The sequence below is a fragment of the Moellerella wisconsensis genome (assembly GCF_022592395.1).
Classification (GTDB): Bacteria; Pseudomonadota; Gammaproteobacteria; order Enterobacterales; family Enterobacteriaceae; genus Moellerella; species Moellerella wisconsensis.
The window spans coordinates 1,268,771-1,384,113 of sequence record NZ_CP093242.1; the positions used below are offsets into that span (position 1 = coordinate 1,268,771).

The following is a 115,343-nucleotide window of genomic DNA, read 5'->3' on the forward strand; positions in this document are numbered from 1 at the left end:
ATTGGTTGGCAGTGTGTTTTGGATCAGGCGAATACGGAGTGTCGTTGTTTCTCCTGATTCTATCCTTACCAATGGAGGCAAAACAATAAACGGCGATGTAGCAAGTGAAGGGGTATCATGAGCCTCCTCGACAAGCGAAGTTGGCAATGTTGTTACACGCGATTGCATTAAATAAGGTGTTGGTGTGTTATTAGTAACAGCAAATGTTATTCCTTTAGTTTCTTTTCCGGAATAAATGATACGGGTGGATGGCAGCGTGATGCCACTATATTCGTTTACATTTCCTGCTAGGGAATATGTACTGCTTGAAAGCAGCAATATTATTACTTTTAGCCAGTTTAATAGTCTTACCGCATACCGGAATAATCTCAATCTCATGGCTGATTTCTCCGGACGGTGATAGTTTGGTTATAGGGTTGACTCACAGAGCCATAATCATTAATGACGGTATAGCTTACAGTTTCTGTTTTACCCAATACGTGATACGTTTTCTGCGTGAATGGGGCGATCATGGCACCTGTTTTTGTCAGATCAATATGTTGCCCTTTGAGCGTTAAAGTATTTAACGTTAGATAATATGGCGTCGGGTTATCCATGATGACGTTATCTTGATTGGCATAAAATGCCAGTTTGTTTTGTGCTTCGCGCGCAGTCATTGCTAATCCTGCCGGGCGGTAAAATAATTTAATTAACGTTTGAACGCCCACAGATACTCTAGGTGAGATAGCCGTATCTTCTGATTGCCCAGGTTTGGTTCCCGGAGGGATAGCCAAAAAACTCAGATAAAACACTGATTCCCTATCGATAGGAAGGTCTTTTTTCCCCTGAGGTAAAATACGTACCATATATTGACTTTCCGGCTCTAAACGGAATAGGGGAGGAGTCACACTGAAAGGAATTACACTCTGCTCATTTTGGCCTGGAACATTCAAAACTTCAGTTTTGACTAAATACGGCTGGTTACTTAGGTTTTGGATACCGGCTGTTGTACTTTTATCTTCTGCATGGAAAACTACGCGTGTCTGGGGTAGTTTAAGACCCTCTGCCGCCTTGAGTAACGGACTGAATCCCCACAATACGATCAATAATATTGTCGGTAATCCACAAAATCTTCTCATGTGTCTTCTCCCTGTATCAGTCATAAGCTAGCTGAAACCGGATAGTGGCTTTAAATGCTCCAGTCTGATGATCCGGAGCTCTGCTGCACGGTGAGTAACTTCCGCATGATAATCGAGCATTCAAATTCAGAGAGCTACCATTCAATGCTTCAATAGTACTTCCTGTTTTTGCCTTAATTACCCCGCCGCCCTCAGTCACAGCAATATTTGCACTGTCCTCAAACAATTTCTGGCCATTAAGCGACAATTTCACCCCGTAACCGTTCGCGGGGTAAGCTCCGGCCGGTTCGGGGGCATCAGCAAAATAAAAGTCACTGCCGCCTAATTGTACTGTTCTGCCCGTGACTTGAATCTGCGGAGGTCTTGTCATACCGTAGTTACTGCAATCACTAAAGGAAATAGTCACTCCGCCGGTAGCTTCCAATCCTTCACCGATTAGTTCTGAAGATTGGACTCCCTCGCCGGTCGGTGTAAAATCAATATTTTTTGGGTATACATTCATTGTGCATGTAGGTGCCACAAAAATGGCAGAAAAGCGGAATGTCTGAGAAGCTGTTCCCGCCTTAGCATTCATACTTATGGCTCCAGTACTTAACAGAAAAAGCCCAGCGTAACACCAAGGCAACAGCCGGAGTACGGGTAAATATATCATTTTGATTTCCATTGAATTACGGGATTATTCCAGTGATGGTTAACCTAGCCTGAAAAACACCGGGGATAATATTGCTGCTGTCAGTCATTCCTACTAAACCTACCCATAACACTTGGCGTTCAGTAAAATTGTTACTTGCATTCAGAGGAAGTAATGCCATCGTTTTACCATTTTCAATAGCTTTACCTGTTAATCCACGAGCATAAAAATCACTTAGTGGCGGCGGGGTATCCCGCGCAGCTGCCGAAGTGGCTGGCTGAATCATAAAACCAACCCCATTGTTTCCTACATCATTATCGAGAAAAATCCGCGTATTTGATGCATACGGGGTTGTACCCGTGATCATCACCTGAGGGGTAGCAGCATAAGTGCAACTAACATTGGCAACTATCGGCTGGATTTCTACTGTTTTTCCCGGCGAAAAATCGGCGGCAATACGTGGCATAAAAACCAGTTCTTTGCTGGAGTAATCCAGAGTACAGCTACCATCAGTAATTGTGGCAATAAAATTTGTCGTATGAGCTGATCCTACCGGAATACCTGTAATCGCCTGAACATTACCGGAGGAAAGCAGCATCGCACTGATAAAGACTAGATAGTAGCTATTGTATTGAGCCATAAAAACCTTCTTGACCACCATAATCATTGATAGCCTGCCAGTGAACCTTGCCTTTGAGTTGAGGGTTCGCAAAAAGAGTTTCCCCGTACGGTGCAATCATATTTTGCTCACGGACACCGCGAATATTTACAGGCTTACCGTTTACTGTCAGGCTACCGAGGGTAATATAATAAGGTGTTGGGTTAGTTACTTTTAGGCGATTATCCGCTACGGTAAATTGCAGCTGCCCCATGGCTTCTTTTTGCGTGATAGGTAAACCATAAGGGCGATAAAACAGCTTTATAATATTACCGGTCGCTACATTTAATGTTCCTTCCGGAGCTACAAATTCCGTTTGAGGTAATGCTTGTGTCGCTGGTAATGCAGCTACGCGAAGATAAAAAAGAGATTCTTTATTTTGAGGTAATTGGGCCCCTTTCTTTATTACACGTAGCTGATTGGTAGTTCCCGGCTCTAGACGGAAAAGTGCAGGGGACAGAACAAAAGGTACTGACGTATCCTGCCCGCCAATATCGCGAAAAATCTGCGCTTTAACTAAAAAGGGATGCATTGAACTTTCGTCACTGCGAACACCTATGCTACTGCCCCCTTCCTGTGTTTCGTTTACGCCAGAAATAATGAGGCGTGTGGCAGTAAGTGAAACACCAGCAACAATAGGAGCCGACCATAGAGCCATAACTAATATGATGCCGGTATAGCGTAATGTTTGATGAAAAGAAATGCTCATATTCCCGGTACCTGTTAACAAATAAAATAAATCATATGGATATATTCGAAATGGATACGGCATTTCACTGCCGTATCCGATTTACAATTTATTGATTTAAAAATTATTCTGATGCGTACGAAATGATGATAGGTGCGGTGTATAAACCGGCAGTTGGATTTTCAATTGTTGACGCCATTGCTACGTTAAAAGTATATGACGCGCCGCCATTGGTACCAGGACCTTCATCGCCAGTATAACCGGTAATATTTAAAGGAACTGGCTCGTCATTTTTTATTGCATCTGCAGAAGTGACTTTGTCAGTTTTTAAGACCATAAAACCGGTCTTAGGGTTATTTCCTACAAAAATATTGTTGTTACCATTAGGCGCTGTGGTGCCTGAAATATATAAATTTCCACTACCTACTTTTGAGTTTTTAGTCTCGCAATTTTTCAGCGTAACAACCATCGGAACAGGCGTGCCTACCACACTATTTACTTTCTTTTCGAAGTCACTAGTGATATGCCTCCCGGTGTCGACAGTGGTTCCCCCGGAAACACCATTGACATCAATATCGCATGTTACAGCTGAAATAAGACCGCTGAGTGTTACATCTGCGGTATTTTTATCAGCAGCATTTACATTTAAACTAAAACCTATTGTGGCTGTTAATACAGCAATAGATAATAAACTTTTTTTTAAAATCATAATAACGCCTTATTGAAGTTGATTGAAAAGTAAGCTTACATTGTAAGCAGTAAGAGGTTTTAAAATTAAGATATTTAAAATTATAAAAAATATAATGCTTAATATATGAAAATATAGAACAGATGATTTTGTTATAAATTAATTTTATTACGTTAGGTAAATTTAAAATAATAGAATAAGAAAATAACCCTTAATAGTGTAATGATTAGAGGGTTCCATTTCTGTGGGATGCCAGTGAATCAGGCTCTATCCCATTGAAAAACATCAAATAACTTACAAGTGGTATTTATGTTAATCCTATTTATTCTACGCTAATAGCAAAATTAAATGAAAATAGCGTTTTGATTATTTTAATAATGACAATAAATGTTATTTTATTAAATTATAGACATTGCTAATTCCACTAATTAAATATTAGAGTTATTGGGTTTTATAGTTTAATTTATTAAAGTATAAATACACTATTTATTTTATAAATTCATCACCGAATTAAAAAGCTATGAAAAAATATATTAAATAGCTGCTTTATGAATATGTGATTAGTTTAAAGACTATAAAAAAAAAATCAAACACCATAAAGGTGAAAAATTCATAAGTAGCATTAAATTTACCCTTGTGAGGTGTAGGTGATAAATTAAAATATCTATATAGAACAGTCTATTAAAGAGCCAGTCAAAATAAGCCAATCAAAAAAAAATGGATTAAAGAACTAAAAAACATCTTTATTAGTAGTAAATAAAAACTTATCCACTGAAACTTCTGAGATTACATGAAATTAATATGAATAAATATAAAGCTAATTATCTTTATATCTCTAATAAAAAAATCCTTTTATATCAATTGGTTATTTTAAAATTGTCTTTTTAGGATTTATTAAGGCTTGTTTATCTAGGTGAAATTTCCGATACACTCCCCTTAAAATGAGATAGCTATAATTAGATTATTCCGCCTAACAACTTAAATAGATTATTATAAAAAAAGTTTATTTTGCTGAAACTAAAATATTTAATGGCTTAAAGCTTGATGATCCAGTTATGAGCGCCGAATATATTTGTCGTCAAAATGGGATTAGCAATACCGAGGTATGGCAGGTAATAGTGTTAAATATTTAAACGAGCTTGAAGAAGATAATACTAAGTTTAAAAAATGTTTACCAAAGTGAGCCTCGAAAATCATCCGGTGAAGATGTTATTTTTAAAAATGGGGACTACTGAGAAGTAGTTCCGTGCTTAGCTATTAAAATAGGTAATCTTGTCAACCATTAACGCTTGTCGGTTAACTTTGTTATCCTGAGTAACATTTTATCAATAGTGATTAGGTTGGGGGGAATGAACGTATGGTGATCGATGCCATACCATATATTTTAACCCCGTCACCGCAAGCTAGATTTGGTTAAAACTAGTATCAACTGTGATTTCAAGATTATCTTTTTAATCATAAAAAAGTTTATCGTCTTTATTATTATCGTTTAGGTTTAAATTTAAAGCGTCTCATTAAAAACTCATACTGTAATATTGATAGTCGAAAAAATATCGAAATTTTAATGGGGGGCTTTATGTATGATTGCGCTATGCGTTGGTAACCGATTTAGAAAATTAAATATTATTGAGGCGTATACACGTGAATTTTTAGCGATAAAAGTCGATACACTGCTGCTTTTTGAGTGAGTTATAAGAGTGCTAGAATATTTATAAATAGATAGAGGTTTGTTAAAACAAAATAGAATTTGATGAAATCAAGATTCAATAGGGTAATTATCATTAAATGTAAAAAGTTAATAAGATAAATCTTATATTTCTAGATTTTAAGTTTGGAGATAGTAATGAAATTAACTATTTTACAACAACTTTAAAGTTAAAATATTAACAATGTTAAATATGTAGATAATGGATAATTAGAATATGCAATTAGTAAATAAGGATGGTGAAAATAAAAGGGTATAAGAAAATAATAGATCTATAGTTAGAAAATCGAGCTTTAAACCATACTTTAAATATGGTTTCCATCAAAAAAAAGAAACTTGAGTCTCATATTTATTGATTTTGAATACAAAACAATTGGTTTTTATTATTGTATTTTTTGATTTTTCAGTGAAAAGTTTTGCTTTTTATAATGAAACTAAGGTTATTGGTTTTATATTTATTGATTTAGAAGGTTATTATTCTGCATTGGAATAAATGATTTATATGTGTAACCTAGAAATAATTGTTTTATCTCAATGAGATGCAAGTCTCTTTTATAGATCAAATAAAGATGTAGTTACAATATTTAATGAGCCATAGGGATATATTGATTAGATTTTCCATTATTCTATAATAAAAAAACACCAAAAATGTTGATGTACGTCAATGTTTGATGAGAATTTATCAATATGAGTTAAATATAGTGAACTAACAACATTTGGATCTATAATTCGGGTTGTAAATTTGTTTGTTTATTGTTAACGCTGGATGTTTTGGTATCTTTAGTATAAAAATTTTAACTTAAATTTCATATCATAGTTTTGGGTTAGGTATATTTTATTGATATACCTAGGCTATTACTTATGTTTTCAATCCTTGGGAAAATGGCTCGATGAACAAGATTTTCTTTATTAGTTTATTTTTTGTTTGTGCAGCAATCTCTGGCTGTAGTCGTAATGTAATGTATTCTCATTCAATAGAAAAATGGAATAATTTACAAGATTCTGTATTACATGATGATCGCAGTAGTGAAAAAAATAAAGTCAATGTTGTATTTTATCGTAAGAATAATAATATTGATGGTAAGACTATTAATATATTTGTGAATAAACAATACTTAACTTCTTTACTTCCGGGAGCTGTAAAGAAAGTTGAATTATGTTCAGGTGAAAATATATTTACAGCTTATAAAACAGATGTTACCGAGCGTTATAATACTAAACTGAATACTAAAATAGACTTTAATTTAACAGGAAAAGAAACGCTCTTTTTTATGGTTGAACAATCTAATTCTGAGCCAGATAAATTAACATTTTCTAAGATTGATAAATCAGAAATTCCTCATGAAAATGGAAGCGTGAAAGAGCAATCTCATACTTTATCTCGTGTTAATACTGCAGCTAATTGCTCATAAATTAATTTAATTATAACTTAATAACATTTTATTTTATCTGATATATCAGATGAAAGGATAGTTCATGACTAGCAAAAACATTACAATAAAAATCAATAATAATAGTGAAACTATTAAAGATTATTCATTCACTGCTGGCTTCAATGGTATTGGAGCTAAAGGCCAACCATTACATATTGAAGCACAAAAAAATGTTAATTATTTACTTATTAATAATGATACTCAATATGCACCAGAAAATATAGCAACAAAACGTATTGGTGATAATTTATATATTGCATTTGAAGGTGCGGACATTGATGCGCCAGATCTTATTATTGATAATTATTTTGCTGTTGATGGTGAAATAGATTCTGCTGTAAATCAGACTAATTTAATTATTGGTCAACATGAAAATGGTAAATATTATCCGTATGTGCCAGAAAGCACGTTAGAAAATGATGCAATTAGTCAATTAGCTGAAAATCATCAAGCAGGGCAAGCTATTGGTGGTGTTGAGCTCCCTCCGGTATGGGCATTTAATCCATGGTGGCTAGCAGCGTTATTGCCTCTAGCGGCAGGTGGTATTGCACTGAGTAAAAATGGGGGATCAAAAAAGGAATCTATAGTTCAGAATCCACCTGACGCACAGGACGATGGTGCGAGCACCCAAGAAAATACCCCGGTTGCTATCGATATTCTGAACAATGACAGCGACAAAGACGGCGATTTAGATCCGACCAGCGTGACCGTGGTGACGCCACCAAGCCAAGGCAAAGTGGTTATTGATCCGATCACTGGCAAGGCCACTTACACGCCAAATCCGGGCGCGCATGGCGAGGATACCTTTACTTATACGGTGAAGGATAAAGCAGGCAATATTTCTGAGCCGGCGACGGTAACCGTCCATATCAGCGCCAATCCCGACGCACAGGACGATGGTGCGAGCACCCAAGAAAATACTCCGGTTGCTATCGATATTCTGAACAATGACAGCGACAAAGACGGCGATTTAGATCCGACCAGCGTGACGATAGTTAAGTCGCCGGCGCAAGGCACTGTCGCCATCGATCCCATCAGCGGCAAGGCCACTTACACGCCAAATCCGGGCGCGCATGGTGAGGACACTTTTACTTATACGGTGAAGGATACAGCAGGCAATATCTCTGAGCCCGCGACGGTAACCGTCCATATCAGCGCCAATCCTGATGCACAGGACGATGGCGCGAGCACCCAAGAAAATACCCCGGTTGCCATCGATGTTTTAGGCAACGACAGCGACAAAGACGGCGATTTAGATCCGACCAGCGTGACGATAGTTAAGTCGCCGGCGCAAGGCACTGTCGCCATCGATCCCATCAGCGGCAAGGCCACTTACACGCCAAATCCGGGCGCGCATGGCGAGGACACCTTTACTTATACAGTGAAGGATAAAGCAGGCAATATCTCCGAGCCCGCGATCGTAACCGTCCATATCAGCGCCAATCCTGATGCACAGGACGATGGCGCGAGCACCCAAGAAAATACCCCGGTTGCCATCGATATTTTAGGCAACGACAGCGACAAAGACGGCGATTTAGATCCGACCAGCGTGACGATAGTTAAGTCGCCGGCGCAAGGCACTGTCGCCATCGATCCCATCAGCGGCAAGGCCACTTACACGCCAAATCCGGGCGCGCATGGCGAGGACACCTTTACTTATACGGTGAAGGATAAAGCAGGCAATATTTCTGAGCCGGCGACGGTGACCGTCCATATCAGCGCCAATCCTGATGCACAGGACGATGGTGCGAGCACCCAAGAAAATACCCCGGTTGCCATCGATATTCTGAACAATGACAGCGACAAAGACGGCGATTTAGATCCGACCAGCGTGACCGTAGTGACGCCGCCAAGCCAAGGCAAAGTGGTTATTGATCCAATCACTGGTAAAGCCACTTACACGCCAAATCCGGGCGCGCATGGCGAGGACACCTTTACTTATACGGTGAAGGATACAGCAGGCAATATTTCTGAGCCGGCGACGGTGACCGTCCATATCAGCGCCAATCCCGACGCACAGGACGATGGCGCGAGCACCCAAGAAAATACCCCGGTTGCCATCGATATTCTGAACAATGACAGTGACAAAGACGGCGATTTAGATCCGACCAGCGTGACCGTAGTGACGCCGCCAAGCCAAGGCAAAGTGGTTATTGATCCAATCACTGGTAAAGCCACTTACACGCCAAATCCGGGCGCGCATGGCGAGGACACCTTTACTTATACGGTGAAGGATACAGCAGGCAATATTTCTGAGCCGGCGACGGTGACCGTCCATATCAGCGCCAATCCCGACGCACAGGACGATGGCGCGAGCACCCAAGAAAATACCCCGGTTGCCATCGATATTCTGAACAATGACAGTGACAAAGACGGCGATTTAGATCCGACCAGCGTGACCGTGGTGACGCCACCAAGCCAAGGCAAAGTGGTTATTGATCCGATCACTGGCAAGGCCACTTACACGCCAAATCCGGGCGCGCATGGTGAGGACACTTTTACTTATACGGTGAAGGATAAAGCAGGCAATATTTCTCAGCCCGCGACGGTAACCGTCCATATCAGCGCCAATCCTGATGCACAGGACGATGGCGCGAGCACCCAAGAAAATACCCCGGTTGCCATCGATATCCTGAACAATGACAGTGACAAAGACGGCGATTTAGATCCGACCAGCGTGACCGTGGTGACGCCGCCAAGCCAAGGCAAAGTGGTTATTGATCCGATCACTGGCAAGGCCACTTACACGCCAAACAAAGGGGCGCATGGCGAGGACACTTTTACTTATACGGTGAAGGATAAAGCAGGCAATATCTCTGAGCCCGCGACGGTAACCGTCCATATCAGCGCCAATCCTGATGCACAGGACGATGGCGCGAGCACCCAAGAAAATACCCCGGTTGCTATCGATGTTTTAGGCAACGACAGCGACAAAGACGGCGATTTAGATCCGACCAGCGTGACGATAGTTAAGTCGCCGGCGCAAGGCACTGTCGCCATCGATCCGATCACTGGCAAGGCCACCTATACGCCAAATCCGGGCGCGCATGGCGAGGACACCTTTACTTATACGGTGAAGGATAAAGCAGGCAATATTTCTGAGCCGGCGACGGTGACCGTCCATATCAGCGCCAATCCCAACGCACAGGACGATGGTGCGAGCACCCAAGAAAATACTCCGGTTGCTATCGATATTCTGAACAATGACAGCGACAAAGACGGCGATTTAGATCCGACCAGCGTGACGATAGTTAAGTCGCCGGCGCAAGGCACTGTCGCCATCGATCCCATCAGCGGCAAGGCCACTTACACGCCAAATCCGGGCGCGCATGGCGAGGACACCTTTACTTATACGGTGAAGGATAAAGCAGGTAATATCTCCGAGCCCGCGACGGTGACCGTCCATATCAGCGCCAATCCCGACGCACAGGACGATGGTGCGAGCACCCAAGAAAATACCCCGGTTGCCATCGATATTCTGAACAACGACAGTGACAAAGACGGCGATTTAGATCCGACCAGCGTGACCGTGGTGACGCCACCAAGCCAAGGCAAAGTGGTTATTGATCCCATCAGCGGCAAGGCCACTTACACGCCAAACAAAGGGGCGCATGGCGAGGACACCTTTACTTATACGGTGAAGGATAAAGCAGGCAATATTTCTGAGCCGGCGACGGTAACCGTCCATATCAGCGCCAATCCTGATGCACAGGACGATGGCGCGAGCACCCAAGAAAATACCCCGGTTGCCATCGATGTTTTAGGCAACGACAGTGACAAAGACGGCGATTTAGATCCGACCAGCGTGACGATAGTTAAGTCGCCGGCGCAAGGCACTGTCGCCATCGATCCGATCACTGGCAAGGCCACCTATACGCCAAATCCGGGCGCGCATGGCGAGGACACCTTTACTTATACAGTGAAGGATACAGCAGGCAATATCTCTCAGCCTGCGACGGTAACCGTCCATATCAGCGCCAATCCCGACGCACAGGACGATGGCGCGAGCACCCAAGAAAATACCCCGGTTGCCATCGATATTTTAGGCAACGACAGCGACAAAGACGGCGATTTAGATCCGACTAGCGTGACGATAGTTAAGTCGCCGGCGCAAGGCACTGTCGCCATAGATCCGATCACTGGCAAGGCCACCTATACGCCAAATCCGGGCGCGCATGGCGAGGACACCTTTACTTATACGGTGAAGGATAAAGCAGGCAATATTTCTCAGCCGGCGACGGTGACCGTCCATATCAGCGCCAATCCCGACGCACAGGACGATGGTGCGAGCACCCAAGAAAATACTCCGGTTGCCATCGATATTCTGAACAATGACAGTGACAAAGACGGCGATTTAGATCCGACCAGCGTGACCGTGGTGACGCCACCAAGCCAAGGCAAAGTGGTTATTGATCCCATCAGCGGCAAGGCCACTTACACGCCAAATCCGGGCGCGCATGGCGAGGACACCTTTACTTATACGGTGAAGGATAAAGCAGGCAATATCTCCGAGCCGGCGACGGTGACCGTCCATATCAGCGCCAATCCCGACGCACAGGACGATGGCGCGAGCACCCAAGAAAATACCCCGGTTGCCATCGATGTTTTAGGCAACGACAGCGACAAAGACGGCGATTTAGATCCGACCAGCGTGACCGTGGTGACGCCGCCAAGCCAAGGCAAAGTGGTTATTGATCCGATCACTGGCAAGGCCACTTACACGCCAAATCCGGGCGCGCATGGCGAGGACACTTTTACTTATACGGTGAAGGATAAAGCAGGCAATATTTCTCAGCCCGCGACGGTAACCGTCCATATCAGCGCCAATCCTGATGCACAGGACGATGGTGCGAGCACCCAAGAAAATACCCCGGTTGCTATCGATATCCTGAACAATGACAGCGACAAAGACGACGATTTAGATCCGACTAGCGTGACCGTGGTGACGCCGCCAAGCCAAGGGAAAGTGGTTATTGATCCGATTACTGGCAAGGCCACTTACACGCCAAATCCGGGCGCGCATGGCGAGGATACCTTTACTTATACGGTGAAGGATAAAGCAGGTAATATTTCCGAGCCGGCGACGGTGACCGTCCATATCAGCGCCAATCCTGATGCACAGGACGATGGCGCGAGCACCCAAGAAAATACCCCGGTTGCCATCGATATCCTGAACAATGACAGTGACAAAGACGGCGATTTAGATCCGACCAGCGTGACCGTGGTGACGCCGCCAAGCCAAGGGAAAGTGGTTATTGATCCCATCACTGGTAAAGCCACTTACACGCCAAATCCGGGCGCGCATGGTGAGGACACTTTTACTTATACGGTGAAGGATAAAGCAGGCAATATTTCTCAGCCGGCGACGGTAACCGTAGAAATATCTCAGACACAGATCAGTAAAGTGACGGTTTCTGAATCAGGATTACCTGACGGCTCTCATACTAATACCGCAGATACTAGGGCTGATGGTGAGTTTATTATTTCTAATCCAGATAATAAACCAGTTGCAGAGCTCAATATTCAATTAGTAAAACCAGAAAATAAGCTGACCTCTCATGGAAAAGATATTATTTGGGAAGAATCCCCTCAAGAATTAGTGGGGAAAACAGAAAATGGTGATACGGTTGTTACTATTAAGTTGACAGAATCAAAAGCAAATAGTGGCGAAATTTCGATTAAATATCAAGTTGAATTGCATGATGCCATTGATCATGAAAAATCAACGGATGAAGTGCGAATTGATTTCTCAGTTCAAAGTGAAACCGATATTGTTAAAGGCGAAATATCAATTAAAGATGATGCTCCTTTATCAGAAGATATATCGGCAACAGTTGAAACTGGAATAGAAAATACCTTTTATGCGAATATTATTATCAGTTTAGATTTTTCTTCTAGTATGTATGCCTCAGATAGTGGAATAGTTGAAAATGGCGTACAAATAACTCGCTATGACGCAGCTCTCGATGCTATGCAAAGTTTATTAGATAATTATCAAACTCGTTTAGAGAGTGCTGATAGTGGTGATGTTCGTGTAAGCCTTAATGGTTTTGCTAAAAGCGCAGTTGCTCTTGGTGGTTCAAGTGATCATCCGGCAGATCAGCCCTTCTGGTGTACTCTTACGGAGGCTAAAGCCATTATTGAAGGTTTGAGAGATGGAACATTACAACCAGATTGGAACGATATTGGTGTTGATACTAACTATGATGCAGCATTACAACAAATAGTAAGTATTTATAATCAAGATGCATTTGAAAATAGAGCACCAGTCACTCAAAATGGTGTGGATAATACTTTTTATTTTATTAGTGATGGCATACCTAATGAAAATAATGAAGGTGATTATTACTCTGAATATAATGGTTTAGGTATTCAAGCTGAATCTTCTAGTCATTATATTCCAGGAGCCTCTAATGTTGATATTGGCGAGGATAAATGGAAAGAGTTCCTTGAGCAAAATAATATACGTGCGATAGCTATTGGTATTGGCCCCGATATGGACGTTGACGGTAAGACATATTTAAAACCTATCGCTTATGATGGGGTGAAGCGGTTGGATAATGATGGTAGTGATCTGATTGTATTAACCGATATGTCTAAACTATCAGATACTTTAGAACAATATATTCCTAATGATCGAAGTGTTAAAAGTAATTTTGCACAAGATGAAGATGGTAATAATCTGATCTCTTTTGGTGCTGATGGAATGGGTTCAACCAGTATTGAGGTTGATGGTGTCACTTATACTTATAATGTACAAGATCATCAATTTACATTATCCCATGAAAGTGATAGTGCTAATAAATGGGCTGATTTAGGGCAAGGGCTACTGCATGTTAATACTAATGCAGGGGGAGAGTTATTTATATCATTAGGCGAAAAGAGTTATGGTGAATTTACTTATAAGCCAGGTTTTAAACGACCTTCAGATATAACCGAAGATAAATTTACTTTAATTTTAGCAGATAAAGAGGGTGATACAGTTCAATCATTAATTACTATTGATCTGAAAAATGTTAAGCCACTTGAAGCTGAAACAGTAAAATTTATTGCTGATTATAATGATATTAATTTATTATCAACAGAGCCAGTAATGAACTTTAGTCGCGAAAATGATGCAAGAGAATTTGATGACTCATCTTACAGTTATAATAATCAATCAATGTTTTCACAATTAGATATGTTACAGGTTGAACAAAATTCTGTAATTTAAATACTTATTTTAAATTTAACTTATTGTAATAAAGCAGACGCTGCATATTATATGTGGCGTCTGTCATTCCTTATTAATAACATAAAAAAATAATGGATTATTTATATTGAAAATGAAATATAAAAAATACACTTTATTAATCAGTATAGTTACTTTGTTTATACCTATCTGGGCATTTTCTACCGAGCCTGTAGAATTAAAAACGCTTCTACAATCAGCATTAAGTCAGACTCCACAAGTTCAAGAAGCTATCGCTAATTATCAAGCATCTAAAAGTAATGTACAAAAAGCGCAAGCAGGCCATTATCCCGTTATAAGCTTGATGGGAACCCAGCCATTAGCTCAAGAACATAAATATGACAGTAATGCATTAGAAAAAAACCTTCATTTAGGTGTAAGAGCTAATATGAATATTTATGCTTGGGGCGGAATTGAAGCGAGTATCGATAGAGAACGAGAGAAAGAAAATTATTATAATGATCATGTTTTATTAACTAATGAAAATGTTAGTGATGAAATAGGTAAATTATATTTATCAGTATTAAGAAATAAAGAAATTTTACTTATTATTAATGAAAATCGACAACAACATCAAAAAATATTAAATCAACTGCAAACTATAGTTAAACATGATCCGGGGCGGATGAGTGAATTAACTCAAGTGAAAGCTCGGATATTAAAAGTCGATATGAGCTATGCAGAGACCGAAAGAAACTTATTATTAGCATTGAAAAAATTATCTATATTGACAGGGCGTAATTTACAAGTTGATCAGTTAATCGATCCATTTAGAAATACTGATGCTTTAACAATTTTACAGACTTTTCAAGATAGCACACCAGAAAATAATCTGACGTATCAAGCCCAGTTAGCCGATAAAAATAGCTTACAAGCAGATTTGGTAGTGAGTAGTGCTGAACGAAAACCTGCGATTAATTTAGAATTAAATGCGACTAAAGATAATCGAGAGGTTTTTATTCGGGTTTCTTGGAATATTTTTGATCAAGTTACTTATTATAGCCATTCTCAGAAAGAATATGCATTATCCGCGGCTAATGCCAGACTCCGTAAAACATTACTAGATATTAAAGAGATGAGTGAGTCAGCGGCAATTAATATGACTCAAAGTGAACGACAGAATAAAATTGCTATTGAATATATAAAACAACAGCAACAAGTCGTAACTAATTATGAAAAACAGTTTGTTATCGCAAGACGCAGTTTGATTGATTTGCTGGATGCCTACAATGAGCTCGCGAGCATAAAAACTAGTGCGGTGATTAGTCAAAATGATTTTCGCGACTCTACCCTTAATTATTTGGCCGTGCAGACAAAAATTACTGCATGGATGAACCAGAACACATTTAACTAAATAAAAAATTATGAATTCTATTATTGAGAATATATCGTTAGTTACTAAAATGCTCGGGGCGCCGATTGCTAGTGAGGTATTATGGTCGCAAATTGAGCGGAAAGCAGATAAGTCTATTGATTTATCATCTTTGAAAGAGATATTAAAGCTACATGGATTAGATAATCAATTAATTAAGCGTGATATTATTGATATACCATCGCTAGCAACTCCCTTTGTTATTTTATTAAAAAATGATGAATCTGTGGTTGTTAATCGAATCGAAGGAAAGAAGACATCTAGACAATATGAAGTTATTCTTTCTGGCGGATTGAAAAAAATCATTACGTATAATGATCTAGTCACTAATTATTTAGGATATTGCTGGTTTATTAAAAAAACTGTTAATCCCGAGTCTCGCTCAGAACTTCCTGAATATCATTTGCCAAAGCGTTGGTTTTGGAAAATTATTGGACGCTTCAAAAAATATTATTATCAAGTGATCATCGCCTCATTTGTCATTAATACGCTTGCGCTGATTAGTTCATTATATGTAATGAATGTTTATGATAGGGTTATTCCAAACCAAGCGTATGAAACATTATGGGTATTATCAATTGGTGTTATTTTAGCTATCATTTTTGAGTTTATTACAAAAATGTTACGTGCTTATTTGCTAGATATTGCTGGTAAAAAAGCAGATATGTTAATTAGTTCCGCATTATTTAGACGCGTGATGTTATTGCGTTTTGATAAAAAACCTACCTCATCAGGTTCTTATGCTAATAATTTAAAAGATTTTGAAGCTATTCGTGATTTTATGACCAGTGCTAGCTTATTAGCAGTGGTTGATTTACCATTTATTTTTTTATTTATTTTTGTTATTAGCTTAATTGGGGGATATTTAGCATTCGTCCCATTAACTATTTTACCTATCGTGGTAATTGTAGGTTTATTAATTCAAAAACCATTAGCGCGCAGTATTCAATCATCAATGAAAGAATCTTCTCAGCGTCAAGGATTAGCCGTTGAGGCTATTGAAGGGATAGAAACACTTAAAGTTAATAATGCTACTACATGGGCACAGCAACGCTGGGAAATGTTTACTGCACGAACTTCTCTGACCTCAATAAAAGTAAGAAATCTAACTAACTTTATGATCAACTTTAGTGCGGCATTACAGCAATTAAATACTGTCGCTTTAGTGTTTGTTGGTACATATTTAATTCATTCTGATGATGTTAATTCGCGTATTACAATGGGGGCATTGATTGCTAGTGTTATTCTTTCTGGCCGTGCGTTAGCCCCATTAGGGCAAATAGCCAGTTTAGCGACACGTTTTCAATCTGCAAAAATGGCATTGGCAGGGGTGAATGCTATTATTTCTCGTCCAATAGAACGAAATAGTGAACGAAAATATATTACGCCGGAAAAAATTCAGGGCGCTATAGAATTATCGAATATTAGTTATCAATATGATAAAGACAGCCCTGCAGCATTAAAGGAATTAAATTTAATTATTAAACCCGGTGAGAAAGTGGCTATTCTGGGTAAAATTGGTAGTGGTAAAAGTACCTTATTGAAATTATTAACTGGGTTATATGAACAAAGTCAGGGAAATATAACGCTTGATAATCTCGATATTCGTCAAATTGATCCTATTTATTTGCGTAATAAAGTCGCATTATTAAGTCAAAGTCCACGTCTTTTTTATGGGTCATTACGTGAAAATTTAGATTTAGCACGTATCGACAGTTATTCCAGTGACGATGAATTAATTACCGCATTAAGTGCTTTTGGTTTAGATAAATTAATTAGACAACATCCTGCCGGCTTAGATATGCCTTTAGGAGAAGATGGGCTGGGATTATCTGGGGGACAAAAACAAATTATCGCCTTAGTTCAATTAATGTTGAGAAAACCTCGCGTGGTATTGCTGGATGAACCTACCACCGGTTTAGATAAAGAAACGGAAAAACAGGCATTAAATACTCTTGGCCAATGGACAAAAGATAAAACATTAATTGTGGTTACACATAAATATCAAATACTCGATATAGTAGATCGCATCATTGTTATGGATGACGGTAAAATTATTTTAGATGGGCCTAAAAAACAGGTACTTGATAAATTATTAGCGCAAGAAAAACCAGCTCATTCAGTGGCAAAAGTACCACGAAGTAACGTAACTACGCGTATTCAAGTTATTTCAAATATATCTCATCAAAAACCACAACCAGAAGTAGGTGATAAATAGTATGTTTAATAAAAAACGCCATTCTGATGATGAATTAATTAATCATGCTGATATTGAATTAGTTCATGATTTAAATTCTGCTATGCAAAAAGAAAATCATAAATTTCTTTTCTTACCGATTATTTTTTTATTTTTGCTAATAACTACTTTTATTATCTGGGCATATAACAGTAAATTAGAAGAGGTCACACGAGGACAAGGTACGATTATTCCTAGTAGCCGTGAACAGATTATTCAAAGTATTGATCCTGGCGTAATTAAAGTAATGAATGTTAAAGAGGGAGATATTGTTGAAAAAGATCAAGTTCTTTTACAACTCGATGACACTCGTTCTTCAGCTATTTATCGCGAAAGTCAGGCTAAAGTACAAAATTTAGAGGCGATAGCAGTTCGATTAAAAGCTGAAGCCAGTAATACAATCCCCGATTTCTCAGCTATTCCAGATAATGAGTTATCTGAGCGTGAGATGCTAGCATTTAACGCGAAAAAGAATGGATTAAATGATGCGATTTCAGGCTTACAAAGAAGCAAAAATTTATTAGCAAAAGAAGTTGCAATAACTCGTCCATTAGCGCAAGAAGGCTTGGTCTCACAAGTCGAATTATTAAGAATGGAACGACAAATTAGTGAATTAACTACCCAGATAGCGGAGCGTAAAAATAATTATTTGACGGAGGCTAATGCAGAATTAATTAAAATAGAATCTGAATTAGCGCAAGCCCGAGAAAATATGCAAATGCGAGCAGATCCTGTCGGGCGTTCATTAATTCGTGCTCCTGTTCGTGGTATCGTAAAGAATGTCAAGATCACTACAATTGGTGGTGTGGTTAATACCGGGCAAGATATTTTAGAGATCGTCCCATTAGATGACAAGCTAATGGTGGAAGCCTATATTCAACCACAAGATGTGGCTTTTTTACGACCAGGAATGCCTGCTGTTGTTAAAGTTAGTGCTTATGATTATGCTATTTATGGCGGATTAAAAGGTAAACTAATTATGATTAGCCCAGATACATTGAGCAATGATACACGGCGAAGTGAATTAAAACTGAATTCTAATGAAGTTTTTTACCGTATTATTGTTGAGACTGATACTAATTATTTATTAGATAAAAACCAGAATAAGATGGCTATTATTCCTGGAATGATAGCTACTGTAGATATTAAAACGGGTGAAAAAAGTGTGTTTGACTATCTGATTAAACCGATTACACGTATGAAACAAGCGCTATCTGAACGTTGAGTTTATTCATTGCCCGTAATAAATCAAAGTAAATATTATTTTGAATTTATTGCGGGTGCTTAATCATCATTATAATGTGATATTGGTATTATTGTAACATTATTTAATTTTATGAGTTTAGTAAGTTGAATTATTATTTGTATTTGGTCTGATTGCTATTTTTCTACCATGGCGATGACTTATCCTTTTTTACTTCTCATACCTTTCATATTAATAGATTATTAATTACTTTCAGTAGATGTTTTTTGTTTTTGATTATGGTTGATTTCATTTTTCCTATGTAATATCTTTTTATTTATTATATTAACTATTGTTTATATAGTAAGAATGTAATTTATTATTGTAGGAGTTAATTATAATTCTGAGGTTGTTATTATGAGTGAGGCAAGTAATCTATTCGGTTTCACGATAAAATTAAAGTATATAATAATAGTATTATTAATGTTATCGCCATTAACTTTTGCCGATAATAGACCTGGCTTTGTGTGCGGTAAATTTAATGGTCATGTGATGGAAGTTCCGGCGAACTATATTATTTATTGGGCAGAATATGAAGGTGCCAGTATTTGGAACCCCGATTTTATCTATAATAAAAAAGGTTGTGAGGCGAATTTTAGAGTATTGCCGATGATCATCAATTGGCCAGATATGCAGGCCGGAGATCAGGAAGAATGGTGGAAAAAAAAACGGGGATTTGATGGGCTAACCATTAGTGTTGAGCCATTACAAAAAACTGATCCTGATGTAACTTATATGCGTAATTTTTATCTTAAAAAACGTGAGGATAAACGTTTTGATCCGATGATGTATCATCAGGAATTAAATCTCTATTCTGTTAAGGTGACTAAAAAATCAGTCCGCTCTAAGCTTGCGGATAGAAGTAGTCGCTATTTTTTTGATGAAAATATTAATAATTACTATTGGGCGGAAATAGACGGGCGTATACCGGTGGTTTTTGACTGCATGTGGTTACCGCTTAAAAAAAGATATTACACCTGTGAAGCGATGTTTGTCATGCCTGAAATAGGGGTATTTGTTGAGGTGATTTTTACACCGGAAAAATTACTGCAATGGCAGGAGATAGTCAGCAAGACTCAGCAGTTTATATTATCGAAGATTAAACATTAAGGACAATTTCTATGTTAACCATTAATAACTACTAAAAGTTATCAAATAATTGACCAGATAGCTCGCAATTTTAATGGTTACTCGATGGTAGTGATATGGTAGAGGGAGGTTGCATGATGATAATGTTAAAAATTAACATAATCCGCAAGTAATAATAGCATTTTTCTTTGCTGGTGATAATGATAACTGTTAACATCTGTATTCTTAATACAGAGGTAAAACATGAAAATAAAATATCACCTGCTCTCAGCATCATTACTGGCATCATTAGCCTTTTCTGCCACCGCGACTACTTATCCAGTTACTTTTACAGATACTGATGGGCAAGAAATTACATTAAAGCAAGAACCTAAACGTATTGTTTTACAAGATGGTCGAGATATCTTAGCGCTAGCATTGCTCGATAGAGATAATCCTTTTGAGCGAGTTGTTGCTTGGAATAACAATTTAAAAAAATCTGATCCTCAAGCGGTTTCATTGTTAGAAAGTCAATGGAAATCAACAATGAACAATATTCCTGATATGGGATTTAATGACAAAGGTGAAGTTAATACCGAGTTAGTTATTGCGCAGCGTCCAGATGTGTTGATAGCTCAATTACGAGCTAAGCCGGCTTTAGAAGGCTCAGGCGTAGTGAGTAAATTAAAACAAGCTAACATTCCGATTATTTACGTCGATACCTTTTTGGAACCAGTCAAAAATACCAAAGCGAGCGTGAGTTTATTAGGTTTGGTACTAAATAAAGAACAACAAGCTAAGCAATATACCGATTTCTATCAGCAGCATTTAGATAATATACAAATCAAAACAGCAAAAGTAGTGATTAAACCTCGTGTTTTTGTTGAAGCAAAAGCCGGAGCTAATGGTTCAGACAGTTGCTGTTTTACCCATAACAATGCGGGTTGGGGGGGGATGATCCAAGCTGTGGGTGCTGATAATATCGGTAGTCATTATTTACCGGGATCTTCTGGTACCGTTTCTTTGGAACAAGTCATCAGTACTAAACCTGATGTTTATATTGTGACAGGCTCTCGCTGGGTAAATAAAAAGAATATTGCGGTTCCGTTTGGTTATGGTGTTACAACACAAGAAACCGCCGCTGGTTTTGAGCGCTTAAAGAATCGTGTTGGGTTTAATCAAATTAGTGCGGTAGCGGATAATCAATTATACGGTGTATATCATAACTTTTATAATCACACTTATAATATTGTAGGCTTAGAGTATTTGGCGAAATTTATTTATCCCAATCAATTCTCTGATTTAAATCCAAGTGAAACATATAACACTATTATTAAAGAATTTACTACTATTCCGGTAGCTGAGGCTATTTGGGGAATTAAATCGGTTAATTAATAGCTGATTTTGTTTAATTTTAAATAATGGACTGTATTTATAAAAATGCATTAAAGCTAAATATATTAAATACAGTTCATTTTTTATGGCTAAAATATGAGTTACCTTCTAATTACTCCTTTTACTATATAATAATTAGCTATAGCAGGATTGAAAAGTAACGATTCGTTTAATGTATTTATGGAATACTGTATATGGATGGTGTTAAAAATAGCGTTAATTAGAATAAAAACCGTAACAATTGTTCATCATATAAGATACAATTCAGGCCGAATTATATAAATGATGGAATACGATTGCAGGTGAGAACGTTTTGTAAGCCTACGTTTTTTCCGCCTATCGCGGCTTGGTTAGCTCTATTCTCGGTGATTATGTTGTTTGTTGCTCCTGTGATCTCAAAATCATTGATGCAAAATACAGCATGTTCTCATCACCAGCCATTCGTTGCTATGCATAATATGTCTATGCATCATGATATGGCGCAGGGCGAACATGAAAACTGCCATGAATTAAAAACAATACACACGATATTAATGTCTAATATTGGTCAGTCACCGATGGAAGATATTGCTTGTGGGTATTGTCAGTTATTAATTTGCCTTCCTTTCATTCTATTCTTTTTAGCTATTTTCCTTTGGCTATTAATTATTTGTACCCGCGTTGAATGTTTTGATGATTATCATTATCCGGTGATATCTCGTCGTCCTTGGTCATTACAATTTGCTCGAGCTCCTCCTGAACGCATTCCCTTATCCTAAATAAATAATAGAATTAATAATAATCTATATCGTGATTAATAGCTTATTTACGGCTACGGCAATTCTTTGCCTGAAATAACCCTAAGTAAAATTATAGATCACCATGTAATAAGAAAATCATGTTTATCCTATCGTAGGAAATATTAATGAAAGCAAATTGTTTTTCACGTACGCCAGTCGCCACTTTAGTCATTATGGCTATTTTTTCCACACCGGTGATTGCAGCAGATAAAAAGAGTCAAGTAATAAACAACTTTCAAGTTATGACCGTGACGGCACCAACATCATCACCGCTGACAATTATCAGCTCGCCTAAAACCCCGCGACAACCTGTACCTGCGAGTGATGGGTCGGATTATTTAAAAACTATTCCCGGATTTTCACAAATTAGAAATGGTGGAACCAATGGCGATCCTGTTTTTCGCGGTATGTTTGGTTCTCGCTTACGTATACTAACCAATAATAGTGAGATGTTAGGTGCTTGTCCTTCGCGTATGGATGCGCCGAGTTCGTATATTTCACCGGAAAGTTTTGATTTATTGACACTGACGAAAGGCCCGCAAACAGTATTATGGGGGCCAGGAAACTCGGCGGGTACTGTTCGCTTTGAGCAAGAGCGTCCTTATTTTGAACATGCGGATATTAAAGGGACAGCAAGTGCGCTAGCCGCCTCAAATGATCGTTGGGATGTGAATGCCGATATTAGTATGGGTAACCAATTGGGATATTTGCGTTTAACGGGCAATAAATCCCATGCCAATGACTATAAAGATGGCGATGGTCATCCGGTTCCCTCTAAATGGAGTAAGTGGAATACGGATATTGCATTAGGTTGGACGCCGGACGAATATACATTATTGGAGTTAACAGCAGGTAAGGGCGATGGTGAAGCACGTTATGCTGGTCGTGGTATGGATGGCTCCCAATTTAAGCGCGATAGCTTAGGGTTACGAATTGAAAAATCCAATATTGGCGAAGTATTTGATAAATTTGAGGCCAATATTTATTACAATTATGCCGATCATGTGATGGATAATTATTCGCTGCGTTCTCCTAGTCAGATGATGGGGGGACATAGCGGAGGACATTCAACCGGACATATAACGGGACATATGCCAATGGTTTCGGCGAAACACTCTGGGCATTCTATGAGCATGAAAATGCCGATGGCGATGGAGCTAGATCGCAAAATAGTCGGTGGACGAATGATGGGAAGCTGGATCTGGTCTGATTTTGAGCTGCAAAGTGGAGCAGATATGCAGATCAATACTCATCGTTCGAAAAGGAATAATCAGTGGAATAAAGATGCCCGTTTTCAGGATTATGGAATTTTCAGTGAGCTAACATGGAAAGCTACAGAGCAAAGCTCACTGATTAGCGGTGCACGAGTAGATAGAGTATTAGTGAATAAATATGCCTCGATGAATAGCGCGGAACGTACTGATACGCTACCTGCTGGATTTATTCGTTTTGAACATACATTGGCAGAGAAACTCATTATGTTATATGCCGGTATAGGTTATACGGAGCGTTTTCCTGATTACTGGGAACTGTTTTCACCAACTTATGGACCAGGCGGCACTCATAATGTCTTTAACGCAGTGAAATCAGAGAAAACTCGTCAATTAGATATTGGTGCACAATATAGTGGCAAACAGATCAATGGTTGGATTTCAGCTTATATAGGGCAAGTTGATAATTTCATTTTATTCCGTTATGACGCTCATAATGCACGTATCAGCCAGGTTGATAATATCAATGCAACAATTATGGGCGGGGAGATGGGGATGAGCTATCAGATTACGGATACGTGGAAAACGGATGCCAGCCTGGCTTATGCTTGGGGAGAAAATACCAGCGACCATCATGCATTACCGCAAATGCCACCACTAGAAACACGCTTAACTTTAGGTTGGCAAAAAGATAAATGGAGCAGCACCGGGTTACTAAGATTAGTCAGTCGTCAAGGGCGCATTGCTATTAATCAAGGAAATGTGGTTGGTAAAGATTTTGACAGTAGCGCGGGTTACGCTGTTTTCTCTGCTAATGCTGCCTATCAATTGAATGATTATATTAAGCTCAGTTCTGGCGTTGATAATCTGTTTGATAAAACTTATAGCGAGCATTTGAATTTAGCCGGAAATAGTGGATTTGGTTATTCTTCTGAGCAACCGATTAATGAACCTGGACGCACATTTTGGGCAAAGCTTAATGTTACTTTTTAATTTGTAACAATAATTGTTGATAAGCATATTATGCGTTATCTTGCTTAATAATGATTAAATCTAGCTTTATTCTCAGGCCTTAATCTGTAATTTCATTGGATTAAGGCCTATGCTGATTTATGTTATTTCAGCTATATAACAGAGATTATTATCGGTTGAATTTAACATAACAAAGGAAGTTAAATGCCATTAAAAATTACGTTACTGTTTGTAGTCACAGCAATCGCGGAAATCGCTGGCTGTTACTTTCCTTATTTATGGTTAAAAAAAGGTGGCAGTATTTGGTTATTACTTCCTGCGGTATTAAGCTTGATGTTATTTGTTTGGCTTTTAAGTTTGTATCCCGAGGCAAGTGGCAGGATTTATGCTTCTTATGGAGGGATTTATATTGTTACTGCATTGTTATGGTTACGTTTTGTCGATGGCGTAGTTCTTACGACAACGGATTGGGTGGGGGCTTTAATCGTGATCATTGGTGCTGGCGTTATTATTAGTGGTTGGAAATAAATGACTTTATGGCTAATGTGTTATTGAATATATGATCATTATTCGAGTTGCGAGCTAATTTATCATCGTATAGATTAGCTTAAATAGCCGAAGATAAATTTAATATTTCTTCTCGAAAACTGCTTTCAAAAATTGGAATAATTATCATGGGTAAATTATTCATTATTTTAAATTTAATTATCGCGAGTTTAGGGCAAATGGCATATTCCTCACAAACAATCGTATTTATTCGTCATGGTGAAAAACCAGATAATGATAGTGGGCAATTAACCTGCAAAGGATTGAATCGTTCATTAGCATTGCCTGATATTTTAATTAATAAGTACGGGATCCCACAGGCGATTTATGCGGCAGCACCAAAACAAAATAAATTGGGGCATTCATTGCGTGCGTTACAGACTATTAGCCCGACGGCGATCCGTTTATCATTGCCAATTAATCTTAAATATCATGCTAAAGAGACTAAGGAATTACAGAAGTCTTTATTGAATGATAAATATGCAGATTCAGTAATTTTTGTGGCATGGGAGCATGATAATTTAGTCAAAACTGCTAAAGCTATTATGGAGCAATTAGGGGGAGACTCTGAGCAAGTACCTAAATGGAAAAGTGACGATTTTGACAGTATTTATGTTATTCGCATTGAGAAAACCAGTAATAATGAGAGCCATGTTAGCTTTGTGCAGGAACAGCAAAATCTAACTCATCTCTCAACTATTTGCCCTAAATAAGTATATTCCCTGTTAAATCGATTGAATAAGTTTTTAATTTAGTCTATTCCATTAAGAATATTACGATAAAAAACAGTATCTGCATTTATAGGATAGAATAATATTTAGATTAACAGCGCGAGTGCTTTAATTCCTGCGATTAGTTCTTCGGCAGAATGAGCGGCAAAACCTAATAAAACGGCGGGGTGCTCGGGAGGTTGGCGGCAATATCGTGATAACGGCTGAATTTTAAAGCCCAACGTTTGTGAAGCCTCAATGACTTGATCCTCCGTTAGGCCATGGCGTAGCCAGCAAACAAGATGGATACCTGAATCTGCTGGATGGACGCAAAATTTATCGCCTAAATACCGCTCAATGGCATCAACAAGGGCTTTTTTTCGTTCATTACAAGCACGACGAACACGTCTTACATGGCGGGCATAGTGTCCTTCTGTAATAAATAAGGTTAAAGTAGCTTGTTCTAGAAATGAGCTGCTTGAATCAGCATAATATTTTGCTAGCTTAAAGGCATCAATCAGGGGCGTAGGGACAATCATGAATCCTAATCTAAACTCAGGAAACATCATTTTAGAAAATGAACCAGCATAAATAACGCGCTGATATTTATCTAAGCCCTGTAGCGCCTGAAGTGGTCTGCCAGAATAGCGAAATTCACTATTATAATCGTCTTCAAATATCCAACTCTTATGCTCAGCGGCCCATTCTAGCAAGTGTAATCTACGTTCTAAACTCAGGACACCACCAAGTGGAAACTGATGTGATGGAGCAGTAAATACCAATTTGGCAGTTGGTAAGTTCTTGATAGCGTAAAAAACATCCATTCCTTGCTGATCGCTGGTGACTGAATTAACTGTCATTCCCGCAGACAGAAAAACACCATAAGCACCATCATAGCCGGGATCATCGAGCCAAACATTATTGCTAGGCTGTGTTAGAACCTGAGTGGCTAAGTTGATCGCTTGTTGGGTGCCATTAACAATGATGATTTGTTCTTCTGTGCAATTTAATCCGCGAGTTGCGCGTGCATATTGACTGATTGCGGCGCGTAATGGTTGAAAACCGGCAGGATCATTATGGGATATTTGACTGTGCTGATATTGACGCCATGCGCGTTTTAATAATCTCCCCCAAGTTTGATGGGGGAATAAATCTGCACAGCCGATACCGATATTAAATAAACTATTATTGGCTAGTGAAGCTTGCAGTTTTTTCCATATATCTAGCATGGCATAAATATTAGGATTTATTTCTAAATCTACGGGGGAATAAATCTCACTCTTTGTGGTGGGAATTTGAACCTTGGTTAATTCATCTGGGATGATGTCTGAAATATAGGTGCCTGAACCTCGTTTGGTGACTAAATAGCCTTCATCAAGTAAGCGTTCAAAACCAGCGATGATTGAATTACGTGAGATAGATAGAATTTCAGCCATTGCTCGGCTGGAAGGAATTTTATTACCCGGGTGTAACCGGCCATCAAGAATAGCATCGCGTAATGAGTGATAAACTTGTTCATGCAGAAGTCCGTTTTTAATTGGTAATATTGGAAAATTATACTGATTTTTTTTAGTCATTATATTTCTTAATCGGTAGCCAGATAGCTTGAAATGAGAACCAAGAAACAAAATTAGCGAGGAATAAACTAAGTGATAGTGATTTTGACATAAAAAACCCTGCTAATATAGCAGGGTGTGAAAAATCACAAAAATGTTTATGAAATTCTAATTTAACCTATTTAGATGTGAAATACTCACACAAATTGTGTGCATATATTTCTCATTAAGATCATTAGATAATGACACTCTAACGGATAATCATGACTGAGGTCTTAGCATATCGAACTACCGATGCTGCATTTGAACCTAACAGATAGGTACTCATGCTTGGTCTACGTGAACCTAATATAATTAAGTCGGCATTGATTTTCTCAGCGGTATCGAGGATACAGTCTTTGACTGACCCAATCGATGAATAGCTGTGAATTTTATCTTCAGGGATAGAAAACAATTTTATTTTCTTTTTTAACTCTTTAGCTATGGCTTCAGCTTGTTTTTCATCATCCGGAAAATCTGTAGGGATCATCGTTCTACCGTAACGGAAGTAGGTCGAAATGGGGGCGGTGACTGCTAAAAAGTGAACTGATGCACCGCTAATTTTTTGTAGCTCATTAACATGAGAAATAACCAATTCGGTTAAATCATCTTCTGAAACATCAATTGGCACTAATATTGTTTTATACATATATGATCTCCTTTTCTTGTTTGAGCTATTATACCCATTTTAAAATTTTAATAATGAGACCAAATACGGTTATTTTTAGATAAAAATACAATAAAAATATATTTTGAATTTTTGTTGGTTAATCAGAAAAATATGTTGCTGTACAACAAAAAATAAAATAACCAGTGGTGAATTAAAAATCTATTAAATATAATTTTTACTGGTTATTTTCATTGTATATTTATGAGGAATAAAAAATTAATTATCCAGTATTTTTACTGGCTTACCTTGATCATCAACCGCTACAAAATTAAATTGCCCATGGATAACTTCTTCGCGGCCTTCGGAATACATATCTTCAAGAAAAATAGATACATTAACGGTCAGGCTGGTGGTCCCTACGCGGATAACTTTACCGATTAATTCAATAATGGTGCCAGAAGGGATGGGGTGAGTGAAGTTAATTTTTTCTGTTGAAACAGTGACTAATCGTTTACGAGAAAAACGTGTCGCAGTAATAAAAGAGACTTCGTCCATCCACGCTAGCGCAGTTCCACCAAATAAGGTGTCATGATGATTGGTGGTGGTCGGAAAAATAACTTTTGATACCCTCGTTATTGATGATGATATTTTTGCCTCTAATGAGCATTCTGCGGGATCTTTTTTTGGTACTTCTATAGCCATACAACATCCTTAGGATTAATTATCTACACTGGTAATACCCGAGTTATGATTTTAATTTCCGTGATCTGAGGGGGATTAGCCATTGCATAGATACGATAAGTTAAAATAGAACCGGTACTATTAGTTGATAGTCATGGCCTTTATTATACTAGCCTGTTATTTTTTATCTAAATAATTTTCGAGTTGAATCGTTCCGGTCAGAAATAAAGTGGCTCGCCCAGAGAGATGAACTCGTGAGTTAATAATTTTGCAATCTACAAATCCGCCACGTACAGATATTTGATGTCCGGTAAGCTGATTTTTATTTAATCGTTTGGCCCAAAGCGGTGCGATCGCACAATGGGCAGTTCCCGTTACCGGATCTTCATTAACACCTTTCGCGGGAGCAAAATAGCGCGATACAAAATCACAGGTGTTATTTTGAGATAATGCGGTAATACATAAGCCAGGGAGCGGTAATTGGGCTATTGCATCGAAATCAGGAGAACAAGAAGCGACATCTTGCTCATGAGATAAAAAGCAAATATAACGATCATTCGCTAAGTACAACTCGGCAATTTGGGTATGAATAATTTTGCTCAGATGGTCTTTTAATTCGGAGGGAGCGATTGAACAAGCCATTTGGGGGAAATCCAGCGTAAATCCGTCAGTAGTTCGGGTGACGATTAACTCCCCTGATTTCGATTGAAATATAATCGGTTGTTGGCTGGTTGATGATAATTTATCGATAATAAAAGCGGCGGCTAATGTAGCATGACCACATAAATCAACCTCTATTTTGGGCGTAAACCAGCGAATATGACGATCGACGATAAATGCGGTTTCAGACAAATTAATTTCTGCGGCAAGAGAAATTAATAACGTATCATCTAGCCACTCATCAAGTAATATAATCGCGGCTGGATTGCCTTTAAATAATTGATCGGTAAAAGCATTAACGTAATAAATGGGAAAAGTAGAAGCAGTCATAGATTATTCTTCTTATCAGTGAAACGGTTTTATTAGAGAATAAATAATAGAGTCATAATGTTAATATGCTTTTGCGGAATATTTCATTATTCTGTCAGCAGCTGATTAATTAACCAATAACCTGCTAGCCCGGGAGGATTAGTTTTTGACCAGACCAGATCAACATCAATTAATTTAGGCCACTGTGCATATTGCAAGCTGACTAATTTATCATGACCAAATTGTTTTACTAACCAAGTAGGTAAAATTGACCAACCCATGCCTTGCTCTGCCATTTCTAATAGTAATAAATAGGTGGGAGCAACCCACAGTTTTTCACTGTTGATCATTAATTGATTCTTGCTACTCAGATGCAATTGGCGAGTCATAGTTAGGTGCTGATGGGTTAATTTAGTGACTTTAGTTAGGGGATGATCTTGAATGACATACAGCCCCATTTCCCCCTGTTTAGGCAATCGTGCCGATGCAATATCTGGTGGATATTCAGCACGAGAGTCAATCATACCTATATGCACGTGACCATTTTGTAGCAGTGACAATGTATCTTCACTTTCTGCAATAATAAATTCAAATTCTAATTGTGGGAATTTTGCATCCATTTCTTGCATGAGATAGTCGGTATGTGGAGGCTGATAAATATCAGAAAAACAGCAGCTTAATCGAGATTCTACCTGCTGGTTTAACTCAATACTTAACGCATGTAAGCGTTCATTGGCAGACAATATATCTTCAACTAAACTTAAAACTTTTCGCCCCGCTGGGGTAAGAATTGATTGGCGACCTTGGCGTTCGAACAGTAAGACTCCTATATCGGTTTCAAAATTTGCAATCAGCGTACTGACAGTTGATTGGCTTTTATTTAGTTTACGCGCGGTGGCAGAAAAAGATTTTAGTGCTGCGGCCTCAACGAAAGTACGTAATGTATCAAACGAATAATTCATCATAGTATCGGTTTTATCGATGGCTGGTATTTTGTATTCATACATAGAACCGATGATAATTGCACTTTAGCAATCAGAGTTCAAGTAAGATGCGATATAGAGGACTATTTAGGTTAACCCTCCGCATTGAAAAGCAGGACTTATTTTATACAAAATTGAGAATAATTTTTGAGGTACTAAATGAGTATTAATAAAAAGTCTTTGCAAGAGCGTATCCTTCATGCGGTATGTTTTGAAGTTATTGCGATAGCGATTACTGCGCCGATAAGCGCACTCATGTTAGGCCGTTCGATGCTTGAGATGGGGAGTGTGGCGGTTATTTTATCAACTATCGCCATGATATTAAATGTAGTTTATAACATGATTTTTGATTATTTTTGGCCGTTATCCAAAGGACCTCGCTCGACCGTGATACGAGTCATTCATGCAATAGGGTTTGAATTAAGTTTTGTGATTATCGGTATTCCGGTTATTGCACTATTGCTTAATATGACATTATTTGATGCCTTCATGCTAGAGATTGGTTTCTTTACATTTTTCTTATTTTATACCTATATTTATAATCTGGTGTATGACAAATTACGTGAACGTTGGTTTGCGGCTAGAGCAACAGCTGTGGTGACTGAGATGCGAAATAAGTAAGATTTAAAATAACGAGGCACGGGTTAAAATACGTGCCTCGCTGTATATTTAGTGGCTAATTATTGAGGTGTGAGTTCTTTTTGATCTGCATTTTTAAGCATGTTTCGTACGGGTATAATTAGTAAAGCCAATACAGCGGCACAGATAACTAACGCGATAGAAACATGAGAGAACAGTTCTGGCATCGAGCCTAATTGTTCTTTATTGATATTCCCACCCATAATCCCTGCGGCTAGGTTACCCAATGCACTGGCACAGAACCATAGTCCCATCACTTGCCCGCGCATTTTTTGTGGCGCCAATAAGGTCATCGTGGCTAACCCGATAGGACTGAGGCAGAGTTCCCCCATGGTGAGCAGTAAAATACTGAACACTAACCAGCCGGGAGACACGCCGCTTTGGGTCGCAAGGACTTGATTGGCAGCAAACATCATGATGGCAAAACCGCCCGCTGCAAATAAGATCCCAATAATAAATTTGCTGATACTGCTTGGATTCATGCTACGTTTCGCCAGCGAAGGCCACAACCAGCTGAAAATCGGTGCGAAAATAATAATAAATAGTGCATTTATTGACTGGAACCAGATAGTCGGGATTTCAAAGCTTCCTAACTGGCGGTCGGTATAGTCACGAGCGAAAATATTAAAAGAAGTCGGTTTTTGTTCAAATGCCGACCAAAAGAAAGCTGCTGCAATTAATAAAATGAAACATACCAACAATCGAGAGCGTTCGCTGGATGTTAGCCCACCTAAAAAGAACATAAACAAGAAATACAATCCGACACAGATAGAAATAATGTAAGCCGAACTTTTAGCGATAATCGATGGATTAAATGGAATTATGCCGCGGCTAATCAGCACGACCAGTACAGCTAATGCCGCCATGGCTAGGGTTACCCACTGACCTACATTTTTACGTTGCACGGTGGGATGATCCCAACTGGAATCTAAGCCTATTTGTTTATCATAACGACGCATTTGTGGCACAGCATAAAAACGGAAAATTAGTAAGGCAATTAACATGCCTATCCCGCCCAATCCGAAGCCTAAATGCCAGCCATATTTTTCATGCAGTGGGCCAATAATTAATGGGGCAATAAATGAGCCCATATTAATACCCATATAAAATAGTGAGAAACCGCCATCACGGCGGGTATCTTCTTTTTTATACAGGGTGCCGACCATGACAGTAATACAGGTTTTGAATAAGCCGGTGCCGAGTACTATCAGTAATAATCCAATGAAAAAGAAGGTATCGGACCAGAATGCCGATAATGCAATCGATAAGTGACCACAAGCAATAATTAATGAGCCATACCATACGGCACGGCGTTGGCCGAGCCAGTTATCGGCTAACCATCCTCCGGGGAGAGAGGTAATATACACGCCACCGGCAAATATACCGACGATAGCGGAGGCTTGTTCAATTGGGAGATCCATCCCGCCCTGCAATAGCGCGGCGCTCATAAATAGGATTAATAATGGACGAACACCATAAAAAGAAAAACGTTCCCACATTTCGGTGAGAAATAATGAGCTGAGTGGATAAGGATGACCAAAAAAAGTTTTGGTTTTCGTTACTGAATTTTCCATCTGAATACTCTCGTCAATAACCTCAATGAGGTTGTAGCTGGCAATATACCCAGAGAACACCAATGTGCGTAATGAACCGCAGCTTGGGTTACTTAGGTTATAAAATAACGTTGCTACTAAATATCCTTATAAAGAACGTTAATTTTATGTATACAGATATCCATATATGTATACATTTATGCAACACACATTATTATAAAAGTGCCGCGATAGAGAACATATTTCTAGGCTTTTATGTGTTTTTTAGATGAAAGTTCGAGGGAACTCTCATTTTTAAACATGTATTACCTGTAATAACACATTTTATTATTGACAGAAAGAGTAAATATTATATGAAAGAGATTGGAATATAATTTTTTAATAAAACAATAAGTTAGTTGATTTTTTTAGCTTGAGAATATTAATTATATAAGCTAGTTAGTCGATTTGGATTAAATTGAGATAAATTGACAGATATATTTATCAACATAACGTAAATTTTTCGTGGTAATTATATGTTTTTTGTTTGGTATTTTATTGAATACCAAGAATAAATTAGATTAATTAATACTAATAGGGCACTGAAGAAAAATACAGCTCTAAATCCATAAGTTGCTGCGACCAGTGATCCCATCAATGGGCCGGTGACATTACCTATATCGCGTAATGCTTGGTTATAACTGAAAATCCGTCCGGTAACTTGATGAGAAATATTATAAATAATGAGTGTTTGTACCGCTGGTAATAAGGCGGCATTCAATGCCCCGAGTAAGAAGCGTAGTGCGCCTAATTCCCAGTAATTGCTGACTAATCCCATCGGGAATAAGACAAAAATTGAGGCACCTAATACCGCGAGTAGTACTTTGTCCGGACCTATTCGGTCACTGAGTTTACCGAGCCTAGGGGCACTGATTAAGGCGGCAACGCCGGGAATAGAGGCGACAACACCGCTGATAAAGGCTAGATTTTCGATAGATCCGGAGAGGTCGCGGACATATAGAGTTAATATAGGATTGATTGACCCCATGGCCGCTTGAATAATCATAGTGGTGAAAAATAAGCTGATGACTAGACGTTTGTTTTTTAATGAAGCAAAAACTTGCTGATTACTAAGTGCATCTTTACGCGAAACTGGGGTGAAGTTTTCTTTAACATAAAAAAGAGTGACTAAAAAACAGATAAATAATACGGTAGCTGTAATAAAAAAGGCCGGTCTTAGGCCATAATGGTCAGCTAATATACCGCCAATTAAAGGGCCAATTAATGCACCACTAACCGCCCCAGTCGACAAAATGCCTAATGCCCAGCCACTCTTTTTCACCGGAACTTGTGTAGCAATCAATGCATTGGCATTGGGAACAAAACCGCCAAGTAACCCTAGCAAAGCACGCAAAATAAGTAACTGCCAAATATCTTGCGCAAAACCAATCAATACCATCACTATCCCCATACCGAGGGCGGAACGTAATAGCATCAATTTTCTCCCTTTACGGTCAGAGAGTTTCCCCCAGAATGGAGCAGCGATAGCGGAGAATAAGAAAGTAATACTGAATACCGCCCCGGTCCATAAGCTGAGCGAGCCGGGATCGGTTATGCCGAGTTCTTCAACGTAGAGCGGTAAGAAAGGCATGATCAGACTGAAAGCTGCGCCTGTAAGGAAGCAACCAAACCAGACAACATATAAATTGCGTTTCCAATAGGTATTTTGCGATATTCTGACCATAGACCTCATGCTACATGTTAATGGCCGATATTTATTGGTTTTTGAATAACTATCAGCCGGTTAATCGTGTAATTTATCGAGCTTACCATATAAAGAAGGTTCACCGGGGGGGCGAGTTTTAAAACGGCGATGTAACCACATATATTGATCAGGCGCTTGCATAATTTCTTTTTCTATCACTTGATTTATCAATGCCGCCGCAGTGACTTCATCTTTCATTGGAAAATCTTCCACCGCCGGTTGAATGATTAATTCATACCCTTGGGCATGAGATAAACGGCGCGGGGTAAAGGGAATGATCAGCGGATTGGCTAAACGCAGTAATATCGAAGTTCCCACGGTTGTAGCTGCTTTATCGACAGCAAAGAAAGGCGCAAATACACTGTTTTTAGGACCATAGTCATGATCAGGGGCATACCACAGGATTTCCCCTTGTTTCAGATTACGCACCATGCCTTTGACATCCTTTCTATCGATAACGCTCTTATTCGATCGCACGCGTCCCCACGCCTGTAGCCAGTCGAGTAATGGGTTATCATTAGGGCGATAGACACCGATTCCGGGATTTAAAATACCAAAAATCCGTGCTCCGAGTTCTAAGGTCAGAAAATGCACCCCAATGACTAAAATGCCTCGGCCAGTTTGTTGTGCTTGCTGAATATTTTCACGGCCTTTAATGGTAAACCAGCGTTGAATACGCCAATCGGGCCAAAACCAAGCCATTCCGGTTTCAAAAATACCCATTCCTACCGATTCAAAATTCTGTTGAATTAATTTTTGGCGTTCGCTGAGGCTCATATTAGGGAAACACAGCGCTAAATTTCTATCAGCGATGTTAACGCGAGATTTTAACAGATGGCGCGAAAGGCGCCCAAGGCGTGTTCCCATCCAATAGATTATTGGATAAGGCAAAAGCGTTAGAATATAAAGCAGCCCAATACCCAGTAATAATAACCAGTAGCGAGGATGCAAAAAACGGGCTTGAAAAGTGGGAGTCTTAGTCATCTGTTTCCGAATCTATTTACTGTATATGCGCCTGATAGTCATCAGTAACACATTTTTTTATAGCAAAACCATCAATTATAACAAACTAATAATTTTAAATATTAACCGATTGCATGATATTTACCAACTCAGCAATATTTTTCACCGCCATTTTCTCCATCACGCGAGAGCGGTGAACTTCCACAGTACGTACCGAAACACAAGCTACATCGGCAATTTCACGGTTAAGCATTCCTTGGATGACATAGGCACAAATATTCTTTTCCCGTGGCGTTAGGTTATGATAACGCTGCATATTTATATATTTCTGAGTAGCTTTACGAGTGGCTATTTCTGCATGTGCAAGCGCGTTGATCAGCGATTGGCTATCAATAGGTTTTTGCAGAAAATCAATGGCGCCAAATTTCATTTGTTCGACCGCCATCGGGATATCACCATGCGCGGATAAAAAAATGACCGCTAAAGTACTGTGAGCATCTAGCAATTTTTTGTAGACCTGACGGCCATCGATTTCTGGCATTCTCATATCTAACAACACTATGCCTTCAGTTAATAGATCTACATTTTCGATAAAATTTTTACTGTTATTCCAAACTTGGCTTTCGTAACCGAGTGTTTCGAGTAGGAATTGGCAGGCATCAGTGACATCCGGGTCATCATCAACTAAGTGAATGATTGGCATCTGGTTTGGCCCTTAGAGCAAAATAATTATGTATTATATCAGTTATATCAAATAATTCCGTGGTAGAGAACGGCGTAAAAATACGCCTATCTTTTATAGCGGATTATTTTTTTGATGAACGCAATCTTGCGGGAAAATTAACGTCATTCTTAATCCCATTAGGTGTTTATTTGCGGTTTGTTCTTCTGCGGCATTATTATCAACAATGTTATCAGTCGAGTCTTCAAATAATTGATTTTCTAGTCGAATATCACCACCTTGGCTACGAATTAACCGCTGACAAATAACTAATCCCAAGCCTAAGCCATCTTGTTTAGTGGTCGAAAAAGGTATGATGCCACGGTGTAATTGTTGATCGCTCATACCGCCTGCATCATCTTGTAAAATCAATAAAAAGTGATTGGGACCCGGATGTAATTCAAGGCGTAATTTTTCAGCGCCTGCCTGCAAGCTGTTATTAATTAAGTTGGATAATAATTGTTCTAGCAGTGTATCTGGTAGATGTAATTCGATATCGTCACCTGTGGGTAAAAATAGTTGTGCTTTAGGATAATACTGTTCAATACGCAGCAGCCGCCAGAGATGAAGAACGGTTTGGATAATCGGTTGATAGCTATAATTTATTGGCTGATCTTGATGTGTTTTACCCACCCATGAGCGCAGATTTCGTATGATATCTGCTCCGCGTTGTGCTTGAGTATCTATCTTTTCTAAGGCTGGGATCAGTGGATGTTGCTCGGATTCTTGTTTCAGGCGGATAACACTACCTTGGGCATAATTGCGGATTGCCGATAGTGGTTGATTGAGTTCATGAGCAAAACCCGATGCCATTTCGCCCAGAATACTCAGGCGCTGAGCCTTTTCTAAATCGGCTTCTTGCTGACGTAATTGATTATGAGCCTGTTCTAATTGGCGACTTTTACGCCGCACCAGAAAGGCAATCCAAATATGATTAATGCCTAAGAGAATAAAAATCAGCGCAATACCGCTAATAGCCAGTTGATATTGCACAATCCAACTGACGATATCACGCCAAAATTGACGTTGTTGAGGATGTTGATTCACCGAGCGCAGCAGGGCTTCAACTTGGCTAACTGAAGAGGGCGCTCCCCAGAGTAAGCCATCATTGTCAGAAGATAATAATATACGGGTCACTTTATCTACCAAATTATCGGGCACATTATTTAGCGCGGCGAAAGACCAATTAGGATAAAGCTCGGTGCTAGTAAGACAAGAAGATGAGGCCGGATGTTGGATCAATGGGCGAAACAACTGTGGATTAATTAACCCTTCTTTTTGCATATTTTCTAATAGGCAACTGGGCACAATCGCTGCAGATAATGTTTTGTCCCTTAAAGCATAAATCAAAGCATCCGCCGGAAAGCCTAAAAACTGCATTCTAAAGTCTTTATTCGGATCATAGCCATTATCACGAATGACTTTATACCCCAACAAATAACCGCCAAAAGCATCTGGAGAAATAGCTCCAACATTTTTACCAATTAAATCATCTAGTGAGTTCACACTGTCATCATTGCGCACCAAAATCAGGCTGCCTAACACATTACGTGTTTGGTTATTGGGTTCCCGTGGCGAACGCAATGATAACAGCCAGCGCAGATTATAGCGGCTATCCAATTGAATAAATTGTGCGGGATTAGTTAATAAAAAATTCACTTGCTGACTTTCAACGGCTTGACGCATTTCATCTAAATTGAGTGGCACTAAACGAAAATGTTCTGTGGGAATATCTTTATTAAGTGTGTCGACTAATTGTTGCCAGTAATTTTGTGTTAATACCGAACCGCGTAATGCCAGCACGCCGATCGTCCATTCTGCGGCATGCAGAGAAAAGCTGCATAACATAAGTAAAATTACCGACCATCGATGCGATTTGTTGATATTTATTTTCATCATATTTGAGTTATTACTTGTTTTAGATCAAGTCTAGTTCGGGTATGTGGTAAACCACAATAGGGAGAGCAAGTATCGGTTTCATACAATGAAGCTATTCCCATTCGGCCTCTGGTGCAGTTAATACAACCTGAGCTCATCGGGGAACGGAGTAACGATAACATACCGAATTTAAACAAAAATGAAAATAACAGCGTTATCGACCGTATCAGTATATGAGTGATCGAAAGGCCGCAGAAGATGGCCTTAACCATCAAATTCTTAATTAAATATTTTGTATTAGCAGTGTAATACTGGAGCCAAATATGGATCTGAGTAAACGTAAATTTCTACAACAGCTCGGCGCATTAACCGCAGGAGCATCATTAGTTCCGATTGCAGAGGCGGGGATTAATTTCTCCCCAACTCGACGAGAAGGTTCCCCAGACCGACGTTACGGCATGTTAATTGATTTGCGTCGATGTGTCGGTTGTCAGTCATGTACGGTGAGTTGTTCGGTGGAAAACCAATCCCCGCAAGGGCAATTCAGAACATCGGTGAATCAATATCAAGTATCAGTGAACGGTCAACAGGGGATCACTAACGTATTATTACCGCGCTTGTGCAACCATTGTGATAACCCACCTTGTGTTCCTGTTTGCCCTGTACAAGCTACTTTCCAGCGTGAAGATGGCATTGTGGTGATCGACAATGAGCGCTGTGTTGGTTGCGCTTATTGCGTTCAAGCTTGCCCATACGATGCACGATTTATTAACCATTCTACGCAAACCGCTGATAAATGTACTTTTTGCGCTCACCGATTAGAAGTTGGATTGTTACCTGCGTGTGTTGAATCTTGTGTTGGTGGCGCGCGAATTATCGGCGATTTAAAAGATCCAAACAGTACATTACGCCAAATGCTAAAACAGCATGAGTCTGAAATTAAAGTATTAAAACCTGAACAGGGCACATTACCGCAGGTTTTCTATCTCGGATTAGATGATGCATTTGTACAGCCACTGGTGGGCAAAGGCCAGCCCGAGTTATGGCAGGAGGTATTTTGATGAACTCACAAGTCACAACCATCGCTGAAATTATGGCACAGCCGCAGGAGTTCTTTTGGCTACCGTGGGCGGTGCAATATTTCTTCTTTATTGGCATTTCTGCGTGTGCAGTGTTGTATGCCTGTTGGCAGCATTGGATGGGACAATCACAGAATCAGCGCTTAGAAATGATAGCGGTTTTTATTGCTATCACGATGGGGATAACTGCCCCTTTAGCCTTGACCGCTGACTTGCATCAAACCGCACGTGTTTGGCATTTTTATGCGTATCCGACGCCATGGTCATGGATGGCATGGGGTTCGGTGTTACTGCCGATGTTTACCACCTTTCTCGGCCTGTATTTCGTGGCACTGGTGGTAAAACAGGTGTGGCATAAAGAATTTAAAGCCACACGATGGATAGCATTATTGGCGGCATTATCAGCTATCGGTTTATTACTGTATACCGGGCGTGAAGCCTCAGTTATTCGCGCTAGGCCGATTTGGTTTAGTTGGTGGGTACCAGTATTAATGTTCCTTAGTGCGATGCAAGCGCTCCCAGCACTGATTAGCTTAGGCGCTCGCCGTGAGCCTCAATATCAGAACTTATTAGCGCGTTGGCAAACTGTGACCTTGCTATTACTGGCAGTCAGTTTTGCTTTATGGATAGCGGGCGATACGATCTCCGGTATTGCTATTCGTGAGCAGCTGCAATTTGCTAGCCCAGGCTGGTGGATGTTAATCGGGATGTGCGCACTGTGGCTGATGGCATTAATTATGTCGATTAGCAATATGAGCAAAACCCGCTCAGTGGTTTATATCACCGTATTAGCCTTGGTTTCTATGGCATTAACCTGGTCATTACGTTGGGTCTTCTTAATGGAAGTCCAAGCCGTACCTAAAAATAACATCCTCTATAATCCCTATGTGTTCCCGTTAGGAACCGATGGTTTACAGGGGCTTATCGGTACGTTCTGTCTATGGATAGCGTTAATTATTATTTTTCGTGAAGGTATTCGCTGGTGTGTTAGGAGAGTGCAACATGGCTAAAACTACAAGACGTCAATGGCTGAAAGGCGGATTAGTTCTCGGGGGATTGGCCGCCTTCGGCGTGAGTTATCGCGATGTCGCAAAACGCGCGGTTGATGGCTTAGTCAATGGAACATCGGGTAAAGTCACACTGGACAGAATTAATGGTAACTCGTTGATCCCAGAAGGGAAGGCTACGGGCATTAGCGGATGGCAACCCAATCCACAGCAAGTGGTTGCCATGACACAATGTTTTGGCTGCTGGACGCAATGTGGTATCCGAGCGCGTATTGATCGTGAAACCAACGATGTTATTCGAATAGCCGGCAATCCGTATCATCCATTATCTCAAGATCAGCATTTTGCTTATAACATGCCATTGGAAACCGCATTTAATAAAATGTCCGGTGAAAGTGGACTAGAAAGTCGCTCAACCGCTTGTGCGCGTGGGGCAACGTTAATGGAAGGGCTAACTAGCCCGCAACGTATTCTTGAGCCGATGAAACGGGTCGGTAAACGTGGCGAAGGTAAGTGGCAACGGATTAGTTTTGAACAGTTGATCACTGAAGTGGTTGAAGGCGGAAACTTATTCGGTGAAGGCCATATTGATGGCTTACGTGCAATTCGTGACCTCAATACGCCGATTGACCCTAATCAGCCCAAATTGGGACCTAAAGCTAATCAGTTGTTAGTTACCAATGCCGGTGATGATGGTCGTGATACTTTTATTCGTCGCTTTGCTCAAAATAGTTTTGGCAGTAAAAACTTTGGCGCGCATGGATCATATTGCGGATTAGCCTATCGTGCCGGCTCAGGGGCATTGATGAATGATTTGGATAAAAATGCCCACGTTAAACCAGATTGGGATCATGTCCGTTTCGCACTATTTTTAGGAACCTCTCCAGCGCAATCCGGTAATCCGTTTAAGCGACAGGGGCGCCAATTAGCCAATGCACGTTTGCGCGATTCATTTAATTATGTGGTAGTGGCGCCAGCACTGCCATTGACCACTACTTTAGCCAATGATCATGGGCACTGGGTACCGGTCCAGCCGGGAACTGATGCGGCATTAGTGATGGGTATGATCCGTTGGATCATTGAAAATGAACGCTATAACGCCAGTTATTTATCGGTGCCAAGTGAAAAATCAATGCACGCGGTCGGTGAAAAAAGTTGGACTAACGCGACTCATTTAGTCATAACCGATGATCAACACCCCTTAGCAGGGCAATTATTATTAGCTTCGCATCTTAGCGGTGAAGGCGATGATGAAAACGCATGGTTAGTCGAAACCCTTAATGGCGAGTTAAAACCGGCTGATCAGGTTGAGCAAGCCGCTTTGTTTGTCACGCGTAATATTAGATTGCACGATGGCAGTGAAGTTACCGTGAAATCCAGCTTCCAATGCTTAAAAGAATCAGCACAACGTATGACACTAGAGCAATATAGCCAGCGTTGTCAGGTACCTGTCACCACTATTGAATCATTAGGTAAAGCACTAACCTCTTATCAGCGTAAAGCCGCAGTTATCTCTCATGGCGGTATGATGGGCGGCAACGGCTTTTATACCGCATGGTCAGTAGTAATGCTTAACGCATTGATTGGTAACTTAAATCTTAAAGGCGGCGTGTCTGTTGGTGGCGGTAAATTCAATGGTGCGACCGATGGCCCATGTTATAAAATGGACAGTTTTGCGGGCAAAATAAAACCAAAAGGTATGGTGCTTTCACGCAGTAATGAAGTGTATGAAAAATCAGACGAATATCAGACGCGAGTCGCCGCAGGGCAATCGCCTTATCCGGCTAAAGCACCATGGTATCCTTTCGCTAAAGGTCAATTGACCGAACAACTGGGTTCTGCTTTAGCTGGGTATCCGTACCCATTGAAGGCGTGGATCACTAATATGACTAATCCGCTATATGGTATTGCGGGTATTCGTCAGGTCATGGAAGAAAAGCTGAAAGATCCCCAGCATTTGCCGTTGATTATTGGCATTGATGCCTTCATGAACGAAACTACGGCATTGGCTGATTATATTGTTCCTGATACCCATAACTTTGAAAGTTGGGGGTTTAGTGCGCCATGGGCGGGGGTTCAAGTAAAAGCCAGTACTGCCCGTTGGCCGGTGGTGGGATCTCGTACGGTAAAAACGGCAGATGGCCAGCCTGTTTCGATGGAATCATTTTGTATTGCAGTGGCTAAGCAGCTGGATTTACCGGGCTTTGGTGATAATGCGATTGAAGATACCGAAGGGAATAAATACCCGTTAAATACCGCAGAAGACTACTATTTACGCATTGCGGCTAACATGGCTATGTTGGGCGAAAAACCGGTCGCACCACTAACTGAGCAAGAAGTATTAATCAGTGGTGTTGACCGCATTATGCCAGCAATAACTCAGATTTTAAAACCGGATGAACAGCTGCGTGTGGCGTATATTTATAGCCGAGGGGGCCGATTTGCTCCGCATGAAAAAGCGTGGGATGGCGATGCAACGGGTCCTCAGTGGAAAAAATCGCTGCAAATTTGGAATCCAACAGTCGCAGCTAATCGCCATGCCATCACTGGTGAGCGCTACAGTGGTTGCCCAACCTATTATCCTCCTCGTTTATCAAATGGCGACGATATTGATCAGGTTTATTTACCTCAAGAGTGGCCGCTCAAATTGATGTCATTTAAATCGCATGTTATGAGCAGCTCGACAACGATGATTGAACGTTTGCGCCATGTTAAACCGACCAATTTAGTGGCTTTAAATCCAAAAGAGGGTGAGAAAATGGGAGTAAAACACGGTGATTGGGTCAAAATCATAACTCCGGGAGGAACGGTTGAAGCGCAAATTAGCTTACTCGATGGAGTAATGCCTGGCGTGCTAGCGATTGAACATGGCTATGGGCACAAAGAAATGGGCGCCAGCCAACATTATCTGGATGGCCAAGCGATGGCGATGAACAAAGCGAATGCTTCAGGCATCAATTTAAATGATCTTGGTTTTGCTGATCCAACGCGTGAAGTGACTAATACCTGGTTAGATTGGGTCTCTGGCGCTTCTGTACGGCAGGGATTACCGGCAAAAATAGAGTTAATTAGTTAGATATAGTGTTTAACATTATATAAAAATTTAATTTGTAATTATGAAAGGAGAAGAAATTCTCCTTTTTTCTTTTTTAGATCGAAGATTTATCGGTTAATGGCTCATTTAGCGGTTTAAACCCTTTAAATTAGCATGGTTTTTTGTTTGACAATTTTGGGTCATAATATTCAATAACCATCAAAAGTGGACACTGCGTGGACATTCTTGATATTAAACGTATAAATATTAGCTAGTTACAAAGGAATTAAGAACACCATGCCAGTGTTACATAATCAAGTTTCAAATAAAGTATTAAAAGAAAGAATGTTGGCGGAGACTGAGCCACGGACCACGATTTCGTTTTATAAATATTTTACCATTGCTGACCCACAAGAGTTTCGTGATCGTTTGTATAAACTGTTTTTAGAGTTACAGGTTTTTGGTCGCGTATATATTGCAAAAGAGGGAATTAATGCACAAATAAGTGTGCCTTCCTCGAAGGTTGAGGCACTGCGTGCACTGATTTATAGCATCTCACCGGAGCTAGATAATTTGCGTTTAAATATCGCACTCGATGATGATGGTAAATCTTTTTGGGTATTACGCATGAAAGTTCGTGACCGCGTGGTTGCCGACGGGATCACGGATGAGAGTTTTAATCCATCAAATACAGGGCAATATCTAAAAGCTGAACAAGTTAACCAGATGTTAGACGATCCGGACGCAATATTTGTTGATATGCGTAATCACTACGAATATGAAGTTGGACATTTTGAGCAGGCAGTGGAAGTTCCATCGGATACTTTTAGAGAGCAATTGCCGATGGCTGTAGATATGCTCAAAGATCAAAAAGATAAAAAAATAGTTATGTATTGTACCGGCGGTATTCGCTGTGAAAAAGCCAGCGCTTATATGCTACATAACGGCTTTGATAATGTTTATCATGTCGAAGGTGGCGTTATCGAATATGCGCGTAAAGCCAAAGAACAAGGTTTACCTTTGCGTTTTAAAGGCAAAAACTTTGTTTTTGATAATCGCATGGGTGAGCGGATCACCGAAGATGTTTTAGCACATTGTCATCAATGTGGTAGCGAATGCGACACTCATACCAATTGTAAAAATGATGGTTGTCATTTGTTATTTATCCAGTGCCCAACGTGCGCCGAAAAATATGAAGGTTGCTGTAGCGTGGCTTGCCAAGAAGAATCTAAACTGACTGAAGAAGAGCAGCGTAGCCGTCGTGCTGGGCGTGAAGTTAGTAATAAGATTTTTAATAAATCACGTCATCGTTTATCTGCAGGTTTTATCAATCCAGAAAAATAGAATAAAAAGCACCGTATTATTTTTTAATTTAATACGGTGTCTTATTTTCACCTTAATAGTTAAATTTATTATTAATATAAATATTTAAATATATTATAAATAAAAAATAATTCGATTCTATTTTTAACAAATACCTTTGCTGTAATATGTCTTTTATGAGAATAAACGGTACTATTACTAATACCTAATCGTTTAGAAATAACATGATTAGGGATCTCATTCATCCAGCTATTAATTATACACTGTTCTTGATAACTAAATACTGATGAATTTAACTCATGGGTTAACTGAGTAATATGTTCTATTTGAGAAGAATCAAAAATCAGTTTATCCAGCGTTTTTTCAATAATATTTTTGGACATTAAGAAAAAGTTATCTTTTAATAACACTGGTTTATCAGTAAAAGGATAAGGGGCGTCAATATAAATATAAAAACGAGTATTTTGAGCCACCTTAAATAAAGATTGCAACCGTGGGCAAAAATCTGAATGATGACAATAATAAGTTAAATTTACCAAGATAATTGTAGGATTGTCATTCTTTACATATGCCGTTGCATCAGTAATGTTGTTGACGCTCACAAATTTAAGAGAGTCATTTTTTGATAAATATTCTGTAATACCAAGACGTGTGTAATAACACTCATCAATGATTAATATCTTCATTTGAACATCCTTGTCCTTTAATGGAGATTACAATAAATGGAATTTGATATTACTGTCAACTAAATAAAGAAAAATATATGATTTATTATTTCTATGTGTTTTAAATTAATTTAATTCTATACAATTAATCCATTGATGTTTTAGTATTTAATCTGACTAAGTAGATAAAACCAGTCTGTAAATTTGATGATTTTTAGTGCGGGGATTAATATAACTAGGGTTATTAATTATATTGCAAGTAATTGTAATGGGTATTCATTGCTTGAATACCCATTATTTTCGCTAGTGCTTTTTATGATCTAACTCATTATATTCACTGGACTCTATCTTATCTATTCCAGCTTGTAAAATATGAATAAGTTGTTTTGCTACATCGGTAGTAAGCCACATTGTTTTATCAATAGTCGCATTCTCTGCGGCTTCAGTATGACCTGAAAGATAGTGTAAACGTAGCATCATAGCATCATAGGTGTCGACGGTACTGATATCCCAACCAACAACAGGATGAGTTTGAATAACATCATCTTTTCTATCCATAAAACCTCCTAATCAAACTACGTGATAATTATTAATATCGTGAACTGACTAAGAGCGAGGCACTTATAACAATAAGTGATGCCAGTATAGAGAGATTTCAATAATAGAAAAGAGAAAAATTTTATCTTTTAAAAAGAATTCTAGATTAGGATAGTAAAATGAGGGGGGCAAAAGGGATAGTTGAATAGCTAGAAATTCAACAGTGTTCGGGAATGAACGCAGTAATACGGGAGTTGCCGACGATAGATAAATCGATCGCCGGCAGACAAATAATTACTCTACGTTGCTGATTGTCCAGTGAATATCTTCGGCAGCCAGGAACGGGATCAGTTGGTCATCACCGCATTGAATAGATTCTACCGCAATGGTGGTTTTTTTTTCTAATTTAACTCGACCATCATTGATTGGAAGGTTATAAAATTTAGGACCATTGAGTGAACAGAATGCTTCAAAATGATTAAGTGCATTCATTTCTTCGAACACAGTCGCATAAGCAGCCAGTGCTGTAGGTGCATTAAAAACGCCAGCACAACCACAAGAAGACTCTTTACGGTGTTTAAGATGAGGTGCAGTATCGGTACCTAAGAAAAATCGGTCACAACCACTGGTAACAGCATTACGTAAAGCTTCTTGATGGATATTACGCTTAAGGATAGGTAAACAGAATAGATGAGGACGAATTCCGCCTACTAGCATATGGTTACGATTAAACATCAAATGCTGTGGCGTTAATGTAGCGGCAATATATTTATCTCCTGCCAGCACATATTCGGCAGCTTCTTTAGTCGTGATATGTTCAAACACAATTTTAAGCTGTGGAAACTGCTTTCTTACGGGCTCCATGACCTGTTCAATAAAGAATGCTTCGCGATCAAAAATATCAATATGGCTTGCGGTAACTTCACCGTGTACTAAGAGTGGCATGCCTATTTTTTCCATCGCAGCTAGTGCGGGATAAATCCTTTTAATATCAGACACACCATGAGTAGAATTAGTGGTGGCATTGGCTGGATAAAGTTTGCAAGCCGTAAACACGCCTTGCGTGAAACCGTCAATTAGCTCCTGTGGATCGGTATTGTCGGTGAGGTAACAGGTCATCAATGGAGTAAAATTTTGACCTTGTGGTACGGCTTGTAGAATACGTGTGCGGTATTCTTTAGCTGCCTGAATTGTGGTGATGGGAGGTGCCAAATTAGGCATCACAATTGCTCTGCCAAAAAATTGACTGGTATAAGGAACCACTGTTTTGAGCATCTCATCATCACGAAAGTGTACATGCCAATCGTCAGGACGGCGGATGGTTAAAGTCGTTGCAGGGATAGTCATAGAACCGGCTCCATTATCAGAACAATAATTATAGGTGAGCAGGGTGCTCAGGCCGGGATAGGATGATAAATTGAAATAACTAAAATAGCTATTATTCTTTATAAAGAATAATGTGATCATAAGATGATCAATGAAAATAAAGAATTAGTATGTTATTGGAATAGCTGCAATGAAAGTAATAATTAAGATATGTTGGATTAGAGAGTTTTAATGAAGAAAATATAATGATGCGTTTGAAGTGGCTCCTCCAACTGGACTCGAACCAGTGACATACGGATTAACAGTCCGCCGTTCTACCAACTGAACTATGGAGGAATTGCTTCAAAGCGAGAAGGATATTAACGTTCTCAGAATGGAAAGTCAAAGGAGAAAAAGAAAAAAAAGTGCGTTTGGTGATTTTCTGTTCTTATTGCTGGTTGTTTGGTCAAAATTAATCGGTTAGCTAAAGAACAGGTCAAAAGCGGCAGAGAATTTTATTTTAATTGCCTATTTTTATTAACTCGTTAAGTTAGATAGTAGCTTAGTTAGAGATCTTAGTTAGATAGCAATGCTAAAACACCCTGTTAATTTATGGGAGGATATACGAGGTGATTAGTTTGAAAATTAATGACTAAATCTGTGTTTCACAAATTAGAAAATACAGTTAGTACAGTACTGTTAGTATAAATAGCTATTAGGCTAAATGACAAATAGCAAAAAGCCCGCATAAAGCGGGCTTTTCTAAATCTGGCTCCTCCAACTGGACTCGAACCAGTGACATACGGATTAACAGTCCGCCGTTCTACCAACTGAACTATGGAGGAATTACTGTGTTCCTGAGAACGAGGCGAATATTAACGATCATTGCTTGGCTTGTAAAGCATTAAAATACAAAAAAATGCTGACTGGCTAATCAATGTTCAAAAAGATGATTTTTTGTCTGTTTTCCATGACTTTGGTACAAAAAAAACGCAATAAATATTATCGTGATTTTTTGATGAGCAGATCATTCCTCGATTGCGATCAACATATATAATTTAAAAAATAGGTTGTCGGTTAAAAATAACCAGAGAATAAGCTTATTGAATTTGATCTTATGTCCGTACTATTGCGAAGTTATGCTGATTTTAAATAACTGCTTATAGGGAATAGTTTTACGGAGGTGAGGTAGATATGATTGGCTGAGGCTGAAATATTGGCTAGTATGGGAGTAATGACTATAGTTAGGAAATAGCCAATAATAAATAGCAAAAAGCCCGCATAAAGCGGGCTTTTCTAAATCTGGCTCCTCCAACTGGACTCGAACCAGTGACATACGGATTAACAGTCCGCCGTTCTACCAACTGAACTATGGAGGAATTGCTGTGTTCCTGAGAACGAGGCGAATATTAACGAGTTCGATGAGTGCTGTCAACGATAAAAATAACTATTTTTATCAACTGACTATACAGTGTTCACTGTGGTTAACTTTTATTCTATTTCATTGAAAATTGGTGATTTTTACATCATGGATACGCGAGCTTCTGGCGTTGATATTTCAGGGTAGGCGATATGATAGATATCATAAAAAGACACTTCACTCTTTAAGGCCTGTAAACGGGTTATTTCTTGTTTCATCTGAGGGTTAACTTCTGAAGAAGAAAGGATTTTATCCAAACAGTCAGCAGAAATCATTTCATCAACAAACCACTCGCCATTATAGCAGACGCGTAAATCCAGCACGCCGATATCTTCAAAACGATAAATTGGTTTAATATCAAACAATAGAATACCCGCCAGTAGGATAAACAGTACCGTAAAGCCAATTAGCCACGACAGCCCAAAATAAGGTGCATATAAAATCAAAAATGCTAAAGGTATATAAGCTAATAGCATACCTAAGCAGAGAATAGGGTGATTAACGATAAACTGGCTATTGAAGTAAGGCTTCCCGGTACGATGTTCTTTCTTATTTATATTATTTAGTTCGTCGGTTAAGATTGTTTGTATGCTATCCATAATATTTTACCTAATTCTTTATAGCGCCAATGTGTTCACATGTAATCAGGATATCATGGGGTTTATAAATTGTTATATATCAGTTGCAATTTTTATTGTACTAGATTGTATTATGTTGACTGCTTCTTCCATAGTCATGTTTATTTAGAAGCTTGATGAATGTATGGCAGAAAATGATAGATAATAGAAACTAATACGATGATTAGTTTATTGTAACCAGATATAGAATAAGATGTTTTTCTATATAAAAATTTTTATAAAAGTGACTAAGGTTAAAGTTATTCATTTTTTTTTAATATTAATAATAAAAGTAGTTGCTATTATTCTTCACTCGTGAGTTAATAAGTTACGGCCTGAAAAACAGTCCTATTTGATGTACGATTACTGAGTTTAGTGTGTTGTGTAAATGTTATCCTTGATAGCTTTTGACCGCTTCCTTCTTAGTGTTTTTTCGATTAAATAGTCGACTCTGGCCAGTATCTATGCCAAACGGCAAGTTTTTTTGATGTTATATAGGAAAAGTCAAATGTCTGACAAAATGAAAGGTCAAGTTAAGTGGTTCAACGAGTCTAAAGGCTTCGGTTTCATCACTCCAGCTGATGGTAGCAAAGACGTATTCGTCCACTTCTCAGCCATTCAAACCAATGGTTTTAAAACTCTGGCAGAAGGCCAGCAAGTTGAATTTTCAATTGAAAATGGCGCTAAAGGCCCAGCAGCTGCTAACGTAACTGCTATCTAAGCTCTGCTTCGATACTAATTTCTAAAGCCCGTCACTTCTTAGTGACGGGCTTTTTCGTTATGGCTAGAATATAATTTAGTTTATAAATTTTTCTCAGGGGTAAGCCAACAATGAAAATTAATGATCGTGTTTACGTTAAAACCGACGGAGAACATATTCGCCAAGGGACCATACTACTGATAGAGCCGTTTAGTGAAGGTAATATGTATTTAGTTTCGTTGCCTGATTATCCCGGTGGTATTTGGTTTTTTAATGAAAAAGAAGGCGAAGAGGGTATTTTCGTTACGCCGATTGATAATGAAGCTGAATAGAAATTAGTGTCTATCGATGATTTTTAGCTTTACTTATGCTAAATCCGCTCATATACTTCAGGAAATTTTGTTTTGGAGAATAATACTTGGACAGTCAAAGTTGTCATATAACAGCTTATTTTTAAGGCAAGCCAGTAATTCTCTATTGATTTAACTGCTTGCCACTCGGCGGGCAGTACCTTTCTGAATTCCAGTTAGTACTCCCTAAAATATATATTCTATCTCTAATGATGGAGCTTATCTGCTATTGGTTTATTTGCAGTAAAGTTTTACGGGACGATTGTTATGCTGTGCTATCTCCATACTAGTATCCACTCCAATATCTATACCAGCCATACCTTGTTTCCTCCGGGCATTGACGCATAGCCACTGAATAATTTTATTTAGGTTTTGCTGTGTGCACAATTTTGCTGCACATGATTATTAATCCATTATTGGATGGAAAAGTCATGTTATTAACTCCATATATTTTAAATCTTATTGCTGCTATGTGTTTAGGCGCATTGATTGGGGCTGAGCGCCAATGGCGTCAGCGTATGGCGGGATTACGTACTAATGCGCTGGTAGCAACAGGCGCTGCGGTATTTATTTTAAGTTCAGTAACAACCTCACCGGACAGTCCGGGACGTATTGCTGCTCAAGTTGTTTCCGGAATTGGTTTTTTAGGGGCTGGAGTAATTATGCGAGAAGGCATGAATATTCGCGGCTTGAATACCGCTGCAACACTGTGGTGTTCTGCGGGAATTGGTGTGCTATGTGGTTTAAGTCAATATGGATTAGCCACTGCCGCGACGTTAATTATTTTATGCGCCAATATCTTATTACGTGAAGCAGCGCAACGAATTAATAAACAACCAGTCCAGCAAGCTATTGATATAGAGCAATGTTACAAGATCCATGTTACTTGCCATCAGAATGATGAAATTTTAGTTAGAACTTTGATATTACAAGCTTTAAATGGACTACATATTCGATTACGTTCATTAAGCAGCAAAGATATGTTACAACCAGAGCGATTAGAGGTGAGAGCTGAAGTACTTGCGACGCCTGCCGAGCAGAAGGAAATTGAAGCCTTAGTTTGTCGAATTAGTATTGAAAAAAGTGTCAGTGCGATTAACTGGAAAATCGCATCGGAGCTTCCTGCATAGAAATTATTTGTCCCATTAACAGGAGATTTAAATGGACGATCACCCTCCATCGAGGTGTATAAACAGCGCTATCTGACTGAATTATAGATAATATTCAAAGCTATTTTTCAGTCAGAGAGTAAAGCAATGACGTTACATTATGCTGATAATGTAAAAGCCTGAGTTTGAGATTATGACTGAAAAAAAAGCTAAAGAGCGTAGCTCAGCTAAACGCACCCGCAGATCATTCATTGTGGGAGAGCAAGCGATAAAAAGTTTAGAGCAAACACTCAACGACTATCATACTAATTTGTTGGGTTTAACTGATACAGATGCACTTGATCGGTTAATTTCGACTGGCGAAAATGAGGTTGCCCATGAAAAGGTCCCTCCTGCATGGAAACAATTTTTAGCTGCATTTAATAATCCATTTATTTATGTACTAATAATCTTAGCTGCTATCAGCTTTATTACTGATTATTATATTCCCTCATTAAGTAATGAAAATATTGATTTAACCGGGGTTATTATCATTATAACTATGGTGTGCCTCAGTGGATTATTACGTTTTTGGCAGGAATATCGGACCAATAAAGCTGCTGAAGCATTAAAATCCATGGTAAGAACAACAGCGACAGTATTACGTCGAGAGAAAAACGCAGGTAAATCAATCCGTAAAGAAATCCCAATTAAATGCTTAGTCCCGGGGGATATCGTACTATTGTCTGCAGGAGATATGATCCCCGCTGATCTACGACTGATAGATTCTCGAGATTTATTTATTAGCCAAGCTATTTTAACTGGCGAATCTATCCCGATTGAAAAATATGATACTTTGGGTGAGATCAAAGCTAAAAATACAGAACCACTATCTCATGGTCAGTCTGAGTCTGAATTACTAGAATTATCAAATATTTGTCTGATGGGAACTAACGTAAGTAGTGGTACGGCTCGAGGGATCGTGGTTGCAACGGGCGCTGATACTTATTTTGGTTCATTGGCTAAATCGATTATTGGAACTCGAGCACAAACGTCATTTGATCGTGGTGTTAATAGTGTAAGTTGGTTATTAATCCGTTTTATGATGATTATGGTACCGATTGTTTTGCTAATTAATGGTTTTACTAAAGGCGATTGGTTTGAGGCAACGCTATTTTCATTAGCGGTTGCTGTTGGATTGACACCTGAAATGCTGCCGATGATTGTTAGTTCAAACCTGGCTAAAGGTGCAATTGCGATGTCTAAACATAAAGTCATCGTTAAGCGATTGAATGCTATTCAAAATTTTGGAGCCATGGATGTATTGTGTACCGATAAAACGGGAACATTAACTCAAGATCGTATTATATTAGAGCATTATCTCGACAGCATAGGCAATGAGAATCAGACTATTTTACATCTAGCGTGGTTAAATAGTTTTCATCAAAGCGGCACAAAAAATATGATGGATCAGGCTATTATTCGCCGTGGGCGAGGCAAAAAAGCTATTGAAGCATTGTTGCCAGCATATTATAAACTCGATGAGTTACCTTTTGATTTTATTCGTCGCAGATTATCGGTTACTGTCAGTACGGGAGAAGGGAAAAACTTATTAATATGTAAAGGTGCTGCGGAAGAAATGCTATCCGTTTGCCAAACTTATTCCATTAATGGTGAATGTCGAATGCTTGATAAACAAGCTAAGACAGACATTATGGCATTAGTTAATCGTTATAATCGGGATGGGTTTAGAGTGTTATTATTAGCTACTCGTCCGATGTCTAACGAGGAGATAAAATTACCACTTACGGTAGCTTCAGAACAGCATCTTGAATTACAAGGTATATTAACTTTTCTTGATCCAGCCAAAGAAAGTGCTATTTCTGCAATTACAGCCTTGCGTGAAAATGGAGTCATGGTAAAAGTCTTTACAGGGGATAATGCAGTAATTACTGAAAAAATTTGTCGTGATGTAGGTATTAATGTTGGTGTTATTCTAACAGGTTCTGAAATAGCAGATATGCCTGATGAGGAATTAAGTCAAAAAGTCGAGCAACATAGCGTTTTTTGTAAATTAACTCCATTGCAAAAATCGAGACTATTAAAATTATTACAAGCTAATGGCCATACTGTCGGTTTTTTAGGGGATGGAATAAATGATGCTCCCGCATTAAGAGATGCAGATGTGGGTATTTCAGTGGATACAGCAACTGATATTGCTAAAGAATCAGCAGATATTATTTTATTAGAAAAAGATTTAATGGTATTAGAGCAAGGAGTTATTAAAGGAAGAGAAACTTTCGGTAATATTATTAAATATCTCAATATGACTGCTAGTTCAAATTTTGGTAATGTATTTTCTGTATTAATAGCCAGTGCTTTTATTCCATTTTTACCGATGCTAGCTATTCAATTATTAGTCCAGAATTTATTATATGATATTTCTCAATTGGCATTGCCATGGGATAAAATGGATAAAGAATTTTTAAAACGCCCACGTAAGTGGGATTCTAAAAATATTGGCCGCTTTATGCTATGGATTGGGCCAACTTCATCTATTTTTGATATTACAACTTTTGGGTTAATGTGGTATGTTTTTCAAGCTAATACTCTGGCTGGAGAATCATTATTTCAGTCAGGTTGGTTTGTTGAAGGGTTATTATCTCAAACATTAGTTGTACATATGTTGAGAACTCAAAAAATACCCTTTATTCAAAGTACTGCTGCATGGCCTGTGTTATTAACGACCATAATAATAGTTACTTTAGGGATATATTTGCCTTTCTCTCCATTTGGTCCATTGATTGGCTTACAGCCTTTACCATTAAGTTATTTTCCATGGTTAGTATTGACATTAGTTAGCTATTGTCTAGTTGCTCAATTAATGAAACGTTATTATATAAAACGATTTAATACTTGGTTGTAAAATACACAAAAAGCAGCAACTACGCTGCTTTTTTTTGTGTTTAATTACATTGTTTAGTTAAGTTTGTCTTTTTACATTTTAAATATCGATAATAATAAAACATCTAACGATATACTTCGTACAAAAAAGAGTTGTTTTTATCAATAGGTTATTTAATGGTAAATAATTATCCATAAGATTTAATAATAAATGACGACTATTTTTGATATAAAATCCGCCCTTAATTAACTAGCCTATAGTCATTGATTTATAAAGCTAATATTGTGGGGTTTTACTATATTTAAAAATAATAAAGACATTTAATTTAAATTAGAGAATTAATATTTTTGATAAATAAAACACCTATTTTTTAATAAGAGAAAAATAATGAATACTGCAGAGCTTCTTAAACAAATTTATGATATGAATTTATCCTACTTACTTTTGGCACAACAATTGATTAAAGATGAAAAATCATCAGCCATGTTTAGGTTAGGAGTTTCAGATACTATGGCTGCTACATTATCAAATTTATCTTTAAGTCAATTAATTAAATTGGCAGAAACCAACCAATTTATTTGTCAGTTACGATTTGCTAGTAATGAATTAATTGAAAAACTAACTAAAGATTCGAGAGTTGACGATTTACAGCAAATTCATACCGGTATTTTATTATCAACAACTTTACATCATGATTTATTGAAAATAAAAACAGCAAATAAAAAGCGAGCATAAAGTGGTAGTAAAAAGTATTGTTCAAGAAGCTAAAGATATCACCTTAGCAATAGATCTAATTAAGTTAGGTGCTAGATTACAAATGCTAGAGAGTGAAACACAAATAAGTCGTGGAAGGCTGATTAAATTATACAAAGAATTAAAAGGCTATCCGCCACCAAAAGGAATGTTACCCTTTTCTACAGATTGGTTTATGACTTGGGAGCACAATATTCATTCCTCGATGTTTTATAATATTTATTATTATTTAACTCATAGTGCAAAGGAAACTGGTATTGATGCAGTGATCAAATCATTTAAACTTTATTTGGAACAATGCCCTGCAGTTGAAGGTGAAGAGCCTATTTTAGGTTTAACTCGTGCATGGACATTAATTCGTTTTATTGACAGTAATTTATTACAGTTATCAGCTTGTCGTTGTTGTAAAGGGCATTTTGTTACTTATGCGCATCAACCTATTAATAGCTTTATTTGTAGTTTATGTCAGCCACCGTCACGAGCGATAAAAAGACGTAAACATTCGCATAATATTGCCGATGTTGATCTACAGGTACTGAATTTCTCTTCTCAATATACGATGTAAAAAGACAATGTACAGGAATGATGAGCATTCCCGATAATTCAGGCCTATCCCGTCATTTATGTTTTATAAGGAATGTCATGTGTTTGTATTTTTAGGCTATTTATGTGTAGTTGGTGCTGTTATTGGCGGATATACACTTGTCGGCGGACATTTAGCAGCATTATATCAGCCTGCCGAATTTTTAATTATTTTAGGTGCAGGTATTGGCGGCTTTTTTGTGGCAAATAATGGGCGGGCAATAAAAGCAACGGTCAAAATTATCCCTAAACTTATTGCTAATTCTAATTACAATAAAGCTTTATATATGGACTTAATGGCTTTACAGTTCAGAGTTATGACTAAAGTACGTATTTCTGGTGCAATATCGTTAGAAAAAGAAATTGATGATCCTAAAAATAGTGAAATATTTTCGCATTATCCTCGATTACTTAAAGATCAAAATTTGATGACATTCTTATTAGATTATTTACGTTTAATTGTCACTGGAAATATGAATGTTCATGAAATAGAAGCATTAATGGATGAAGAAATTGATACGTTTGAACGTGAAAGTGATATTCCTGCAACGAGCTTAGCCATGTTAGGAGATTCATTACCAGCATTTGGTATTGTGGCCGCGGTTATGGGCGTTGTACATGCGCTAGGTTCGGCGGATCAATCCGCGGTAGAATTAGGTATTCTAATTGGTAATGCAATGGTTGGAACCTTTGTCGGGATCTTATTAGCTTATGGATTTGTATCACCATTATCTAATTTAGTGCGCCAAAAAAGTCATTTACAAATAAAAATGATGGAGTGCATTAAAGTGACATTGCTGTCTTATCTTTCTGGATATGCACCACAAATAGCCGTGGAGTTTGGTCGGAAGACGTTATTTTCAGATGATAGGCCTTCATTTAGTGAATTAGAAGAGCATGTCAGAAAAGTAAAAGTTTCTTCTTCTGCCAATAATTCTTAAGATTGATACCGATGAAAAATAATAAACCAACAATTATTATAAAAAAAAGGAAATCGCGCGGAGGCCATGGTGGTCATCATGGCGGCTCGTGGAAAATTGCGTATGCTGATTTTATGACCGCAATGATGTCTTTTTTTCTCGTCATGTGGATTATTTCAATTTCTAGTCCGCAAGAAATAAAAATGTTAGCCGAATACTTTCGTATACCAATTAATGCCTCAATCCATGATGGGCAACAAATGGGTGATACTGAAAATTTTATTCCTAATGAGATTAAAGGTGATTTTTATCAAACGATGGAAGATTTTTGGGCTAATAACGAAGGTGTTCCTGATGATGAAGAAGAACGTTTTCATAAATTACAGAATGATTTAGAGTCAATCATTGATATTGATCCGCGCTTAAAAGAGATGAAACAAAATCTGCTGATTGAGTTAACTGAGGATGGGCTACAGATCCAAATTACCGATGGTAAAAATAGACCGATGTTTGCCTCTGGTAGCGCATCATTAGATATTAAAATGCAGAAAACGTTGTATGCACTTGCTCCGGTCATTAACAGCTATCCTAATCGTGTAAGTATTTCTGGGCATACGGATAACCGACCTTTTTCTAATATACGTGGATTATACAGTAACTGGGAACTTTCAGCCGATCGAGCAAATACTACGCGTCGGGCATTAATTAAAGCTGGCGTCGATGATGTAAAAATATTACAGGTAATAGGCATGGCATCGACCTTACCTATTAGCGCAGATGGTGGGGCTGCGGAAAACCGTAGAATTACTATTATTGTATTAAATAAAGAGACTGAAGAGCATATTTTAAAGCGACAAATAGCCATACAAAAAAAGAATGCTATTTAATCAGTAAAAAGTGAACCATAGATAAAAATATACCCGGAATAGTCTAATTTGCAGGTTAATTCCATTTTTTACTATTTCGGGTATAAATTATCACTAATTGATATCTTATTGAGCGCCTTCTATAGCAGCTTTCAATTGTTTCATTGTATCGATACCTTTTTGACATTCTACATCTTGCTGAGCCTTCGGTAATGCAGCAATCTGTTTTTTACCTTCATTTAATTGTTCTTGCATTGCGTCTAGCTGAGCTTTCGTCCGTGGGTCTTCAGAGGCTTTAGAGATCATTAAATCGACATCATTGAAATAAGCATTACAGGTCTCAGTTGCGCCCGCAATTTGCGATTTATTTTCTTCTTCTGAACATGCGGTAATGGTCAGTGCTAATAAACCTAAACCACAAGCTAATAATACTTTTTTCATAATTCATCCTATTTTAAACTGTTATTTATATATTTCTACTAAGTATATAAGTGTTATGAACAGGATGAAACGTTAATAAATCCTAAATCATCTATTTATTAGGCGAAAAATAAAGCAGGATAATTTAAATTATCTATTTTTATTTTTAATAACAGAAAAATGAGATTAAATAGACTTAATTTTTTCATTAGGCTAAATTAATCCTTTAATATGTTATTTTTGTTATCAAAACTTATTCTTAACTTTCAATAATTGAAGATGCTAATAAACCCTATTTTATGCATTTTTTCCTCTCTTTGATCTAACTGATTTATGTGATCCTTACACGCCTAATGGTTAAATTTAGTCGGTAACATAGTGATATGTCAGAAAATAGTGATGTAGAAAAAACAGAAGAACCGACCCCCCAACGGAAAGAAAAAGCACGAGATGACGGACAAGTTTTACGCTCACGAGAGCTGAGCTCTTTTTTGATGATGTTGAGCGGTGGCGCTTTTTTTTGGGTCGGAGGAGATTATCTCATTGATCAATTATGGATTGTATTAGCCGAAAATTTGGTTTTTCAACGTGAAATTTTAGTTCATTCTGATTTGTTACCGCAAAAAATTAAGCATGGTTTAGAACATACAATGAAAGGATTATTACCGATTGTAGGTGGTTTAATGATTATTGCCTTTATTGGACCTGCATTATATGGCGGTATTTCATTACCTAAAAAACCACTTAAATTTGATTTAAAAAAATTAAATCCATTCTCAGGATTAAAGCGAATGTTTAGCCAAAATATGTTGGCTGAATTATTTAAAAATATATTAAAGGTTAGTTTAGTTCTAACTGCCCTATATTTTATTATTATTTATAATTTCTCAGCGATTAATCAACTTGTTACTCGACCATTGCAATTAGCATTATCATCTGGTTTTAGCATGGTACTTTTAATGGTATTCATGGTTATTTTTATTACTGTCCCGATGATTGGTTTTGATGTTTATAACCAATTTAGAACGCATATGAAAAAACTACGGATGAGTAAACAAGAAATAAAAGATGAATATAAACAGAGCGAGGGTGACCCGCAAATTAAAGCCAGGCTACGTCAACAACAAAAGGAAATGTCACGGCGGCGTATGATGTCAAATATTTCACAAGCTGATGTCATTGTGACCAATCCGACTCATTATGCGGTGGCATTACAATATGATCGCCAAAAAATGAAAGCGCCAAAAGTTCTGGCAAAAGGACGAGGCCTGATGGCAATAAATATTAAACAGCGAGCCGCAGAACATCAGATCCCTGTATTAGAAGCACCGCCTTTAGCGCGTGCATTATATCGGCACAGCGAAATTGATCAGGTAATCCCAACAGAGTTATATGCCGCAGTGGCTGAGGTTTTGGCCTGGATATATCAATTAAAACATTGGAAACGGCGTGGAGGATTAAAACCTCAGCAGCCTATTAATTTACCGGTGCCTCGCGCACTGGATTTTGCAGAAGAGAAAAATACACATGGTTAACCAGACCTCGCGATGGTCATTACCTGGCGCAATATCAAAAAAACGGTGGCAAATATTAGCCGGACCGGTACTTATTTTATTGATTTTATCAATGATGATCTTACCGCTCCCGCCTATTTTATTAGATTTCTTTTTTACTTTTAATATAGCGCTGTCAATTATGGTGTTATTAGTGGCTATGTTTACTAAAAGCACCTTAGAATTTGCCGCGTTTCCGACCATTTTATTATTTTCAACGTTACTGCGCCTCTCTCTAAATATTGCGTCTACTCGGATTATTTTGATGGATGGGCATACTGGAGGCGGTGCAGCGGGAAAAGTTGTTGAGGCATTTGCTTCTTTTCTAGTGGGGGGAAACTTTGCTATTGGGATCATCGTTTTTATTATTCTTATTGTGATTAATTTCATGGTAATAACTAAAGGAGCAGGACGTATTGCCGAAGTTGGTGCACGTTTTGTTCTCGATGGAATGCCCGGAAAGCAGATGGCGATTGATGCTGATTTGAATGCCGGAGTCATTGATGAACATGAAGCTAAAACTCGTCGCAAGGAAGTAACCCAAGAATCTGATTTTTATGGTTCGATGGACGGCGCCAGTAAATTTGTCCGCGGTGATGCTCTGGCTGGATTGCTGATTATGGCGATTAATATTATTGGTGGCTTAGTAATAGGTATGGCGCAGCACGATATGGCGGCGGGCGATGCAGCAAGTGCTTATACTCTGCTGACCATTGGTGATGGCCTAGTAGCACAGATCCCAGCATTGATTATTTCCACCGCTGCCGGAGTCATTGTAACTCGAGTTGCGACAGATCAAGATGTTGGTGAACAGATGGTAAGCCAACTATTTGATAATCCTAAAGTATTAATGCTTACTGCTGGCGTTTTAGGCATGCTAGGCTTAGTCCCGGGTATGCCGAATACTATTTTCTTACTATTTACTGCGGTACTTGGTTTTTTAGGTTGGAGGCTATTTAAACGTGGACAACAATCCTCGCAAACTGATGATTTTGAACAACCTACTCTTGAATCTGCCTATAAGCCAACAGAAGCCAGTTGGGATGATGTGCAACCTGAAGATCCTCTGGCGCTTGAAATTGGTTTTCGTCTAATATCTTTAGTTGATCAAGCTCAAGGCGGCGAATTATTAAATCGAATTGGTGGTATTCGTAAAAAATTCGCCAAAGAAATGGGTTTTTTACCTTCAGTTGTGCATATTAGTGACAGTATGTCATTGAGTCCGGAAGGTTATCGAATTTTAATTAAAGGTGCAGAAGTCGGGCGAGGTTTATCCTATCCGGGGAAATGGATGGCAATTAATCCCGGTGGTGCCGAAGCTGAGCTAGAGGGAATAGCAACGGAAGAACCCGCATTTGGTTTACCTGCTGTGTGGATTGATGAAGCTCAAAAAGAGGAAGCACAAGTCTTTGGCTATACCGTGGTTGCCGCCAGTACAGTAATAGCGACACATTTTAATCATCTGTTAAATTTACATGCCAGTGAATTATTTAGTCGCCAAGAAGCACAACAATTATTTGAGCAGATAAGTAAAACCTTGCCGAAACTGACTCAAGATTTTATGCCTGATATTATTTCGTTAACTTTATTCCATAAAGTATTGCAAAATTTATTAAATGAGCAAATTCCTATTCGCGATATGCGGACCATTATTGATACATTATCGGAATATGCACCAGAGCAGAAAGATGTTAATGAATTAACGGCGATTGTACGCGTGGCATTAAATCGGGCAATTACTCAGAAGTATTTTTCTGATAGTAAAGAATTACAATTAATAGGTTTAGGGCAGGGAATTGAAAATATGTTAATGCAGGCATTCCAATCCGGTAGCAGTATTGAACCGGGATTAGCCGAAACTTTAGAGCAGCAAGCATTAGCCGCGATGCAACAGCAGCAATTAGCCGGTTTACCAACAGTATTAGTAGTTAATCATCCATTGAGATCATTACTTTCGCGTTTTTTACGCCGTACATTGCCTCAGTTAACGGTATTATCGAGTCTCGAATTGGTGAATGATCGTCGAGTGCAAGTGACGGCACAAATCGGTAATTGATAGTTATTTAAATCAAGATAATGGCTCAATAACTTTCTTTTTAATAGATAATTAAATAATTATTGTTTTGCATTGATCTAATTATAAATAGCTTATTTTGAGGTAAGCTAGATTAGTCCCGTTCATTCGGATATCGCTCAGCAGATCGATAAGCGAATTAGCGGGAATTTTTTTATCAAATACAGGTGCTGGTTGTTTTTTGCTCAATGATGGGTAAGCTGCATGGGGATGCTCTCACAGTAAGTTATCCACAGCCCTTTCGAGGAATTATCCACAGAAATTGTGAGCTATTTCTTTTGAAGGGGATTTTAGGAAGATGTATAGAAAAAGCCAAAGCAATCGATTGTCTGAGATGATATTTACCTACGATACGGATAAATGATATCTAGTAGTCATCATTAAGATTCATAAAAGTGAATAATATCAATGGATAATGGTGATTTTTCTCGTTGCCAGCTAATAAGTTAGGTTACGTTTTATTAAACAAGTCAATGACCACTTATATAATATAAGCGGTTATTGAGAGCATATTTTAATTTTTAGCCAAATTTATGGATTAATTATTACTGAATTATTTAATAAATAAGATGAGTTATACTTTAGATTCATAACGTTTGTGGATAAGTGGTTGGGTATAACCCTGCTCACCATAATATTCAGGCAAATAATGAGGGGCTAAAAAATCAAGTTTATATTGATTAAGCATCATTCTAGCTTCGAGTAATAGACCATTATGATGATTTGTTGTTTGTAATCGAGTTAATTTATTTTGTAGCTGCTGTTTGATTATCGTTTCTTTGCTGCTTGAATCCGTAGGAATTAATTGAGCTTGTTTTAAACGATATTGAATAGTTTCTATCAGACGACGTTTTTTTTCAGCAATAGATTGCAGTGAGCTGGGGGTTAAATGCGCTTGCGAGAGAAGTGTGTTTTCTTGCAATAATACCGCCTCTAATTGCCCCAGATCTTCGGTGAGTGATTGGTGAAACGAAAGAAAATCATTATTCATCGATTTATTTATTTATTTTAAGATCTAAAATAGTTTGATTAATTAATTTATCTGCAATTTTTTCTGCTTGGATAGTAAAACTGCCATTATTAATCGCCTGCTTAATACGCTCTATTTTTTGTTGATTAATATCTTGAGAATCTTGCTGTAAGTGACGTGCATCCTCAGTAATAAAAACCGAGTTTTCTTGTTTGAGGTTTTTCACTTCAGGCTGAAATTCGCGTACGGTCGCGACTTTATTGCGTTGCTCATCAGGCTGATAGCTTTTGATAGATGACGCTGAGGTCAGTGAGTTTGTTTTGTTAATTGTCATAGTAATATCCCTGTTATCATATGATATAAATTGCTACATCTAGATTAACGGCAGAGAAAATCTAAACTTTAGTCTAGCAGGGATAAAATCGTTGCCATGCCCTGATGGCTAGCTATAGCGGTGATTATACGGCCGTTATTCATACGAACCCTTACGCTTTGTCCTGTGGTCGCATTATTTAGTGCTTGTCCTGTCGCGTTAATTTGAAATTGTTGGCCTGATGTACTTACGGTGATGGTTTGTCCTGCTTGAATAAGCCAAGGTTTTCTGAGCATGGTATGAGTTATTGGGCTATCTTGAGGTAATGAGTATAAGCTTACTTGGCCATCCCAAGCCGATTTTTGGCGTATGACCCCGCTGGGTAATCGATTGATTAATCCTCTTTTTTTGGTCAGCATAGTGATTTTTAATACGCTATTCTTCGCCACTTTCTGTTTAGTTACCCAATATCCCCCTGTGACTTGTACTTCAATTTGAAGATAATATTTTTTTTCATTACAGCGAACAGGTAAAGTTAATTTTCCCCAAGGTATTTTATAGAAAGTGCGTTCTATAAAAAATCTATCGCAGTGGTTAGGAAATCCCTGCGAATTATTGATATGAACCTTGACTGAATCTTGCGCTAGATTTAATTGTTCAAAATATTCGGTAGCTAAATCTTTCAGCGAGTTATTTTTTAAATAATCGCTGTTTAACACATATTCTTGGGCATAAATATCTGTGGTTAAAACCAGCAAACAAAATGAGACTAATTTAATCAATATTCTCTCCGAGAGCTTATTTTTTCATGATATTTATCATATTTAAGTTTACGTTTTTTCCCTTTTCTAAATAGTGATAAATAAGCCCAAATATCATTCTTTTTCTATCATTTACTATTTTTTATTCGCGCTAAGCTAACGCCAAATTAAATTCAACTCATCTAAGAGCTGGTTATGCTGCGCTATTATTTTACTATCATTTTACTATCAAATAGTTCGGAACAAATAGTTCGGAGCAAATAGTTTGAAGCAAATAGTTTGAAGCAAATAGCCCAGATAGTGAGCCCTTAGAAAATATAACAAACATTATTTTTGCTGACTTCTTAATCTATGAGTCAGGTTAAATATATGTAAGGAAGATGATGCTCGATAAACTCGATGGGATGCTTGGTTTTCAGCAACGAGCTGTTGCATTAAGGCATCAACGCCAAACTATATTGGCAGCCAATATTGCTAATGCGGATACGCCTGGTTATCAGGCGCGCGATATTAATTTTAGTCAACAGTTGCAAAATAAACTGCAGGCTGGTGCCGCTAAATCGCTGACGTTAGCGGTGACTTCGTCTCAGCATTTAGCCTCGGCACCGATGTCACCATTAGAAATGGATTTGCTGTATCGCGTGCCTTATCAAGCTTCTTTAGATGGCAATACCGTGGAAATGGATATTGAAAAAAGTAATTTCGCAGATAACACACTGAAATATCAGGCAAGTTTTACTATGCTTAATGGCCAAATTAAAAAAATGTTAGCGGTTTTACAATAGGACAAGATGATGGCTTTATTATCAATTCTCGATATTAGTAGTTCGGCATTAGTGGCGCAATCTCAACGCTTAAATATTAGCGCGAGTAATATGGCGAATGCCGATAGTGTTGCCGATATGAATGGCAATCCTTATCAGGCCAGACAAGCAGTTTTTCAAGTTAAGCCTGATTATCAGGGCCATATTGGTGGTGTTGAAGTTAAACAGATTATCCGTGATGCGTCACCTTTTCGGTTGGAATATCAGCCGGGACATCCATTTGCTGATGCTAATGGTTATTTACGCAAATCTAACGTTGATGTCGCGGCCGAAATGATTAATACCATATCTGCCTCCAGAAGTTATCAAGCCAATATTGAAGTGATGAACACGTCTAAATCGTTATTGCAAAAAACGTTAACGTTAGGGCAATAAGGAAAAAATATGGGAATTGCTGCAAGTATTAATGAAGTACGAAGCAATGGGCATATTGGCGAGTCAACTCAAAATAATAAAGCCGTAAAAGAAGAATCTCTCGAGCAGAATTTTCTCAATATGTTATTGACCCAATTAAAAAACCAAGACCCCACTAATCCCATGCAAAATCATGAGATGACCTCTCAGATTGCACAAATTAAAACGGTTCAGGGAATTGAAAGTTTAAATCAGACAGTTAATAACTTAGCCGGAAAAATAGAGTCGAAAAAGTATTTGGATGCTATCGCCTTAAAGGACAAAGACGTAATGTTTAGAGGAAACAGTATCACCTTAGGGCAGATGACTGCCGAGGGTCGAGACAATATTCTATCTCAGCCTTTTGGTTTTGAACTGTTTTCTCCAGCCCAACAGATTATGCTCACTATTGAAGATAAACAAGGAAATGTAGTTCAGCATATTGAAGAAGACCTTCCTATGAGCGCAGGTGTTTATCATTATCGCTGGAATGGCGAAGGGCTTGATGGCAGCGTACATCCACCGGGTAAATATACTTTTTCAATTACGGCTAAAAATGAAAATGGAGTCATTGCAACGGTTCCATTAATGCATGGCAGAGTCAGTTCCGTCAGTAATAACGCGCAGGGCACACAATTAGCCGTGGGCTTTAATAAAACTATCTCATTGGATGAAGTCCGAGAGATCTTATAACTGAATATTAACATAAGGAAAATGTATGGCTTTTTCTCAGGCAATTAGTGGATTAAATGCGGCGTCCAGCCATTTAGATGTGATTGGTAATAATATTGCCAACTCAGGGACTTTTGGCTTTAAAAGTGGCTCTGCTACTTTTGCCGATATGATGGCCGGTTCAGGGGCTGGGCTTGGGGTTAAATTGGCAGGTATTGGGCAAAATTTTAACGACGGTATAGTTACTGGAACCGGTAAACCGACCGATTTGGCTATTTCAGGTAACGGCTTTTTCCGTATGGAACACTCGAATGGGAATGTATTTTATTCGCGTAATGGACAATTGACCAAAGATACTGCTGGTTATTTAACCAACGTTCAAGGTTTGAGACTCTCTGGGTATCCGGCGACAGAAATAAACGGCGTGATGACGTTACAAAAAGGAGCTGCGCCCACTGCGATTAAGATCCCAGCAGAGATGATGAATGCGAAAGCCACGGATAAAATTGCGCTATCTGTAAATTTAAATTCCAGTGAAACCGCAATTGATAATGGCACAATATCTTTTAGTACCGCAAATACTGACAGCTATAACTATTCTACACCGATGACGACTTATGACAGCTTGGGTAATAAGCGCGATCTACAAGCTTATTTTGCACGTCGTCCAGCGACAGCAGCGAGTAGTGAAACTAAGTGGAATGTTTATGTGGTTGATCCCGCTAGCAGCGCAGCACCGACAGCCAGCGAATTATATTTTAATCAGCAAGGCAGATTAGTTAGCGGCAAGCCAAGTTCCATGGATTTCACTTTGGAAGGTAATAATGGCTCTGCAACTAATCAAATTAATATTAATTTTGCTAATACGGTGCAGCAACGGGTTAATGCTTCTAATGTTAATAGTTGCACACCAAACGGTTACTTAGCCGGTCAATTTAACTCTTTTGCTATTGAGCCGGACGGCAGCATCGTAGCCAAATATTCTAATTCAGAAAAACAGATTTTGGGGCAAGTTGTATTGGCTAATTTTGCTAACCCGAATGGATTGGAATCTAAAGGTGAGAATGTCTGGTCTGAAACCGGTGTTTCTGGCGGCCCGTTGATTGGTTCGGCGGGAACGGGATCACTGGGTAGCTTGACCTCAAGCGCTTTGGAAGCGTCGAACGTAGATATGGGCAAAGAGTTAGTAACTATGATAGTGGCTCAACGTAATTATCAATCGAACGCGCAAACTATTAAAACCCAAGACCAAATGTTACAGACCTTAGTCAGTCTGCGTTAATCAGGTAGGTAATTGATGGATCGTGTAATTTATACCGCGATGGGCGGTGTACAGCAGGCATTATCTGCTCAAGCTATTGTGGGTAATAATTTAGCCAATGTCTCAACGAATGGATTTAAAGCGCAATTAGCTGCCGCGCGTACGGTTGAAGTCACCGATCCTCACGGGCAAGCCACGCGAATGTTTCCATTAAGTTCGACACCGGGCAGCGATAATCGCGCGGGGCCGATTAATTTTACTGCGCGCTCATTAGATGTTGCGCTCAGTGATGGAGGTTATTTACTAGTACAACTTGAAAATGGCCAGCAAGCGTTAACCCGCAATGGCAATATTCAAGTCTCCGCTGAGGGGCAACTGACCATTAATGGTCGCCCGGTGATGGGGGGGGGTGCTGAAATTCAAACACCGCCAAATGCGCAATTATCCATTGCGTCGGATGGCACAATAACCGGTTTTTTACCCACTGAGCCGCCAACAAAACTAACTCAGATTGGCAAGTTGCGCTTAGTAACTGCGAATTCTGAAGATTTGGTGCGTAGTGATCAGGGGCTATTTACACTGTCACCGGCAGCGTTAGCCCGAGGTGCACAGATTGAAGACAGCAATAAAATCAAACTGGTAAGTGGCGCATTAGAAGGCAGTAATGTAAATGCGGCTGAAGCTATGGTTGCCATGATAAGTAATGCACGGGCATTTGAGATGCAAATGAAAGTAATTAATAGCGCAAATGAAAACGCCCAGCGTAGCCATCAATTATTATCAATAAACTAATTACTACAAGCAAATTATAGCGTTAATTAATTAGCTAAAATATAGGAAGTAAAATAATGATCCGTTCATTATGGATTGCTAAAACCGGTCTTGATGCTCAACAGACCAATATGGATGTGATTGCCAATAATTTGGCTAACGTAAATACCACCGGATTTAAACGCCAAAGAGCGGTGTTTGAAGATTTAATGTATCAAACCGTTCGCCAACCTGGGGCGTTATCGTCGGAGCAAACTACTTTACCATCGGGATTGCAAATCGGTACGGGGGTCAGAACTACCGCGACTGAACGTGTTCATAGCCAAGGGAATTTATCTCAAACTGATAAATCCACCGATATCGCGATTAAAGGCGATGGTTATTTTCATATTCAACTGCCTGATGGTTCTGATGCTTATACTCGTGATGGATCGTTTCAGATTGATCAAAATAGTCAATTAGTGACTGCCAGTGGTTTTGTGATCACACCGGCAATGGTTATCCCTGATGGTGCTGATAAAGTTGAAATTAGCCGTGATGGAATTGTTAGTGCTACCTTAGCTGGCAGCTCTGCCTCTCAGCAAATTGGTCAATTGACATTGACGACATTTGTTAATGACGCCGGTTTAGAAAGTATGGGTGAAAATATGTACCTGGAAACTAACAGTTCAGGTGCACCAGTTGAAAATTCACCGGGCATTAATGGCTCAGGGTTTCTCTACCAAGGTTATGTTGAGACATCGAATGTTAATGTAGCACAAGAATTGGTTAGTATGATCCAAACTCAGCGTGCATATGAAATAAATAGCAAAGCGATTACAACGTCAGATCAGATGTTGCAGAAGTTAACCCAGCTATAAATTCATTCCCTCTAATTTTGAAAAAAGTAGCTAAGAGTGTACTGCGGTTATTATCTGAATAACCGTTGCACTCTTTTTGCTTATATTAAGGAAAGATTACTGCAATGTGGCGTTTTATTATTCTCATTATGGTTATAACAGCGGGGGGATGTGCGTATATCCCTAAAAAGGCATTGGTTAATGGCCCAACTTCCGCTCAACCAGCGGCAGCGATAGAGCATATTAATACCGGTGCAATTTATCAATTAAGTCAGCCTGTTTATTATGCTTATCAACCTTTATTTGAAGATAGGCGACCCCGGAATGTCGGCGACACGTTGACGATTACGTTACAAGAAGATGTCAGTGCTAGCAAAAATTCGTCGGCCAATGCAGGGAGAAACGGTAAAAGCAGCTTTAGTGCCGGGATTACGCCTAAGTTTCTAAAAAAATTAATTGCAGGCGATACGGTCGATATGTCGATGGAAGGGCAAAGTGAGTTCGGAGGCAAAGGAGGCGCTAATGCCAAAAATACCTTTAAAGGCACAATTACGGTTACGGTGATCCAATTATTGGCTAACGGTAATTTACGCGTGGTGGGTGAAAAGCAGATTGCGATTAATCAAGGAACCGAATATATCCGTTTTTCGGGCGTGGTGAATCCAAGAACCATCAATGGAAATAATACGGTGAACTCGATGCAGGTTGCAGATGCGCGCATCGAGTATGTTGGTGATGGCTATATTAATGAAGCGCAAAATATGGGTTGGCTACAGCGTTTCTTTTTAAATGTTTCTCCTTTCTAATTAGGAAATCTCTATGCGTAGCTTTGCGATTTTATCGACGCGAAATGGTGTAGTTCCACATTGGATGGACGGAAGCCGCTGACCTAATTATTAATAGAATAGAAGGTGTTATCGAAAATAAGATAGTTACTTATGACTTATTATATCAATATAAATACAATAACCTATTGAAATATGGTTTATTTTTCGATTGGGTTATTAAGCGAGTGTAATTAATAATATTATAAAATTAATAACGGAAACTAATCAGTTCCCGTTTGTTTTTCGTACAATTTAAATCTTCCCCAAAACCCCACCAAAACCCCTCTCCAAAACCGAATAAAAATTAAGCGATTTATACCGCAATAATTTGCCAATCTTTACCGCGATCATCGTTATATTTATCAGTCATTTTTTGTGATTTGTGTCCGAGTAATCTTTTGGTATCTAACCCTTGTTCTCGATAAAGTCTTTCAGATAAAGATCTTTGTTCATGAAAGGTTGGCGCCGTTCCTTTTTCCCATGTTATGCCGCACTTATCTCTGGCTTTTTTAAATGTAGTAGTTAATGTACTGGCTGTGACTTGTTCACCGCGTTTAGCTTGGGAGGTTGTATGACGATAATGGACCATATATTTACTAACAACAGCGTCTCGGCATTTGGCGATCACTTGTCTTAATGTCATATCAATGGCGTCACATTTAATTGATAATGGTATTGCTAGTTTTGATCCTGTTTTTTCTTGCTCAATATGAAGCATGTCATCCCAAACATCTGAGAATTTCATTTTGACTATATCACCAATTCTCTGCCCAGTTACAAGTGCCAAAAGCATTCCGTATTGTAAATAAGGCGGGTGATTTTCAGCTTGTACATAAATAATTTTCCATTCTTCAAATGTCAGTCGCTCCCGCTTGACTTTATTGCGTGGCTGTTTTGTCGCAAGGGCAGGATTATAACCAGGTGGAACATGTCCAGCATGCTGAGCTTCTTTAAATACATCGATTAAAACCATGCGTACGACCTGAGCCATTCTGTCATGGCCCAATGCTTTTACTGAATCAATTATTTTTGCTATTTCTAGAGTCGTAATATCTTGAAGTGAAAATAATCCGCAGTGTTGTTTAAATAAATTTAATGGTTTTATTTTCTGTTTATATGAATTAAGTTTTAATTCACCTAAATCAACACGCTCTTTTTGTATTTCTAAATACTTATCTATCCAGTTAGTAACACTGATACCAATCTTTTTATTTTTAATATTTGATAACCGGTCATTAATACTTAAAATCTGTTTTGTTTGTTGTTCGGCAATTATTGTATTTGCTTGTGAAGCAACTAATGCAGCTTCCTCGGCGTCCGTGCCGAGGCTGTGGAATATTCCGGTTAAAGGGTGTTTATACTGCCAGTAAACTTTACCATTACGTTTATCTAATTTTCGGTATAGATTGGGAACGGTAATATTATGAGTGCGCGGTCTTGCTGCCATTTGATAGGATCCTTAATAATTTATCGCTTGCATTACTCGGTAATTGCGGTTTGGATGTAATTCCAACCCAGCGAGAATCACGATCTACCATCCATTTCTTACCGACTTTTTGCGCCGGCGGTACCATCATGTTAGCTTTTGCGTATTTCAGCAATGCTTGCTTGCTGGGTGCATCTTCACCAAATTCCAATCTTGCCCACGCTTCTAGAGACACCATTCTAGACATAATCACCTCCACACATCTGCCGCATACAGATTTAAAATTAAATATCGTCGTTAACTGGTTTAATCAAATGCTGGTGGATAATAGGTGCATATTTAGCCTGATGGACTGCATCAGCTCAGGCATTATGCTGCTTACCAGCAAACTTGAGTATTTTGATCTAGCGCGTATCATTTCTGAGTTAAAAATAATTCCGCGCTCTTTCATATCAGCCACCTATGCGTGTAGCAGTTCTAATGCGTTCATAAACCTCACTAGCTTGAATACGTTCATCACCAACATCACAGGCGCAGAAATATTCAAATGCAGCTTTTTCAGCTTCTTTATGTGCTCTGAGAAATTTTTCTTTTAGTTTTGCCACATCAGGCCTTAGCCATGAACAAACAGGTCCGTCTTCTGATTCAAAAATACCGCCGATAAACCAACCATCACCGTGAGGTTTGCTAGGCACCCATCCTGAAATATCACACTGGCCATCTTCAAAATAGAGTTTGAATGTTGGGTGGCTTTCATCAATATCGCCATCCATATAGACATTACAGATTTTAAGACAGTTGTTATCAAACCATTGTTTTAAATATTCACCGTCTTCACTTACAGGAATTTGAGAGTGAGCCCAGTAGCCAAGTTCATCGCGTTCTACTAATTCAGGTTTAATAGACATAATTAAATACCTTTATTTACTTCAATTGATTTATAGGCAGACTTCATTTCTTGATAAAGTTCTTTTCCTTCACCTGCTTCGTAAAGCTCTTTCCATTTATCCCAATTATCGATAACAGCAGACCACTGAGGTGAACATGCTTTCATTTCATGTAATTGGCTTGCTAGCTCTGGCACTGCTTCCAGTAATTGAATGCAGCGACCTAAATCAGCACCATCCCAAGGGTAATGATGTGGAGCGTTAAATTGACCAGAAAGAACGGAGGCCATATATTTTGAACTCGCCCCTACATCATCACTAGCAAGCCACGCAGTAAGACCCATACCTTCAGAAGCTTTAACAAGCGGCTTTTTGAATTCATCACAAACCAAATTTGCAGCCTTAATAACGGCATTCATATAACGAGGTTCAGCAGGTATGCCGGGGATTTGATTTTCTATTTCAGCCAAAATAGCAGAAATTAAATTAATTTGGTTAAGCTGCATAATTCACGCCCCCGTTATTAATAATCATTGCTGTAACAAAGATCTGCTGGTGATTCATCCCAAACTAATAAGCTACCGCCGTAATAGAGGTTCATAATTAACTTATCGAAAGTGGAATATGGTTTTATTATGCTCTTACCTAAGACATTATTTTTCACCTTACCACTAAATAACTCATATACCTGATGACCGTCATGTAAAAGTAATTCGCTTTTATAACCATCAATACGCACGTCGGTGAGAAAGAGTTTATAATCACAGCTATGCTCACCTATTGAGCGATATGAAGATCCTGCTTCTTCTGGGTGTAAGCTAACGCGAATAAATCCATCACGTTCATCATCAATAAATACTTGCGGACAATCCCAGTTACTTTCTATGGCATCACTAGCATTGTCTTCAATAAACGCCTCCCATAGCTCAGATGCTTTTATGTATTTAGGGCATTCAGCGTCACTAATAAAATCTTTGGCCAAAGAAGTGATTTTTTCCTGCAAATCAGCTTCGATACCTGAGTTTTCCCAAGATTCACGTATTTTAGTAACAACTAATGTGTTGTATTTTTTTAAATCAACCATATCTTCTATGCTGGTAGGTAAGGCGTTTTCCATTGCCTTTTTAAATGATTTACCAAAATCGCCATAGGAACGAAAAGCATCATCAACAACACTTGTGAACAAGTTGGTAATACCTTTATCAATAATTTCTACGGCTTGTTCGCTATTTGCAAACTCAACGCAACGCTGAGTTAATAATTCACTTAATGTTAGTTCTTTCGACATAATTAATACTCCACACAAAATTTAGATAATAAAAATCTGTCTCTTAATAAAGAGAATTAAATTCCTTGGTGTTGACTAAATAGTTATTCTGTTTTTTCTTTGTATTTTAATAATTCAATTAATAACTCGATGGTATTAACCATATGAAACATAAATACTGCATTGGTATGTCTGTAGCAAAATGCTTTATCACCATCACACTCAAATTTTGTTTGTGGCTTGATGCTTTTAAAATCAAAATCATTTGTTAGCTTAAAGCTTATATCAAATGTACTTAATTCAATTAAGTTAACTTTAAAGTTATTTTCAATAGAGTCCTTTACTTGGTCGCGTATTAAATTAAGTTCAGCGTCATACTTTAATGTTTCTAGTTTTTTATCAAATTTACGTTGCAGTAAAAGAAAATTCCCCGGGTAAAGGTCATTACCAAAGCAGTCTGCTGGTGGAAGATTATCAATATGGTTAGATAGTCGTGCTGTAATGCCATTTTTAGCATCATCAATGTTAAAGGTTTCTGTTTTTACAGTGCCACAAACTTTTACTAAGCTACTTAGTAAGGCTTGATGTTCTGGTTTTCTTGTTGTGGATACAAACAGAAAGCCTTTTTTAACATGGTAAAGCGCGGTGATAATTTTTGTTTTAGTTAAGACAACCTTAAGCATTTCCTCTATTGCTATATGTTTTATTTCAACTTCAAGGAAATTATCAATACCTTGCTCTTTTAGCTTTTCAATGCGTCTATTAACTTCAAATGCGATAGCCGCTTTAGGAAGTATTTTTTCATCAATACGAAAAGTAATAATATAACCACCTTCGATTGGCGTGACTAATTCACCTGTAATTTTATTAGGGATAAATCCGTAGCTAATAGCGTGTGATTCTAAAATATCAACAAAAGGTAATTCTTTTAAATGTCTTTCTAAAACTTCGGCGCTGGGTAACTCAGCTTTAAAGATAACTGCGCTAGTAATTGGAAAACGTTTCATTTATTAATCTCCGCATAATTATTAACTCCACACAATAAATAAAGCCACTGACAAATAATGTGTATATTTACCTGATATAGACGAATGAAATATCAGTGGCTTTATGTATGGTGTAAAAAGGGCGGTGAGGAACCGCCAAACTATCAATAATGACTAATTAGCAGCATCGATATTTTCAGCTTGAATGCGCTGATAAATTTCTTCACGATGAACAGGTATATTTTTAGGCGCATCGACACCAATCCGCACTTGGTTTCCTTTAATGCTTAAGATAGTGATTTTTATATCATCACCAATAATTAGCACTTCACTAGCTCTACGAGTTAAAACAAGTATTCCCATATCCGTTACTCCACACAGTTGATCATTACCCCACACATTAAATCTAATTAAGCAGCAACAGTTACTCGGCAGAGTTCTGTTTGTTCGAAAATTTCATCATCGAGTTTTTCGAGTTGGCTTTGCAAATCAGCCTGACGTTGTTTCAGCAAAGCGAGCTTGCTTAGCGCTTGGGCTTTTTCCAAGATCCATGAATGCACATCTTCTTGCTGCATTGGCACACTAAAACTAACGATTGGTTCATTTGAATTGAGTTGCATGATTTTCTCCTAAGCTGTGTTTCTTAGAATAAATAATGCAACTAAAAGTAGAGGCTGTCAACTACTAAAAGTAGATTTTAAGTGCGAAAAAAAACCAACATTATAGTTGGCTTGGTTCATATAGAGAAATTAAGCAAAATATTTAAGTGCCATGGGCAGGCTTCTTATTAACTTTCCATGAAAATAAACTTCATGCATTTCATGATCTTCTATAAAAAATGGCGGGTAGAAATCATTATCAGATATAACTGATAATTTTCTACCTTTTACGCGCTGAAGGCGTTTAATAAAGGTTGAGTCTTCGAAGTTAAAAATATAGATACCATCACCGTTGAAACAAGAAACTTTAGTATCAACAAAGAGAAGATCTTTAGGGTTTAATGTCGGTATCATACTATCACCGTCTGCATTAATTATGATAACCCCATCCAAAGAACGTCTACCAAATAACTCATATACACGATCTTCAGGAATTTCAATTGAGCGAATAATCTCAGGAAACGGATTATTGATGTAGCCATTCCCAGCAGAGGCAAATGCTTCGACTTGCCTTACTGTTACAGTATCTTTTGGTTTTATTTCGCTTTGAGAGCCATTGACGCAAACGCCATAATCCAGATATGCCGGCGATGATTTCACTGCATTGGCGAGCAGTGCCATTTTATCATCCCGAGGCTTTGCTGTGCCTAATGTGTAGCGTCTGGCCATCTCGTAAGATACTCCAACCAATTCAGATAACTGCTTAACATCAATGTTGGTGATAGTCATCTGCTCGGTAAGCCTCTTAGCAAAGTTTTCATACTTTGATTTTTCTACCATAGATAGAAGTTTATCGCCGATATAGGTAATTGTCATTTCTATTTTAGGTTGTTTTTATTGTCTACTTTAAGTAGTATTGTGGTTTGTGAATAGGGGATATTTTATGAATAAAGAAAACATTACTGAGATGGCTATTCGTGCTGTGGGGACTCCTTCAGTTGTTTCCCGCATGTTTGGATTTAGTTCGCCTCAATCTGTATTTAACTGGATTAAAAATAACAAAGTTCCTGCCGAAAGGGTTATTCAACTTTGTCAGATGGGTAAATGGTCTTTTTGTCCACATCAATTAAGGCCTGATCTATATCCCAATGAATTTGATGGTTTACCCAAAGATAGCAGCGTTAGTAATTTCAAGTAACTACTAATAAAAATACGGAATTGTAGCTATGTGCAAACAAACAGTAAAAGAAGTCGTAAAAGAAATGTGCAAAGCGATGCCTGGTGGACGTTCAGCAATGGCGGGTGCGCTGGGTATCTCGGAAGCGTCATTTAATAACAAGCTGTATGAGAAAAATGGTTGCCGATTCTTTGAGCATGATGATTTAGAAGCGATGGAAGAATTATCAGGCACTAAGTTGCTGGTGGAATACCACATGGATCGTCATGACATGGTACCTGCTGCAAAATTTGATCCCGCAAAACTTGATGCTGTTGAACTTCATGATATGCGAACTGAGTTATCAGCGTTGTACGCGAAATTAGCCTTGCTGACTCATGAAAGCCTAAGCGATGGCAGATTAACCAAGAGGGAGCGCAAGGAGTTAGCAAAAAAACGAGCGATTTTATTTGCGGGAGTAGAGGGTTATTACGAGGCGCTAGGCGCTTTATATGGTGACGATCATGATGAATAGTACTAGAAAGGGTGACGCTCAGGATATGCGGTCCCGAGCGTCGAGTGCTAATAACAACTTGTGTGGAGTAACTAGCGTGAACAGTGTAACGAATTTTCATAGCAGAACGCAAGTACGGGCTTCACTGCGTAATGGTCGTTTCGTTTATGAAATTAAAGTACCAGATGGCTATGAAGAAACAAACTACAAATTTGTGGAATGGTTAGTAGATGATATGAACCAAAAGGCACAGGCGGTGAATGCATGAGCATGACATTAATGGCGAAAGCTATGTCGATTAAAGTCGGCAATCCACTACGTAAACTCGTGCTGATAAAGCTTGCTGATAATGCAAATGATAAAGGTGAGTGCTGGCCGAGTTATCAGCACATTGCAGATCATTGTGAGTGTAGCAAAAGTGCGGTTCGTTCGCATATTGATGCATTAATAGAAATGGGTTTTTTAATTAAAGAGAACCGTCTGGGCGTGAACAATGGGAAAGGTAATACATCGAATATCTACTATTTAGATTTATCTTGCCCTGAGCCGCCAGAAAGCATAGCCCCTATGTTGTCAAAAAGCATAGCTATGCCAAAGGGTGGCAGCCCTATGCCGTCAAAAAGCACACCCCCTATGCCGTCAGAAAGCACCAGAACCAGTCACTCTTTTGAACCAGTCAAAGAACCAAAAGATAACGCGCAACGCGTTAAACCAAAAAATATATTTTTACCTGATGATTTTAAACCCAGCGATCAGCATGCAGTTTTAGCTGCCGAGTTAAATCTTGATTTGGATGCTGAGTTTTTAAAGTTTGTTGATTATCACTTAAGTAAAGCCTCTAAATTTGCCGCTTGGGATCACGCATTAAACAACTGGTTACGTACAGCAGCGAGTTATCAGCATTCCAAGTCAGTTATTGACACCGTAGCGCGTGACGAAGCATTTACCCGGATCATTGGCTCACGCTCAAAACCACAAACGCGCATCGAGGAAATTGCCGCTGAATTGGCGGGTAAAACGGGCATCAGGACAGCAAAAGAGTTTCAAGGCCGTCAGATGTGGATCAACATCTGGAAGCAAGCAACAGAGCAAGCAGCGAAAGAGGTGGCAGCGTAATGAATAACTACGTTCAGCAACTTAATGCGCTTAAAGCTAAGTCAGCACATAACTTAAAAGAGATTGGCGATCAGTGGTGCTCCCCTGAGGAATTATTTTGGGGGATTAACGCTAAATTCGGTCCATTTACTTTAGATCTATTCACCGATGGCAATAACACCAAAGCCCCGCATTTTTACACCGCGGAAGATAATGCGCTCACGCAGGACTGGTCAGCAAAATTAAAAGAAGTTGGCGGTGCAGCTTTTGGCAATCCACCGTATTCGCGCAGTTCTTATCACGAAAAACAAGCTGTCACTGGTGTTGGCCATATCATGAATTACGCTTCAGCAATGCGTGAAAAGGGTGGGCGATATGTTTTTTTATTGAAAGTAGCAACAAGCGAAGCATGGTGGCCTGACCATGCAGATCACATTTGTTACATCAAAGGCCGAATAGGTTTTGACGTTCCTAAATGGTTTAACCCAGCAGATGAAAAACAAAAGCCATCAAGTGCAATGTTTGCAGGTGCAATAGTTGTTTTTGATAAAGAGTGGCGCGGCGAGAAGGTAGGTAACATCCAACGTAAAGAATTAGAGCATATTGGCAAGTTAGCTATTGAACAGGCGCAATGGCTTGCTGAAAAAATGGCGGTGACATATGTCGAGTAAACGTAAAGCCCAGTTTGAGCGCTATAAGTCTATTCTCACTCATTATGCTGGCGCATCTTTTAATCGTGAAAATGTGATGGTTGATTTTGAGCTTGATGGTTCTCCAGCCAGCAATGTCATCACGAGTATGAAAAAAAGAGGCTTGATTCATATGCTTGATGCCCGAACAAAATCTTATCAGGCCGTGAGTGGGGCATTATCAATACTCAATAACATCATCGATGAAGAGCAGCGCGCAGTGATATTGCGTAGGCAGGAGCTGGAAGCGTTTAGAAAAAATCCATCGGCACGACGGGTTAGAAACCTGCCGCAGCCGCCGAAGCTACCAATCATGCAGATGTTTGATGATCTGCTTGCTAGTGTAAGGGCAAATAGATGAAAAACCAAATATCAGAAATTCAGCCTTGTCGTTATTGCGGAAGTGAAAATACGACAGTGGAAAGTCATAGCTATAGGACCTGGTTTTATGTTCGCTGTCACTGTTGTGGTGCTAAAGGTCCCGATGTTAATGATAAGCCATCGGCGGTCAGTGTATGGAATAAGGGGGTAATCGGTGAGTAAGGCGCTATTTTTAATTTTACCCTTTCCTCCAAGTGTTAATGCTTGCTGGCGGACAGTTAAAGGCCGAATGCTTATTAGTGAAAAAGGGCGTACGTTTCGAGCTAATGCGATCGCGGCTGTTTATGAGCAGTTACGTAGAAGACCAAAAGCTATCACGGAAAAGGTATCGGTAGTTATAAAGATGTACCCACCAACTAACCATAGAAGAGATATCGATAACTATCTAAAAGCGCCATTTGATGCGCTAACACATGCGAATATCTGGAAAGATGATGATCAGGTGAAGCATGTTGATATGCAGTGGTGTGAAGTCGTAAAAGATGGTCGGTTTGAAATCACGATCAGCATATATGAAAACGCAAATGCGGTTGCGTAAAACGTGGAGTAATAGCATGAACCAATTAGCGATAAAAGCATTAACAATGTCCAGCGTAGAGATATCAGAGTTAGTTGAGTCTCGTCATGACAAAGTGAAGCAATCAATCGAAAGGCTTGCTACACGAGGAACAATTCAACTTCCCCCATTGGGGGAGGTTAAAAACCATCAAAACCAGACGGTGCAAGTTTATCAATTAAACAAACGTGACAGTTATGTGGTCGTGGCTCAATTATCACCAGAATTTACAGCAAGGCTGGTGGATCGTTGGCAAGAGTTAGAAAACCAAAAGCTGGTACCGACAACATTTTCAGAAGCACTACGTTTAGCTGCGGATCTCGAAGAAGAAAAACGGCAGCTTGAAAATAAACTAATCGAAGCCGCTCCAAAGGTTGAATTTGTTGATAAATACGTCTCCGCTACTGGTGCAATGACATTTAGACAAGTCTGCAAGCTACTTGATGTGAAAGAACCAGAATTTAGGGGTTTTTTACTTGATAAAAGAATCATGTACCGACTCAACAATATATTAACCCCATATCAACAGCATTTAGACGCTGGACGATTTGAAATGAAAACGGGTGTTACGCAAGGAACTGAGTATGCGTTTGCACAAGCACGGTTTACAGCGAAGGGAGTTAATTGGATAGCTGGTCAATGGATGGAGCACAAAGCATATGCGTGAAACTTCAATTCTTACAGCAAGTACGGTACCAGAACTTGGATTAGCAATCTTTAGACCAGGAATTAGCGAATTACATAAATTTGCTGGCCGCATGTTAATTATCCCAGTACCGGAATCGTTAAGCGATAAATCAGTAGGACCTATCTCTCTATCTCAATCATTCCTCAGCGACGAGTTGAAAGATATTGGAGAGATAAAGCAAGTATTAGATTTAGCTGTAGATCCCGAGCCACCAGCCAGTTTTATGAAATTTCCAAAGCTTCAGCGCTGGGAGAGTGTGAAATATCTGCAATGGGTTAAATCACAACCGTGTTGCGTGTGTGGGGCTACATCTGATGATGCTCATCATATTATTGGGCACGGGCAGGGCGGTATCGGGACAAAAGCGCATGACTTATTCACGATCCCTTTATGTCGGGTTCACCACAGTGAGTTACACAAAGATCCGAAGGAATGGGAAAGGGAGCACGGTAGCCAGTTAGTTTTGTTATTTAAATTTCTCGATCGGTCTATTGGTCTAGGTGTATTTGGTTAATGCGTTGTGCGGAACGCGGTGGGGTTGATGTCATGAGAGATATTCAGTTAGTTTTAGAAAAATGGGGTGGTTGGGCCGCTGAGGGTAAAAGCCGTATAGGGTATTCATCTACAGCGGCGGGATTTAGTGGTTTGTTACCAGATACAAATGGCACAAGATCATCATGCTGTGATGATGACGGGATAATTATCGATGCAGCAGTTGGCCAGTTAATCAAAGCAGGAAAAAAAGACGAATATGAATTAATAGAACGACACTATATAAAAGACATTTCAAAGTCAGCGATAGCAAGAGATATGAAGTGCTCAGAGGGGAAGATTAGACAAAAATTAATGATAGCTGAGACTTTTATTGATGCATGCTTGATTATGGCTGGCGCTGTTTTAGAGATGGATGAGTGGGTAAATAAATCAACAAGTAATAGTTAATGCTTTTCGTAACGAATTTTGGGTGTTAATGTGATAAGAGTGAATACGTTGTCACCTAACTTATAGAATATAACCTCGTCATTTGTGCGGGGTTTTTTATGCCTAAAATAAACATAAGACTTGCTGTTCATATCGGTCAGAGTTACATGTGTAGTTATGCACAATAACTAACCAAAGGTTTGAAATTATCATGTTAAAACATGTAGATATGACAGAAAAGGCAAGGCTTGTTTTTAATGCGGTTACAGATGAACCAGCCACGGCAGGTGAGGTTTCACAGTTTGTTGAATTAACACCCCCTAGTTGCCAATTAATACTGACACAGCTTGTTATGGCTGGATTAATCAAAGAAAACGCCAAAGAAAGTACATATCAAATTATCTAGCACTGTGAAAATGGGCGGCTGGTGGGTGTTGGTAGCACCTTACCAGCCATTCGCCCGTTCTGAAACGGATCACGGACAAACCAAAGCCCACTGCTTATGTGCACAAAGCGGGTGAAGCTTAACAAAAAAGGTTCTCCTGATCTATGAAAAACACTGTAATTTTAAACAGTATTAATTTAGTTAATGACGACTCACTCGTCTATATAAAAACACTTCCAGATAATTGTATTGACCTAATCGCAACCGACCCACCCTATTTCCAAGTTAAAAACTGTAGCTGGGATAATCAGTGGGAAAATGTCACTTCATATTTATCTTGGCTTGATGAAATGCTTGCTGAATTTTGGCGTGTTCTAAAGCCAAACGGTAGCTTATATATGTTTTGCGGTTCAAAGCTGGCGGCTGATACGGAATTATTAGTGCGTGAGCGGTTCGATATACTTAACCACATTATTTGGGCTAAGCCGTCAGGACCATGGCGACGACAAAATAAAGAAAGCCTGAGAAGTTATTTCCCTGCGACAGAACGTATTATTTTTGCTGAACACTATCAAAGCCCTTATAAAGGTAAAAGCAGTGGGTATCTTCAGCGACGCAGAGAATTGAAAGAAAACACACTGAGGCCATTGATTGAGTACTTTAAGCAAGCGAGAGACGCGTTAGGCATAACGGCTAAGGAGATTCATCAGGCCACGGGAAAGCAAATGACTTCTCATTGGTTTGGCTATAGTCAATGGCAATTACCGAACGAAGAAGATTATAGAAAGTTACAAGCGCTATTTCAGCGCATAGCTTTAGATAAGTTCAGCGACAATTTCCTGATCCGTGACCATGCTGACTTAATGAGTGAGCAAAACACGCTTAGACGTGAATATCACGAACTGGCTGAACGGTATCAATTATTACGCCGTCCTTTTGCTGTTACCGTTGATGTGCCTTATACGGACGTTTGGACTTATGCACCAGTACAATATTACCCCGGTAAACACCCATGCGAAAAACCAGCCGCGATGATGGAACACATTATCAATAGTAGTAGCCGAGAGGGTGATGTCGTTGCTGATTTCTTTATGGGATCGGGTGCAACGATTAAAGCAGCGCTGAAACTTAATCGACGAGTTATTGGGGTTGAGCTGGAGTCAGAGCGGTTTGAACAGACGAAGTTAGAGTTAGAAGAGATTACTAACTTGTAACTAATTCTTACAATATCAACTATCCGGAATTTCCGGATAGTTCCTTTGCGACGCTATAATTATCAATCTTTAGTGAAAGGCTTAACTAATGACTAAGTTAAATGCATTTGCATTCAAGTCAATAAAGTTTTTTCGAGGAAGATAGATCTGTCCGTTATCGTGAATGATGAATTTATATCTATATTCCATTTCATCTTTGAATTTTGATGGTTTATAAAAGTCCATATTTTCTATTAAGTCAATAAATTCATCATATGATGGAAGGTTGTTTTGGGTTATATGTAGCACTCGGTCGATATATTTTATTGGCCGGTGCTCGAGTTTAATTGAAAAACCGAATTCGGACAGTGATCCATTTCTAGCGGGAAAGAAATTAAAATCAGCTAATTTTAACTGTTCAAGCATTAATTGGGCAGTTTTAATACCGAATTGCTCAATTTTATCATTTGATATTTTCCAGTGGTCATTATACTCACCAAAAGATTGAGGTTTGATAGGGTTCATGGAACAGCAAAAGATATAACTATCAAGCCCTGAACGCTCTATAGTTACTTTTGCTGATTTGAATTTAACCTCGTTAGGCATCACACGATCGATTTCAATCTTATCAGCATGCATGGAAACTGATCCGTTGAAGTGAGGTATCGGTTCTGAAGTATCCCCAAATCCAATCATCGACTGGAAAAATAGGTTTGCAATTTTTGTTGGAAGGACGATCCCATCAGAAAAATCAATTTGAATTGTAAATGTGCCTTCTTTTTCATCTCGAAGTGAGTCATTTTCAATTTTTCTAAAATGGTGAAGAGCTCCTAGGCGCAATGTTGAACCTGACAGCACATTGTATTTTTTATCACAGTATTTAAATAATTCCATTTCTCATCCTGCTTTAGAATAAAGAGACATCATTTCATATGGTAATAAAAATTCAAGTATTACAAATGAAATATTAGATAAGTAAGACGGAACGCTTCAATATATTAGCCTAACTTACTTATTTGCAGTAAATTTGCATAGCTGATATTCAGCTTAAAATTACTGCATGAGGTATATATGAAAGATGGGATTTACTACGTTACTTTTCGAAGTAATATGCAAGATTTTGGGAATGGTACGGTAGTCGTTAGAAATCACGAAGTTAATGGTGGCGATTTTGTGTATTCATACAAAGGTCGAGTGTTAGCAAATGATGTTATTTTGCAATTAGAACAACATGACAAGTCAGTAACCTCTGTGTTTGGTGATGTTGGCAATTTTACCCTTGGCTTATTTACATTGACCACACCTACTGGTTACATATTGAGAGGTGGCGTTCAAGGGATGCCGGAAACCATGATTGAAGTAGAAGCAAAGTTTATCGGGGATTTATATTAAGGCATCTCGATAAATGACAAGGTCACTTAGGTGACCTTTTTTATTGGAGATAATATGAAAAATATATTTATTAATCTATGCATTAAATTGTCTGGAAAGACTAAGGAACAGTTAAGTTTAGCCTGGTCATTTCATTACTTTTTAACCCGCTCAAAATACAAAGCCTATTGGCGATCAGTATTTCATTAACTTATCGAAAACCTCATGCAGAGAAATCGATAGCTGCGCACAAGGCGGAGTTGCGCCCGTCACCTATTCAGTTCTAGCTGCTATTGCTGGTGGCTTTCCACTAACTTAATTTCGGGCACTCCGTAGGGGGTGGTATATGCGTATGGACAAATTAACAACTGGCGCCTCGTATGCTGCCTCTACGGGTTCAACATTCTATTGGCTAAAACAATTATTAGATGGGTTCTCATCTGAGCAGTGGGCAGCAATTGGTGTATTGGGAAGCCTACTTTTCGGCTTATTAACTTTCCTAACAAATCTATATTTCAAACGGAAAGAAGATAAGCGTAAGGAAGCAGGTCATGCCAAAGATACCCAATAAAATAAAAATGGCCGCTGCTGGTGGCTTGATGGCTTTAACTGTTTCAATGGTTACACAGTTCGAGGGATATGAGCCCAAACCTTATCGTGATGTGGTTGGAGTTCTTACCGTGTGTTATGGGCACACCGGCGCAGACATTATCCCCACGAAAATCTATACAAAAGCCGAGTGTGATGCGCTGTTAGAAAAAGACTTGGCTATCGTCGCTAAAGCTGTAAATCCACTAATCAAAGTCAATATTCCTGATTATACCAGGGCAGCACTTTATTCATTCACTTATAACGTAGGAACAGGTGCCTTCTCCCGTTCTACGCTACTTAAAAAACTCAATGCCGGTGACCAAACTGGCGCCTGTAATGAACTTAAACGCTGGATATATGCTGGGGGCAAGCCGTGGAAAGGATTAATGACAAGGCGAGAAGTGGAGAATGCAGTATGCCTTGGAAGCTTATAGTCTGTTTGGTTGCCTATCTTATTTTGTTTATTGGGTCGGGCGCATATTTATTGATTGATGATACCTGCCGCAATGATCAGCAGGGGCTAGAAAAGCGTTGCCAAGTTGCACTAAGTCATTATCGGGGGTGATATGAGTCTTACAGAAAAATTATTTATTGCGATTGTTATTTCTTTATTTATCGGCATTTATTTACTCACAAATCAACTTGATAAGATAAATGGCGAAAATGCCGAGTTAACAAAATCGCTAGTGCAACAATCACTAATCATCGATAACGCCTACACATCAATATCTATCTTTGACCGTATCTCTGGAGTCGCCATTGATGCTAAACAACAAAATACACTGGACGCACAGGGAACCAAGAAGGATGTCAAAACTATTCTTGTGGGTAATGACTGCGCTCCCGTTGCTGTTCCTGATAGCCTTATTGACAGGATGCGGCAATACAAAGACTGAATATATATTAGCACCTCACATCCCAATCCCTGCAAACCTATTAGCCGATTGCCAAATACCTGACATCCCCGACAAAATGACGTGGGGCGATGTCGCTGAATACAACATTGAGCTGATGTCGGTAATTAAAGCATGCAACTTGGACAAGAAAGCAATACGGGAAATTGAACAACAACGACAGGTGGTGAAATGAAAAGAAAGCAATTTAGTCTTATCAAAATATTTGGTTCTGTCCCTGTAGATCCTAACAAGTTTAAAGATTTAGACAAAAAGCTTAAATGGTTAGGGGGATGTGAAGAAGGTAATTTCTGTGTGGGTTGCGGTACATTAACGCCATTCATTCCTAAATCACATCATGCTAATTGTTACTCATATAAGGATTCAGATGAATACGCTGAGTATGTGAATGAGCTAGGGAGATGTCCGGAATGTGATTCACCTGACGGGCTATCAATGGACAGCAGCATGGAACTAAAATTATCACAAATAAGCTGCACTGACTGTCAGTTTGTCTTACAAGGGGCGCTATGTGAAGAAAATTTAATCATCGCCTTTAATAAAAAATATCAACGAGCCTCGCAATAGCGGGGCTTTTTCATTTATGGATACAGTTATGTCAGATAAAAAAGAAATAGCTACCCTATCTATAAAGATATCAGTTGATAGCACTGATTTAGATAAGCTGGAAGCCCAGCTAAAGCGCATTAATGATCTACTTGTCAGTACAGGTATGAAGAAGCCAGCAAGTGGCGGGTTTATTGCCGATACGTTCGGTGTATTCAAGTGTCAAGGCGGTGGTGTTTTTATACCAGAGCCGCGCATTAGCGCTGCAAGTATTAGGCAATTATCAGAGTTAATGAATAATAAAGCCAAGGAAGCGGTTAAAGAGATAGCCAAACAGTCACCCACTACCACAATGACAATAACTACAGGTGTTAATAATAACTGTGAGCATTTTAAGCAGCAGATTGAATCAAGCTGTAATGATACGCGGTTTCAGTTAGAAAGCATTCGGGATGCAACCGCACAGTCTATATCAGGTCTACAGCTGCAGATTGCACAGCTAACCAATGAACTTGAAGAAGCAAGACTGAAAGGTAGCGTTAATGCAATATCTATCATCAACTTAAAGCAAGCAATAGGGCAGCAGGAAAAATCGATGGCTCAAGCTCTCAAGCAGACGATTGCTGAAGATATTGCGCGAAGTGGTCCAGCGTGTCCAAGAAGCTTTAAATCAATGAAATAAATTAATTCTGTGAGAAATTCAAAAGGTACTCCCGAGGGGGTGCCTCTACCTAGCCATTAGCTAATCACTGGTGGTTTTTTTCATTTATGGAGATATCTATGCCACCCCGTATCCCTCGCGCATGCCGTAAGCATGGGTGTAGCAAGACAACCACAGATCGCAGTGGTTATTGTGATGAGCACATGAATACAGGCTGGGAGTCTCACCAACAGGGTAAAAGCCGACATGAAAGAGGGTATGGAACTGCATGGGATAAAAGGCGTGCTCGCATACTTCAGCGTGACAAGCATCTGTGTCAGGAGTGCTTGAAGTCAGGGCGACCAACAGAAGCCAAGACAGTGGACCACATCCAACCCAAGGCACATGGCGGTACCGATGATGATAGCAATCTTCAATCACTCTGCTGGCAATGTCATAAACGTAAGACCGCAAGGGAGAGGATCAAATGAAAGCACAGCAAGTCAAATTATCAAAATTGTTTAAGAACGGGCGTTGGGTTGGCTACGGACTTACAGTTGATGGGAAGTTGTTATCCAACCAAAAAGAGTTGAGCCTCACCACAACCCCGCTGGGTGAAAATAATTCTGTGGTTGTTGAGTTTGCGTGGCGCCCATCAGTGGTAGAAGATGCTCCCGACATTCACTTAGATTGATTACATAATGAAACTATCACCATAGGGGAGGGGCGGGTAAAATCTCTACCACTCTCGCCCTAAAGTACCGCCGCCTTACCTTTTGTTATATCGCCGCAGGTTAGAAAACTTTTTTTGGGGTTTCCCTATCACTCATTAATAGGAGGTGTCTATCATGGCAGGACCGCCAAAAACCCCGTCACACCTGCAGTTAGTGAGGGGTAACCCATCCAAAAGACCTATCAATAAAAATGAACCGAAACCCCCGTCAGGGGTGCCCCCAACGCCGAAGTATTTTGATAAGCGCGGAAAGTATTGGTTTAAGAAGATTGGGGAAGAGCTCAACGCATTAGGTGTGATGAGTCAACTTGATGCTAAGGCACTTGAATTGTTGGTGGAAGCCTATGTTGAGTATCGTCATCACTGTGAAGTGCTTGATGAAGAGGGATACACTTATAAAAACAACACTGAAAGCGGATTGATGATCAAAGCGCATCCAGCCGCAATTATGAAGGCTGATGTATGGAAGCGAATAAGGGCAATGCTTAGCGAGTTTGGCATGACCCCATCAGCACGAACCAAGGTGAATGTAAAAGGCCCTGAACAGGAAGATCCACTTGATGTATTTTTGAAAAAGCGCAAATGATGAATGGCAACCGTAACAGATGGAATTCAGTACGCCGAACAGGTCGTCGCTGGAGAAATTGTTGCGTGCGAATTGGTGCGTTTAGCGTGCCAGCGGTTTTTAAATGATCTAGAGCATGGCCCTGAGCGTGGTATCTATTTCATTGAAGAACGCGCACAGCACATACTCGACTTTTATAATTTTATTCCTCACGTCAAAGGGGCATTAGCCGGAAAGCCCATTGATTTAATGCCTTGGCATGTCTTTATATTGATTAATATTTTTGGCTTTGTGATCCCGCTAATTGATGAGTTAACGGGTGAGCAAGTGCTTGATGATGATGGCGATACGATGCTTGTTCGTCGATTTCGAACGGCTTTTAATGAGGTTGCTCGAAAAAACGCTAAATCAACTTTATCAAGTGGCATCGGGTTATACATGACAGGCGCAGACGGTGAAGGTGGTGCTGAGGTTTATTCAGCGGCAACAACGCGGGATCAGGCGCGAATTGTGTTTGAAGACGCCAAAAATATGGTTAAAAAGGCAAAAACGACACTTGGACGCCTATTTGATTACAACAAACTTGCTATATACCAGGAGCGAACAGCATCTAAATTTGAACCGTTATCGAGTGACGCAAATAACCTCGATGGCTTAAATATCCACTGCGGTATTGTCGATGAGCTGCATGCACACAAAACCCGCGATGTGTGGGATGTTTTAGAAACAGCAACCGGTGCACGTCTGCAGTCTCTGCTTTTTGCCATTACTACCTCGGGATTTAATAAAGAAGGGATTTGTTACGAGCTGAGAGACTACGCAATCAAGGTGCTCACGGGGGTTGTTGAAGATGATACGTTTTTCGCGATCATTTATACACTTGATGAGAAGGATGATGATTTTGATGAATCGGTGTGGATAAAAGCCAATCCGGGGCTGGGTGTCTGTAAGCGGTTTGATGATATGCGCCGGCTCGCTAAAAAAGCCAAAGAGCAAGTTGCTGCGCGGCCCAATTTTCTGACTAAGCATTTAAATAAGTGGGTAAATGCCGAATCAGTTTGGATGGATATGGGCAAGTGGGAAAAATGCCCCGTCAATGCGCCCGATGATGAGTTGAAAAATTATCCGGTTTGGGTTGGTGTGGACTTGGCCAGCAAAATTGATGTTGCTGCAGCAATCAAAATGTACGAGGACAATCAAGGTAAAACGCATATCAAGTGCAAATTTTGGATACCTGAGGATCGTATTGAAACGGCACCTAAGCATATTGCGGAACTTTATCGCAAGTGGGCGAAGATGGGGTACCTAGAGCTTACTGATGGCGAAGTTATTGATCATGACATTATTAAGGATGACATTCTTAAATGGTGTGAAGGTGATGAAGTCCGTGAGTTGGGCTTTGACCCTTGGAGCGCGGTTCAATTTTCTCGTCGTTTAGCTGAAGAGGGCGTGCCTCTGGTGGAAGTTGCACAGACGGTAAAAAACATGTCTGAAGCCATGAAGAGCGTTCAGGCAGATGTGTATGCCAGTAAATTTCATCATGATCACAACCCAATGATGGGATGGATGCTTTCAAATGTCACAGTCAAGCCCGACAAAAACGAAAATATCTTTCCGAACAAATCGACCCCTGAAAATAAAATCGATGGGCCGGTAGCGATGTTTACCGCAAAAAGCCGTCAATTGGTGGGCGGTGGAAATGATACCCCTGATATCTCAGGATTTATAGACAACCCAATCATAGTAGGTATCTGATGAAACATAATAAGGAGCCGGGGCGCATAAAAAGTGCGCTACTTAACTGGTTGGGCGTACCAATATCGCTAACCAATGGCGGTTTTTTGCAGGAATGGAGTGGGGCAAGCAGTAGTGGGAAAATTGTTACTGCAGATAAAGCCATGCAGCTTTCTGCCGTTTGGGCTTGTGTGAGGTTGCTTAGCGAGTCGATATCAACGCTTCCAATAAAAATTTACAGGAGTGAAAGTGATGGCTCTAGAAGCTTAGCAAAAGATCACCCCGTTCATCGCTTGCTTTGTAAGCAACCCAACATTGAAATGACGCCGTCTCGGTTTATGTTAATGGTTGTGGCCAGTTTGTGCTTGAGAGGCAATAGCTTCATAGAAAAAAAATACATAGGGTCCAAGTTAGTTGCTTTACACCCTTTATTACCCCAAAACATGGTTGTGAAGCGTAGTGATAAAAACGGAATGCTTGAGTACCAATATACCGATCCGCTGACGCAGAAAAAAAGAAATATTGATTTAAAATATATGATGCATATTCGTGGTTTTGGGATGGATGGCATTTGCGGAATGATCCCCGTTCAAATGGGGAGAGATGTGATTGGCTCGGCTTTATCAGTTGAAGAGTCTGCGGCTAAAATTTTTGAGAATGGCTTACAGAGCTCTGGATTCTTATCATCAGAACTAGCCCTTAATGACGAGCAGCGTGAACGCATTAGAAAGTACCTTTTAAGCTTTGTCGGTTCAAAAAACGCTGGGAAAATGATGGTTCTTGAAGGGGGGATGAAATACAACAATGTCACCATGAATCCCGAAGCTGCTCAAATGCTTGAAAGTCGAACCTTTAGCATTGAAGAAATTTGCCGCTGGTTTCGCGTTCCACCCTTCATGGTTGGTCATATGGATAAGCAAAGCAGTTGGGGGGCTAGTGTAGAAGGGATGAACATGCAGTTTCTTACCAATACACTAAGGCCACTACTTGTGAATATTGAGCAAGAAATTAGTCGTTGCTTATTAAGTGGTGATGATGATTATTATGCTGAATTCTCTGTTGAAGGATTACTTAGAGCTGATAGTGTAGGCCGCGCCGCTTATTATACGACTTCACTACAAAACGGCTGGATGAGTCGTAATGATGTGAGGCGTCTTGAAAATCTCCCCCCTATTGATGGCGGTGATATTTACACTGTTCAACTCAACTTAACCCCGATTGATCAGCTAGGAAAAGATATTTCTGGCAATGAGGCTGAAAAGCTCAAGGCACAAATCACTAGCTGGCTATTTCCAGAGGGTGATCCAACAATTCCACCAAAAAAACCTCATTCCGAGGAGTAAATTAAATGAAAAAAAGTCATCTGCCAGTTGCGCTGGAGGGGAGCCCCTGCGCGTCAATCAGCTATGAATTAACCCCAAATGCCTTAAATAAATGGGATGGCAGCATTAAGGCGGCAAGCTCCGACAATACAATTTCTATCCTCGATGTGATTGGCGAAGATTATTGGGGTGAAGGCGTGACCACCAAACGTATCGCTGCTGCATTGCGTGCGATCGGTAATAACGACGTTGTCGTGAATATTAATAGCCCCGGTGGAAATATGTTTGAGGGACTGGCGATTTATAACCAACTTCGTGCACACAGCGGCAAGGTCATCGTTAATGTGCTGGGTATTGCTGCCTCTGCGGCCTCCATTATTGCCATGGCAGGGGATGAAATCCATATGGGACGTGGTGCATTTTTGATGATCCACAACTGCTGGGGCGTTTGTGCGGGGAATCGTCATGATCTTGCGAGACTGGCTCAAGATATGGAGCCCTTTGATAAGTCGATGTGTGATATTTACATGGCGCGCAGTGGGCAATCGAGTGAAGCAGTCAGCCAAATGATGGATAACGAAACCTATATCGGCGCTAGTGATGCTATCGATAAAGGATTTGCAGACAGACTGCTGTCAGCAGATGTGATTAACGATGGTGATGAAAGTCCACAGGCCGCAATGCGAAAGCTCGATGCGTTATTAGCCAAATCAAACACTCCCCGCGCGGAGCGTCGAAAACTTATCAGTGCTTTAACCGGAAGTACGCCGTGCGCTACTTCCACGCCGAATGGTACGCCGAGCGCTACCGCTAAAATTAACCCCGAATCTCTCTCTGAACTGGAAAAGGCCATTGCCGCTTTTGCCACGATAAAATAATTATTGGAGACATCATGTCTGATACAAATGAATTACTGAAAAACCTATCTGCTAAAATTGAAAAAGCGAACAGTGACTTTAACGCTAAGGCTGAAGAAGCCTTAAAAGAAGCACAAAAAGTGGGTAGCTTGAGCACAGAAACGAAAGCTGCCGTTGACCAAATGGCAACGGAATTGAATGCGCTGCGTGAGTCTGAAAAAACCCTGAAAGCGTCGTTGGGCGATTTAGAACAGCATGTGGCACAAATGCCGCTACAAAATGCAGTCCATGCGGCGAAGTCTATTGGTCAGCAAGTGATCTCTGCCGATGTACTGAAAGATATCAATTCCAGCATGCAGGCGAGTAAGCGTATTTCGGTTGCGGTTCAAGCGGCGTTGACCTCGGTTGATGTGGCACAAGGCGTGGTTGAGCCTCAGCGTTTACCGGGGATTGATGCCGCCCCTAAACAACGTTTATTTATTCGCGATTTGATTGCACCAGGCAAAACGACGTCACCAGCTATTTTCTGGGTTCAGCAAACCGGCTTTACCAATGCCGCAAAAGTGGTGCCTGAGAATACCGCTAAGCCGTACAGTGATATTGAGTTTGCAACAAAAATGACCCCCGTCTCCACAATTGCGCATATGTTCAAAGCCTCCAAACAGATTTTGGATGACTTCGCACAGTTGCAGTCGTTAGTGGATGCTGAAATGCGCTACGGCTTGAAGTTTGTCGAAGAGCAAGAGATTTTATTCGGTGATGGCTCAGGTGCGCATTTGCACGGCATCATCCCGCAAGCGTCGAAGTACAAACCAGAATTTGCTGTTGATAAACAAAACGGTATTGATGATTTACGTTTAGCGATGCTGCAAGCGCAATTAGCTCGCTTCCCAGCAACTGGTCACGTTCTACACTTCATTGATTGGGCGAAGATCGAACTACTGAAAGATTCTCTGGGGCGTTATATTCTGGCGAATCCATCAGGTTTAACTGGGCCAACATTATGGGGATTGCCAATTGTGGTGACGGAAACAGCAGCGTTCAAAGGGAAATTCTTAACCGGTGCCTTTAATGCTGGTGCTCAGTTGTTTGACCGTGAAGAGACAAATGTTGTTATTTCCACTGAAAACAGTGATGACTTTGAAAAGAACATGATTTCAATTCGCTGTGAGGAGCGACTTGCGTTAGCCGTTAAACGGCCTGAAGCCTTTGTATATGGTGATTTCACTGCGCCAACATCTGGCGACTAATCTCCTTAAGCGGTCTTTATGGCCGCTTTTTCTTTTGAGGTGCAATATGAAATTAACAATATTACGTGCCATTTATTTCGGTAATAACGTCGCTGTTGAAGGTGAGATCATCGAAACGGGCGATCTGCATGGGCGTGAATTAATTAAAAAAGGCTATGCAATTGAAATGGAAGGCGATCATGCTAAAGAGCAAGAGCAGCAAGAGCAGCAAGAGCAGCAAGAGCAGCAAGAGCAGCAAGAGCAGCAAGAGCAGCAAGAGCAGCAAGAGCAGCAAGACGAAAAGGCTACTAAGACTAAAAAGGGGAAATAATGCTTTCTCTGGAATTAGTTAAACAACATTGCAATATTGATACTGATTTTACTGATGATGATAAATTGCTAGCCATTTATATCGGCTCTGCGGTCAGGTATGTAGAAAACTACACGCGCCGAAAGCTGTATGAAAACGGATCATCAGAAGGTTATCAGGCCGATCCCGAACCGTTGTTGCTGGGTGATGATGTCAAAAATGCCATGTTACTGCTGATTGGTCAATGGTATGAAAACCGCGAAGCGACCAATATCGGCAATATCACCTCTGCATTGCCGTTTGCAACTGAGGCGCTACTTCAACCTTACCGGATTTATGGTCTCTAGGGGGTATTATGCAAGCGGGGCGTTTACGGCATCGAGTGATATTTCAACGCACTGAAATGGTTAAGAGTGAATACGGTGAGCGAGAGAAGAAGTGGACAAATATAACCGTGACTCGCGCTGAAGTTAGGGCAATAAGTGGGCGAGAGCTGCTTTCAGCTGGGGCTGAAATGTCCGAAGTTACGGTGCGGGTATGGATGCGTTATCGATCGGATATCAATTCCACCTGTCGCATGATTTATCGCGGACTTATTTATGATATCCAATCCGTGATCCCTGATGTCAAGTTTACCCGTCTTGAATTATTGTGCAAGCAAGGAGTCTCTGCTGATGGTTGATATGAGCATTGACTTTGGTGGCCTGCTGGATATCAATAAAGAATTGGATTTACTCAGCAAGGCGGAAAGCAACAAGGTATTGCGGCAAGCGACGTATGCAGCGGCAAGTATTTTGCGCGACGAGGCCAGAGTTAAAGCGCCTAAACGAACGGGGAAGCTGGCTAAAAATATCGTAGTGAGTAATCAGCGCAATCGCAAGCAGGGTGAAGTGTCTTCGGGGGTTTATGTTCGCGGTACGAATAAAGACGGTACCAATAGCGATAACCGTATGAAAGCGGTTCACCCTAACAACGCTTATTATTGGCGTTTCTTGGAAAATGGCACGGCAAAGATGTCACCTCAGCCTTTTATTCGACCGGCGTTCGACGGTAAAGCGGATGAAGCTGCCGCTTTTGCGATCAGCAAACTAAATCAAGCCATCGACGAGGTATTACGAAAATGACTGAAGCGGATATTTTACCTTATCTCGACTCTGTACTGCCGGACAAGGTATTTTCGTCTATTGTTCCACTGGAATCGCCGCCGATTAAGCCGCCTTGGTGCATATTATCAATCTACCGTATTGATAGTGATGTCTTGAGCGGTCAAGCTGAGCAGATGATCAATATTCAAATTGATGTTTATTGCGACACCTTAAGGGCAGCGCGTGAATTAATGGTGAAAATCAGATCAGCCATTAAGCCGCTTTATCCTACTAATATTACTGAGCGCCCAACATACGAGCCGGATGAGAAACTCAGACGTATCACCCTCGAATGCCAAGTCTGGCAATAATCTTTAATTACACTCAAATTTAATCTGCTGCTTCGGCAGCTTTTTTATTTCTATAGGAAATTGATATGGCAGCTAAACATGAAAGAACGCAAGGTACAAAAATTAGCGTCTCAAAACTTCCGGCAACAGAACTTAACCCATCAAATGCAAGTTTTTTGTCAATTGATTGTACAACGAAAGAAATTAGCTACACGGGAGGGCAGAAAGCAGATATTGATGTTACGACATTGTGCTCTACCGAACAGGAAATGATTAATGGTTTACCCGCACCCGGCGAGGTGTCGATTAATGGTAACTGGTCAGCGGATGCCGAGGGGCAAGAGGTATTACGCCAAGCCTATGACAACGATACCGTTCATGCGTTTAAAGTGGAATTTCCTTCCGGTAATGGTTACGCATTCCTTGCAGAGGTGCGTCAAAATAGCTGGTCGGTTGCGGGTAATGGCGTGGTATCAGCCTCTTTTACATTACGCATGAAAGGCAAGCCTTCCCCAATTAAAGCAGCAGGAGAATAAACATCATGGCAAAAAAAGTAATGAATCTACGCGATATTGCACTGAATGCTGCACAATCATTTCGTACAACAAAGGTCACTGTCTCCGAATGGGATGCTGATGTGGTATTGCGTGAGCCGTCCGTAACAGTGTGGCTGAAATGGCTGAAAGAGCATCGTGACCTTGGTGATACGGATAAACTCAGCACAGAGGAAATGGTTCAACGTAACCTTGAAGCAGATGTTGATTTTCTCATTAACGTTTTACTGGATGAGAAACATCAGCCTATTTTTAGCCCGGAAGATAAGGCCACCGTGCTGGCCATTTATGGGCCTGTTCATGCTCGGCTCGTTCATCAGGCCTTTGAGCTGATCATGGGTGCCAATGACGCTGAAAAAAAGTCCGTGAACCTGCACTAAAATTTTTGCTCACCCTAGCATTGCGGCTAGGAAAAACTCTCTCTGAAATCGGTACTATGCCCGCCAGTGAATTACAACTCTGGTGGGCATTTGATTCGATAAATCCCATTGGTGACGCACGCTCAGACGTACATGCGGCACAAGTTACCGCGGCTATTTTTAATGCGCAGGGCGTGAAAACCTCCATTAATGACACGTTGATCCAGTGGGACACTGAGAGCGTGCAGGAAGAAGAGAGCGACGGAGCAGGGTTAGAGAATTTCTTTGCCTCACTCGCGTAATCAATATCAACACTCGTCAGGACGCAGGTCAATTATGTCAACACTCCGCGAACTTATTATTAAGATATCCGCTAACTCAACGAGCTATCAGGCAGAAATAGCTAAGGCGTCCCGTACGGGTAATGAGTATTACAAAACGATGAGTGCTAATGGCCGTCGTTTTGAGCGAGAATTAAGATCACAAAAACAAGCGTTGAATGATATCAACAATCAATTAGCATCCGTGACCAGCACTGCCAAGATAATGTCGGGTGCGTTAGCTGGTTTCTTTTCGGTTTCAACCTTGATCACCGCTGTTGATGATTGGGGGCAAATGTCCGCGCGCATTAAAATGGCACTCACTTCAGTGGAAGGGGACGTCAGTCGTTACGAAGAACTCCAGCAGCGCTTTTTAACGGTCAGTAACCGAAACGGTAAAGCCATAGAAACCACTCAAGAATTGTATGTAGGTTCAGCCTCAGCCATGAAAGAGCTAGGCTATTCAACGGCAAACACACTGGACTACATCGAATCGCTATCATCAACGTTTACCGCAAATGCTACAAGCGCACAGCAAACCGAATCGGCATTTACAGCATTAAACCGTGCAATGGTGACAGGCGTTTTAAAAGGCAATGACTGGCATTCTGTATTAAATGCCATGCCTTCTGTTGTGGGCGATATTGCTAAAGAACTCTCACGTATGCGCGGCGGCGTTAAAGTCACTGAAAACGATGTTAAGTTGATGGCCACTAAAAGTGGCATTTCAATGACATTATTCACTAATTCATTGATTAACGCGAAAGAGGCTAACAATGCGTTAGCGGACAGCATGGACAATACCGTTGCAGATGGTTTTGCCAAGGCGGCCAATGCTGCCAAGTCTTATTTTGGTGAAATTAATGCGAGCATGGGGATCACTCGCTCAATGTCAGCAACTTTGGCAACGGTCACGGAGAACTTCAGTAGTTTTGCATCAGTTGGCACTGCGATAGCTGCGATTGGTTTATCACGCTATATGGGCAACTTATCCCTAAGCACTTATGAAGCCGGCAAGAATATGCTTGTTACGGCTAAAAATAACTATGTGTTAAATGCAGCGCAAGCCAAGGGATTGGAAATCACGTTAGCTAAAATACGAGCAGATCAGGCCTATGCGGTTTCAACTCAGCAATCTCTTGGCGTTCAACTTATCGCTGCAAAAACAGAAGAGCGTAGAGCGGCAATTAGAACTCAGCAAGAGGCCAACTACGCAAAAATCATTGCATTAAATAAAGCCGAAGAGGCGAGCGTTAATCAGCTGACTGCCGCACAAAATAGGCTTAATTATGCCACTCGCGCTATGCGGGGTACTTTATCCTTATTAGGTGGACCTGTTGGTGTCGCCATGATGGCTGGTGGGGCTCTATTCTATTTCTCAGAGAAAGCAACTGAAGCGAGAGATCGAGCATTAAACCTGAGAGATGCAGTGCTTGAGACAACTGAAGCACTAATGCAATTATCTCAAAAGGAACTAACGGTAAAGCTTGTTGATGCACAAGATGATTTGCAAAATATAGTCACTGAGCGCAATAAGATGATCAATGAGCTTCGGGATAAAAAAGACAGGGCGAAGGAGCTAGAGGGCGGGGTGTTTGGGGATGTATTTAACCAAGTTCCCGACCTAAATAGGGATGTAATTAGACTTGATGCACAGCTTGAAAAAGCTAATGCAAACATTGATATAACAAAAGAAAAAATAAACCGCATTAATGAAGCCAAAGACAAATTAGCCTCAGGAGATTTGCCGAAAAAAGACCCTGCCCCATTACCACCACCAAAACTAACGGGTAGTACTGATGAGGATAAAGGCAAAACTAAAGCGCTTAATGATTATCAGCAATTACGCAAATCTATTGAGTCAGAGCATTTTTCAAGCCTTCAAAAAATCCAAGCGAGTGAAAAGGAAAATAGTGACAAGTTAGCTAGCCTTCACAAGAAAGGCTACGTCAGTCAAGCCGAAATGCAGCGTTTGATTTTGCTCAATGCAGAAAATCATCAGCAGAAACGGCTAGAACTTGCTGAGAAATACGATCCTTATGCAGCCATTATTCGCAAGGAAAGAGAGGCAGCAAGAGAGTTAGGCGAACTTCGTCAGGCCAAGCTGATAAATGAGCAACAATATTATGCCGCCAGTTTGCAGCTTCATAATGACTACGTGAAGCAAAAAATGACCGAAGAGGCAAACCAAAAAGCGCTGCCAAGTTATGATTTAGCTGGTGAAGTAGATCCTGTCGCCAAGCTGCAAAATCAGTTAAGCGAGCAACAGGCTTTATATGAAGCTTATCGTAACAATGATTTAATCAGCCAAGAGCGCTATCAAGAACTGATGATAGCAGCTACTAATCGCTCTAAAAATGCACAGCTTGATGCCGCTAAAGAGTTGTATGCGGCTCAGGGCAACTGGCAGCAAATGCAAATGAACCTTCTTGAAACAGTAGAGCAACGCACAAGTAATGCATTGACAGGTATTTTAACGGGGTCTAAATCATTCTCTGAAACACTTCAAGAGCTTTCGGCATCACTTGCACAATCTATTATTCAGGATCTAGTCCGCATAGCTATGCAATCAATGATCACCAATGCGTTAACTGGGTTGTTTGGCGGTATTGCAGGAGGGGCTTCTAGTGGTGCGGCCTCTAGCTCAAGCGCTAATGCGTTCTCAACAGGAGCGTATGGGAATTTAAGCTTTACCGCAAATGCGAAAGGTGGGCTATATAATACACCAGGATTAAGTGCTTACAGTGGTCAGGTTGTTGATGCTCCGACATTCTTCCCGTTTGCAAAAGGCGGCATCCCATCACTTGGATTGATGGGCGAGGCGGGCCCTGAAGCTATTATGCCCTTGACGCGCGGTAAAGATGGATCGCTAGGTGTTCGTGCTCAACTCCCTAAGATAGATATGCCGGTCAATGATAAGCCTGCTGGTGGCACGGTTGTTCAGCAGGAAATACATGTGCACGGCAATGGGGATGCAGCATTGGAGGCTGCGCTAAGAGAGGCTGCTCGACAAGGCGCAGAGGATGGGGCAGCCAAGGCGGAGGCTAGGATTATGCGAGACTTTCAAACTAACGGTAAGCTACGTAAAACACTAGGAAAATAGTCATGGATATTTTGATGTGGCCTAAAGAGTTAGAGCCATCCGCGCTAGATTGGCAGCTAATGAGCAACTCTAAAACCTTCGTCTCTACATTTACCGGAAGCGCACAGACTGTGCGTTATCCCGGCAGTCGATGGCGCTGTGATTTAACCCTTAACAATTTAACCGATGAAAAATCTAGGCTGCTAGAGGTTATTCTTGCGCAGCTGGATGGGGAGTCTGGACGAATTAAGTTGTTTGATTGGGTTCGAACTGGCCTAACTGGAATGGGAACCCCTACGGTAAGCCTGCCTAACCAGACGGGAAGATCGCTACAAGCTAAAGGCTGGAAGCCCAATACGTTGATATTAAGAGCTGCAGACAATTTCACTATCAATCATGAATTGAAAAAAGTTACTGCTGATATTACAAGTGATGAACAAGGAAATGCCATGCTTTTATTTTCCCCTATGTTGCGCTCCTCTCCAGCAATCGGCGAAAAAATCGAAGCGGTTAATCCCTATGGTATATTTAAGTTAACGGATAACAATCAAGGTCGATTAAGGCGGATCCCTGGTGTATTTACATCTACGACACTATCTTTTGAGGAGGCGCTTTATTGATGATCTATCATCCTTTTTCAAATAAAATGATCCAAGCAATTAATGGGGGTTGTTATGTTGTCATTGCCGCTAAGCTTGATCTTAAATCTGGTATAACACGTGTGCATACAGCGACGGGTAATTTAGTTATTGCTGGCGAGGTTTATCAGGGGGTGGGGCAGTTTGGTGCGATAGAAACGGTTTCAGAAGAAAATACAACCAGCCCGCAGCAGCTTATTTTGTCCCTCAGTGGTTTTGATTCTTCACTGCTGGGTGATGTGATGAATGAGCGCAGTCGAGGGCGTGATGTACGATTAATGATGGTAGCGCTCAACGAGGATGGTCAGCCTATTCTCGCTGAGGTGTTATTTGCGGGTCAGATCAGTAATATTGGCGTGAGCGTGGGCAACCAATGCGAAATTGCCGTTACTGTATCAAATCGTTTTGAACGTTGGTCTCAGGGGTTGCCTGACAGATTCACCGATGAATCATGGCAAAAACGACATGGTAATGATCGTATATTTCGTTATGTTGCTCAAATGGCAGAGCGCGCCATTTACTGGGGTAGTAAAAAAGATTCACCTGTTTTTATTTACAAGTGATATATGAGTATTATTTTTGTATCATATTGCGAAATATAATATAGGAATGAATCCAATGAAGAGTTTGATAGTGCTTTTTTTTGCTTTACTTGTCTCTGCCTGTACAGTAAACAAGCAAATGTATGCAGTTGGTGGAAGTAAAGCCGATGGTACAGTTGAAATGGCATATGATGCAGGAGCATTTGAAACAGTAAAAGTCGACTTTAATGATGCTCAAATTAAAGCCACCCAGAAATGCAAAGTATGGGGGTACAAGACAGCAGAAGCCTTTGGTGGACAAAAGAATACTTGTCTAGCAAGAAATGGGTTTGGTAATTGCATGCAGTCTCAGATAATTGTTCCATTTCAATGCACTGATTAATAATATGATTTATAAAAAACCCGCTTCGGCGGGTTTTTTTATGCCTGGAGATCATCAAATGCGACACCCAAGCTGGACAACAAGACTTCCTGAAGCATTACAAAAAGCCATGCAAAAGCCATTTTCATGGGGTGAGCATGATTGCTGTTTGTTTGCTGCTGACTGTGTGGTTGCTGTGTGTGATTTTGACCCCTGCAAAAATATTCGAGGCAGGTATAAGACTAAGACAGGTGCAGCCAGAGTATTAAAAATAGAATTTGGTGACCTCGAATCTGCATTATCAGGTTTCTTTACTGAGATTGAGCCGACGAAAGCTTTACGTGGCGATATTGTTATGCTCAATGGCGATGACGGGAAAACACTGGGTGTTATCTGGGCCAATAAAGTATGGGCAGTGACCGAAAGCGGTGCAATGCCTGTCAATCATCAACCGATTAAAGCGTGGAGAGTTGAATAATGGGAAAGACAGTCACAAGCATCGTCTCTGCAGGGTTAATGGTGGCGGGCGTTATTGCGACGGGAGGACTAGGAACTGCTTTGATTGTTGCAGGCATTGCTGTTCAGGCTGCCGGTGCGTTTATTTTTCAAGACAAATTACCCTCTATGCAGTATCGCGATCAATCTGAACGCAAGCAAATGCTACGCTCTGCGGTTGCCCCAGAAACTATCATTGTGGGCAAAACTGTGTGCTCCGGATTGCTATTTTTTGCGGAAGAAGAAAAGGGGGAGCAAACAGAAAATGAGCGATTGTTTTTAGCTATTGCAATCGCAGCCCATAAAGTAGATCGCATTGGAAAAATTTGGTTAAACGAGGATTTGATAGATACTTTCGGTGATAAGGTCAGTTATGAGTTTCATAACGGGCGTATCGACTGCGATCCGTACATGCTAAAGAATGCCCCTTCATGGAAAGAGGACATGATAGGCGATGGTCTGGCATGGCTGCGTTTAACGCTGAAATATGATGCTGAGAAATTTCCGTACGGTGTGCCCAATGTCAAAGTCGAAGTGTGGGGTAAGCCGCTATTTGACCCACGAACCAATCAAACTGTCTGGAGTAATAATGGGGCGCTGGTAATTCTCGATTTTTATCGTAGCTACTTGGGTGTGCCTGATAGTGATATTGATTTTGACGCCTTTAAAGTCGCCGCAGACCTGTGTAATGAGCCGGTAGTTTCCCCGGAGGGACAAAGTGAGCCACGCTATACTATCAATGGCGCTTATGAGTTATCCGAGTCACCTTCATCAATACTCGATCATATGCACAGGTGTATTGCCGCAGAGCCGACTTATGTCGCCGGAAAGCACGGTATTTTGATGCAGGCGTATAATGGGCCAGCAGTATTACGCATTGAACCCAATCAAATCATCGATACAGTCAATATTACCCCAGAATTGGCGCTACGCGATGCAACCAATGCGATTTATGGCACCTTTGTCGATGCAGAGCAGCAGTACATAAAAACAGATTTTGAGCCTATCCTTATCGATGAATGGATTAATGAAGATGGTTTAGAAATCAAGGAGAATTTAGATTATCGATTCGTCACAAGTCCATACCAGGCGGCAAGATTATCTAATCTTTATTTACGTAAGAAACGAGCAGGCCGTCGTGTTCAACTGCGTATGAATATGGATGGTTATGCCTATCGGCCCGGGGAAGTGATTTTATTAAATCTGCCTCATATTGGTATTCAAAATATGGAATTCCGTGTGGCTGAATGGAAATTTCATCCGCAAGAAGGCGTCGATATTCTCCTCGAGGAGGACGGTGCTTATATCTACGAAGATGTTATCGGCAAGCCTTTTGTTCGCCCACCGTTTACTGTATTGCCCACCGGCAGTGTTGCTCCACCGCTTAACCTGACCTTCGTGCCAACCAATATTGGTGACGTGGTGCAGGGCTATTTAAGTTGGCAATCAGCGGCCGCTGATGTTCGATATCATACCGTTAATATTATTGAAAATGGCCAAGTAATCCAATCCGTACAGGCACCGCATGACCGAGTAGAATTATCGGGGCTTATTCGCGGCGCTTATCGCGCTGAAGTTCGTTCAATTAACGCCGCTGGCGCGATGTCTTCCCCTGCGATTGTCGATTTTGATATCCAAGCTCCGCCGCAGCCAGTGAGCGTTGAAATGGTCGGGGGAATGTTTTCGCTGACGTGTATTCCACACGGTGGCGAGACCGCGCAGCACGGTTACACGTTTGAATTTTGGTTTAGCGATAAGAAGTTAGCTAGCACGAACGATACCGAAGTGACCACTAAAGCCAATCGCCAAGGTCAAGGGCAATTTTGGACAAAAGAGAATTTAAAATCTGACACTGATTATTGGTTTTATGTTCGTACGGTTAACAGCTACGGGAAATCACTTTTTGTTGAAGCTGTTGGCAAAGCGGAAGGAACACCAAAAGACATGCTCGACGAGGTGGGAAATAACTTTCTGTCTAAAGAAGCCGGCGAGGAGATGCAAAAAGACATTGATTTCAGTCGCGAGAAAGTTGATGCGCTTGAAATTGAGCAGCAGGAAACTAGTCAGAAAGTTATTGATATTGATAGCAAAACGGTTGAGTTAGATAATCGAGTGGTTCAAATCAATACCGATGTTGGCATAGCTAATGAAGCTATTTTGCAGAATACGCTTTTTACCACGCAATTAAGTTACAAAATTAGCGAAGAAAAGGCCGATCGCAAAGCTGAAATATTTGAACTTAAGCAAGTGCAGGTCACTGATAGAGAAGCTTTTGCGCGTTGGCAAACGCAAACGAGCGCGGTTATTGCATCAAATACCTCATCAATACTCGCAGTGAAAGAAGCACAAGCAACATATGAAGAAGCCAGTGCGAAGCAAATTAATCAAGTAAAAGCGGATGTTGAGGGCGTAACTGGGCGTGTCACCGAAGTTGAATCCGCAACAGCAACGCTAACTGAGGCTCAGGCTAAGTTTGAACGCAGCACTGTCGCGCAATTTGAAGAGCACATGGGTTACATCACTCGCATTGAAACCGCAGTGTCTAATGACTTATTTTCTTTGTCTGAATCTGTGATGCAAACCGCCGCGCAGTTTACATCACAGAGTGATAAACAGCTTAAGTCAGAAGCCAGGATCACCAAGAATGAGAAGGCTGTTGCGACTGAGACCGAAGCCCGTGCTGTGATGGGGGTGCAGATTGATGCGCGATTGAATGATACAGAAAGTGCGATTACTGATATCAAAGAAGTTCAGTCCGAGCAAGATAAAGCCCTCGCTAAAACGACGGAGCAACTCCGCGCTGAAATCAAAATCGGTGACGATAAGCTACAAGAAAATATAGACGAGAAAGGACGTGAATTATCGAAAGTCAGTAGCAGCATAGACGAGCAAAAAATTGCTATTGCTGAGCTCGATAAAACACAAACGGAGATAAAGCAAACCCAGCAAAGTCAGTATAAAGACACTCAGGCATCGATTGCAGACTTGAAGCAAACCCAAGCGTCAGATAACGCTGTGTTATCTGAGTCTATCCTCCAGAATACTGCGAGTATTAATCAGCAAGGTGCTGAATTAACTAAGACCAATGCGGAAGTTAAGCGCATATCAACAGCAACAGCGGACAATAAAAAAGCCACATCTGAGTTAGCAGAGAGTGTTAAATCACAATTTGAAGATTCGGAAGCCGCGTTTGTTGATGCTCGTAAATCTGTTGCTGAAGTTGATAAGGCCCAGTCCGAACGCACGGAGCAAGTCCGTGCCGAGCTAGGAAAAGGTATTACCGATAACAAAGGAGAAATTGATAAAACCAAGGGGGATTTAGCTAATGTTAGCGCTGCCGTCACGTCGAACGCGAAAGCGATTGCAGCGACAGATAAAACACTGACTGAAAAGACAGAGCAAGCTGCATCTCGCTTTGAAGATAATGAAGCATCAATTAGTAATATTCAGCAATCGCAAAGCAACATTGAATCGTCTCAGGCTGAAACTTCAATGCAGATAACCGCTCAGCAGAATAAGCTGAACTCTGAGCTATTACATGCGAAAGCATCCATTACCGAAACTAACAAAGTTGTTGCTGATAATCATCAGGCCTTTGTACAAAAAGGCGTTCAGCTCGATGCACAGTTTGAGAATGTTAATTCGCGATTAGTACGGGTTGATACCGCGATTGCTGATAATGAAAAGGCGCTCACGCAGACGCAAGAGCAATTACGTGCCGAGTTCAAATCTGACTTTGACGACACAAATTCACTGATTAATGAGAATAAATCTGCGATTGCAGAGACAAATAAGTCGATTGCAAAAGTGGATAGGGATCTCAATGCGCGAGTAGGGAAAGCTGAGGGTTCAATCGGTGAAACGCAAAAAGCGGTGGCGGACAATGACCGGGCACTCGCAGATTTTAGCCAATTAACTAAAGCTGAGTTTGATAATCAGCAGGCGGCGATTGAGCAACGCGCACAGACTGTCTTTGATCATCAAGGTAACGGATCGGCAATTTATAAAATCCAAGCCGGTATTCACTGGAACGGACAATATCATGATGCAAAATTCATCATTGGCGCGGAGGTTAAAAATGGCCAAGTCACAACGCAAATCGGTTTTAGCGCGGATACCTTTGGTATTTTAAATCCATCCAGCGGCAAGCTAGAACCTGTTTTCTTTGTCGAAAATGGACAGGTGTTTATCAATGAGGCGTTTATTAATCAAGCGACAATTGAAAAGCTATTGATTGGCTCGACTATCAAGTCGAAGCATTGGGATCCGGTGACTAAAAAGGGGCTAATGCTGGATTTTGAGAGCGGGAAAATTATTGCGAGTGATGCAGAAATAACGGGGGAGATTAACGCGACAAGCGGAACATTTAGCAATGTAACAATTGATGAGAACTGTGATGTAAAGGGGACTATTTACGCGAACAAAATCGTGGGTGATGTGATTAGAGTGCATTCTATTCCCTTCGATGGCTCAATCACACTACCTGCCGAAGCGTTCGAACGTACCTTGGTTATTCCAGCATTAACTGTATCAACAATGGAATCCTCTGATTTCAGTAACGTAAATTGGCATGTAGAGGTAAAAATAAACGATAGAATTATAATCTCGTTCTCTCCGTTATCTTCAGTCACAGGTTCAAGAAGTGCAGGCGGGGATAATTATGACGTTTACGCTATAACATCTGGGTCAACTTCTGGTGCGGGTGTTCTTTATGCTAACGAGACTGCCACAATTTCATATAAAATTGTCGGTCATGTAAGTAGTTATCACCTTATCCACAAAATTCCCGCGCAATGTCTAGTATTCAAAAGTTAATGCAATCAATTCAATCAATGCCGCTTAATTGCGGTTTTTTTACGTCTAAATTTAAGGAAATAGCATGTACAGCACAGGTAAAATCACAACCACAGCAAATACGACGAAAGTAGTCGGCACTAATACAAAGTGGAAAGATAACAACTCACTCATTTCGCCCGAGCAAGTTATCTTAATCCAGAACGGTGCCACAATTTACATTAACAGTATTGCCTCTCTTCAAAGTAACACAGAAATGACGCTGAGCTTTCCGGTACCGGCAACCGTCAAAGAGGCGACATATAACATCTTAACTACGATGGTGCACTCTGTATCAGATGCTACAAACAAGATTGTGGCAATGAACAATGCTAACGTGCAGTTCAGCGACATATTAAATCGCTGGGCTACGGAAACCGGCACAATTACCGTCACGTTACCCGACGGCACCAAGCAGCAACTGCGGACAGCGAAAGAAATGGATAAGCAGTTGGATGGGAAGTTTGATAAGGCGGGCGGGGTTATTGGGGGAAATTCCAATGCGTTAACTTTGCAAAATACAATCGATTTGGGTGCTGTATATTTAAGCTTCGCCAGAAAAAATGGCGTTTCACGTGGTTGGGTTGGTGCGGGCGGCGCAGGAGATGACGTATCTTTAGCGAACACAAAAACGGGGAAATCGCTTGCTTTAAAGTCTGATGGTTCATTATGTCATAATGATAAAGAATTAATGCACTTGGGTGATTTTGGCTGGGGAGGTGTTGGCAGCTTTATAGCAATGAATGAAATTGAGCTTTCTAGTTTTATGAGAAGTAAAAGTACTGTAACAAGGGTAATTAGAAACTCGACATTAACGCCAATGTCGGAAACGAATGCAACTATTGCATATTTTCGTGCTGGCGATACGTTTACCGCAATTTCTGCGGCGCATAATGGAACATCTGTCACTGTCACTGGTGGTAATCCCGGGAATGTCTACGAATACAAATTGTATACAAATAGGAACACCACAAAAGACTCAAACGGCAACTTAAAGGCCGCATCGCCGATCGTTAAAGTGTTTGCTGACTACATAGAGCTTAACGATGAATCCGAAGGCGTCGAGCTTAAATGTTTACACACGGGTATTTATCAACTGAAGCACGTTCTTGGGCTCAACTCGGACGCAAGCTGGGGCGGGATTAATGGCGGTATCACGATACCGTCGGGCATCAATCAATTACCGCTTATTTATGTTGACTATGATGTGTTAGTCGCCGGCGAACAACATCCGTTCAACGGCGAGCCGGTACCGCAAGAAGAACACGGTGATATCGTTATCTATACTTCCTATCGCAAGCACTTTGATTTACCGCAGAATGTTCAACGTGCGCGTTTAAAAACCTACCCTGAGTTCACTAAATTAGTCGGTGATGAACGTGTTGAACTAGAAAACGGTGCGCCGGTAGATATCCCAGCAGGTCACTGGATTGATGTGCGGGTAAATATGCCGAGTAACTCTATCTATAATCAGAAGCAAGCAGAAGCTAAGGCGTATGCGAAAGAAGAGGCGGAACGAGTGGCGGAAGAAGAAGCTAATCGTATTACTGAAGAAGCGGAAAGGGCAAAACAGGAAGCTGCAGAACGCAAACAATATGGCCTTGATGATAATAGTGTGTTGCTGTAATTAGAGGTAAAAAACCTGTGTAACTATGTCGGACTTTTACCCGACTTTTACCCGACTTTTACCCACCCCAAATTTACCACATAAAAAAACCAACCGTAATAGGTTGGTTTTCTTAGGGAATTTTGGTCGGCATGATAGGATTTGAACCTACGACCCCCGACACCCCATGATGATGTGCTACTGGCTAATTGGAGAAAAATTTCATTCCCCAAAACTATCTGATGGAATTAGAGAAATCAATAAGTTAAAAGCAGCACATAAAAAAGTAATCGTCACATTTCTTATTATTAAAAGTCTTTTAATTCAAATTCTTATCAGCTTTACTGCTATATACTGTAGTTTCATATTTGCGACTGTTGTTGTGTAGCGTATTATTTTTTGTGCCACTGAATTTACACGCTGAGCGTATTCGTGATTTAACCTCATTACAGGGTATCCGCGATAACGCCTTAATTGGTTATGGGCTAGTTGTGGGGCTAGATGGCACGGGCGACCAAACCATGCAGACCCCTTTTACCACCCAAAGTATGAGCAATATGTTGTCTCAATTGGGTATTACTGTCCCGACGGGAACTAATATGCAGCTTAAAAATGTCGCGGCAGTCATGATTACAGCCAAATTACCTCCATTTGGACGTACTGGGCAAACCGTTGATATTGTGGTTTCTTCTTTAGGAAATGCGAAGAGCTTACGTGGCGGAACCTTATTAATGACCCCACTTAAAGGCGCTGATAATCAAGTTTATGCGATGGCACAAGGTAATATTATTGTTGGCGGTATCGGTGCGGAATCAGGGAAAAATAGCGTAAAAATCAATCAGCTTGCAGGTGGACGTATTTCTAATGGCGCAGTGATTGAACGTGAAGTTGCGATGTCGGTCACAGATAAAGAGTTTCTTAATTTGCAACTCAATGAAGATAACTTCACTCAGGCACAAAATATTACTGATAGTATTAATCGCCTCAAAGGCCATGGCATTGCTACCGCCTTAGATGCCCGCACGATTAAATTACAATTGCCATTACGTGATAGCGATAGAGTGAGATTTATTGCACAAATTCAAGATATTAAAGTGCCAACGGCTATTCAAGATGCCAAAGTTATTCTGAATGCTCGTACCGGGGCTGTGGTCATGAATCAACATGTTACCTTAGAAAGCTGTGCCATTGCGCAAGGTAATTTATCGGTCACTGTCGACAGTCAAATTGAGGTTAGTCAGCCAACTGCACCTCTAGCAGGTGGGAGTACAGTAGTTAGTCGTAATACCGATATTAATATTAGTGAACCCAATAATCGCTTGCAAAAAGTTAATACCAGCGCCGATCTCAACAAAGTAGTTTCTGCATTGAATACTTTAGGTGCAACACCGGCGGATTTAATGTCTATTCTGCAAGCGATGGAAAGTGCCGGTTGCTTAAATGCTAAATTGGAGATTATTTAATCATGCGTAGTCCACTTCACACGGGGATGAGCATGCCAGATATTGGTGGAGCAGCGTTTGATGTTCAATCGCTGAACCAACTTAAAAATCACGTGAGTCAGCAACCCCAGCAGGGGTTGCGTCAAGTGGCACAACAATTAGAAAGTGTGTTTGTTAATATGATGCTGAAAAGCATGCGTGCTGCCTTGCCACAAAATGACGCGATGAGCAGTGAACAATCTAAATTGTACACCTCATTATATGATCAACAAATCGCTCAAGATCTCTCTCGTCATGGTCTCGGTTTTGCGGATAAAATTGTACAGCAGCTCAGCCAACAATTAGCCATTAAACCAGAAAAAACACCGTTATCACCGTCGAATATTTCCCATAGCGTGCAACAACCGCTGAGCCAATCGCCATCCGGTCATATGTCTGCTTTTTTCCATGCTGAGCAAAATTGGTCAGATGCATGGTCGCAAAATACCTTATTGGCTAAAGCACGACAGATTTTATCCCCCGGTAGCCGTGAATTTCTCACTAAATTATTGGTCCCAGCGCGTATCGTAGGGCAAAACACAGGAATTCCTTATATGCTGATTTTAGCCCAAGCGGCATTAGAATCCGGCTGGGGGAAAAAAGAAATCCTTAATCCCAACGGTCAGCCGAGCTATAACATTTTTGGAATTAAAAGTGGCAAAAATTGGTCGGGAAAAACTACGCGAATAACCACAACTGAGTATATTGATGGTCAAAAAGTAAAATGTAAACAAGATTTCAGAGTGTATAGCTCCTATCTTGATGCACTCTCTGATTATGCACAATTAGTTAGTCGTTCTAAGCGTTATCAAGGTGTTATCAACGCTCCGAATGCCGAGCAAGCTGCAGTGGCAATTCAAAAAGCCGGTTATGCAACTGATCCTCATTATAGCCAAAAGTTAACTCAAATTATTCAGCAATTAACTCGTTCTTTGGAGCAGGAAGCTACAGTACAATATGATTTGAGTGAGTTATTTTAATAATTATCTTTAGTGCTCAAAATTCAATCAATAATTAATGAAATATATTTCGGCTATTTAAATCAGCGTATTTAAATAGCCATATTATATCTGTCTATTCATATCAATATATTCAAATCGAAATAATAAAATCACTGAAATTTAATTATTAAAACGCCATTCATTCTTTAAGAATAATAATATTTTGCCGATATAACATTAGGCCCTTAAATCTATTCCATCTTTATTTTTCTTAAAAATAATAAAGATAAAATTATCTTTCTAGGAACAGTCATGTCAAATAATTTATTGAATATTGCAATGAGTGGTATTAACTCGGCAAATACCGCAATGTCGACCATTGGCAATAATATATCCTCATCTAAAGTGGAAGGATATAAACGACAAACGGCAATTATGAGCGCTAATAATGGGTTAAAAACGGCAGATGGTTATCTTGGGACTGGGGCACATATTAGTAAAATCCAACGGGAATATGACAGTCTTATTGATAAACAATACAATAAATCATTATCTAACTTGGGCATGTCTGAGGTGTTTTTTCAACAATCCCAGCAGATAAGTAAATTATTTGCCGAATCAGATAGTGATATTAACTCACAGCTTAATCAATTTTTTAAAAGTATTGCTACATTAAGCGGTAATGCAGGCGATCAAACTTCACGTTTGCAAGTATTAAATGATGGAGAAGATTTAGTTAATCGATTTAAATTTATGGATAATCAGTTAACCGAAGAAGAGCGAAATTCAAACGAACGTGTAACGGATTATGCCGATCAAGTTTCTACACTCGCAAGCCAAATTGCTAAATTAAATCACGATATATTTAATGTTAAAAGTGCTAATAGTATCGAACCTTTCGATATGCTGAATCAACGAGAAATTTTCATACATGATTTAAGTCGATTAGTTGAAGTGAAAAGTGAAGAGGTCGATGGTTTTATTAATTTATCTTTATCTAATGGAATGGATTTAGTTTATCAAGATAAAAATATTGATTTAGTTGCTTTTAATTCTAATTCAGACAGTAGCAAAGTTATTGTTGGGGTGAAAAATGATTTAGGTGTTGTCAAAGAATTAACTTTGGCGGCATTAGGATCAGGTAAAATAGTGGGTGAATTAAAATATAGAAATCAAGTTATTGACTCAGCCAATAATCAATTAAATCAAACGGCTTTAATTTTTGCTGAAAGTATGAACCAAGTACATAAAAAAGGTTTTGATCTAAATAATGCCGCCGGTATTGATATGTTTACTTATGGGCAGCCAGAGATTATTGCTAATAGCAAAAATTCGCGGGAAGACCATTTTACGGTAACGTTTGATACCAGCAAAATTGGTGATGTTCAAGCTTCTGAATATACAATAACGCGTAAAGGTAGTGATTGGGAAATTAACCGTTTATCTGATAATACTCAGATTCATCCTCATATATTAGCTTCTGGTAATTTTGAATTTGATGGATTAGTTGTTACGCCACCAACACGAACACTTAGCCAAGAAGGTGATAGTTATCAATTAATTACAGTTCAAAATGCTATTCCTGATCTTAAATTAAATATTATTTCTCCGGATAAAATTGCGGCAAAAGCTAATCGGAATAATGGGGCAGATAATGCACAAAATTTAAATGAAATATTTAATTTACAACAGGAACATCGTATTAATGGTAAAAAAAGCTTTGCAGAATCTTTAATTTCATTATCGACATCGGTAGGTGATAAAGCTAATAAAGCCAGTAGCGATTACACCAATAAATCAGCTATTACTAAATCATTATTTGCAAAGCAAGAATCAATCTCTGGGGTTAATTTGGATGAAGAATATCTTGAACTAAATACGATATTACAATATTACCAAGCCAATGCCAAAGTATTAGCAACGGCTAACCAATTATTCGATATTTTAATTAACAATTTAAAATAATAAATTTAAGATAATAAATGATATTAAGTTTAAATTGCTTAATAACTAAAAATAAATATTGAAAATATAAAATAAGTAAGGGAAAAGCATGCGCCTCAGTACATTATTAATGACCCAAACGAAAACCTCAGGAATTAACCAATATAATTTAGCTCAACAAAGCCAATCTGAAAAATTTAATGCTCGAAAAAATTTTTTATCTCCTGCAGATAATCCGGCCGGGCATCGTGAGCTTATGCGTTTAAAACAAGCTCAAAGTTTACGTAGCCAATACACGTTGATTCGTGATTCAGCTAAAGAGGCGATGCAATTTCAATCAAATACTATGGATAGCATCTCATCAAATATCAAAAATATTAATGAAACTATTATTTCTGGAATGAATCAAGTGGGTACCAGTGACGAGCAGCGAAATACTTATGCTCAGCAATTAACTAATTTTAAAAATCAAATGTTATCGCAAGTTAACCGACAGGATAATAGTGGCGAATATATTTTTTCTGGCGATAAATCTAATGTTGTTCCTTATCAATTAGTCGCTGGAAAGTTAGAATATCAGGGGGGAGAAGCTAAATCACAGCAAATTGATCAGTATCACAGTACGGTAGTGAATGTTACAGGTAAAGATATATTAACTTCAGTGGGTAATGACGATGTTTTCACCTTATTAGATAAAGCTATTAATGCGTTAAAAGTTCCGACGGATAATGCCAGCCAAGCAACGCGAGATGCACAGCGTACTGCATTGGACGAATCTAAAAATGAATTAGATAAATTTAATAAAAATATTAGTTTGTCGATGGCTAAGATAGGATTACAACTAGAAGAAGTTGATGCGCTTAATCAACGGGATAAGCAAATAACAGATATTACTAATGAGAGGATAACCGAGGTGCAATTCTTAGATCCTCTTAAAGGTTTTCAAGAATTAATGAATATAAAAACGGCTTTATTATATGCCTATTCAAATTACTCATTAATGAAAGATGTTAATATCTTAAATTACGTTAAATAAGCCGGTTGAGATACAGCAATAAGAGTGCTTTAATTGATACGTTGCCCTGTCTAAGACAGGGCTTTTTTAGTTTAAATATTCGATAGATTTGAAAATAAAATCCATATTTGATGAGATGATCCGTTCGCTAAAAGCTGGGAATAACGGCAGAGAAAAGAAGATAATAATAATTCCGCTAAGCATTGTGATAGGAAAGCCGATGACAAAAACGGAAAGCTGTGGCGTCATACGATTTAAGATACCTAAAGCAATATTGATCATTAAAAGGGTAAAAATAAATGGCAGCGAGAACAATAATCCATACAGGAAAATATAGCCGGCAGATTGAATAACTAACCAGATACCTTGTTTGTTCAATGGGATTGAAGAGATCGGAATAACATTAAAGCTATCTACCAATAAATATAAAAACCATAAATGTGTATTAAATGAGAATAGTAGTAAAATAAATATCAGGTTTAAAAAGCGTGAGATTACTGGCATATTAGGTCCGCCAGAGGGGTCAACAAACATAGCAAAAGAAAGCCCCATTTGCATACCAATAAGCTCACCAATATATTTTACGGTTACAATCATAAATTGTAAGGCAAAACCAATTAATAAACCGATGATCATTTGTAAAATGATGATCATCACACCTTCAAGTGATAGAATTGCAGTTTTATTAGTCGCAATATTAGGGAATACTAATATAGAGATTGATAACGCTAATAATAACTTTATTTTTTTGGGGAATGCCTTTTCACTAAATAGTGGGGCAATAGTCATAAAAGCTAATAATCTTACCACAATATAGAAATATTGATTTAATATCGCAAGTAGTTCAGTCGTATTTAAAGTTATCATTTTAATTTATAACATTAGGAATTTGGCTGTATAACTGTTGGATATAATCTAAAACATAATCTAGCATCCAAGGTCCAAGCAAGATGGCAATACCAAAAACACAGATTATTTTAGGAATAAACGACAGTGTCATCTCATTTATCTGTGTTGCTGCTTGTAATATACTGATTATTAATCCGCTTAATAATGCTGCTAATAATAATGGGCCACCTAAGATTAGCGCTACTTTCATTGCGCCAATGCCTAACCCAACAATAAACTCTGGTGTCATGGTAGATTTCCTAACTAAAGAAGCTTTGACTGATGGATCCAATGACCAGTTGCCAGCCATCGACCATAACAAATAGCATTAATTTAAATGGTAATGAGACGGTTGCAGGGGGTACCATCATCATTCCTAATGCCATTAATACGCTAGCGACGACTAAATCGATAATTAAAAATGGAATAAATAGAATAAAACCAATTTGAAATGCAGACTTTAATTCACTGGTAATAAATGATGGAATTAAAATACGTAATGGAATATCACTTTCTGAATTAAACTCCGGAGATTTAGCTAAATTAGAAAATAATGCTAAATCTGTTTGTCGAGTTTGCTTTAACATAAATTGATGTAATGGCTTAATAGCTTCATCTAACGCCTCTTCTAAGCTAATTTTTTCTTGATTAAAAGGCTGATAAGCATGTTGATAAATATCATCTAGTACCGGTGACATAATATAAAAAGTCAAAAATAGCGCTAGCCCTAATAAAATTTGGTTAGGTGGTGCGGTTGGCGTACCTAATGCATTGCGCAGCAATCCAAGCACAATAATAATTCGGGTAAAACTGGTCATCATTAATATCACCGCGGGAATAAAACCTAAAGCGGTGATCATTAATAATGTTTGTACCGGTAGTGACCATGATTGACCACCATCAGCGAGTTCATGGCTATAAAACGTTGGTAAATGAGCCTGGGCTGGCGAGGATATGATTAAAAATAGTGTTACACTGGCGAATATATAGCGCATTGCTTTTTACTCATTATAGACTGATCATAGTTTAAATAGCGGTATAAACTAGGTTAGCCGGATGCTTAAAATTAAAAATAGAATAGGAATAAAGAAATTATTAACTTATTTGATCTGTATTGATTAATATATCCTCTTTATTGATAGTCTCGATTGTTGAATGGGTCGCTAATAAAGTGATTTTTTGGGGAGTTATCCCGATTAATAAATATTGATGATTAAATTCAATTAAGCTTAAGCGCTCTTTTCCGCCTAAATTATGCTGACTAATAACTTTTAGTATATTCTGGTTCTTGGATGTACTAAATTTTTCGGGCATAAAACGTTTCATCGCCCATAGAATGACTATCGCGAGAGTAATTAGAAATATAAGACAAGCACTAGTTTTTATTAAACTATCATTAAACATAATTAAGCCATTATGGGTATCTATAAAATGGATTTTAATAAAAATAGGCGGCAGAATGCCGCCTTATTGCTGGCTTAAAGAGAAAAAATAGCAGCTTAAATTTTTGAAATATATAATATCCCAAATAATTTATTTATTATTTCTACTTTATTCGGCTAACAATTATTATTTACTTAAACGACGCATCCGCTCTGAGGGGGTAATAATATCAGTAATTCGAATACCGTAATTATCTTCAACCACCACGACTTCACCCTGAGCAATTAAATAGCCATTGATTAAAATATCTAGCGGTTCACCCGCCATACCGTCAAGAGAGATTACTGAGCCTTGGGTTAAGCTGAGTAATTTTTTAATAGTCATTTTGGTTCTGCCGAGCTCAACGGTCATTTTGACCGGAATATCCATGATCATTTTCATATCTGAAAATGAACCATCAATATTTTTAATATCAAGCTTATCAAAAATAGCCGGGCCATTATCATCCGGCTTAGGCGGTTTTGATTGTTGTGCTATGGTTGTCGCCCACATTTCTTCAGCGGTTGAATCTGCTAAATTTACTTCACTATCTTTTATGTGTTTAATTTCGTCGCTCATGATCTTTCTTCTTCCAAATGATGTAAAACAGGATTAATTAAATGCTCAATCTGTAGAGCATATTGCCCATTTAGCGTGCCATATTTGCCATTAAGTACCGGTACTCCATCAACGTGGACAAAAATGCTGTTTGGTTTCTCAATTGGAATGACATCGTTTTTATTTAGCTGCAAGATATTAGACAGGCGCATTGGGTGATCGATAAAATTAGCTACTAATTCTAATTCAGAATATTTAACCTGATTAACTAATCCGCCAAACCAAGAATTCTCTTCTTGTTTATTATTTTCTACGGGAGGATTAATTAATTGCTCCCTCAGTGGCTCGATCATGGTGAAAGGCAGACAAATACAGAACTCCCCAACCATATTGCCTATTTCAATTAAAAACGGAGTAGTAATAACAATATCATTTGGTGATGAGGTGATATTGGTAAACTTAACC

Annotated in this window: 120 protein-coding genes and 3 tRNA genes (2 of these 123 running past the window's edge); 80 read left to right on the forward strand and 43 right to left on the reverse strand. The window is 39.6% G+C overall.

Annotation, left to right across the window (positions count from 1 at the left end; translation table 11 throughout):
• The 6 genes from MNY66_RS05570 to MNY66_RS05595 all read right to left on the reverse strand — a co-directional run.
• Positions 1–378 carry the 5' end (the start) of a fimbrial biogenesis chaperone gene (locus MNY66_RS05570; RefSeq protein ID WP_047257119.1) on the reverse strand. Its footprint begins 423 nt before the window's first position, so the window shows 378 of its 801 coding nt (coding positions 1–378); its start codon is at positions 376–378; its stop codon lies beyond the left edge, outside the window.
• Positions 375–1,118, reverse strand: a complete 744-nt coding sequence (locus MNY66_RS05575; protein WP_047257120.1) for a fimbrial biogenesis chaperone — start codon at positions 1,116–1,118, stop codon at positions 375–377. The genes MNY66_RS05570 and MNY66_RS05575 overlap by 4 nt, the downstream gene beginning before the upstream one ends.
• Before the next feature lie 16 nt (positions 1,119–1,134).
• Entirely contained in the window at positions 1,135–1,692 is a 558-nt protein-coding gene (locus tag MNY66_RS05580) for a hypothetical protein (protein WP_241501646.1), read from the reverse strand.
• Between the two features lie 94 nt (positions 1,693–1,786).
• On the reverse strand, positions 1,787–2,389 hold the full coding sequence (locus MNY66_RS05585) for a hypothetical protein (RefSeq protein WP_241501647.1): 603 nt from the start codon (positions 2,387–2,389) through the stop codon (positions 1,787–1,789).
• The gene (locus MNY66_RS05590; RefSeq protein WP_047257123.1) at positions 2,373–3,116 is read right to left on the reverse strand and encodes a fimbrial biogenesis chaperone; all 744 of its coding nucleotides are present in this window, start codon (positions 3,114–3,116) and stop codon (positions 2,373–2,375) included. The genes MNY66_RS05585 and MNY66_RS05590 overlap by 17 nt, the downstream gene beginning before the upstream one ends.
• Positions 3,117–3,219: 103 nt before the next feature.
• On the reverse strand, positions 3,220–3,804 hold the full coding sequence (locus MNY66_RS05595) for a fimbrial protein (protein ID WP_241501648.1): 585 nt from the start codon (positions 3,802–3,804) through the stop codon (positions 3,220–3,222).
• A 2,574-nt stretch (positions 3,805–6,378) separates the two neighbouring features.
• Between MNY66_RS05595 and MNY66_RS05600 the strand changes: the two genes are divergently transcribed.
• From MNY66_RS05600 to MNY66_RS05650, 11 genes are all read left to right on the forward strand, one after another.
• Complete coding sequence (locus tag MNY66_RS05600) at positions 6,379–6,900, forward strand: cell envelope biogenesis protein OmpA (RefSeq protein ID WP_241501649.1); 522 nt, start codon at positions 6,379–6,381, stop codon at positions 6,898–6,900.
• A 64-nt stretch (positions 6,901–6,964) separates the two neighbouring features.
• Positions 6,965–14,134 carry an Ig-like domain-containing protein gene (locus MNY66_RS05605; protein WP_241501650.1) on the forward strand — a complete coding sequence of 2,390 codons (7,170 nt, stop codon included), beginning with the start codon at positions 6,965–6,967 and terminating at the stop codon, positions 14,132–14,134.
• 112 nt (positions 14,135–14,246) lie between these two features.
• The gene (locus tag MNY66_RS05610; protein ID WP_052956421.1) at positions 14,247–15,506 is read left to right on the forward strand and encodes a TolC family protein; all 1,260 of its coding nucleotides are present in this window, start codon (positions 14,247–14,249) and stop codon (positions 15,504–15,506) included.
• Between the two features lie 10 nt (positions 15,507–15,516).
• Positions 15,517–17,742, forward strand: coding sequence for a type I secretion system permease/ATPase (locus MNY66_RS05615; protein ID WP_241501651.1), 2,226 nt, complete (start codon positions 15,517–15,519; stop codon positions 17,740–17,742).
• Position 17,743: 1 nt separating this feature from the next.
• Positions 17,744–18,985: an HlyD family type I secretion periplasmic adaptor subunit gene (locus tag MNY66_RS05620; protein ID WP_047257126.1), complete on the forward strand. Its 1,242-nt coding sequence runs from the start codon at positions 17,744–17,746 to the stop codon at positions 18,983–18,985.
• 375 nt (positions 18,986–19,360) lie between these two features.
• Positions 19,361–20,113 carry a hypothetical protein gene (locus MNY66_RS05625; RefSeq protein ID WP_241501652.1) on the forward strand — a complete coding sequence of 251 codons (753 nt, stop codon included), beginning with the start codon at positions 19,361–19,363 and terminating at the stop codon, positions 20,111–20,113.
• 222 nt (positions 20,114–20,335) lie between these two features.
• A complete protein-coding gene (locus MNY66_RS05630) occupies positions 20,336–21,466 on the forward strand; it encodes an ABC transporter substrate-binding protein (RefSeq protein WP_047257127.1) in 1,131 nt (376 codons plus the stop codon).
• 302 nt (positions 21,467–21,768) lie between these two features.
• On the forward strand, positions 21,769–22,224 hold the full coding sequence (locus MNY66_RS05635; protein ID WP_231637048.1) for a DUF2946 domain-containing protein: 456 nt from the start codon (positions 21,769–21,771) through the stop codon (positions 22,222–22,224).
• A 146-nt stretch (positions 22,225–22,370) separates the two neighbouring features.
• The gene (locus MNY66_RS05640; protein ID WP_241501653.1) at positions 22,371–24,449 is read left to right on the forward strand and encodes a TonB-dependent copper receptor; all 2,079 of its coding nucleotides are present in this window, start codon (positions 22,371–22,373) and stop codon (positions 24,447–24,449) included.
• Between the two features lie 183 nt (positions 24,450–24,632).
• Complete coding sequence (locus MNY66_RS05645; protein ID WP_241501654.1) at positions 24,633–24,956, forward strand: YnfA family protein; 324 nt, start codon at positions 24,633–24,635, stop codon at positions 24,954–24,956.
• Between the two features lie 146 nt (positions 24,957–25,102).
• A complete protein-coding gene (locus MNY66_RS05650; protein ID WP_047256796.1) occupies positions 25,103–25,687 on the forward strand; it encodes a histidine phosphatase family protein in 585 nt (194 codons plus the stop codon).
• A gap of 104 nt (positions 25,688–25,791) precedes the next feature.
• Here MNY66_RS05650 and pdxR read toward each other — a convergent pair whose 3' ends face one another.
• From pdxR to MNY66_RS05675, 5 genes are all read right to left on the reverse strand, one after another.
• Complete coding sequence (gene pdxR, locus MNY66_RS05655) at positions 25,792–27,261, reverse strand: MocR-like pyridoxine biosynthesis transcription factor PdxR (RefSeq protein ID WP_241501655.1); 1,470 nt, start codon at positions 27,259–27,261, stop codon at positions 25,792–25,794.
• 229 nt (positions 27,262–27,490) lie between these two features.
• On the reverse strand, positions 27,491–27,928 hold the full coding sequence (locus MNY66_RS05660) for a universal stress protein (RefSeq protein WP_047256798.1): 438 nt from the start codon (positions 27,926–27,928) through the stop codon (positions 27,491–27,493).
• 237 nt (positions 27,929–28,165) lie between these two features.
• The gene (locus tag MNY66_RS05665; protein WP_047256799.1) at positions 28,166–28,591 is read right to left on the reverse strand and encodes an acyl-CoA thioesterase; all 426 of its coding nucleotides are present in this window, start codon (positions 28,589–28,591) and stop codon (positions 28,166–28,168) included.
• Between the two features lie 156 nt (positions 28,592–28,747).
• On the reverse strand, positions 28,748–29,560 hold the full coding sequence (locus MNY66_RS05670) for a PhzF family phenazine biosynthesis protein (RefSeq protein WP_241501656.1): 813 nt from the start codon (positions 29,558–29,560) through the stop codon (positions 28,748–28,750).
• An 86-nt stretch (positions 29,561–29,646) separates the two neighbouring features.
• Positions 29,647–30,501, reverse strand: a complete 855-nt coding sequence (locus MNY66_RS05675; RefSeq protein ID WP_047256819.1) for a LysR family transcriptional regulator — start codon at positions 30,499–30,501, stop codon at positions 29,647–29,649.
• Between the two features lie 180 nt (positions 30,502–30,681).
• On the opposite strand from MNY66_RS05675, the gene MNY66_RS05680 reads away from it, so the two are divergent.
• Positions 30,682–31,143, forward strand: a complete 462-nt coding sequence (locus tag MNY66_RS05680) for a multidrug/biocide efflux PACE transporter (protein ID WP_047256801.1) — start codon at positions 30,682–30,684, stop codon at positions 31,141–31,143.
• 59 nt (positions 31,144–31,202) lie between these two features.
• Here MNY66_RS05680 and MNY66_RS05685 read toward each other — a convergent pair whose 3' ends face one another.
• The 5 genes from MNY66_RS05685 to ttrS all read right to left on the reverse strand — a co-directional run bounded on the left by MNY66_RS05685 (position 31,203) and on the right by ttrS (position 37,990).
• Positions 31,203–32,735, reverse strand: a complete 1,533-nt coding sequence (locus MNY66_RS05685) for a peptide MFS transporter (RefSeq protein ID WP_047256802.1) — start codon at positions 32,733–32,735, stop codon at positions 31,203–31,205.
• A gap of 490 nt (positions 32,736–33,225) precedes the next feature.
• Positions 33,226–34,437: a multidrug efflux MFS transporter MdtG gene (gene mdtG / locus MNY66_RS05690; protein WP_047256803.1), complete on the reverse strand. Its 1,212-nt coding sequence runs from the start codon at positions 34,435–34,437 to the stop codon at positions 33,226–33,228.
• Positions 34,438–34,497: 60 nt separating this feature from the next.
• A complete protein-coding gene (locus tag MNY66_RS05695) occupies positions 34,498–35,442 on the reverse strand; it encodes a Kdo(2)-lipid IV(A) acyltransferase (RefSeq protein ID WP_241501657.1) in 945 nt (314 codons plus the stop codon).
• Between the two features lie 94 nt (positions 35,443–35,536).
• On the reverse strand, positions 35,537–36,124 hold the full coding sequence (ttrR, locus tag MNY66_RS05700) for a tetrathionate respiration response regulator TtrR (protein ID WP_047256805.1): 588 nt from the start codon (positions 36,122–36,124) through the stop codon (positions 35,537–35,539).
• A 93-nt stretch (positions 36,125–36,217) separates the two neighbouring features.
• Positions 36,218–37,990 carry a tetrathionate respiration histidine kinase TtrS gene (ttrS, locus tag MNY66_RS05705; RefSeq protein ID WP_241501658.1) on the reverse strand — a complete coding sequence of 591 codons (1,773 nt, stop codon included), beginning with the start codon at positions 37,988–37,990 and terminating at the stop codon, positions 36,218–36,220.
• A gap of 353 nt (positions 37,991–38,343) precedes the next feature.
• On the opposite strand from ttrS, the gene ttrB reads away from it, so the two are divergent.
• From ttrB to trhO, 4 genes are all read left to right on the forward strand, one after another.
• Positions 38,344–39,081, forward strand: coding sequence for a tetrathionate reductase subunit TtrB (gene ttrB, locus MNY66_RS05710; protein WP_047256807.1), 738 nt, complete (start codon positions 38,344–38,346; stop codon positions 39,079–39,081).
• Positions 39,081–40,109: a tetrathionate reductase subunit TtrC gene (gene ttrC, locus MNY66_RS05715; RefSeq protein ID WP_047256808.1), complete on the forward strand. Its 1,029-nt coding sequence runs from the start codon at positions 39,081–39,083 to the stop codon at positions 40,107–40,109. The genes ttrB and ttrC overlap by 1 nt, the downstream gene beginning before the upstream one ends.
• Complete coding sequence (gene ttrA, locus MNY66_RS05720) at positions 40,102–43,182, forward strand: tetrathionate reductase subunit TtrA (RefSeq protein WP_241501659.1); 3,081 nt, start codon at positions 40,102–40,104, stop codon at positions 43,180–43,182. The genes ttrC and ttrA overlap by 8 nt, the downstream gene beginning before the upstream one ends.
• A gap of 255 nt (positions 43,183–43,437) precedes the next feature.
• Complete coding sequence (trhO, locus tag MNY66_RS05725) at positions 43,438–44,484, forward strand: oxygen-dependent tRNA uridine(34) hydroxylase TrhO (RefSeq protein ID WP_047256810.1); 1,047 nt, start codon at positions 43,438–43,440, stop codon at positions 44,482–44,484.
• A 71-nt stretch (positions 44,485–44,555) separates the two neighbouring features.
• Here trhO and MNY66_RS05730 read toward each other — a convergent pair whose 3' ends face one another.
• The 7 genes from MNY66_RS05730 to MNY66_RS05760 form a co-directional block, all read right to left on the reverse strand.
• The gene (locus tag MNY66_RS05730; RefSeq protein ID WP_241501660.1) at positions 44,556–45,149 is read right to left on the reverse strand and encodes a LuxR C-terminal-related transcriptional regulator; all 594 of its coding nucleotides are present in this window, start codon (positions 45,147–45,149) and stop codon (positions 44,556–44,558) included.
• A 282-nt stretch (positions 45,150–45,431) separates the two neighbouring features.
• Complete coding sequence (bssS, locus tag MNY66_RS05735) at positions 45,432–45,686, reverse strand: biofilm formation regulator BssS (RefSeq protein ID WP_047256812.1); 255 nt, start codon at positions 45,684–45,686, stop codon at positions 45,432–45,434.
• Positions 45,687–45,959: 273 nt separating this feature from the next.
• Positions 45,960–47,012 (reverse strand): dihydroorotase, encoded by a 1,053-nt coding sequence (pyrC, locus tag MNY66_RS05740; RefSeq protein ID WP_241501661.1) that lies wholly within the window; start codon positions 47,010–47,012, stop codon positions 45,960–45,962.
• Positions 47,013–47,251: 239 nt separating this feature from the next.
• A tRNA-Asn gene (locus tag MNY66_RS05745) sits at positions 47,252–47,327 on the reverse strand.
• Between the two features lie 412 nt (positions 47,328–47,739).
• Positions 47,740–47,815, reverse strand: a tRNA-Asn gene (locus MNY66_RS05750).
• Positions 47,816–48,273: 458 nt separating this feature from the next.
• A tRNA-Asn gene (locus MNY66_RS05755) sits at positions 48,274–48,349 on the reverse strand.
• A gap of 142 nt (positions 48,350–48,491) precedes the next feature.
• Complete coding sequence (locus MNY66_RS05760) at positions 48,492–48,989, reverse strand: YlaC family protein (RefSeq protein ID WP_241501662.1); 498 nt, start codon at positions 48,987–48,989, stop codon at positions 48,492–48,494.
• A 526-nt stretch (positions 48,990–49,515) separates the two neighbouring features.
• Here MNY66_RS05760 and cspE point away from each other — a divergent pair.
• From cspE to motB, 8 genes are all read left to right on the forward strand, one after another.
• Entirely contained in the window at positions 49,516–49,728 is a 213-nt protein-coding gene (gene cspE, locus MNY66_RS05765; RefSeq protein WP_047256815.1) for a transcription antiterminator/RNA stability regulator CspE, read from the forward strand.
• A 110-nt stretch (positions 49,729–49,838) separates the two neighbouring features.
• On the forward strand, positions 49,839–50,039 hold the full coding sequence (gene dsrB, locus MNY66_RS05770) for a protein DsrB (RefSeq protein WP_047256816.1): 201 nt from the start codon (positions 49,839–49,841) through the stop codon (positions 50,037–50,039).
• Between the two features lie 449 nt (positions 50,040–50,488).
• Positions 50,489–51,187 carry an MgtC family protein gene (locus MNY66_RS05775; protein WP_053908762.1) on the forward strand — a complete coding sequence of 233 codons (699 nt, stop codon included), beginning with the start codon at positions 50,489–50,491 and terminating at the stop codon, positions 51,185–51,187.
• 172 nt (positions 51,188–51,359) lie between these two features.
• A complete protein-coding gene (gene mgtA, locus MNY66_RS05780) occupies positions 51,360–54,071 on the forward strand; it encodes a magnesium-translocating P-type ATPase (RefSeq protein ID WP_047256817.1) in 2,712 nt (903 codons plus the stop codon).
• 366 nt (positions 54,072–54,437) lie between these two features.
• Positions 54,438–54,785: a flagellar transcriptional regulator FlhD gene (gene flhD / locus MNY66_RS05785; RefSeq protein WP_047256566.1), complete on the forward strand. Its 348-nt coding sequence runs from the start codon at positions 54,438–54,440 to the stop codon at positions 54,783–54,785.
• Between the two features lies 1 nt (position 54,786).
• Positions 54,787–55,368: a flagellar transcriptional regulator FlhC gene (flhC, locus tag MNY66_RS05790; RefSeq protein WP_047256567.1), complete on the forward strand. Its 582-nt coding sequence runs from the start codon at positions 54,787–54,789 to the stop codon at positions 55,366–55,368.
• A 79-nt stretch (positions 55,369–55,447) separates the two neighbouring features.
• The gene (gene motA / locus MNY66_RS05795) at positions 55,448–56,326 is read left to right on the forward strand and encodes a flagellar motor stator protein MotA (RefSeq protein WP_047256568.1); all 879 of its coding nucleotides are present in this window, start codon (positions 55,448–55,450) and stop codon (positions 56,324–56,326) included.
• 11 nt (positions 56,327–56,337) lie between these two features.
• Entirely contained in the window at positions 56,338–57,192 is an 855-nt protein-coding gene (gene motB / locus MNY66_RS05800) for a flagellar motor protein MotB (protein ID WP_052956405.1), read from the forward strand.
• A 105-nt stretch (positions 57,193–57,297) separates the two neighbouring features.
• Here motB and MNY66_RS05805 read toward each other — a convergent pair whose 3' ends face one another.
• The gene (locus tag MNY66_RS05805) at positions 57,298–57,612 is read right to left on the reverse strand and encodes a DUF5339 domain-containing protein (protein ID WP_047256569.1); all 315 of its coding nucleotides are present in this window, start codon (positions 57,610–57,612) and stop codon (positions 57,298–57,300) included.
• A gap of 362 nt (positions 57,613–57,974) precedes the next feature.
• On the opposite strand from MNY66_RS05805, the gene flhB reads away from it, so the two are divergent.
• A complete protein-coding gene (flhB, locus tag MNY66_RS05810; RefSeq protein ID WP_047256570.1) occupies positions 57,975–59,126 on the forward strand; it encodes a flagellar biosynthesis protein FlhB in 1,152 nt (383 codons plus the stop codon).
• Positions 59,119–61,200: a flagellar biosynthesis protein FlhA gene (gene flhA, locus MNY66_RS05815; RefSeq protein ID WP_241501663.1), complete on the forward strand. Its 2,082-nt coding sequence runs from the start codon at positions 59,119–59,121 to the stop codon at positions 61,198–61,200. Before flhB ends, flhA begins: the two co-directional genes overlap by 8 nt.
• Before the next feature lie 592 nt (positions 61,201–61,792).
• On the opposite strand, the gene MNY66_RS05820 is transcribed toward flhA, so the two are convergent.
• From MNY66_RS05820 to flgA, 3 genes are all read right to left on the reverse strand, one after another.
• Entirely contained in the window at positions 61,793–62,209 is a 417-nt protein-coding gene (locus tag MNY66_RS05820) for a hypothetical protein (RefSeq protein ID WP_047256572.1), read from the reverse strand.
• A gap of 4 nt (positions 62,210–62,213) precedes the next feature.
• Positions 62,214–62,522, reverse strand: coding sequence for a flagellar biosynthesis anti-sigma factor FlgM (flgM, locus tag MNY66_RS05825; protein ID WP_047256573.1), 309 nt, complete (start codon positions 62,520–62,522; stop codon positions 62,214–62,216).
• A gap of 68 nt (positions 62,523–62,590) precedes the next feature.
• Entirely contained in the window at positions 62,591–63,283 is a 693-nt protein-coding gene (flgA, locus tag MNY66_RS05830; protein WP_241501664.1) for a flagellar basal body P-ring formation chaperone FlgA, read from the reverse strand.
• A gap of 362 nt (positions 63,284–63,645) precedes the next feature.
• Between flgA and flgB the strand changes: the two genes are divergently transcribed.
• The 7 genes from flgB to MNY66_RS05865 all read left to right on the forward strand — a co-directional run bounded on the left by flgB (position 63,646) and on the right by MNY66_RS05865 (position 68,828).
• On the forward strand, positions 63,646–64,047 hold the full coding sequence (gene flgB / locus MNY66_RS05835; RefSeq protein WP_047256575.1) for a flagellar basal body rod protein FlgB: 402 nt from the start codon (positions 63,646–63,648) through the stop codon (positions 64,045–64,047).
• 9 nt (positions 64,048–64,056) lie between these two features.
• Entirely contained in the window at positions 64,057–64,461 is a 405-nt protein-coding gene (flgC, locus tag MNY66_RS05840; protein WP_047256576.1) for a flagellar basal body rod protein FlgC, read from the forward strand.
• A 9-nt stretch (positions 64,462–64,470) separates the two neighbouring features.
• Positions 64,471–65,172, forward strand: a complete 702-nt coding sequence (locus MNY66_RS05845) for a flagellar hook assembly protein FlgD (protein ID WP_047256577.1) — start codon at positions 64,471–64,473, stop codon at positions 65,170–65,172.
• 25 nt (positions 65,173–65,197) lie between these two features.
• Entirely contained in the window at positions 65,198–66,433 is a 1,236-nt protein-coding gene (gene flgE, locus MNY66_RS05850; protein WP_241501665.1) for a flagellar hook protein FlgE, read from the forward strand.
• Positions 66,434–66,448: 15 nt separating this feature from the next.
• Positions 66,449–67,204, forward strand: a complete 756-nt coding sequence (locus tag MNY66_RS05855; RefSeq protein ID WP_047256579.1) for a flagellar basal body rod protein FlgF — start codon at positions 66,449–66,451, stop codon at positions 67,202–67,204.
• A gap of 56 nt (positions 67,205–67,260) precedes the next feature.
• Positions 67,261–68,043: a flagellar basal-body rod protein FlgG gene (gene flgG, locus MNY66_RS05860; RefSeq protein ID WP_047256580.1), complete on the forward strand. Its 783-nt coding sequence runs from the start codon at positions 67,261–67,263 to the stop codon at positions 68,041–68,043.
• Positions 68,044–68,147: 104 nt separating this feature from the next.
• Positions 68,148–68,828: a flagellar basal body L-ring protein FlgH gene (locus MNY66_RS05865; protein ID WP_082120820.1), complete on the forward strand. Its 681-nt coding sequence runs from the start codon at positions 68,148–68,150 to the stop codon at positions 68,826–68,828.
• A gap of 334 nt (positions 68,829–69,162) precedes the next feature.
• Here MNY66_RS05865 and MNY66_RS05870 read toward each other — a convergent pair whose 3' ends face one another.
• The 9 genes from MNY66_RS05870 to MNY66_RS05910 form a co-directional block, all read right to left on the reverse strand.
• On the reverse strand, positions 69,163–70,296 hold the full coding sequence (locus MNY66_RS05870) for a phage integrase Arm DNA-binding domain-containing protein (protein ID WP_241501666.1): 1,134 nt from the start codon (positions 70,294–70,296) through the stop codon (positions 69,163–69,165).
• The gene (locus tag MNY66_RS05875) at positions 70,271–70,522 is read right to left on the reverse strand and encodes an excisionase (RefSeq protein WP_241501667.1); all 252 of its coding nucleotides are present in this window, start codon (positions 70,520–70,522) and stop codon (positions 70,271–70,273) included. Before MNY66_RS05875 ends, MNY66_RS05870 begins: the two co-directional genes overlap by 26 nt.
• A 205-nt stretch (positions 70,523–70,727) precedes the next feature.
• Complete coding sequence (locus MNY66_RS05880) at positions 70,728–71,183, reverse strand: hypothetical protein (RefSeq protein ID WP_241501668.1); 456 nt, start codon at positions 71,181–71,183, stop codon at positions 70,728–70,730.
• Positions 71,184–71,185: 2 nt separating this feature from the next.
• Complete coding sequence (locus tag MNY66_RS05885; RefSeq protein WP_241501669.1) at positions 71,186–71,668, reverse strand: hypothetical protein; 483 nt, start codon at positions 71,666–71,668, stop codon at positions 71,186–71,188.
• 17 nt (positions 71,669–71,685) lie between these two features.
• The gene (locus MNY66_RS05890) at positions 71,686–72,450 is read right to left on the reverse strand and encodes a hypothetical protein (protein ID WP_241501670.1); all 765 of its coding nucleotides are present in this window, start codon (positions 72,448–72,450) and stop codon (positions 71,686–71,688) included.
• Between the two features lie 83 nt (positions 72,451–72,533).
• The gene (gene rdgC, locus MNY66_RS05895) at positions 72,534–73,436 is read right to left on the reverse strand and encodes a recombination-associated protein RdgC (RefSeq protein WP_241501671.1); all 903 of its coding nucleotides are present in this window, start codon (positions 73,434–73,436) and stop codon (positions 72,534–72,536) included.
• Between the two features lie 153 nt (positions 73,437–73,589).
• On the reverse strand, positions 73,590–73,772 hold the full coding sequence (gene csrA / locus MNY66_RS05900; protein ID WP_047255659.1) for a carbon storage regulator CsrA: 183 nt from the start codon (positions 73,770–73,772) through the stop codon (positions 73,590–73,592).
• Positions 73,773–73,825: 53 nt separating this feature from the next.
• A complete protein-coding gene (locus tag MNY66_RS05905) occupies positions 73,826–74,035 on the reverse strand; it encodes a hypothetical protein (protein ID WP_047255598.1) in 210 nt (69 codons plus the stop codon).
• 129 nt (positions 74,036–74,164) lie between these two features.
• Complete coding sequence (locus MNY66_RS05910; RefSeq protein WP_241501672.1) at positions 74,165–74,854, reverse strand: LexA family transcriptional regulator; 690 nt, start codon at positions 74,852–74,854, stop codon at positions 74,165–74,167.
• 103 nt (positions 74,855–74,957) lie between these two features.
• Between MNY66_RS05910 and MNY66_RS05915 the strand changes: the two genes are divergently transcribed.
• From MNY66_RS05915 to MNY66_RS05975, 13 genes are all read left to right on the forward strand, one after another.
• Complete coding sequence (locus MNY66_RS05915; protein ID WP_241501673.1) at positions 74,958–75,212, forward strand: YdaS family helix-turn-helix protein; 255 nt, start codon at positions 74,958–74,960, stop codon at positions 75,210–75,212.
• A gap of 28 nt (positions 75,213–75,240) precedes the next feature.
• Positions 75,241–75,705, forward strand: coding sequence for a YmfL family putative regulatory protein (locus MNY66_RS05920; protein WP_241501674.1), 465 nt, complete (start codon positions 75,241–75,243; stop codon positions 75,703–75,705).
• Positions 75,706–75,781: 76 nt separating this feature from the next.
• Positions 75,782–75,952: a hypothetical protein gene (locus tag MNY66_RS05925; RefSeq protein ID WP_241501675.1), complete on the forward strand. Its 171-nt coding sequence runs from the start codon at positions 75,782–75,784 to the stop codon at positions 75,950–75,952.
• A complete protein-coding gene (locus tag MNY66_RS05930) occupies positions 75,949–76,800 on the forward strand; it encodes a helix-turn-helix domain-containing protein (protein ID WP_241501676.1) in 852 nt (283 codons plus the stop codon). Before MNY66_RS05925 ends, MNY66_RS05930 begins: the two co-directional genes overlap by 4 nt.
• A complete protein-coding gene (locus tag MNY66_RS05935) occupies positions 76,800–77,450 on the forward strand; it encodes a phage N-6-adenine-methyltransferase (protein ID WP_047255602.1) in 651 nt (216 codons plus the stop codon). The genes MNY66_RS05930 and MNY66_RS05935 overlap by 1 nt, the downstream gene beginning before the upstream one ends.
• Positions 77,440–77,829 carry a hypothetical protein gene (locus tag MNY66_RS05940; RefSeq protein ID WP_241501677.1) on the forward strand — a complete coding sequence of 130 codons (390 nt, stop codon included), beginning with the start codon at positions 77,440–77,442 and terminating at the stop codon, positions 77,827–77,829. The genes MNY66_RS05935 and MNY66_RS05940 overlap by 11 nt, the downstream gene beginning before the upstream one ends.
• Positions 77,826–78,011, forward strand: a complete 186-nt coding sequence (locus MNY66_RS05945; protein ID WP_241501678.1) for a Lar family restriction alleviation protein — start codon at positions 77,826–77,828, stop codon at positions 78,009–78,011. The genes MNY66_RS05940 and MNY66_RS05945 overlap by 4 nt, the downstream gene beginning before the upstream one ends.
• Entirely contained in the window at positions 78,004–78,387 is a 384-nt protein-coding gene (locus tag MNY66_RS05950; protein WP_241501679.1) for a RusA family crossover junction endodeoxyribonuclease, read from the forward strand. Before MNY66_RS05945 ends, MNY66_RS05950 begins: the two co-directional genes overlap by 8 nt.
• Before the next feature lie 16 nt (positions 78,388–78,403).
• Positions 78,404–79,072: a phage antirepressor KilAC domain-containing protein gene (locus tag MNY66_RS05955; RefSeq protein ID WP_241501680.1), complete on the forward strand. Its 669-nt coding sequence runs from the start codon at positions 78,404–78,406 to the stop codon at positions 79,070–79,072.
• On the forward strand, positions 79,065–79,607 hold the full coding sequence (locus tag MNY66_RS18170) for a DUF968 domain-containing protein (RefSeq protein WP_479497655.1): 543 nt from the start codon (positions 79,065–79,067) through the stop codon (positions 79,605–79,607). The genes MNY66_RS05955 and MNY66_RS18170 overlap by 8 nt, the downstream gene beginning before the upstream one ends.
• 32 nt (positions 79,608–79,639) lie before the next feature.
• Positions 79,640–80,035: an antiterminator Q family protein gene (locus MNY66_RS05965; protein ID WP_082120790.1), complete on the forward strand. Its 396-nt coding sequence runs from the start codon at positions 79,640–79,642 to the stop codon at positions 80,033–80,035.
• A gap of 190 nt (positions 80,036–80,225) precedes the next feature.
• A complete protein-coding gene (locus MNY66_RS05970) occupies positions 80,226–80,420 on the forward strand; it encodes a TrmB family transcriptional regulator (RefSeq protein ID WP_241501681.1) in 195 nt (64 codons plus the stop codon).
• Positions 80,421–80,563: 143 nt separating this feature from the next.
• Positions 80,564–81,613, forward strand: coding sequence for a DNA-methyltransferase (locus MNY66_RS05975; RefSeq protein WP_241501682.1), 1,050 nt, complete (start codon positions 80,564–80,566; stop codon positions 81,611–81,613).
• A gap of 81 nt (positions 81,614–81,694) precedes the next feature.
• Here the strand turns inward: MNY66_RS05975 and MNY66_RS05980 are convergent, their stop codons facing one another.
• Positions 81,695–82,486: a hypothetical protein gene (locus tag MNY66_RS05980; RefSeq protein ID WP_241501683.1), complete on the reverse strand. Its 792-nt coding sequence runs from the start codon at positions 82,484–82,486 to the stop codon at positions 81,695–81,697.
• A gap of 177 nt (positions 82,487–82,663) precedes the next feature.
• Here MNY66_RS05980 and MNY66_RS05985 point away from each other — a divergent pair, with 177 nt between their 5' ends.
• The 34 genes from MNY66_RS05985 (at position 82,664) to MNY66_RS06145 (ending at position 112,031) form a co-directional block, all read left to right on the forward strand.
• Entirely contained in the window at positions 82,664–82,984 is a 321-nt protein-coding gene (locus tag MNY66_RS05985; protein ID WP_137021801.1) for a GrlR family regulatory protein, read from the forward strand.
• A 325-nt stretch (positions 82,985–83,309) separates the two neighbouring features.
• Positions 83,310–83,534 carry a class II holin family protein gene (locus MNY66_RS05990; RefSeq protein ID WP_241501684.1) on the forward strand — a complete coding sequence of 75 codons (225 nt, stop codon included), beginning with the start codon at positions 83,310–83,312 and terminating at the stop codon, positions 83,532–83,534.
• Positions 83,515–83,988, forward strand: a complete 474-nt coding sequence (locus tag MNY66_RS05995) for a lysozyme (protein ID WP_277629375.1) — start codon at positions 83,515–83,517, stop codon at positions 83,986–83,988. Before MNY66_RS05990 ends, MNY66_RS05995 begins: the two co-directional genes overlap by 20 nt.
• Positions 83,970–84,119: a hypothetical protein gene (locus tag MNY66_RS06000; protein ID WP_241501685.1), complete on the forward strand. Its 150-nt coding sequence runs from the start codon at positions 83,970–83,972 to the stop codon at positions 84,117–84,119. The genes MNY66_RS05995 and MNY66_RS06000 overlap by 19 nt, the downstream gene beginning before the upstream one ends.
• Before the next feature lies 1 nt (position 84,120).
• A complete protein-coding gene (locus MNY66_RS06005) occupies positions 84,121–84,450 on the forward strand; it encodes a hypothetical protein (RefSeq protein WP_241501686.1) in 330 nt (109 codons plus the stop codon).
• Positions 84,386–84,643, forward strand: coding sequence for an Rz1-like lysis system protein LysC (gene lysC / locus MNY66_RS18035; RefSeq protein WP_420915510.1), 258 nt, complete (start codon positions 84,386–84,388; stop codon positions 84,641–84,643). Before MNY66_RS06005 ends, lysC begins: the two co-directional genes overlap by 65 nt.
• Positions 84,640–85,035: a hypothetical protein gene (locus MNY66_RS06010; protein ID WP_241501687.1), complete on the forward strand. Its 396-nt coding sequence runs from the start codon at positions 84,640–84,642 to the stop codon at positions 85,033–85,035. The genes lysC and MNY66_RS06010 overlap by 4 nt, the downstream gene beginning before the upstream one ends.
• A gap of 28 nt (positions 85,036–85,063) precedes the next feature.
• Positions 85,064–85,696, forward strand: a complete 633-nt coding sequence (locus MNY66_RS06015) for a hypothetical protein (protein WP_241501688.1) — start codon at positions 85,064–85,066, stop codon at positions 85,694–85,696.
• A gap of 98 nt (positions 85,697–85,794) precedes the next feature.
• Positions 85,795–86,145, forward strand: coding sequence for an HNH endonuclease (locus MNY66_RS06020; protein ID WP_241501689.1), 351 nt, complete (start codon positions 85,795–85,797; stop codon positions 86,143–86,145).
• Positions 86,142–86,348: a hypothetical protein gene (locus MNY66_RS06025; RefSeq protein ID WP_241501690.1), complete on the forward strand. Its 207-nt coding sequence runs from the start codon at positions 86,142–86,144 to the stop codon at positions 86,346–86,348. Before MNY66_RS06020 ends, MNY66_RS06025 begins: the two co-directional genes overlap by 4 nt.
• Positions 86,349–86,502: 154 nt before the next feature.
• On the forward strand, positions 86,503–86,973 hold the full coding sequence (locus tag MNY66_RS06030) for a phage terminase small subunit P27 family (RefSeq protein ID WP_047255618.1): 471 nt from the start codon (positions 86,503–86,505) through the stop codon (positions 86,971–86,973).
• Positions 86,974–86,976: 3 nt separating this feature from the next.
• On the forward strand, positions 86,977–88,707 hold the full coding sequence (locus tag MNY66_RS06035; protein ID WP_047255619.1) for a terminase large subunit: 1,731 nt from the start codon (positions 86,977–86,979) through the stop codon (positions 88,705–88,707).
• Positions 88,707–90,029 carry a phage portal protein gene (locus tag MNY66_RS06040; protein ID WP_047255620.1) on the forward strand — a complete coding sequence of 441 codons (1,323 nt, stop codon included), beginning with the start codon at positions 88,707–88,709 and terminating at the stop codon, positions 90,027–90,029. The genes MNY66_RS06035 and MNY66_RS06040 overlap by 1 nt, the downstream gene beginning before the upstream one ends.
• 5 nt (positions 90,030–90,034) lie before the next feature.
• Positions 90,035–90,886, forward strand: coding sequence for a head maturation protease, ClpP-related (locus MNY66_RS06045; RefSeq protein WP_241501691.1), 852 nt, complete (start codon positions 90,035–90,037; stop codon positions 90,884–90,886).
• A gap of 14 nt (positions 90,887–90,900) precedes the next feature.
• Complete coding sequence (locus tag MNY66_RS06050; protein ID WP_241501692.1) at positions 90,901–92,115, forward strand: phage major capsid protein; 1,215 nt, start codon at positions 90,901–90,903, stop codon at positions 92,113–92,115.
• A 46-nt stretch (positions 92,116–92,161) separates the two neighbouring features.
• Positions 92,162–92,425: a hypothetical protein gene (locus MNY66_RS06055; protein ID WP_241501693.1), complete on the forward strand. Its 264-nt coding sequence runs from the start codon at positions 92,162–92,164 to the stop codon at positions 92,423–92,425.
• Positions 92,425–92,751, forward strand: coding sequence for a head-tail connector protein (locus tag MNY66_RS06060; protein WP_047255624.1), 327 nt, complete (start codon positions 92,425–92,427; stop codon positions 92,749–92,751). The genes MNY66_RS06055 and MNY66_RS06060 overlap by 1 nt, the downstream gene beginning before the upstream one ends.
• Positions 92,752–92,759: 8 nt before the next feature.
• Complete coding sequence (locus tag MNY66_RS06065; RefSeq protein WP_047255625.1) at positions 92,760–93,086, forward strand: phage head closure protein; 327 nt, start codon at positions 92,760–92,762, stop codon at positions 93,084–93,086.
• On the forward strand, positions 93,079–93,528 hold the full coding sequence (locus MNY66_RS06070) for an HK97-gp10 family putative phage morphogenesis protein (protein ID WP_047255626.1): 450 nt from the start codon (positions 93,079–93,081) through the stop codon (positions 93,526–93,528). Before MNY66_RS06065 ends, MNY66_RS06070 begins: the two co-directional genes overlap by 8 nt.
• The gene (locus tag MNY66_RS06075; RefSeq protein WP_047255627.1) at positions 93,525–93,860 is read left to right on the forward strand and encodes a DUF3168 domain-containing protein; all 336 of its coding nucleotides are present in this window, start codon (positions 93,525–93,527) and stop codon (positions 93,858–93,860) included. The genes MNY66_RS06070 and MNY66_RS06075 overlap by 4 nt, the downstream gene beginning before the upstream one ends.
• Before the next feature lie 65 nt (positions 93,861–93,925).
• Positions 93,926–94,375 carry a phage tail tube protein gene (locus MNY66_RS06080; protein ID WP_047255628.1) on the forward strand — a complete coding sequence of 150 codons (450 nt, stop codon included), beginning with the start codon at positions 93,926–93,928 and terminating at the stop codon, positions 94,373–94,375.
• Between the two features lie 5 nt (positions 94,376–94,380).
• Entirely contained in the window at positions 94,381–94,773 is a 393-nt protein-coding gene (locus MNY66_RS06085) for a phage tail assembly chaperone (RefSeq protein ID WP_241501694.1), read from the forward strand.
• A gap of 5 nt (positions 94,774–94,778) precedes the next feature.
• Positions 94,779–95,054: a phage tail assembly protein T gene (locus MNY66_RS06090; protein WP_420915511.1), complete on the forward strand. Its 276-nt coding sequence runs from the start codon at positions 94,779–94,781 to the stop codon at positions 95,052–95,054.
• 34 nt (positions 95,055–95,088) lie between these two features.
• On the forward strand, positions 95,089–98,175 hold the full coding sequence (locus tag MNY66_RS06095) for a tape measure protein (protein WP_241501695.1): 3,087 nt from the start codon (positions 95,089–95,091) through the stop codon (positions 98,173–98,175).
• Between the two features lie 2 nt (positions 98,176–98,177).
• Positions 98,178–98,774: a hypothetical protein gene (locus tag MNY66_RS06100; RefSeq protein ID WP_241501696.1), complete on the forward strand. Its 597-nt coding sequence runs from the start codon at positions 98,178–98,180 to the stop codon at positions 98,772–98,774.
• Positions 98,774–99,355, forward strand: coding sequence for a hypothetical protein (locus MNY66_RS06105; RefSeq protein WP_241501866.1), 582 nt, complete (start codon positions 98,774–98,776; stop codon positions 99,353–99,355). The genes MNY66_RS06100 and MNY66_RS06105 overlap by 1 nt, the downstream gene beginning before the upstream one ends.
• Positions 99,356–99,410: 55 nt before the next feature.
• On the forward strand, positions 99,411–99,716 hold the full coding sequence (gene yecR / locus MNY66_RS06110) for a YecR family lipoprotein (protein ID WP_241501697.1): 306 nt from the start codon (positions 99,411–99,413) through the stop codon (positions 99,714–99,716).
• Between the two features lie 58 nt (positions 99,717–99,774).
• Positions 99,775–100,173, forward strand: coding sequence for a DUF6950 family protein (locus tag MNY66_RS06115; RefSeq protein ID WP_241501698.1), 399 nt, complete (start codon positions 99,775–99,777; stop codon positions 100,171–100,173).
• A complete protein-coding gene (locus tag MNY66_RS06120; RefSeq protein ID WP_241501699.1) occupies positions 100,173–105,005 on the forward strand; it encodes a phage tail tip protein J-related protein in 4,833 nt (1,610 codons plus the stop codon). The genes MNY66_RS06115 and MNY66_RS06120 overlap by 1 nt, the downstream gene beginning before the upstream one ends.
• Before the next feature lie 340 nt (positions 105,006–105,345).
• A complete protein-coding gene (locus MNY66_RS06125; RefSeq protein ID WP_241501700.1) occupies positions 105,346–106,650 on the forward strand; it encodes a phage tail fiber protein in 1,305 nt (434 codons plus the stop codon).
• A 380-nt stretch (positions 106,651–107,030) separates the two neighbouring features.
• Complete coding sequence (locus tag MNY66_RS06130) at positions 107,031–108,092, forward strand: flagellar basal body P-ring protein FlgI (protein ID WP_277628545.1); 1,062 nt, start codon at positions 107,031–107,033, stop codon at positions 108,090–108,092.
• Positions 108,093–108,094: 2 nt separating this feature from the next.
• Entirely contained in the window at positions 108,095–109,090 is a 996-nt protein-coding gene (gene flgJ / locus MNY66_RS06135; protein ID WP_241501702.1) for a flagellar assembly peptidoglycan hydrolase FlgJ, read from the forward strand.
• Positions 109,091–109,363: 273 nt separating this feature from the next.
• Complete coding sequence (gene flgK, locus MNY66_RS06140) at positions 109,364–111,016, forward strand: flagellar hook-associated protein FlgK (protein ID WP_241501703.1); 1,653 nt, start codon at positions 109,364–109,366, stop codon at positions 111,014–111,016.
• Between the two features lie 88 nt (positions 111,017–111,104).
• Positions 111,105–112,031, forward strand: a complete 927-nt coding sequence (locus MNY66_RS06145; RefSeq protein WP_241501704.1) for a flagellin N-terminal helical domain-containing protein — start codon at positions 111,105–111,107, stop codon at positions 112,029–112,031.
• A gap of 66 nt (positions 112,032–112,097) precedes the next feature.
• On the opposite strand, the gene fliR is transcribed toward MNY66_RS06145, so the two are convergent.
• The 6 genes from fliR to fliM form a co-directional block, all read right to left on the reverse strand.
• Positions 112,098–112,877, reverse strand: coding sequence for a flagellar biosynthetic protein FliR (gene fliR, locus MNY66_RS06150; RefSeq protein WP_241501705.1), 780 nt, complete (start codon positions 112,875–112,877; stop codon positions 112,098–112,100).
• A 1-nt stretch (position 112,878) separates the two neighbouring features.
• On the reverse strand, positions 112,879–113,148 hold the full coding sequence (fliQ, locus tag MNY66_RS06155) for a flagellar biosynthesis protein FliQ (RefSeq protein ID WP_047256586.1): 270 nt from the start codon (positions 113,146–113,148) through the stop codon (positions 112,879–112,881).
• 10 nt (positions 113,149–113,158) lie between these two features.
• Positions 113,159–113,893 (reverse strand): flagellar type III secretion system pore protein FliP, encoded by a 735-nt coding sequence (fliP, locus tag MNY66_RS06160; RefSeq protein WP_047256587.1) that lies wholly within the window; start codon positions 113,891–113,893, stop codon positions 113,159–113,161.
• A gap of 100 nt (positions 113,894–113,993) precedes the next feature.
• A complete protein-coding gene (locus MNY66_RS06165) occupies positions 113,994–114,212 on the reverse strand; it encodes a flagellar biosynthetic protein FliO (protein ID WP_241501706.1) in 219 nt (72 codons plus the stop codon).
• 255 nt (positions 114,213–114,467) lie between these two features.
• Positions 114,468–114,899 (reverse strand): flagellar motor switch protein FliN, encoded by a 432-nt coding sequence (gene fliN / locus MNY66_RS06170; protein WP_047256588.1) that lies wholly within the window; start codon positions 114,897–114,899, stop codon positions 114,468–114,470.
• On the reverse strand, positions 114,896–115,343 hold the final stretch of the coding sequence (fliM, locus tag MNY66_RS06175; RefSeq protein WP_047256636.1) for a flagellar motor switch protein FliM. It continues 575 nt past the right edge of the window; the window shows 448 of its 1,023 coding nt (coding positions 576–1,023); its start codon lies beyond the right edge, outside the window — the gene reads right to left on this strand; it ends in the stop codon at positions 114,896–114,898. Before fliM ends, fliN begins: the two co-directional genes overlap by 4 nt.

Excerpts from the sequence above, each read along its gene's own strand:
- MNY66_RS05910 (WP_241501672.1), bottom strand. The coding sequence starts at position 74,854 with ATGGTAGAAAAATCAAAGTATGAAAACTTTGCTAAGAGGCTTACCGAG.
- MNY66_RS05845 (WP_047256577.1), top strand. The coding sequence starts at position 64,471 with ATGGGAATTGCTGCAAGTATTAATGAAGTACGAAGCAATGGGCATATT.
- pdxR (WP_241501655.1), bottom strand. The coding sequence starts at position 27,261 with ATGACTAAAAAAAATCAGTATAATTTTCCAATATTACCAATTAAAAAC.
- flhB (WP_047256570.1), top strand. The coding sequence starts at position 57,975 with ATGTCAGAAAATAGTGATGTAGAAAAAACAGAAGAACCGACCCCCCAA.
- MNY66_RS05820 (WP_047256572.1), bottom strand. The coding sequence starts at position 62,209 with ATGAATAATGATTTTCTTTCGTTTCACCAATCACTCACCGAAGATCTG.
- MNY66_RS05945 (WP_241501678.1), top strand. The coding sequence starts at position 77,826 with ATGAAAAACCAAATATCAGAAATTCAGCCTTGTCGTTATTGCGGAAGT.
- mgtA (WP_047256817.1), top strand. The coding sequence starts at position 51,360 with ATGACTGAAAAAAAAGCTAAAGAGCGTAGCTCAGCTAAACGCACCCGC.
- MNY66_RS05605 (WP_241501650.1), top strand. The coding sequence starts at position 6,965 with ATGACTAGCAAAAACATTACAATAAAAATCAATAATAATAGTGAAACT.
- MNY66_RS06065 (WP_047255625.1), top strand. The coding sequence starts at position 92,760 with ATGCAAGCGGGGCGTTTACGGCATCGAGTGATATTTCAACGCACTGAA.
- cspE (WP_047256815.1), top strand. The coding sequence starts at position 49,516 with ATGTCTGACAAAATGAAAGGTCAAGTTAAGTGGTTCAACGAGTCTAAA.
- MNY66_RS05660 (WP_047256798.1), bottom strand. The coding sequence starts at position 27,928 with ATGTATAAAACAATATTAGTGCCAATTGATGTTTCAGAAGATGATTTA.
- MNY66_RS05955 (WP_241501680.1), top strand. The coding sequence starts at position 78,404 with ATGAACCAATTAGCGATAAAAGCATTAACAATGTCCAGCGTAGAGATA.
- MNY66_RS05600 (WP_241501649.1), top strand. The coding sequence starts at position 6,379 with ATGAACAAGATTTTCTTTATTAGTTTATTTTTTGTTTGTGCAGCAATC.
- MNY66_RS05975 (WP_241501682.1), top strand. The coding sequence starts at position 80,564 with ATGAAAAACACTGTAATTTTAAACAGTATTAATTTAGTTAATGACGAC.
- MNY66_RS05580 (WP_241501646.1), bottom strand. The coding sequence starts at position 1,692 with ATGAATGCTAAGGCGGGAACAGCTTCTCAGACATTCCGCTTTTCTGCC.
- MNY66_RS05890 (WP_241501670.1), bottom strand. The coding sequence starts at position 72,450 with ATGTCGAAAGAACTAACATTAAGTGAATTATTAACTCAGCGTTGCGTT.
- MNY66_RS05615 (WP_241501651.1), top strand. The coding sequence starts at position 15,517 with ATGAATTCTATTATTGAGAATATATCGTTAGTTACTAAAATGCTCGGG.
- mdtG (WP_047256803.1), bottom strand. The coding sequence starts at position 34,437 with ATGGTCAGAATATCGCAAAATACCTATTGGAAACGCAATTTATATGTT.
- MNY66_RS05730 (WP_241501660.1), bottom strand. The coding sequence starts at position 45,149 with ATGAAGATATTAATCATTGATGAGTGTTATTACACACGTCTTGGTATT.
- MNY66_RS06145 (WP_241501704.1), top strand. The coding sequence starts at position 111,105 with ATGCGCCTCAGTACATTATTAATGACCCAAACGAAAACCTCAGGAATT.
- MNY66_RS06075 (WP_047255627.1), top strand. The coding sequence starts at position 93,525 with ATGACTGAAGCGGATATTTTACCTTATCTCGACTCTGTACTGCCGGAC.
- MNY66_RS06050 (WP_241501692.1), top strand. The coding sequence starts at position 90,901 with ATGTCTGATACAAATGAATTACTGAAAAACCTATCTGCTAAAATTGAA.
- MNY66_RS06005 (WP_241501686.1), top strand. The coding sequence starts at position 84,121 with ATGAGTCTTACAGAAAAATTATTTATTGCGATTGTTATTTCTTTATTT.
- MNY66_RS06055 (WP_241501693.1), top strand. The coding sequence starts at position 92,162 with ATGAAATTAACAATATTACGTGCCATTTATTTCGGTAATAACGTCGCT.
- MNY66_RS06020 (WP_241501689.1), top strand. The coding sequence starts at position 85,795 with ATGCCACCCCGTATCCCTCGCGCATGCCGTAAGCATGGGTGTAGCAAG.
- ttrB (WP_047256807.1), top strand. The coding sequence starts at position 38,344 with ATGGATCTGAGTAAACGTAAATTTCTACAACAGCTCGGCGCATTAACC.
- MNY66_RS05670 (WP_241501656.1), bottom strand. The coding sequence starts at position 29,560 with ATGACTGCTTCTACTTTTCCCATTTATTACGTTAATGCTTTTACCGAT.
- MNY66_RS05880 (WP_241501668.1), bottom strand. The coding sequence starts at position 71,183 with ATGTCTATTAAACCTGAATTAGTAGAACGCGATGAACTTGGCTACTGG.
- MNY66_RS06105 (WP_241501866.1), top strand. The coding sequence starts at position 98,774 with ATGATCTATCATCCTTTTTCAAATAAAATGATCCAAGCAATTAATGGG.
- ttrR (WP_047256805.1), bottom strand. The coding sequence starts at position 36,124 with ATGCCAATCATTCACTTAGTTGATGATGACCCGGATGTCACTGATGCC.
- flhD (WP_047256566.1), top strand. The coding sequence starts at position 54,438 with ATGAATACTGCAGAGCTTCTTAAACAAATTTATGATATGAATTTATCC.
- trhO (WP_047256810.1), top strand. The coding sequence starts at position 43,438 with ATGCCAGTGTTACATAATCAAGTTTCAAATAAAGTATTAAAAGAAAGA.
- flgK (WP_241501703.1), top strand. The coding sequence starts at position 109,364 with ATGTCAAATAATTTATTGAATATTGCAATGAGTGGTATTAACTCGGCA.
- flgG (WP_047256580.1), top strand. The coding sequence starts at position 67,261 with ATGATCCGTTCATTATGGATTGCTAAAACCGGTCTTGATGCTCAACAG.
- MNY66_RS05685 (WP_047256802.1), bottom strand. The coding sequence starts at position 32,735 with ATGGAAAATTCAGTAACGAAAACCAAAACTTTTTTTGGTCATCCTTAT.
- MNY66_RS06165 (WP_241501706.1), bottom strand. The coding sequence starts at position 114,212 with ATGCCCGAAAAATTTAGTACATCCAAGAACCAGAATATACTAAAAGTT.
- rdgC (WP_241501671.1), bottom strand. The coding sequence starts at position 73,436 with ATGAAACGTTTTCCAATTACTAGCGCAGTTATCTTTAAAGCTGAGTTA.
- flgB (WP_047256575.1), top strand. The coding sequence starts at position 63,646 with ATGCTCGATAAACTCGATGGGATGCTTGGTTTTCAGCAACGAGCTGTT.
- MNY66_RS05920 (WP_241501674.1), top strand. The coding sequence starts at position 75,241 with ATGTGCAAACAAACAGTAAAAGAAGTCGTAAAAGAAATGTGCAAAGCG.
- lysC (WP_420915510.1), top strand. The coding sequence starts at position 84,386 with ATGACTGCGCTCCCGTTGCTGTTCCTGATAGCCTTATTGACAGGATGC.
- MNY66_RS05760 (WP_241501662.1), bottom strand. The coding sequence starts at position 48,989 with ATGGATAGCATACAAACAATCTTAACCGACGAACTAAATAATATAAAT.
- MNY66_RS06010 (WP_241501687.1), top strand. The coding sequence starts at position 84,640 with ATGAAAAGAAAGCAATTTAGTCTTATCAAAATATTTGGTTCTGTCCCT.
- MNY66_RS05965 (WP_082120790.1), top strand. The coding sequence starts at position 79,640 with ATGAGAGATATTCAGTTAGTTTTAGAAAAATGGGGTGGTTGGGCCGCT.
- MNY66_RS06115 (WP_241501698.1), top strand. The coding sequence starts at position 99,775 with ATGCGACACCCAAGCTGGACAACAAGACTTCCTGAAGCATTACAAAAA.
- MNY66_RS05905 (WP_047255598.1), bottom strand. The coding sequence starts at position 74,035 with ATGCAACTCAATTCAAATGAACCAATCGTTAGTTTTAGTGTGCCAATG.
- MNY66_RS06040 (WP_047255620.1), top strand. The coding sequence starts at position 88,707 with ATGAAACATAATAAGGAGCCGGGGCGCATAAAAAGTGCGCTACTTAAC.
- flhA (WP_241501663.1), top strand. The coding sequence starts at position 59,119 with ATGGTTAACCAGACCTCGCGATGGTCATTACCTGGCGCAATATCAAAA.
- flgE (WP_241501665.1), top strand. The coding sequence starts at position 65,198 with ATGGCTTTTTCTCAGGCAATTAGTGGATTAAATGCGGCGTCCAGCCAT.
- MNY66_RS18170 (WP_479497655.1), top strand. The coding sequence starts at position 79,065 with ATGCGTGAAACTTCAATTCTTACAGCAAGTACGGTACCAGAACTTGGA.
- ttrS (WP_241501658.1), bottom strand. The coding sequence starts at position 37,990 with ATGTTATGCAGCTTTTCTCTGCATGCCGCAGAATGGACGATCGGCGTG.
- yecR (WP_241501697.1), top strand. The coding sequence starts at position 99,411 with ATGAAGAGTTTGATAGTGCTTTTTTTTGCTTTACTTGTCTCTGCCTGT.
- MNY66_RS05665 (WP_047256799.1), bottom strand. The coding sequence starts at position 28,591 with ATGGCTATAGAAGTACCAAAAAAAGATCCCGCAGAATGCTCATTAGAG.
- MNY66_RS05935 (WP_047255602.1), top strand. The coding sequence starts at position 76,800 with ATGAATAACTACGTTCAGCAACTTAATGCGCTTAAAGCTAAGTCAGCA.
- flgM (WP_047256573.1), bottom strand. The coding sequence starts at position 62,522 with ATGACAATTAACAAAACAAACTCACTGACCTCAGCGTCATCTATCAAA.
- MNY66_RS06100 (WP_241501696.1), top strand. The coding sequence starts at position 98,178 with ATGGATATTTTGATGTGGCCTAAAGAGTTAGAGCCATCCGCGCTAGAT.
- MNY66_RS05575 (WP_047257120.1), bottom strand. The coding sequence starts at position 1,118 with ATGAGAAGATTTTGTGGATTACCGACAATATTATTGATCGTATTGTGG.
- MNY66_RS05985 (WP_137021801.1), top strand. The coding sequence starts at position 82,664 with ATGAAAGATGGGATTTACTACGTTACTTTTCGAAGTAATATGCAAGAT.
- MNY66_RS05695 (WP_241501657.1), bottom strand. The coding sequence starts at position 35,442 with ATGACTAAGACTCCCACTTTTCAAGCCCGTTTTTTGCATCCTCGCTAC.
- MNY66_RS06025 (WP_241501690.1), top strand. The coding sequence starts at position 86,142 with ATGAAAGCACAGCAAGTCAAATTATCAAAATTGTTTAAGAACGGGCGT.
- MNY66_RS05940 (WP_241501677.1), top strand. The coding sequence starts at position 77,440 with ATGTCGAGTAAACGTAAAGCCCAGTTTGAGCGCTATAAGTCTATTCTC.
- MNY66_RS05625 (WP_241501652.1), top strand. The coding sequence starts at position 19,361 with ATGAGTGAGGCAAGTAATCTATTCGGTTTCACGATAAAATTAAAGTAT.
- fliR (WP_241501705.1), bottom strand. The coding sequence starts at position 112,877 with ATGATAACTTTAAATACGACTGAACTACTTGCGATATTAAATCAATAT.
- MNY66_RS05915 (WP_241501673.1), top strand. The coding sequence starts at position 74,958 with ATGAATAAAGAAAACATTACTGAGATGGCTATTCGTGCTGTGGGGACT.
- ttrC (WP_047256808.1), top strand. The coding sequence starts at position 39,081 with ATGAACTCACAAGTCACAACCATCGCTGAAATTATGGCACAGCCGCAG.
- MNY66_RS06080 (WP_047255628.1), top strand. The coding sequence starts at position 93,926 with ATGGCAGCTAAACATGAAAGAACGCAAGGTACAAAAATTAGCGTCTCA.
- MNY66_RS05970 (WP_241501681.1), top strand. The coding sequence starts at position 80,226 with ATGTTAAAACATGTAGATATGACAGAAAAGGCAAGGCTTGTTTTTAAT.
- MNY66_RS05585 (WP_241501647.1), bottom strand. The coding sequence starts at position 2,389 with ATGGCTCAATACAATAGCTACTATCTAGTCTTTATCAGTGCGATGCTG.
- MNY66_RS06000 (WP_241501685.1), top strand. The coding sequence starts at position 83,970 with ATGCCTTGGAAGCTTATAGTCTGTTTGGTTGCCTATCTTATTTTGTTT.
- MNY66_RS06095 (WP_241501695.1), top strand. The coding sequence starts at position 95,089 with ATGTCAACACTCCGCGAACTTATTATTAAGATATCCGCTAACTCAACG.
- MNY66_RS06045 (WP_241501691.1), top strand. The coding sequence starts at position 90,035 with ATGAAAAAAAGTCATCTGCCAGTTGCGCTGGAGGGGAGCCCCTGCGCG.
- MNY66_RS05675 (WP_047256819.1), bottom strand. The coding sequence starts at position 30,501 with ATGAATTATTCGTTTGATACATTACGTACTTTCGTTGAGGCCGCAGCA.
- fliN (WP_047256588.1), bottom strand. The coding sequence starts at position 114,899 with ATGAGCGACGAAATTAAACACATAAAAGATAGTGAAGTAAATTTAGCA.
- MNY66_RS06085 (WP_241501694.1), top strand. The coding sequence starts at position 94,381 with ATGGCAAAAAAAGTAATGAATCTACGCGATATTGCACTGAATGCTGCA.
- ttrA (WP_241501659.1), top strand. The coding sequence starts at position 40,102 with ATGGCTAAAACTACAAGACGTCAATGGCTGAAAGGCGGATTAGTTCTC.
- MNY66_RS05590 (WP_047257123.1), bottom strand. The coding sequence starts at position 3,116 with ATGAGCATTTCTTTTCATCAAACATTACGCTATACCGGCATCATATTA.
- MNY66_RS06120 (WP_241501699.1), top strand. The coding sequence starts at position 100,173 with ATGGGAAAGACAGTCACAAGCATCGTCTCTGCAGGGTTAATGGTGGCG.
- MNY66_RS05930 (WP_241501676.1), top strand. The coding sequence starts at position 75,949 with ATGAGCATGACATTAATGGCGAAAGCTATGTCGATTAAAGTCGGCAAT.
- MNY66_RS06030 (WP_047255618.1), top strand. The coding sequence starts at position 86,503 with ATGGCAGGACCGCCAAAAACCCCGTCACACCTGCAGTTAGTGAGGGGT.
- MNY66_RS05875 (WP_241501667.1), bottom strand. The coding sequence starts at position 70,522 with ATGTCTAGAATGGTGTCTCTAGAAGCGTGGGCAAGATTGGAATTTGGT.
- MNY66_RS05885 (WP_241501669.1), bottom strand. The coding sequence starts at position 71,668 with ATGCAGCTTAACCAAATTAATTTAATTTCTGCTATTTTGGCTGAAATA.
- dsrB (WP_047256816.1), top strand. The coding sequence starts at position 49,839 with ATGAAAATTAATGATCGTGTTTACGTTAAAACCGACGGAGAACATATT.
- motB (WP_052956405.1), top strand. The coding sequence starts at position 56,338 with ATGAAAAATAATAAACCAACAATTATTATAAAAAAAAGGAAATCGCGC.
- MNY66_RS05650 (WP_047256796.1), top strand. The coding sequence starts at position 25,103 with ATGGGTAAATTATTCATTATTTTAAATTTAATTATCGCGAGTTTAGGG.
- MNY66_RS06060 (WP_047255624.1), top strand. The coding sequence starts at position 92,425 with ATGCTTTCTCTGGAATTAGTTAAACAACATTGCAATATTGATACTGAT.
- MNY66_RS05595 (WP_241501648.1), bottom strand. The coding sequence starts at position 3,804 with ATGATTTTAAAAAAAAGTTTATTATCTATTGCTGTATTAACAGCCACA.
- MNY66_RS05805 (WP_047256569.1), bottom strand. The coding sequence starts at position 57,612 with ATGAAAAAAGTATTATTAGCTTGTGGTTTAGGTTTATTAGCACTGACC.
- MNY66_RS05865 (WP_082120820.1), top strand. The coding sequence starts at position 68,148 with ATGTGGCGTTTTATTATTCTCATTATGGTTATAACAGCGGGGGGATGT.
- MNY66_RS06035 (WP_047255619.1), top strand. The coding sequence starts at position 86,977 with ATGGCAACCGTAACAGATGGAATTCAGTACGCCGAACAGGTCGTCGCT.
- MNY66_RS06070 (WP_047255626.1), top strand. The coding sequence starts at position 93,079 with ATGGTTGATATGAGCATTGACTTTGGTGGCCTGCTGGATATCAATAAA.
- MNY66_RS06125 (WP_241501700.1), top strand. The coding sequence starts at position 105,346 with ATGAACAATGCTAACGTGCAGTTCAGCGACATATTAAATCGCTGGGCT.
- fliQ (WP_047256586.1), bottom strand. The coding sequence starts at position 113,148 with ATGACACCAGAGTTTATTGTTGGGTTAGGCATTGGCGCAATGAAAGTA.
- MNY66_RS05995 (WP_277629375.1), top strand. The coding sequence starts at position 83,515 with ATGCCAAAGATACCCAATAAAATAAAAATGGCCGCTGCTGGTGGCTTG.
- flgJ (WP_241501702.1), top strand. The coding sequence starts at position 108,095 with ATGCGTAGTCCACTTCACACGGGGATGAGCATGCCAGATATTGGTGGA.
- MNY66_RS05630 (WP_047257127.1), top strand. The coding sequence starts at position 20,336 with ATGAAAATAAAATATCACCTGCTCTCAGCATCATTACTGGCATCATTA.
- fliP (WP_047256587.1), bottom strand. The coding sequence starts at position 113,893 with ATGCGCTATATATTCGCCAGTGTAACACTATTTTTAATCATATCCTCG.
- MNY66_RS05645 (WP_241501654.1), top strand. The coding sequence starts at position 24,633 with ATGCCATTAAAAATTACGTTACTGTTTGTAGTCACAGCAATCGCGGAA.
- pyrC (WP_241501661.1), bottom strand. The coding sequence starts at position 47,012 with ATGACTATCCCTGCAACGACTTTAACCATCCGCCGTCCTGACGATTGG.
- MNY66_RS05990 (WP_241501684.1), top strand. The coding sequence starts at position 83,310 with ATGCGTATGGACAAATTAACAACTGGCGCCTCGTATGCTGCCTCTACG.
- MNY66_RS05680 (WP_047256801.1), top strand. The coding sequence starts at position 30,682 with ATGAGTATTAATAAAAAGTCTTTGCAAGAGCGTATCCTTCATGCGGTA.
- bssS (WP_047256812.1), bottom strand. The coding sequence starts at position 45,686 with ATGGATAGAAAAGATGATGTTATTCAAACTCATCCTGTTGTTGGTTGG.
- MNY66_RS05775 (WP_053908762.1), top strand. The coding sequence starts at position 50,489 with ATGTTATTAACTCCATATATTTTAAATCTTATTGCTGCTATGTGTTTA.
- MNY66_RS05610 (WP_052956421.1), top strand. The coding sequence starts at position 14,247 with ATGAAATATAAAAAATACACTTTATTAATCAGTATAGTTACTTTGTTT.
- MNY66_RS05980 (WP_241501683.1), bottom strand. The coding sequence starts at position 82,486 with ATGGAATTATTTAAATACTGTGATAAAAAATACAATGTGCTGTCAGGT.
- MNY66_RS05855 (WP_047256579.1), top strand. The coding sequence starts at position 66,449 with ATGGATCGTGTAATTTATACCGCGATGGGCGGTGTACAGCAGGCATTA.
- MNY66_RS05870 (WP_241501666.1), bottom strand. The coding sequence starts at position 70,296 with ATGGCAGCAAGACCGCGCACTCATAATATTACCGTTCCCAATCTATAC.
- MNY66_RS06015 (WP_241501688.1), top strand. The coding sequence starts at position 85,064 with ATGTCAGATAAAAAAGAAATAGCTACCCTATCTATAAAGATATCAGTT.
- flgC (WP_047256576.1), top strand. The coding sequence starts at position 64,057 with ATGGCTTTATTATCAATTCTCGATATTAGTAGTTCGGCATTAGTGGCG.
- MNY66_RS05640 (WP_241501653.1), top strand. The coding sequence starts at position 22,371 with ATGAAAGCAAATTGTTTTTCACGTACGCCAGTCGCCACTTTAGTCATT.
- MNY66_RS05620 (WP_047257126.1), top strand. The coding sequence starts at position 17,744 with ATGTTTAATAAAAAACGCCATTCTGATGATGAATTAATTAATCATGCT.